Here is a 115343-nt window from a genome sequence, read left to right on the forward strand (position 1 = left end):
GCCAGCCTCCCGGAGCCCGCACCTCCCGCGCTCGCCGCCCCCTCCCCCCGCAACTACCGCGAAGACAGCCACCCCTGACGTACGTTCAAGCTCCCCGCAGTCCGAAGGAGACCGGCATGACCAGGACCGTGCACCACTGGATCGGTGGCAAGACCGTCGAGGGCACGTCGGGCATCTACGGCCCGGTCACCGACCCCGCGACCGGAGCCGTCACCACGCGCGTCGCCTTCGCCTCCGCCGAGGAGGTGGACGCGGCGGTCACCACCGCCCGCGACGCCTTCGCGACCTGGGGCATCTCCTCGCTCTCCAGCCGCACCGCGGTCCTCTTCCGCTACCGCGCGCTGCTCGACGGGCACCGCGACGAGATCGCCGCCCTCATCACCGCCGAGCACGGCAAGGTGCACTCCGACGCGCTGGGCGAGGTGGCCCGCGGGCTGGAGATCGTCGAGCTGGCGTGCGGCATCACCACCCAGCTCAGGGGCGAGCTCTCCACCCAGGTCTCCGGCGGGGTGGACGTCTCCTCGATCCGTCAGCCGGTGGGCGTGGTGGCCGGGATCACCCCGTTCAACTTCCCGGCGATGGTGCCGATGTGGATGTTCCCGCTCGCCATCGCCTGCGGCAACACCTTCGTCCTCAAGCCCAGCGAGAAGGACCCGTCCGCCGCGGTGCTGCTCGCCGAACTGGCCGCCGCGGCCGGGCTCCCGGACGGGGTGCTGAACGTCGTGCACGGTGACCGGATCGCGGTCGAGGCGCTGCTCACCCACCCGGACGTGGCCGCCGTGTCCTTCGTCGGTTCCACCCCGATCGCCCGACACATCCACGCCACCGCCTCCGCGCACGGCAAGCGCGTCCAGGCGCTCGGCGGCGCGAAGAACCACATGCTGGTACTGCCCGACGCGGACGTGGACGCCGCCGCCGACGCCGCGGTCTCGGCCGCGTACGGCTCCGCCGGCGAGCGGTGCATGGCGATCTCCGCGGTCGTCGCGGTCGGTGCGATCGGGGACGACCTCGTGGCCCGCATCAAGGACCGGGCCGAGAGGATCACCATCGGCCCCGGCACCGACCCGGCTTCCGAGATGGGCCCGCTGATCACCGCAGCCCACCGCGACAAGGTCGCCGCCTACGTCACCGGCGCCGCCGCGCAGGGGGCCGAGGTCGTACTCGACGGCACCGGCCTCACCGTGGAGGGTCACGAGGACGGCCACTGGATCGGCATCTCGCTGCTGGACCGGGTCGCGACCGACTCCGACGCGTACCGGGACGAGATCTTCGGCCCGGTCCTCTGCGTCCTGCGCGTCGACACGTACGAGGAGGGCGTCGCCCTGATGAACGCCTCCCCGTACGGCAACGGCACCGCGATCTTCACCCGCGACGGCGGTGCCGCCCGCCGCTTCCAGCTGGAGATCCAGGCCGGCATGGTCGGCGTCAACGTGCCGATCCCGGTCCCGGTCGGCTACCACTCGTTCGGTGGCTGGAAGGACTCCCTCTTCGGCGACCACCACATCTACGGCACCGACGGCGTGCGCTTCTACACGCGCGGCAAAGTGATCACCACCCGCTGGCCCGACCCGGCCGACGCCCCGTCCGGCGTCGACCTCGGCTTCCCGCGCAACCACTGACCCAGGTACGCGAGAAGCGGGCGGCGCCTCGCGGCTGGATTGCCGCGGGGCGCCGCCCGCTCGTGTTCCGCTCAGCCCCGCCCGGTCAGCGCGCGCCTGCCCGGGCTGTGCCGTACCACCTCGTCACCCGGTGGGGCCCGGCCCCTCCGGTGCCCTCAGCGGCGGTGGTCGCGGTCGTGCCCGCGGTTGTCGTCGTGGCCGTGCCCGCGGTTGTCGTCGTGGCCGCGGCCGTGGCCACGGTGGTCGTCACGGTCGTGCCCGCGGTGGTCGTCACGGCCACCGCGGTGGCCCCAGGCCTTCTGGTCGATCTTCCTGCCGCGGGCGTCGCGCAGCGTGGCGGTGTCGCTGTTGTCCCAGACGTAGTTCTCGCGGTCCTGGAAGACGTCCGTGCGGGAGTCGCGGCCCACACCGGTGTGGACCCGCACCGACGAACGGCCCGCGAGACGCAGGTCGAAGCGGTAGGTGCGGCGGCTCTCGTCGGTGAGCGTCCAGCCGCGCAGGTTCACGGCCTGACGGGAGGTGTTGGTGACGGTCACCCACTCGTCGTTCAGCGAACGGTTCGAGCGGTTGTCACGGCCCGGGCTGTCGTACTGGATCTGGCCCAGGACGATCGAGGAGCGCGGGGCGGGCTGGACGCGGTCGTGTCCGCGGCCGTGACCGTCCGCGGCGGCCGGCAGCGCGGCGGCCGCCAGCAGGGCGCCGGAGGCGAGGACAGTAGCGGTGATCCGTCGTGCGGTGCGGGACATGGAACCCCTCGGTACGGGCCCGGACGGCGAGGTCCGGGCGGTTCTCGGCCCCGGCGTTCGCTGCCGGGAGCACAGACTCTGTCCGGGTTCGCCGATGGCCGGAAGTCGCTCCAGAGCGCGGTTACAGAGCGCAGACATTTCCGTTATGAACGGATGTAGCAGGCACTTGCCGCATTCGTCGGGAGCCTGTCAAATGGTGCGCAATGCATCCACCCTTGTGCGGCAAGGGAGAGATCGACGCCGCGCGTCTCCCGCCACACTTTGCGCCACCTTGTGCGCTCGCTGTGAAGAAGATGGAGGAACGTAACGGCAATATCCGGTCAAATAGAATGAGCGTCTCCCTCCATCCGGCAAAGTCGCTGACTCGTTCGACGTGCTGGCCGGGGTGCTGGGCCCGAACATCGAAAACCTGCCGGTCGGGGCGCTTATGCTCGCGTTCATGGAGCAGAGGGAAGTCCTGAAGCGAGTGATCGGCATCCTCACCGAGGCCGGCGAGATCCAGCGACTCCTCGAAGAGGACGTGGAGCGCGACGACGTCGACATGGAGGGCAGCGTCGTGACCGCCCTGCTGAACGAGACGATGCCGCGCATCGCGATCCCCGGGGACGCCACCGTCGAGGAGATGGCCGCCCTGATCGGCCGTGAAGTGGGCGGCGCGGTCGAGCAGTTGGTCGGCGCCTTCACGCTCGCCTACACCATGCTGGCGCGGGTGCACGATTCCGGGCAGACCGACGTCTCCTCCACCGACGTGCTGCGTGACCTCGCCCTGCAGGCCGAGAGCGGCCCCTCGGACGACTCCGGGGACGACGCCACCGAGCTCTGAACGGCCGCCGCACCGGCCGAAAACCCGGTGCGGCAGCCCACCGCCGGCCCCACCCTGGTCCCCAAGACCGCACCGCAGTACGAGATCCGGGCCCGGCACACCGACACCACCGTCACCGTCTACCAGGCGTACGCGCCGCGCATCGGCCTGCCCGCCGCCCGCGACGGACGCTTCCCGCCCGCGTGGAAGCGCGACCGGATGACGTGGATCAAGCCCAGCTTCCTCTGGATGATGTACCGCTGCGGGTGGGCCGCCAAGGAGGGGCAGGAGACGGTCCTCGCCGTCGAGATCGTCCGCGAGGGCTTCGACTGGGCCCTGGAGCACGCGGAACTCTCCCACTACGTACGGGGCCTCCACCCGGACCGCGCCACCTGGCGCCGTTCCCTGCGCCGCGCCCCCGCCCGGGTCCAGTGGGACCCCGAACGCGACCTGCGGCTGAACCGGCTCCCGTACCGCTCCCTCCAACTCGGCCTGGCAGGCGAGGCGGCGGCGCGGTACGCGGACGAGTGGACCGTCTCCGTCACCGACGTCACCCCGCTCGCCCGGGAGATCCACCACCTGGTCCGCGCCGGAGACCTCGACGGGGCGAGCGCCCTGCTGCCGGTGGAGACGCCGTACGCCGGGGGAGCGGGGGCACGGGCGCCGCGCGATCTCAGCTCGCGGGGATTTCCGCTCCCTCGTCGGTCTCCGCCGCTTCCGGTGTCTCCGCCTCCTCCGGCGGCTCCGCCTCTCCCGGCAGGGTGAAGGTGAAGCGGGTGCCCGAGGCGACGGTGGTGTCCACGGCGATGGCCCCGCCGTGGTGCTCGACGATCTTCTTGCAGAGCGCCAGACCGATGCCGTTGCCCTCATAGCTCTCGCGGGTGTGCAGCCGCTGGAAGATGACGAAGACGCGCTCGGCGTACTCGGGCGCGATGCCGATGCCGTTGTCGGTCACCGAGATCTCCCAGAACGGGCGTTGCGCCTCCTCGCTCCCGCCGCGAGCCGGGTTCGGCACCCGGCGGGCGGCGACGTGGACGGCGGGCGCGATGCCGGGTGCGCGGAACTTGAGCGCGTTGGCGATGAGGTTCTGCAGGACCAGGCCGAGCTGGGTCGGCTGCCCGTGGACCGTGGGCAGGTCCTCGTAGGTGACGGTGGCACCGGTCTGCTGGACGGCGACGTCCAGGTCCCCGACCGTCCGCCGCACCAGGCTGCCCAGCTCCACGGGCTGGTCGTCGGTGTGGAGGCGGCCGACGCGGGAGAAGGTGAGCAGGTCGTTGATGAGGTGCTGCATGCGGTTGGCGCCGTCGACGGCGAAGGAGATGTACTGCTTCGCCCGGTCGTCGAGCTGCTCGGCGTACCGCCGCTCCAGCAGCTGGCAGAAGCTCGCCACCTTGCGCAGCGGCTCCTGGAGGTCGTGTGAGGCGACGTACGCGAACTGCTCCAGCTCCTCGTTGGACCGGCGCAGTTCCACGGTCTGGGCGTCCAGCACGGCCCGCGCCCGGTCCTTGAGGTCGAGGTCCTCCGCGAGGCGCCGCCGCATGGCGTCCACGTCGGAGGCGAGGACCTGGATGTCGGCGGGGCCGGTGGGGACCAGCATGTGGGTGTAGTCACCGGAGGCGACCTGGCGGACGTCGGCCCGCAGCCGGTCCAGCGGTCGCTGCACCCCGAGCCGGAGGCCGGCGAAGGCCAGAGCCATCAGGGCCAGTACGACAGCGGCGATGACCACGAAGACCGTGTTCCGCATCTCCCGTACGGACGCCAGATCCGTCCGGGCCCGGTCGCGCTCGGCGGAGATGTGGTCCTGCTGGACCCCGAGAGCGGCGCGCAGGGTGTCGAACTGGGCCCGGCCGTCCTCCGCCCGCTCCCTGGCCAGGGCGGTGGGGTCGGCGGCCGCGGCGATGGGCCGGGCGACGGAGGTGTGCCACTTGTCCGTGAGTTCGCTCACCCGGGCGAGATCGGCCGAGGCACGGGGGTCGGTCGCCGTGAGGCCGGCGAGCTGCTCCATCGCTTTCCCCTGCTGGGCCAGGCCGTCGCGGTAGGGCGTGAGGAACTGGGTGTCGCCCGCCAGGCCGTACCCGCGGATTCCGGTCTCCTGGTTGACCAGCGCGGCCTCCAGGCGCACCGAGGAGATGAGTGCGGGGGACCAGCGGTCGGCGAGCCGTTGGTTGACCGCCGTGGAGCGCATCAGAGCCCAGGTGCCGCAACTGCCGAGGACGAGCAGCACCACCAGGGCGACGGTGGTACCCGTGCCGAGCCAGCGGCTGGTGCTCCAGCCGGCCCGCTCCCGGGCCGGGGGGAGATCGGCCGGCCGGGAACCCTCTTCGGCGCTCTGCACGGTGGTTTGCCTCTCTCTGACGCGGGAAACGGTGGGTGGATCACGGACTCCGGTACCCACCGGAGCGCGGGTCACCCTACCCCGCCGACAACGCAGGTTGTCGTGGAGCTTCCTCTCCGACTACGGTGCGCCCATGACAGTGGAGACCTCGGCGCCTCCCGGGACCGACGCGCTCGCCGACCGCGCGCGCCGCGCGGTCGCGGACCTGGCACAGCGCCTGGCGCTGGAGCCCGGCGCGGTCCCGGCCGACGAGGGCCCGGGCGGCGGTGGAGCCCCGGCCGACGAGACGTGGACCGACCCCCTGGCCTCGCTGCGGGCGCTGGCCGTCCTCAGCCGCGCGGTGGACGAGTGCGCCGCGGCCGCGGCCAGGGCGGCCGCCGACGGGGGAGCCGGATACCCGCAGCTGGGCAGCGCCTGGGGCGTCAGCCGGCAGGGTGCCCGCAAACGCTGGCCCGGTCTGGTCTTCACCGCACGCCCCTCCTCCCGCCCCCTGCCCAACGATCTCCGGAGCCCCCACATGAACGGCCTTGCACCCCGGCGCAGCTACACCGTCCTGCTCGTGGAGGACGACGTGGCCGACGCCATGCTCATCGAGGAGGCCCTGATCGAGCGCGGGATGGCGCGGGAGATCAACCGGGTGGACGACGGGGTGTCCGCCCTGGAGTACCTCCGCGACCCCGCGAACGACCGTCCGGACCTGATCGTGCTCGACCTCAACATGCCCCGGATGAACGGCCGCGAGCTGCTCAGCGTGCTCAAGAACGACGAGCAGCTCTCCAGCATCCCGATCGTCGTCCTCACCACCTCGGCCGCCCCCGACGACGTCCAGGACGCCTACACCCAGCACGCCAACGCCTACGTCACCAAGCCGGTCAACCTCGACGACTTCGTGCGGACCGTCCAGAGCATCGACAGCTTCTTCCTGGAGACCGCGGTCACCCCGCAGCAGCCTCCCCACGGCAGCTGAGAACCGCCGGTCCCGGACGCGGACCGCGGTGGAGCGGTACCCGCCGGGTCCGCGTACCGCGTCCGCAGTACACGGCCCGGCGGCCGTACCTCTCAAGGAGGCCGGGGGGTTCCGCCCTCCGGCCCCGGGCGCGGCCGTCCGGTCCCCGTAGGGTCGTGCCATGGAGACCTCTACCGCACGACGGCTCCGGTGGCGCCCCCGCGGGCGCGGCCGGTGGGCGGCGGCCGTCGCGGCGCTCGTCGTGCTCGCCGGCGCGGGCACCTGGACCGCCGTGGCCGACGACACCGAGCCCGCCGTGCACCGCCAGGACCGGACGGTCCGTGACCGCGGAGTGTCCCTGGACACGTCGTACTTCACCGCCGACGGCGGTGGGAGGCGCCCCGCCGTCCTCCTCGGCCACGGATTCGGCGGCAGCAAGGACGACGTGCGCGGCGAGGCCGAGAAGCTCGCGGCGGACGGGTACGCGGTCCTCACCTGGTCCGCGCGCGGCTTCGGCAGGTCCAGCGGCGAGATCGGCCTCAACGACCCGGACGCCGAGGTCGCGGACGTCTCCCGCCTCATCGACTGGCTCGCCGCCCGGCCCGAGGTGATGCTCGACGGCGAGGGCGACCCCCGCGTCGGTGTCACCGGCGCCTCCTACGGCGGGGCGGTCGCCCTCCTCGCCGCCGGGTACGACGACCGGGTGGACGCCGTCGCACCCGTCATCACCTACTGGAACCTCGCCGACGCGCTCTTCCCCGACGGGGTGTTCAAGAAGCTCTGGGCCGGGATCTTCGTCAGCAGCGGCGGCGGCTGCGAGAAGTTCGAGAAGCGGCTCTGCGCGATGTACGAACGCGTCGCGGCGAGCGGCGCACCGGACGCCGAGGCACGCGCCCTGCTGACGGAACGTTCCCCCTCGGCCGTCGCCGACCACATCGACGTGCCCACCCTCATCGTGCAGGGCCAGACCGACTCCCTCTTCCCGCTCGGCCAGGCCGACGCCATGGCGAAGGCCGTCGCGGACAACGGCGCCCCGGTCTCCGTCGACTGGATCGCCGGCGGCCACGACGGCGGCGACACCGAGGAGACCCGGGTCCAGAACCGGATCGGCGCCTGGTTCGACCGCTACCTCAAGGACGACCGGGGCGCCGACACCGGCCCCGCCTTCCGCGTCACCCGCACCGGCGGCGTCGACTCCACCGACGGGGCCGCCCTCACCCGGGGCGCGAGCGCCGGCTCCTACCCCGGACTGCGCGGCGGCACCGAGGAGTTCGCCCTCCGCGGGGGCACCGCAACCGTCCGCAACCCGGCCGGAGGAAGCCCGCCCGCGATCTCCGCCGTCCCCGGCCTCGGCGCCGGACTCTCCCAGCTCTCCTCCCTCGGCGTCGGCCTCTCCCTCGACTTCCCCGGGCAGCACGCCACCTTCGACACCGCGCCGCTGAAGTCCTCGGTACGCGCCACCGGCACCCCCACCGTGCGGGTCACCGTCAAGGCCCGCAGCGGCGACGCCGTCCTCTTCGGCAAGGTCTACGACGTCTCCCCGGACGGCGGGCGCCAAGAGCTCCCCTCCCAGCTCGTCGCTCCCTTCCGCATCACCCCCGACCAGCAGGGCGAGCCCGTCGAGCTCACGCTGCCCGCCGTGGACCACGCCTTCGACGCCGGACACCGGATGCGCCTGGTGCTCTCCGCCACCGATCTCGGTTACGCGTCCCCGGCCGAACCGGACACGTACACCGTGACCGTCGACGGACCGCTCTCGGTACCCACCGACGCCGGGCTGACCGCCGCAGCCACCGGACTGCCCTGGTGGACCTGGGGACTGCCGGCCGCCGCCCTCGTGGTGGCCGCCCTACTCCTGCTCGGCGCGCGCCGCCGCACCGCGACGCCCGCACCGGACCCCGCGCTCGCGGGCGTACCGCTGCGGATCACCGGCCTCACGAAGAAGTACGCGGGCGCCTCGGACCGGTACGCCGTCCAGGACCTGGGCTTCCGCGTCGAACAGGGCCAGGTGCTCGGGCTCCTCGGTCCCAACGGCGCCGGGAAGACCACCACCCTGCGGATGCTGATGGGCCTCATCACCCCCGACGCCGGCGAGATCCGCGTCTTCGGGCAGGCCGTCCGCCCCGGTGCCCCGGTACTCTCCCGGGTCGGCGCGTTCGTCGAAGGGGCCGGCTTCCTGCCGCACCTGACCGGCCGCGCCAACCTGGAGCTGTACTGGCAGGCCACCGGCCGCCCGGCCGAGGACTCCCGCATGGACGAGGCGCTGGAGATCGCGGGCCTCGGCGACGCGCTGGCCCGCGCCGTCCGCACCTACTCCCAGGGCATGCGCCAGCGCCTCGCCATCGCCCAGGCGATGCTCGGCATGCCCGACCTCCTCATCCTCGACGAACCGACCAACGGCCTCGACCCGCCCCAGATCCGCGAGATGCGGGACGTGATGATCCGGTACGCGGCCGGCGGCCGGACCGTCATCGTCTCCAGCCACCTCCTCTCCGAGGTCGAGCAGTCCTGCACCCACCTCGTCGTCATGGACCGGGGACGGCTCGTGCAGGCGGGCCCGGTCGACGAGATCACCGGCTCCGGCGACATGCTGCTCGTCACCACCGCCGACGAGGTTCCCGAGCCGGTGCTCCACAAGATCGAGGCGCTCGCCGGCATCACCTCGGCCGTACGGACCGAGGACGGACGCGGGCTGCTGGTCCGGCTCGACGGCGCCACCACCTCCACGCTGATCACCGAACTCGTCCGGCTCGACGTGCCGCTCACCGGCGTCGGACCGCACCGCCGCCTGGAGGACGCCTTCCTCACCCTGATCTCCGGAGGCACCGCATGAGTGACGTCCTCACCGGTCCCGGCGGCCCGGCCTCCGGTTCCGCCCCCGCACCCGGCCCTCAGGCGCCCGGCTACCACCCCCGGCGCACCCTTCCGCTGCGCGTCGAGGCGATGCGCCAGCTCCGTCGCCGCCGCACCCTGCTGATGGGCGGGGTGCTCGCCGCCCTCCCCTTCGTCCTGATCATCGCCTTCGCGATCGGCGGCACCCCCGGCTCCCAGGGAGGATCCGCCGCCGACCGGATCAACCTGATGGACACCGCGACCGCATCGGCCGCCAACTTCGCCGCCGTCAACCTGTTCGTCTCGGCCGGCTTCCTGCTGGTGGTGCCGGTCGCGCTGTTCTGCGGCGACACCGTCGCCTCGGAGGCGAGCTGGTCCTCGCTGCGCTACCTCCTGGCCGCGCCGGTGCCCCGCATGCGGCTGCTCCGGAGCAAGCTGATCGTCGCCCTCGGCTTCAGCCTCGCCGCGATGGTGCTGCTCCCGCTGGTCGCCCTCGTGGCCGGGGGAGCCGCCTACGGCTGGGGACCACTCCAGCTCCCCACCGGCGGCCAACTCGCCCCGTCCGCCGCCCTGCCCCGCCTCGCGCTCGTCGTCGCCTTCGTCTTCGTCTCGCAACTCGTCACCGCAGCACTGGCGTTCTGGCTGTCGACGAGGACGGACGCCCCGCTCGGCGCGGTGGGCGGCGCGGTCGGCCTGACCATCGTCGGCAACGTCCTGGACGCGGTCACCGCGCTGGGCCACTGGCGGGACTTCCTGCCCGCGCACTGGCAGTTCGCGTGGGCGGACGCCCTCCAGCCCCAACTGGAGTGGAGCGGCATGGTCAAGGGCGCGGCCGTATCGGTGACCTATGCCCTGATCCTGTTCGCCCTGGCCTTCCGGGGGTTCAGTCGTAAGGACATCGTGTCCTGAACCTGATGTTCCGCCGTCCGGCCGACGGCCGGGCCCCCTCCGTCACCGCATCGAGACTCATCCGCAACCCGTTCGAGGGCTCCGGGCAGACCCCCCGCACGTCACATTCACAGATGTCGACGATGGGGGCAGAGATGAAGCACAGCACACCGACACGTCCGGCCGGCCGGGCACGGGCGGGCGCGGCGTTCGGCGCACTGCTGGCGGTGGGGGCGCTGCTGGCCGGCTGCTCGGGGACGGGCGGCGGGCACGCCTCCGACGCACGCGCCCCCGACGCGCGCGGCGGCTCAGCCGGCACGACCGCCCCCGTGCCCCCGGGGCAGCAGGAGAAGCGGGACCGGGCCGCCGCCCCCGACTACCTGTCCACCTTCGCGCTCGACGTGGACACCGCCAGCTACGGCTACGCCCGACGCGTCCTCGGCGACGGGCGGCTCCCCTCGCCCGAGACCGTGCGGCCCGAGGAGTTCGTCAACAGCTTCAAGCAGGGGTACGAGCGCCCCCGCGGCAACGGCTTCTCCGTCAGCGTCGACGGGGCACGGACCGGCGGCGGGGCGGACGACTGGTCCCTGCTGCGGGTCGGCCTGGCGACCAGGGCCGCCGACGACACCGCCGTGCGGCCGCCCGCCGCCCTCACCTTCGTCGTGGACATCTCCGGATCCATGGCCGAGACCGGCCGCCTCGACCTCGTGCGCACCTCGCTCGCCTATCTCACCGAGCAGCTGCGTGACGACGACTCCGTCGCCCTGGTCACCTTCAGCGACGAGGCGGAGACCGTGTTCCCGATGACCGCGCTGCGCGGCCACCGGACCGATATCCGCGAAGCCGTCGACTCGCTGCGCACCGCCAGCTCCACCAACGTCGCCGCCGGAGTCGAGCGCGGCTACGACGAGGCCGTCCAGGGCCGCCGCGAGGGCGCCACCAACCGGGTCGTGCTCCTCTCCGACGCACTCGCCAACACCGGGGAGACCGATGCGGACGCGATCCTGGAGCGGATCGACAGCTCACGGCGCGAGTACGGCATCACCCTCTTCGGGGTCGGCGTCGGGAGCGACTACGGCGACGCGCTGATGGAGCGGCTCGCCGACAAGGGCGACGGCAACACCACCTACGTCGCCGACGAGACCCAGGCCCGCAAGGTCTTCGTCGACCAGCTCCCCGCCCACGTCGACCTGCGCGCCCGCGACGCCAAGGCGCAGGTGGAGTTCGACCGGGAGACCGTCCAGCAGTTCAAGCTGATCGGGTACGAGAACCGGGCCGTCGCCGACGAGGACTTCCGCGACGACAGCGTGGACGGCGGCGAGGTCGGCCCCGGCCACACGGTGACCGCGCTCTACGCCGTACGCCTGCGCGAGGGGGCGAGCGGCCACGTCGCCACCGCCACCGTGCGCTGGCTCGACCCCGCGACCCGCGAGGCGCACGAGCGGACCGGCTCGGTGGAGACCGGGGCGATCGACGGGGCACTCTGGAACGGCTCCGACGAGCGCCTCCAGGTGGCCGCGGCGGCCGCCTACTTCGCGGACATCCTGCGCGGCGGCACCCTCCCCGGCACGCCGGGGCTGAGCGAACTCGCCTCCCGGACACGGAAACTGGCCGCGGAGACCGGGGACGGCTCGGTGAGCAAGCTGGCCGACGCCATCGACCAGGCCGCCGGACTCAAGGGCGCGGAGCCCGGTGCGCGGAGCGCCCCGGCCGAGGGGGAGATGGACTGACGGAGCCGGCGGGACGGTACCCGGCCGCCCGGGCCCGCCCCGCCGCCCTTCCTACACGTTCGGCACCTTGAGCTTCGCCCAGCTCGACGCTCCCGGGATGCCGTCGGCGGAACCGCCGCTGTACCCCAGCTTGCGCTGCCAGGCGGCGTACGAGGCCCGGTCGGCGGTCGACCAGGAGGGCCCGGGCCCGACCGCGTACCGCCCGCAGCCCTCCGCCACGAGCCGCCGGCCCATGGCCGTGATGATCGGACTCCTGCGCCCCGCCGTGAAGAACGCGGACCCCGGGAACGGCTCGTACGCCGGCGGCGGTGGCTTCTCCGGCGCCGCGCCGAGCCGGACGGCGATCCGGTCACGCATCGCGGACATCGGGAAGCCGCGCGGGTCCACCTTCCCCGGCTGCCACTCCAGATGTCCGATCACGGAGCGCTCGGACCACTTGTGCGTCCGGCAGATCGCCGCCGAGGCCCGCTCGATCGCCAGCAACTGCGCGGCCGGCCAGGGATCCTGGCCGTCACCGAGGTTGACGCACTCGAAGCCGTAGAAACGGGCGTTCCCGTCCGTGTTGGCCTCGTTGTCGGCGGGGAGCGCCGCCGCCTCGGCGATCACCGCGCGCAGCACGTCGTCGTCGCCGAGCCCGGCGTGGTTGGCACGGCCGTGGCCCACCATGTGGACCGTGCCCCCCTTGTCGATGACCCCGTGGCAGAGCGGCCCGGGGAGCTCCGAGTGGCCGGAGTAGCAGAGCTCCACCGAAGCCGCGGTGCCCGAGGTGACGGTGTGATGGATCATCACACCGTTGACCGGGCCCCAAGGCCCTTTGTGATCACGGTTGTTGGTGCGCCAGCTCTTGTACTCCACGACGTTCAGGCCTTCGTCGCGGAGAGCTTTGAGCAGGATGTCGGCGGTCAAGGGGGTTGCCATGGCGGTGCTCCCTCGGTGCGGCTTCGTCTGCGCGGTCGTACGGGAAATCATGCCCCTCCGTAACCGCGTCGGAACCCTCGGTCACGATCCCGTGGGGCGCGCAGCGTAGCGCGCGCCCCACGGGATCGTGGACCGAGGACCGGATCCACGCCCTACCGGGTGACCCGCACCCGCGCCCGCAGCGGCAGCTCCACCGAGGAGCGCCCCACCGCGAACGCGTACGACCCCGGCAGGACGGTCCAGCCGTCGTCCGCCGACCGCCAGACGGCCAGCGACGTGCGGGGGACGTCCAGCACGACGGTGGTGGAACGGCCCGGCTCCAGGCTCACCTTGGCGAACGCCTTCAGTTGCGCCGAGGGCTCGCCCGCGGCCGCCGGGAAGGTGACGTAGAGCTGTACGACCTCGCTGCCCGCCCGGGAGCCCGTGTTGCGCACCCGCACGGTCGCCCGGTGGCCGGAGGCACCACGCTCCACCCGCAGCCCGGACAGGGCGAACGAGGTGTACGACAGCCCGTGGCCGAACGGGAAGAGCGGCTGCTCGCCGGAGCTCTGGTACCAGCGGTACCCGACGGCCAGCCCTTCGTCGTAGTAGACCTGCTTGCCGTCGCCGGGGAACTCCACCTGCCGCTTGGCCGGCCCCTGCGTCTCCGTCGCCGGGAAGGTCTCCGGGAGCCGGCCGCCGGGCTCCGCGTCGCCGAAGAGCATCGCGGCGACCGCGTTGCCCTGCTCCTGGCCCCCGTACCAGTTGGCGATCACCGCCGGGACGGACGACAGCCACGGCATCAGTACGGCTCCCGAGGTGTTGAGCACCACGACGGTACGGGGATTGGCGGCCGCGACGGCGGCGATCAGCTCGTCCTGGTCGGCGGCGAGGGCGAGGGTCGAGCGGTCCATGCTCTCGGCGGTCACGTCCACCACGACGACCACCGCGACCTCGGCCGCCGCCGCCACGGCCGCCGCCTCGGCGATCAGCCGGTCCTGCCCCGGCTGGTGGCCCACCCGCAGGCTCGGCGTGCCGCCGGTGTGACGGTAGGTCACCTCAATGGAGTGCGGACCCTCCGTCAGCGTCACGAAGCCGTTCTGGACCACCTCGGCGCCGGTCGCGTACTCCGCCACCACCGCCCCGTCGATCGTCAGCACCACCGCGCCGCCGCCGCCCAGCGAGAACCGGTAACGCCCCGCGACGGACGCCGTGTACGTACCGCTGTACCGCGCCGACCAGGCGCCGGTCCGGCCGCTCACCGGCGCCGGCGCGCCCGTCCAGTCGAGCCGGTCGGTGGTCGTGGTGGCGAGGACCGTACCGGTGAGGTCCCCCGAGGCGTAGTAGACGGCCCGCAGACCCGCGCCGAGCGCCGCGGCCGGAACCACGGGCAACGCGCCGACCCCCAGGGTGCCGCGCGCGTAGGTCACCGGGACACTCCCCGCGCGGGCCGTGATCCCGGCGAGCGGGGTCACCACCCCGCCGTACGCGTTGACGCTGCCCGAACCACCGCCGTGCGACCGGTACCCGGCACCCGCCGCGTCCCCGATCACCGCCACGGACCCCGGCGCGGCGAACGGCAGCACCCCACCTGCGTTCTTCAGCAGCACACTCCCCTCCACCCCGATCCGACGGGCGAGCGTCCGGTTCTCCTCGGTCGAGACGACCGTGTCCAGCACCGTCAGGGGATCGGGGAGCGGATGGTCGAAGAGCCCGACCCGGTACATCGCCGTCAGCACCTGCACCGCCATGGTGTCGAGCGCCCGCTCCGTGACCGCGCCCCGCGCCACCGCCGAGGCGAGCGCCGCCCCGAAGTACGTCGATCCGGGCATCTCCGTGGTGGCGCCCGCCTCCGCGGTCCGTACCGTGCTGTGGGTACCTCCCCAGTCCGACATCACGATGCCGTCGAACCCCCAGCCGTCCCGCAGCACGTCCTGGACCAGCGTCCGGTTCTCGTGCGTCCAGACGCCGTTGACCTTGTTGTACGCGGTCATCACCGCGCCCACACCCCCCTCCTGGACGGCGGCGCGGAACGCCGGGAAGTAGATCTCGTGCAGGGCCCGCGAGGAGACCACCGCGTCGATGGAATGGCGCAGGGTCTCCTGGTTGTTGGCCGCGAAGTGCTTCACCGTCGCCATGACGTGGTGCGACTGGATGCCCCGGACGACCGGGCCGGCCAACGCCGCGTTGAGGTGCGGATCCTCGGTGAACGTCTCGAAGGACCGGCCCCACCGGGGAGTCCGCAGGATGTTGACGCACGGACCGAGCGCCACGTTGTGACCCTTGGCCGCCTGCTCGCCGCCGTACGCCCGCCCGTACGTCTCCGCCGCCGCCGGGTCCCAGGTCGCCGCCAGCGCCTTCGAACACGGCCACTGGGTCACCCCCGTCGAACCGTTGCCCACCCCGCTCGGCCCGTCCGCCAGGATGGTCGCGGGGATGCCGAGGCGCTCGTTGCCCACCACCTTGCCGACGTACCCGGGCCGGGCGACCTGCTCCTTGACGTTCACCCCGTGCAGCAGCGCGATCTTCTCGTCCGTCGTCATCCGGGCGACCAGATCCACGGCCTTCGCCCGCGCCGCAGCCGTTCCCGGCTGCGCCACGGGGCCGACCGTCACGGGCGCGCCCCCTTCCGGGACCGGACCGCCGGAACCCGCACTCCTGTGCGTGTGCGCGTGCGTGTTCCTCTCCGCGGCCCCGGCCCCGGCCCCGGATCCCACCGCGCCGAGACCGGCGGCTACCACGCCCGAACTCCCCAGTCTCAGCAGCGAACGACGACTGACCTGCATGGCCTCTCCCGGTGCTCGAATGCCAGGAACCTAACGGCCGGTGGCACGTACGCCCGGGAGACATCACGGTGACCGCCCTTCCGGTACACCGATGCAGCCATGGGGGTGACAAGTCACCCGGCACGCGGGGGTACTGCTGGACGACGGTGGCGGGCCGTCAGGGCGCCGCCCGAGCATCAGCAGCCCGAACCCGGCACCGATGGCCGGTCAATCACCTGAGTTGACGCCACACGCACGGATGACTTCTTCATCCGCCGCCCCGGGATTCCCGGGCAGACGTGTAGGACCACCCCGTGCGGTGACTACTTTTACGGGTGTTCGGGCTCGATAAGGAGTGCTTCCCGCAGCCCGTGCGGTAGGCAGGAAACGTGACACCGTGACCGACCACCGCTGCGCGCTCACCCCCCGTCCATTCCGAGGATCGCGAGGCATGATGACCACGTCCACCACCGAACCGCCGACTCTGGTGCCGGTCGAGAAAAGAACTCCGGGCAGTGTGGTGATCACCTGGCTCACCACGACCGACCACAAGAAGATCGGGCACCTCTATCTCGTCGCCGCATTCCTGTTCTTCGCGGTGGGCGGAGTGATGGCGCTCCTGCTGCGTGCGGAACTGGCGCGGCCCGGTCTGCAGATCCTGTCGTCCGAGCAGTACAATCAGACGTTCACCCTGCACGGCACGATCATGTTGCTGCTGTTCGCCACTCCGACCTTCGCCGGTTTCGCCAACGCGATCATGCCGCTCCAAATCGGTTCCCCCGACGTGGCGTTCCCCCGCCTGAACATGCTGTCGTTCTGGCTCTTCCTCTTCGGCGGTCTCATCGTCCTCGGAAGTCTGCTCACCACCCAGGGTGCGGCGGACTTCGGGTGGACGGCCTACACGCCCCTGAGCGGGGAAGAGCGTTCACCCTCCGTCGGCTCCGACCTGTGGATCATGGGGCTGGCCCTGTCGGGGTTCGGGACCATCCTGGGAGCCGTCAACTTCATCACCACGATCATCTGCATGCGCGCCCCGGGCATGACCATGTTCCGCATGCCGATCTTCACCTGGAACATCCTGTTCACGTCGGTGCTGGTGCTGCTCGCCTTCCCCGTACTCGCCGCGAGCCTCCTCGTCCTGGAGGCCGACCGGCGGTTCGGCGCGCAGGTGTTCAACCCGGGGAACGGGGGCGCCATCCTGTGGCAACACCTGTTCTGGTTCTTCGGCCACCCCGAGGTCTACATCATCGCGCTGCCCTTCTTCGGCATCGTGACGGAGATCATTCCGGCTTTCGCCCGCAAACCGATTTTCGGCTACGTGGGTCTGGTCGCGGCGACCATCGCCATCACGGGCCTCTCCGTGACGGTATGGGCCCACCACATGTTCGCCACCGGCGCGGTACTCCTGCCGTTCTTCTCGTTCATGACCTTCCTGATCGCCGTACCGACCGGGGTGAAGTTCTTCAACTGGATCGGCACGATGTGGAAGGGCTCGCTCTCCTTCGAGACGCCGATGCTGTGGTCCGTCGGCTTCCTGGTCACCTTCCTCTTCGGCGGACTGACCGGCATCATCCTGGCCTCACCGCCCCTCGACTTCCACGTGACCGACAGCTATTTCGTGGTGGCCCACTTCCACTACGTCGTCTTCGGGACGGTCGTCTTCGCCATGTTCGCCGGATTCCATTTCTGGTGGCCCAAGATGACCGGAACCATGCTCGACGAGCGCCTCGGGAAAATCCACTTCTGGACGCTCTTCGTCGGCTTCCACACCACTTTCCTCGTCCAGCACTGGCTGGGCGCCGAAGGAATGCCGCGACGCTACGCGGACTACCTCGCCGCCGACGGCTTCACCGCGCTCAACACCCTCTCCAGCATCGGCGCCTTCCTCCTGGGCGCCTCCACCCTGCCGTTCCTCTACAACGTGTGGAAGACGGCCAAGACCGGCGAACGCGTCACCGTCGACGACCCGTGGGGGTACGGCCGGTCCCTGGAATGGGCCACCTCCTGCCCGCCCCCGCGGCACAACTTCGTCACGATGCCCCGCATCCGGTCGGAGTCGCCCGCGTTCGACCTGCACCACCCCGGCGTCACCCGGCTGGACCACGCGCACACCGCGGGCCGGCGCGACGTCATCGAGCCCGGCGAGGGAGTCGCCTCGCCGATGGGTGACGAGGGGAAGAAGACCTGAGGGCCCTGAGCCCTGCCCTGAGCCTTGAGCCATGAGAGCCCTGAGAGCCCGCAGAGCCCTGTGTCCTGCGCTGCCGCCCCCGCACCCTGCGGGGACGGGGGCGGCAGCGGGGCGGAGACTCAGCGCGATGGTGTGGGTGTGGTCCGGTGCCCACGCGCGGTGTCTCCCGCACGCTCTTCCTTCCGCAACGCGGCTCCCAGCGTCAGGGACACCACCGCGAGCACGATGAGGACGGTCCCCGTGGCCACGTTGATGATCTGCTGCGCGTTGTCGAACGTCTCCGCCTTCTGCAGACCCAGGATCCAGGGCGAGGCCACGAGCCACCCCCCTGCCGCCAGCACGGTCCAGTCGCTCCAGGGGCCCGCGTGCCGGCTGAACCTGGCGAGGACGACCAGCAGCACGACGATGCCGACGGCCAGTTCGTTGCGGTGGGCGTCCTTCGCCGCGTCGGGGCCGTCGCCCCATATCCAGGGCGCGAAGCAGAGGACGATCGCGGTCACCATCATGAGCCAGGTCATGATCTGCTCGCGCCAACCGTGCAGCAGAGCCAACCGGTCATGGCGCGCTCTCTGTTCGTACGAGGAAAGTGTCGGTACCGACATGGCGCTCCTCCGTGTCGTGTCCCTGGTGCGTCCGGATCGCCGACGGTGAGGCAGCCCTCTCAGGGGACCCCCGACCCGGGCGATGCCGATGCCGCGGCGGCATGGACCCGCCGGCGCGGTGCGCCCGTGTCCCCGGCGCCGGTACGCCGTACTGCCGCCCGCCAGTGTCCGAGCACCGCCTGTGACCGCGTCCGTACCGGCCGTACGCCGCAGGCACTGCGTGCCCGTGAGGCCTCGCCCGCCGGCTGCCCGTCCGAGCCGCACCGTGCGTGCCGCTCCAGTATGGGACGGCGTTCCCGACTCCGCGCCCTCACGCCGGTGGGGCCCTGCGGGCACACCGGGGGCGCTCCACCCCCCCTGCGGCGAAACCGTCCTTGCCGGCCCGCCTACCGGCCGAGGAGAGCGGTGCGGGAAGCGAACCGGCCAGGCTCTTCCCTCACCCATCACGGCCGGCCCTGTAGTCCTGTCTCGTTTCGGGTGCCCATGCATCTCATGGACGCGCACGACGTGTGGCGGCTAAAGGCACGTGCTGGGGGTACCCGTCCGAACATGGTTGCTTTGGGTGCCTACCGCTCATACCACGGCGCAACGACGGTGTGGGCCTTCGTGGTTGCCGTTCTCATCGTGCTCGTGGCGGGTTGGTACATCCGACGTCGGAGGTAGGAACGACTCGTGCCGGCCTGCCTTCTCGGGGCTGTCAGGGCCCTCCTGCGACGGGTCGTTCGCGCCTTCGGCTGACCCACCGTGCGCCCGACGGTGTCGCAGATCGCCGCCGTCCGCCTCACCCCACGTCCGCCTGCTGCTCGTCCGGCCGAAAGCCCCACCTCGTATGGGACTCGGCCCCAGCGGTGAGGCCCCGCTGACAGCCGTACGACCCCCGACGTCTCTTCGACCGTCGGTGGAACGTCCGGAGGTCGGCACGCGCCCCTCGGAACCTGCCCTGACCAGCGAAAAGCCCTCCCGATGGGGAGGGCTCTCGACAGTGCCCCGGCAGGACTCGAACCTGCGGCCAAGCGCTTAGAAGGCGCCTGCTGCATTGCGGCCCGCACGCTGTCTGACCTGCTGCTCAGCGTGACTGTCTCGCCCTTGCGACGGGTCTTCGGCACACATTCGACTGGCGGCTCTGCCTCCTCCGGCGCTTCCGACTGGCCGGGGCCTACTACCGATTGATCGGGATCTCGTAGACGATCTCGCAGTGCGCGACCGGCACCACGATGTCGGCGGTCTCGACGGGCCGGCCCTGGTCGGAGTAGTACGTCCGGCGGATGTGCGTCACGTACGCGCCGTTCTGGATGCCGAGGAGTGACGCCTCCTCCGCGGTGGCCCCGCGCGGCTCCGGCTGTTCCACTGCGTGCCCGACGGTGATGCCGATGACGGCCATCCGGTTCACCACGCCGACCCCGGCGTGCGGGCCTCCCTCGGGGAGGACGACGAGTGTGCCGACCGTGAGTTCGTACGGCTCCCAACTCGTCGACAGCTGCACTGGCCGCCCGTTCGCCAGGAACTCGTACACCGTCCGGACGCACAGATCACCCTCGGCGATACCGAGACGCGCCGCGATGTCCGCCGGCGCCGGGACCTTCACGTCGGACCGGCTCTCCCAGTCGCTCTGCCTGCCCACGGCCTTCATGTCCGCCCGGAACGGTGAACCGTCCGGCTGCTCGCGCGCCGAAGAGCGGACCATCCGAACGCGCTCCCTGGGTTCGGCCACGTAGGTGCCCGACCCCGCGCGGCCCTCCAGCAGGCCATGGGAGATCAGTAGTTCCTGCGCCCGGCGCACCACGTTCTCGCCCACGCCGTACTCCTGGCCGATCTGGGCGCGCGACGGCAGGCGGTCTCCGGGTTCCCAGACGTGCTCTGCGATCCGCCGCCGCAGCTCGTCGGCGATGCGGAGATAAGGCGCTTGCTCAGGCATATGGAAAATCTAGTCCACTAGCCCTAATCTAGTTAACTAGCTTCACTCAAAGTGATCGCTGTTAACGGAGGCTGCCTGTGCCCAGCTCGGGAGTAAGTGCGGCGTCGATCGCTGCTCGGCTGTCCGCCCTCGGGCTGCGCCCACGCATCAAAGAGCACGCCCGGTACACGGCGGTCGAAGCGACGGTCCCGGAATCCCTGCCGGCCGAGTCCTGGGGCGCGGTCCTGGCGGCGGTGGGCGAGGCGGACCGATTCGGGCTCCTCGCCACCAGTTCTCACGTCCGCACCCTCTGGGCGGTCGTACGCAAAGCGGTCTCCACGACGGGCTATGTCGGGGGGCCGGGCTATCAGCGATAGGAGCCGAACAGCATGTTCAACCGTATCCGCCGTACCCTCTCGATCACTAAGGGCGGGCACGCATTCAAGGGTCGCCATCGTCGGCCGGAAGCCCTCACCCGGCTGGCGGGCGGAACCAGCGTTGCGGCACCCGCCCACGCGCCGAGGGCCAACCAGGACTCGGACGGCGACAGCGGGCGCCACCGGTACGCGCTCGCGGGAGAGGACTCCGCGCTCGTCCGCCCGTACGTTCTGGCGGCTTGGGAGAAGCACACGCAGCCTCGTTCGCTGTTCGTGGCTCCCCACCTGTCGGCCTCGGCCTGGTCGTCGCTCACGGGGGCATCCTGATGGCTCCTCCCTCTCTGAGGGGCGTTCGCGCGCCGATCGAGGCCCCTCCCTACCGATCGGCCACCTGCCGGATCGGGACCCACGACACCTTTACGGAGTCTCCGGCGTTGCTCGTACCCATTGCCCTCCCCTTGGTCTACGAGGTGTGCGCTTGCCCCTGCCGCGCGTCGTCCAACAGGCCGGCACAGACGGAGCCCCAACTGTGAGGGGGCACGGAACCGGGCGACTCCTGGCGTCGCACGTGGACATCACCTCGACCACCGTCTTGTGCGGAGACATCATCCAAGTCGGCGGCCGGGCCTGCCGAGTGACCAACCTCCTCCAACTGCCGCAAGGAGCCAAGCAACTTCTTCTCGACTCCGGTGAACTCCTGACGATGCACCCGCGGACCCACTTCGTCGCCGTGCGCATGATGAGAAGGCGGTGACCCGACGGTGCCCTTCCGCCATCGCGAAATCGCCGACGATCTGAGGCAGCAGATCACGACCGGCCGTATCGGCCCCGGCGAACGCCTCTCGTCCGAGCCTGCGTTGGCCGCGCACTACGCGGTGAGCACGGGAACTCTGCGACGTGCTCTCTCCGTACTCCAAGGGGAAGGACTCATTGACAAGTTCCACGGCCGAGGCAACTTTGTTCGCCGTCCTCTGCGCAGGTTCATGTACGTCGGAGGGTGGGGGACGTTCGCCCCGTGGACCACTGCGGACGCCTCGCTTCGAGTCACTGTTCGCACTGCGACGATTCCAGCACAAGGGCTTCTGGCCGGCTTGCTGGACGTGCCCACTGGCACCCCCCTGCGGAGATTGTCTGCGTCAGCCACGAGGGGGCATCACCCCTCGGCCTGGCGCGGATATACCTCTTGCACGACCTGGCCCCCGTCGGCTAGCTGGGCGAGGAGTCCTCGTACGAGCAGATGGCCAAGAGGTTCGCCGTCCTGAGTTCATCGCCGGACGAGGTCCGCGAGACGGTCTGCGCCCGCCCGCCGACCCCGGAGGAAGTCTCGGCCCTGCGGATCAGTCCCACCGCGGCAGTCCTCGCTATCACGCGCACTGCCACCGACTCCGCTGGACGCGTCGTGGAAGCCGCGCCTCTGGCCTTTCCCGGGGACCGTACCGACGCGGTCTTCACCGCCCACCACGCCGCCAGTGAGAGGCAGTCGCATCGATGACTGAACAGAACGAACTACGTCTTGTCCCGTGGTCAAGCCCGGAGGGGAAGCCTTGCTACCTCAGCACCGACGACAGCGACAGCCACATGTCCCGCTTGGCGGACGACGTGGAGGCCAACCAACTCGATTGGTCAGCAAGGCTGTTGAAGAGTGCATTCGACCCCGTTGTCGGCAACGGAAGCTTGGACGATCTGCGATTGCTGGTGAAGGAGCTGTCCGGAGCACTACGTGACGTACTTCGTGTGGCAGTCGGCCGCGGCCCTTCCGGCGGAGAGTGAGCCCCGTTCTGCCTGAACGGAGCACCCACGCTCACGAACGCAAAGGTCCCAAACCATGATCGTTGGAGGGTCTTCGTATTCGTGGGCGTGGATACGCGGCCGTGCGACACCAGCTACGCAAGTTCGATCAACCGGGCTCAATGGTCGGCCGCTGGGCCACGACCACTTCGTCCCGAAGCAACAGTAGTGGCCGCCCGACCTTGGAACGGTGCCGGTGCCACCTGCACTGATGGTCCGCGACCGTTCGCGCATGTGCTCGGCTGTTCGTGGGCGTTGTCACGCAGTTTAGACACTAATCTTGCGCCTCTGACTCGCCAAGTGCGCCCAATGTGAGGGGAGATCCGCAGCGTTCGCACGGGCGATACCACGCGCTCCGGGCGTCCCCCAGCAGCATCCAACTGGCTTCGTCTAGGTGTCGGGCGTCGCCGACCATGAGGCCGCAGTGCTCGTTCCCGTGGAAAACCTCGCGGCTCCCTGCAGCGCTGGAGCGCACCAACACCGCCGGTTCTCCGAAGCGATCGACACCTTCGTCTGCGTAGCAGGCCTGCATGTACTCCGTCGCGTCGCGTTGGTCAGATGCACTGGTATAGGGCAGCTCTCGTCCTCGCATACTGAACCTCCATCTAGGCCATAGCGTCATCACTTCGTACTACATGTCCATCGCAAGCGACATCTCAGATCACTCTTTGGACTTCAACTCTTCCTTAAACTCGACCTCTTGATCGATCATCCAAGAGAAAACGTTCAAGAAGTTCGGTTTTTTGAAATCACCCCCAGTATTCGAGGCTCGCGTCTGCAGGATGGCAGAAATAAAGCCGCGAATTTGGATAAGGAATCCCATTGGATGGTCATCCGAAACGCCAATCGGCATATCCATGACTAGCTTCTTGATCAGTCTATGCATCACCTCGTATCGAGTCAGGAAATCAGGGTGGGACTCTCCCCCGGAAAGCCAAGTGTCATTAGCGTGAGAAAGAGCTACCAAGCCAATCATGGATCCACCGACAGCGCGATAAATGCGACTGCGACTGACATTGTCAGACAGTACCCCGGACAAGAGAAGGAATGACCCGACGTCGGCCTCAAGTTCCTCCACCTGGTCCTCATTGAGTGCGGAAGTGAGATTACTCCACCCGATGCGATCCAACCAATCAGTCACAGCACCTCTCGCCGCTTGTGTGTGCCGAAAGGCAGAATCCGTGTGCCCAAGCATGTGATGGCAATACTCATGCCCAATTGCGAACTCCTCGATGGCCAATACCAAGTTATGGTGCTCACCTTGAGTCCTTTGTTTCGGCAGCTCAATTTGTAGGGGATGTGTAGCTACTACGTGACGGTTGGCGGCCCATGTCTGGACCTCTCGATCGGTAACTTCGATCGGCTCAAAAGCCGCACGTTCAAGTTCCTCAACGATCATTTCAGTCACGGCGGTATCGTCATAATTCCAGTCAACCTCCCTGCCTGCTGCCCTAATTGCGTCATAGAAATGACTGAAAAGTGTACTGTAAATCATGGCTGCGAGGGTAAATCCATAGTTCAGCTCAATAATCCCTGCCCCTCGAAAGGAGGAGGCCTCTGCGTTGACATCTCCTTTAAAGGAACGCGCAACGAAAATGTTGCGCATCGTGGCCATCCACTCTACCGGAGCGCTTTCAAGAAGGTTCTTGGCTGCGATGTCAAGCTCGGGACAGTTGGAGCGATCCGGCTTCCAAGCTAAAAACTCGGAATATTTGTCACCTTCGATAAGATTCTGGTGACCAGATTGCTCAAATAGGGTCTTCCAGAAATTCTCCTCAGGATTTCCGCAATCTACAAAGAACTGTTTACGGGATTTCTCAATTCTCCACATTTCCCCTCCAGTGTTTAATCTGAAATTAATCAGAACACGCCCGAAACCTAGCTCGCGATCTTCCAGCGTCCCGCGATTCAAGTTGTACCTTGCCGCTGCCGGGCCTGGGGGTGACTTCCAGAAAGTTCCTGCGCCTTGTACGAACGACCTTGACGCCCTGGGGCCGTGACCGCTCGGCTCTGCCTGCGTCGAAGATGGTCGGGATGGAGGCCCCACAACGCTCACCCCGCTCCGGCCGGCACTCGCGAACGGTGCGATACCGAGCAGCAGAAAGATGTGACCGACCGCATCGACGCTCACGTGTCCGCCGCACGACTTCGGGCACGGAACGGGCACGCGACACCTAGGCAGGTCCAGACAACAAACCAAGGCCCGGGGCGATGACTTGGGCCTTAACCGTGGAGCGGGTGACGAGAATCGAACTCGCACTCTGAGCCTGGGAATCACGGCCTTCCCAGGCCGGTCGTGCAGCTGACCGGCCCCGAGAGTTCCTCGCCGTTGCTGCGACGCCCGCTGTAGGGCACCGGTGTTGACCGTGGTTCACCTGGCTATCTGGCAGGAATCTGGCACGCCCCAAAACCGGCAGGATCCACTGGGCTGGCGGACGTGTCCCAAGCTGGGCGGGCGGCAGCCGCCCGCCCAGCGCGCCTACACGGTGCTTACATGGCGCCGTACCCCACGGCCTGCAGGCTGATGCCGCTTGTGCCCGCAGTTGACATACATACCGGTGCGCTGTGGGTTGGAGGTGCTATGGGCCTGGTACGGCGGCCGTCCAATTTTATCGCGGCGTAATATTGTAATGATTTGAATAGACTCGCAACTTTTTCATGATGTACGCCGCAATGGATGCGGCCTTGCAGTGGGCGTCACTGAGATGGTGGAATTCCATGTGCAACTCTCGGTCGCCGAAAGGGATTACGGCGTCCGCGTAGATGTCCTGTTCGCCTAGGTCTACTTCGAACCGGCCGGTGCTAGCCGAAAAAACGGGCACATTTTTTTCCGCGATAGCGCAAATTGCCTGGTTGATCACCTTGTGTCGACTCGCGGAGGAGCTTTGAATGAATGCAAATGAGTCAAGAACCGTGTCCGACGTCTTTCCTTTTGTGGTGGACGTCAGTTCGTTGACGCCGGATCCATTGATATACTTACTGAAATCCGTGCTCTTAAAGGTCGTGTCGGCATTTGCTGGGCTTTTTCCGATGCCCTTTTCCCTAAGGGTTGAGCGCATGTCTTGTGGCCCATACTCCGCTATTGCGTATACGACGGAACTAGGAGTCATGGTGACTAGTTTTGCGCGAAAGAGTGAGATTACATAAGCCAAGTGGTGTTGCGGAGAAGAATTCCTTGCCTGCCACCACTTCCCGGCCTCCGAACGTGGGGAGTACCCGACGAGTTCTTCGGCTTTGAGGACCATGGTTCCGGCCCGGCGCAGGCGGTTAGCCTCGCCGACTACAGCACTGGTGGAGGTTACTACGAATAGGATTTCGGGCAGGTCCTGGGAGATCTGGACCATATCTATTCGTTCGGCAATTTCGTCTCGAACTGCTCCGAGAAATTCTCCTACTGTGTCGCTTTTTGCGATCGATGTCTCTGTGTAATCCGAGCTCAATCCAAGGTCTTCCAGGCGTTGGTCAAGCTGAATGAATAGTCTCTCCAGAACGTCATTCCAAGATGACTTCGGTGGCCCGGAGATAGTGACGTCGGCGCTTCTTGGCGTTAGGGAATTTCCGCCCACCGTCCGCGCCATGGAAATGAGTTCTTGCTTCCATTCTTCGCTAGTGGTTGGCCAGACGACAATGACATCTTGACGCCCCCTCAAGAGCTGATTCAATGAGGCCATGAATTGCCGGAGGCCAACAGTGTCATCTGATGCCTCCCGTCCGTCGAGAAGAACCAGGAGTGACTTCTTAGTCGGGGCGGGAATTGCCCTCTAGCCAGGCGCTGATTTCCCGAAGTGGGACTGTGGCTGGAACGGGCAAGACGGATTCGAATCGATCTGCCATGTTGATCGAAGCCGACCACGCGGACGTCGTCTTTCCGCAGCCGCTGCTGCCGCTCAGGAATGCCAATATGCCCCCACCCTGAATTTCGGTGGTCCGCCGCAGAATCTCAAATTTTTTCATGTCCTGTGGCACGCGAACGATCAATGGCGTGGAGCTTAGGCGTTCGTCTACGAGAATGTGTTCGAACCTGGTGGGGATTTTCACAGACAATGAACTTCTCCCGGTCTGATCGAGCGCAGTGGCGGCGGGGCCAGCATACGCAGGACCACCAAGTCGGCGGAGCGGGTTTGGCCGGTGTCCTGCCCGGTTTGGGGTCGAGCGTGATCAGGGGGCCGTACGCTGGCCGGCAACTCGGGCAGGCTGTGATCCTGCCCGGAATTTGAACGAGTGGCCCCTGGTCTTGCTCGACGCGGGCCCCGAACCGGGGAGGTGGCTAAAGCCGTGGAGCCGACCGCCCCAGCCACAGCGGGTTAACCCCACCGCGGCGTTGCTCCATCGGCGCGACCGGCGTAGCCGTGGCCAGAGCGGGCCGAAGGCAGGAGCGCAGGCCCCGGCGGGGAGCCGGGGAGCGCGCGGCGAGCGGAGTGAGCCGCCTTGATGAAGTAGAGAAAGTCTTATCCCGCTGGGATGAGGTTCCTGCCGTCGTGGCTCCGGACGTGAGGCCCGTTCTCGTCCAGCGCGTCCAGGAGCCGGACCGCGTACGCCTCGCTCATGCGGTCGGTGACCTCGTCGGGGGTGAGCCAGGAGACGGCCGTGGTCTCGCTGGAGGCGCGTTCGGTCCCGCCCCACGGCTTGCAGCGGAAGACCATCGCGACGATGCCGCGGATCGTGTTCTTGTAGACCCCGGTGAGTTCGTCGATCTCGACGTGGATGCCGGTCTCCTCCAAAACCTCGCACCTCCAGCCCGGTGATCTCCTCTTCCAAGGTGAGGCGGGCGGCGTCCTCGCGGGCTCGGTGATCCGGCGGGCCTGGCGAAGTGCGCGCGAGGCGGTGTTGGCTCCGCACGTCCTCGAATCGCCCACCGGACGGCGGGTGTACGACAACCGGCACACGCGCCTGACGAAGTGGCTGAATGACGGCGTTCCGCCGGCCCAGGTCGCGGACTGGGCGGGCAACAGTGTTCCGGTTCTTCTGGCCACCTACGCGCGATGCGTGGAAGGGCAACTTCCCGATCTCAAGAGGCGGCTCGAAGCGGCGGGGGACCTCCCGGAGTCGCCCGACGCTGGTTGACCGTTCGCCGAAAACTTCGACTCGTATTCGACTCAGCCACCCGCAAAAACCCGGTGACAGCCGTACAGCCCCGGTGTCCGACCTTGATCGCAGAGGGGGATGCCGGGGCTTCGCCGTCCCCGCCGAAACCGCCCTGAACAGCGAAAAGCCCTCCCGATGGGGAGGGCTCTCGGCGGTGCCCCCGGCAGGACTCGAACCTGCGGCCAAGCGCTTAGAAGGCGCCTGCTCTATCCACTGAGCTACGGGGGCCGGGTGTGGGCCGTGGCCGACGGGGCCCTGTTGCGGGTGAGTCCTTGGCCGTGCCGGGACAAGGATAGGGCTCTTGCTGGTGTGTCCCGGTTGCTTCACCTGCGTGGCACCTTGTGGAGGTTCCGTGAAGCGAACCGATAATCGCAGCTGAGTCCGGATCGCGCACCGGTTTTCGGGCCGGATCGCGCGGGTGTTGTGCACTCGTTATGCCCACGCTGCGCGGGTTCCCCCTGCCCTCGGAGTGGAATTGCCGCGCAGGGGAGCCCATACGCTTCAAAAAGGCGCCAAAAGCGGGCATTCTTCGCACGTGGTGACCATGGATGTACGGCCTCAGCTCATCGACGCACTCTCCGCCCTGCGCGACCGGGTCGCCGCCGTGCGTCTCCCGCTGCCGCTCCCCGGAGCGGAACGGGCCCGCCAGACGAGGGCCGAACTGCTCGCCCAGCTCGACGACTACCTGCTGCCCCGGCTCAAGGCCCCGGAGGCGCCGCTGCTCGCGGTGATCGGCGGATCCACCGGTGCCGGGAAGTCGACGCTGGTCAACTCCCTCGTGGGGTGCCGGGTCAGTGAGGCCGGGGTGTTGCGGCCCACGACCCGGACGCCGGTGCTGGTCTGCCACCCGGACGACCACCACTGGTTCGCCGACGTCCGTGTGCTGCCGGAGCTGATCCGGGTCTGGCTGCCGCCCGGGCGCGGAGTCGGGGCGGACGGGATCGAGGAAGTGGGGGTCGGGCGGGCCCGCGGGGCCGCCCAGGAGCTGCGGATCGAGACGGCGATGAGCCTGCCGCGCGGACTCGCGCTGCTCGACGCCCCCGACATCGACTCGCTCGTCGAACGGAACCGGGTCCTCGCCGCCGAGCTCGTCTGCGCGGCCGACGTGTGGGTGATGGTGACCACGGCGTCCCGGTACGCCGACGCGGTGCCCTGGCACATGCTCCGTACGGCGAAGGAGTACGACGCCTCGCTGGTCAGCGTGCTCGACCGGGTACCTCACCAGGTGGTGGGGGAGGTCTCCCGCCAGTACGCCGCGTTGATGACCCGGGCGGGCCTCGGGGACGTACCGCGCTTCACCATCCCCGAGCTGCCCGAGTCGGCGGGCGGCGGCAGCGGTCTGCTGCCCACCTCCGCGGTCGCACCGTTGCGCGCCTGGCTCGCCCACCGGGCCCAGGACCCCGCGGCCCGCCAGCAGGCGGTGGGCCGCACGGCGGCCGGGGTCATGGACTCCCTGAACGTACGGATGCCCGCCCTCGCCGGGGCCGTCGCCCAGCAGTACGCGGCGGCCGTCCGGCTCACCGGTGCCGTCGAGGAGGCCTACGAGAAGGAGGCCGACCGCATCCGCCGGCGGCTCCGGAACGGCGCCGTGCTGGCCGGGGACGCCCGGACGCGCTGGCGCGGGTACCCGTTGGACAGCTCGGCCGGGGAGGTGCTGGAGGCACTGGTGGAGAGCCTGGTCGCGTTGATCCAGTGCGCCGTCGCCGCCGCCGACGAGAAGATCCGCACGGCCTGGCGGCAGGATCCGGCCGCAGCGGCCTTCCGCTTCGAGCGCGGGGGTGGGGAGGGCGGCCCGCGGGACGACGCCGGCCGGGAGAACGGTTCTCGGAACGGCAGCGGGCGGGGGAACGGCGGCTGGGGGCCGGCGGAGGACGCCGAGGGACGGATCGCCGTGGTCGTGCGCCGGTGGCGGCGGGTCGTCGAGGAGCTGGCCGAGGAGGAGGTGGGCCGGATCGACCGCAGCGTCGCGCCGGACCCCGAGACCGTCGCCGCGCTGCTCGCCGCCGCCCTGCTGGGCGGCCGCCGTGCCCGTAGCGCCGGGGAGCAGCTCGCCGAACGCATCGGCGCCCAGGGCGCGTTGCGGTTGCGGGACAAGGGCGGGGCCCTGTTGACCAGCTATCTGGACCAGGTGCTCCGGGTGGAACGGGAGCGGCGGCTCGCCCCGCTCGACGCGCTCGACATCGCGCCTGAACCACAAGCGGAGCTGATCGCCGCACTGTCCGTGTTGCAGAAGGAGAGGAGGCAGCGATGACTGCCGTCGTGGACCAGGGCTGGGGCAAGGGAGACCGGGGCCCGGAGAGGAAGGGCGCCGGCGGGGAGAGGCCCCGCGCGGGCGCGGAGGAGGCGACAGGGCCGGGAGCACCTGTCCGCGCGGCGTCGGACGTCGATCGTCCCGTTCCCGCAGCCGGGGATCCGGCGAGGGTTGACCCGACGAAGGTTCCCGGCCCCTCGGAGGCGGGTGGACGGGGACTGCCGGACCCGCCCGGAGCGGTCGGGGACTCCGACCCCCAGGGCACGGGGGTCGTCCCGGCGGGGGTGCCCTCGCACTGGGACGACGGGCTCATCGCCCGGCGGGCGGCGGCCGCGCGGCGCAAGCGTCCCGAGGGCAACGGGCTCGGGAGGAGCGAACCGGAGGACGAAGCGGGGCCCGAGGTGGAGGCGTACGTGTCGTCGGGCGGCACCCTCCGGCCGAGGCTCGACGCCCTGCGCGAGCTGGTCGGCCTCTCCCGCGCGCGGCTCGACCAGGAGACGCTCGCCGAGGCGGGGCGGGTGCTCGACGAAGCGGCCGCGCGGCAGCGGCTCTCCGCCCGGCACACCGTGGTCGCCCTCGCCGGGGCGACGGGCAGCGGGAAGTCCTCCCTCTTCAACGCCCTCGCCGGAGCGCAGATCTCCGACACCGGGGTACGCCGCCCGACCACCTCCTCCCCGATCGCGTGCAGTTGGACGGACGGGGCGGCCGGCCTGCTCGACCGGCTGGCGATCCCGGGCCGGCTCCGCCGCAGACCGCAGGCGGGCGCTGCCGCCGCCGACGCGGCGCTCCAGGGGCTCGTCCTGGTGGATCTCCCCGACCACGACTCGGCCGCCCCCGGCCATCGGGAACAGGTCGACCGGGTGCTCGCCCTCGTCGACGCCGTCGTCTGGGTCGTGGACCCGGAGAAGTACGGCGACGCGGCTCTGCACGAGCGCTACCTGCGCCCTCTCGCAGGCCACGCGGAGGTCAGCTTCGTCGTGCTCAACCAGATCGACCGGTTGCCCGGTGAGGCGGCCGACCTCGTCCTCGACGACCTGCGCCGGCTGCTCGACGAGGACGGCATGGCGGTGGGCGAGCACGGCGACCCCGGCGCCACCGTGCTGGCCCTGTCCGCCCTCACCGGCGAGGGGGTCGGCGAACTGCGCGAGCTGCTGGGCGCGTTCGTGCAGGAGCGGACCGCCGCCCAGCGCCGGCTCTCCGCCGATGTGGACGCCGCCGCCGCGCGGCTTCGGCCGGTGTACGTCGCGGAGGGGCGGTCCGGACTCGGAGAGCGGGCCCGGGAGGAATTCACCGACCGGCTCGCCGACGCGGTCGGTGCCTCGGCGGCCGGGCAGGCGGCCGAGCGGGAGTGGCGCCGGAACGCGGGCCGGGCGTGCGGCACCCCCTGGCTGCGGCTGTGGCGCTGGTACGAGTCGACGCGCAGGCTCGGCGGCCTGGAGCGGATGGGCCAGGTCCTGACGCCCCCGCGCGAGGAAGAGGAAGCGACCGCGCGGCAACGGGTCGAGCAGGCCGTACGCGTGGTGGCGGACGACGCCGCCGGAGGCCTCCCGGACCCATGGGCCCGGGCGGTGCGCGAGGCCGCTTACAACGGCGCCAAGGGCCTGTCCGAGGCGTTGGACGCCCTGGCGGAGCAGGCTGCCGCGACCACCTCCACCCGGGGCCGGGGGGCCGGCGGCGGCCCGGTGAAGGGCCGCGACGGCACGGGAAGGGGTACGGACGCCACGGGGACGCACGACGTGACCGGGACGCACGACGTGACCCGCACGTACGACGTGACCAGGACGCACGACGGCGTGGGCCCGGCGGACCCGGCGGGCCCGGCGGACGGGGTCACCGGGCGGGGCGGAGCGGCGCGGTGGCGCGGTGCCGCCGCGCAGGACGGGCCGGGCCGCGGGTCCGGTACGCGCGGCGCCGGCCGGTTCGGACGGAAGCGGTCCCGGAGCGCCGGCGCGGCGGCCGGAGTCGGGGGCGTCGGCGGCGCGCCGGTCCCCCTGAGCCGCCCCGCCCGGCCGCCGCGCCCCAAGTGGTGGCCGGCGGCGGTCCTGGTCCAGGCGTCCATGACCCTGCTGCAGATCTTCGGCGGGCTGTGGCTCGTCGGCCAGATCGCCGGAGTGCTGGAACCGGGGCTGATCGTCCCCGCCCTGGTGATGCTCGCCGGAGTCGTCGGCGGCCCGCTGGTGGAGTGGGCGTGCGCGGCGGCCGCGCGGGGCCCGGCACGGAGGTACGGGCAGGAGACCGAGCGACGGCTGCGGGACGCGGCGGCCGGATGCGGGCGCGCCAGGGTCCTCGATCCGGTGGCCGCCGAACTCGCCCGTTACCGCGAAGTGCGCGAGCGGTACGGGGCGGTGACGGAGTTGTCCACAACCGGCCGGTAATCCACAGGCCCCTGCACGATCGCCCCACCCCGTTCAGCATGGAGACCTCGCCACCGGCTCGTGAACGGCACCCGCCGGCCCGGACGGTGGCGGGGCGGTCGCACGGGGGAGTGAGAGCCTCGCGCGCCCACCGGTGCGCGGGGCTCTCTCGCGTAGCGGGCCGGGCCGCGAGGACCGCCGTGTGCGGCACGACGGGAAGAGGGGACCGGAGATGGGACAGGACAGAGGGGCCGGGACATGAACGAGACCTTGGTGACGCTGGTCGGCAACGCCGCGACGGCGGTGGACTTCCGGGAGACCACCTCCGGCGGGATGGCGCGGTTCCGCCTCGCCGTGACACCACGCCGCTGGGACCGGGAGAAACAGCTCTGGGCCGACGGGCACACGAGCTTCTACACGGTGTGGGCGTGGCGGGCCCTGGCGTCGAACCTGGCGGCCTCCGTCTCGGTGGGCGAACCCCTGCTGGTGCACGGCCGGCTGAAGGTACGGGAGGAGGAACGCGACGGCGCGCGGCGGACGTTCGTGGACGTCGAGGCGGTGGCGGTGGGCCACGATCTGAGCCGGGGATCCGCCGCGTTCCGGCGGGCGGTGCGACGCGAGCCGCCGCTCGGCGCCGGGACGGGAGCAGGGGACGCGGAGGGTCCGGTTTTCGCGAGCGAATCCGCTGCCGGCGGCCCCTCCTGGGAGGTCGATCCCGCAGCCGGGAGAGCGGGCCCCCCGGGAGCGACGGCGGATCCGGAGTCCGGCGAGGGCCCACGCCGCCGGACGGGGCGTCAGGAACGGCATGTGGGGCTCGTGTCGGCACCCTGAAGCCGCCGACACGCGCTCGGTGAGCGGTTGGTGACGGGGTGCTGTCCGATTCCACCGTGCGGCGTGGGACGGGAGTGACGGTGATAACGATTGCGATTCGGAATGGTTGTACGACAGTAAGACGGGAAGCGTATCTGGCCCCCGTCCATAGGATTCCCCCGTACTCATGGGCACTTGAGTCTGTCGGCGGGGCACTCCCCACACGCGCACCGAGCGCGAGGGCCCCGCCCGGAGGGGAATTCTGTGACTTCTGCGTTTTCTGAGATTTCAGCGCTTCAAGATTCCGACACAGCGACCGGCCCGGCCCTCCGCGCCGGATCGGGCGCGCGCCGACTGCGGGGACGGGGCACCGGGCTCGCCCGCCTGGCCTCCACCGCACTGGTCACCGGCCTCGTCGCGGCGGGCGCACTCGCCGGCACGGGCACGGCTGCGGCCGACGACGCGGCCCCTCAGCACCAGGGCGGCGCGACCGCTGTCCTGGACGGGCTGAAGACGTACGACTCCGCCGTGATCAAGACGGCCGGCGAAGAGCCGAAGAAGGTGTCCGCCGGCCTCTTCGAGATGACCGTCGACGGCGGCGGCAAGCTCAAGACGTACTGCATCGACATCCACAACCCGACCCAGGGTCAGGCGGCGTACAAGGAGACTCCCTGGGCGGAGTCCTCGCTCGGCAAGAACGAGAACGCCGGGCGCATCCGCTGGATCCTGGAGCACTCCTACCCGCAGGTCGACGACCTCGCCTCGCTCGCGGCGAAGGCCGGTACCGGCCCGCTCACCGAGGGCACTGCCGCGGCCGGCACCCAGGTCGCCATCTGGCGTTACTCGGACGGTGCCGACGTCACCGCCGTGAACAAGGACGCCGAGAAGCTCGCCGACTACCTGCAGGGCGCGGCCCAGAACAGCAGTGAGCCCCAGGCCTCGCTGACGCTGAGCCCGCCGGCGGTCTCCGGTCAGGCCGGCGGTCTGCTCGGCCCGGTCACCGTCCACACGGACGCTGCCGAGACCACGGTGGCCCCGCCGGCCGACGCCGTCGCCAGCGGCGTCAAGATCACCGACAAGGACGGCAACCCCGTCTCGAAGGCGACCGACGGCACCGAGCTCTACTTCGACGTGCCGAAGGACACGGCGGACGGTTCCGCCTCGCTCACCGTGCAGGCCACCACCTCCGTGCCGGTCGGCCGTGTCTTCACCGGTGTGACGACCACCAGCCAGACGCAGATCCTGGCCGGTTCCAGCGAGTCCGTCGTCTCCGCGCAGGCCACCGCCGACTGGGCCGCCAAGGGCCCGGTTCCCGCGGTGACCGCGCAGAAGAACTGTGTCGCGGGTGGCCTCGACGTCACCACGAGCAACAACGGTGACAAGCCGTTCACCTTCACGATCTCCGGCACCGAGTACACCGTCGAGGCCGGCGGCACGAAGACCGTGACGGTCCCCGTCGCCGAGGACGCGACGTACGACGTCACCGTCACCGGTGAGGGCGGCTTCGAGCAGAACTTCAAGGGCGTCCTCGACTGCGTCACGGTCTCGGACACCACCCCGGACGACGACAAGGGCACGGACACGCAGACCGGCGCCTCGCCCAGCCCTGCCACGACCCCCGTCGCGGCCGACACGACCGGCGGCGCCGAGGGTGACCTCGCCGCGACCGGTGGCTCCAGCGCGACCCCGATCATCGCGGGTGTCGCCGTGGCGCTCGTCGTCCTCGGTGGCGGAGCGGTCTTCTTCCTCCGCCGCAAGAAGTCGGCCGCCGGCGCCCAGTAGGGGCCGGGCGCACGCGATGACCGCGCGCGCCGCGCTCCGACCGGACGCAGGACCGCACGACTCGTAGGACCGTATGACCGCACGCCGCGCATGACCGTCTGACCGAAGGCCCCGTCCGTCCCGCATCTCCGGGGGCGGACGGGGCCTTCGCGTGCACGGGGCGGGCACGCCGAGCCCCACGGTCGCGGGGTCCACGGCCACGGGGCCTTCGCGTGTACGGGCCGGGCCGGGCCGTCTCCAAGCCGTCGACACCCGCCCGCCGCCGGACCGCGCCGCCGGACCGCGCCGCCGGACCGTGCCGCCGGACCCCGGGGGCGGCTTCGGGGGCCTCGTCCGGAGATGTCACCCCCGCCGCCCGCCGCACGGCCCCCGCCGCCCCGCAGGTCAGCGGCCCCGGGTGGGACGGGTTTCTCCCGTGGGCTTGTCGTCAGGCAAGATGGGTGTATCTGCCCACACCTCTATTGCTGCCGGACGGTTTCTCTTGGCTGAGTTCATCTACACCATGCGCAAGACGCGCAAGGCGCACGGCGACAAGGTGATTCTGGATGACGTCACCCTGAACTTCCTGCCCGGCGCGAAGATCGGCGTCGTCGGCCCCAACGGTGCCGGTAAGTCCACGGTGCTCAAGATCATGGCCGGCCTGGAGCAGCCGTCCAACGGTGAGGCGTACCTCTCGCCCGGCTTCAGCGTCGGCATCCTCATGCAGGAGCCGAAGCTCGACGAGGAGAAGACCGTCCTGCAGAACGTGCAGGACGGCGCCGCCGAGATCATGGGCAAGCTCACGCGCTTCAACGAGGTCGCCGAGCTCATGGCGACCGACTACTCCGACGCGCTGCTGGACGAGATGGGCAAGCTCCAGGAGGACCTGGACCACGCCAACGCGTGGGACCTGGACGCCCAGCTGGAGCAGGCCATGGACGCCCTGGGCTGCCCGCCCGGCGACTGGCCCGTCACCAACCTCTCCGGTGGCGAGAAGCGCCGCGTGGCGCTCTGCAAGCTCCTCATCGAGGCGCCCGACCTCCTCCTGCTCGACGAGCCCACCAACCACCTCGACGCCGAGTCGGTGAACTGGCTGGAGCAGCACCTCTCGAAGTACGCGGGTGCGGTCGTCGCCGTCACCCACGACCGGTACTTCCTCAACAACGTCGCCGAGTGGATCCTCGAACTGGACCGCGGCCGCGCGCTCCCGTACGAGGGCAACTACTCCACGTACCTCGAGAAGAAGGCCACCCGCCTCAAGGTCGAGGGCCGCAAGGACGAGAAGCGCCAGAAGCGGCTCAAGGAAGAGCTGGAGTGGGTCCGGTCCAACGCCAAGGGCCGCCAGACCAAGTCCAAGGCCCGCCTCGCCCGTTACGAGGAGATGGCTGCCGAGGCCGACAAGATGCGGAAGCTGGACTTCGAGGAGATCCAGATCCCGCCGGGCCCGCGCCTCGGTTCCATCGTCGTCGAGGTCGAGCACCTCTCGAAGGCCTTCGGCGACAAGGTCCTGATCGACGACCTGTCGTTCACGCTGCCGCGCAACGGCATCGTCGGCATCATCGGTCCGAACGGCGCGGGCAAGACCACGCTGTTCAAGATGATCCAGGGCCTGGAGACGCCGGACTCCGGTTCGGTCAAGGTCGGCGAGACGGTCAAGATCTCGTACGTCGACCAGTCCCGCGCCAACATCGACCCGAAGAAGACCCTCTGGGCCGTCGTCTCGGACGAGCTGGACTACATCAACGTCGGCCAGGTCGAGATGCCGTCGCGGGCGTACGTCTCCGCGTTCGGCTTCAAGGGCCCGGACCAGCAGAAGCCGGCCGGTGTCCTCTCCGGTGGTGAGCGCAACCGCCTGAACCTCGCGCTGACGCTCAAGGAGGGCGGCAACCTGCTGCTCCTCGACGAGCCCACCAACGACCTGGACGTCGAGACCCTCTCGTCGCTGGAGAACGCGCTGCTGGAGTTCCCCGGCGCCGCTGTGGTCATCTCCCACGACCGCTGGTTCCTGGACCGCGTCGCCACGCACATCCTGGCGTACGAGGGCGACTCCAAGTGGTACTGGTTCGAGGGCAACTTCGAGTCGTACGAGAAGAACAAGGTCGAGCGCCTCGGCGCGGACGCGGCCCGCCCGCACCGCGCCACGTACAAGAAGCTCACCCGGGGCTGATCACCGTGGCCCGTCACCTCTACCCCTGCCCGCTGCGCTGGTCGGACATGGACGCCTTCGGCCACGTCAACAACGTGGTCTTCCTCCGCTACCTGGAGGAGGCGCGCATCGACTTCATGTTCCGGCTGGCGCCGGGGGACGGCTCGCCGTCCTTCGCGGGCGGATCCGTCGTCGCCCGCCACGAGATCGACTACCTCCGGCCGCTGGTCCACCGCCACGCGCCGGTGACCGTCGAGTCCTGGGTCACGAAGATCGGCGCGGCGTCGCTGACGATCGCGTACGAGATCAAGGACGCGGACCTGGTGTATGTACGGGCTGCCACGGTCGTCGTGCCCTACAACCTGGTGGAAGGGCGGCCCCGGCGGATCTCCGCCGAGGAGAAGCTCTTCCTCCAGGAGTACATGGAGCAGGAGCCCGCCCCGGCATGACGATGCCCGTGCACCCGGTGCTCTTCGCCGACGCGAGGGAGGCGGCGGACCTCGCCGCCTTCCTCGGCCGGCTGCTCCACTACGACCGCGCCGCCGCCGTCCGCCTCCAGGCGGCCGGCGGCGCGCTGGCCGTGTTCGGCCGCCCGCCGTCGTTCGACGTACTGGCGATCCGTACGGCACGCCTCGCCGGAGCCGGAGCCGGCAGTGAAGCCGGAGCCGGTACTGAACCCGGAGCCGGTACCGGGACCGGTGCGGTTGCGGGCCCCGGGACCGGGAGCTTCGACGTCACGGTGTCGGCGGGGGAGTTCCTGGAGACGCTCGACCCCGCGGGGGGCACCGGCGGGACCGGCACCGTGCCCCGCCCCGTCACCGGGCCGCCCTGGGCGGGGATGCTGCCGCCACGCGGCCCCTGGCGCGAAGTTCCGGGACTGCCGGGACCGCAGGAGCTGCGTACCGCGCTGAGCACGGCGGTCGGCGAGTTCCGCAGCCGCGACGGAGCGCTGCCCGAGGAACGGCGCACCCGCACCGAACGCGACCTGATCGGCCGTGAGATCTGGTCCCGGCCGGTCGGCGGAACCCCGCTCCCGCTGCGGGCCGTGCACGCCGCCCACTCGCTCGGATTCCTGCGCCCCCAACCCGGCCTGCCGGTCCACCTGCTGTCGTCCGGATCCTGGCTGCGCCTGCGGACCCCGTACGGCTCCGTCGCCCTGCGGACCGCGGGCAGCGGCGGGCTCGGCGCGCTCCAGGTGTCGGTCGGCCGACGCTGACCGCCCCCCTGCCCCCGGGGCGTCTCACTCCGCCGAGTTGATCATCGAGGCGGCGGCGTAGGTCAGGTAGGACCACAGCTGCTCCTCGTGCTCGGGGGAGAGCCCCTGCTCGTCCAGGGCCACCCGCATGTGCGCGAGCCAGGCGTCGTGCGCCGCCCGGTCCACCCGGAAGGGCGCGTGCCGCATCCGCAGCCGGGGATGTCCCCGGTGGTCGCTGTAGGTCCGGGGACCGCCCCAGTACTGCATCAGGAAGAGCGTGAACCGCTCCTCGGCCGGACCCAGGTCCTCCTCCGGGTACATCGGCCGCAGCAGCGGGTCCTCGGCGACCCCCTCGTAGAAGCGGTGCACCAGGCGCCGGAAGGTCGCCTCGCCGCCGACCTGCTCGTAGAAGGTCTGCTCCTGCAGCGTGTCGCGCGGGTTCTCTGTCACCTGTCCATGGTCGCAGACGCACCGGCCGAGGTCGGGGGTCCTAGGACCCCGGCGGACCGCACCGGGGGCTGCCCCCGGGAAGGCGGACGGCGGGCGGCCGGAGCACGCGCTCGCCCGACGGGCGCCGCCGCAGGAGAGTGGAGGCATGGCTGCCCGAGAGCGCGGTGCGCGCGATCCGTTCGAGACCGAGGGGGCCGCGGCCCGCCGGGCCATGGTGCGGCTCATCGTCGCCGGTGGCGGGCTGACGGACCCCGCCTGGCGCGCGGCCTTCGAGGAGGTGCCCCGCCACCTCTTCGTGCCGTACTACTACGAGGGCGGGCTGCTCGGCCGCGTCCGGCTCTGGTGCGAGGACCCCGACCCCGAGCGCCGCGAGCAGTGGCTGCGCGGTGCGTACGCGGACGGGCCACTGGCGACCCGGATGAAGGACGGCGAACTCGTCTCCTCCAGCAGCCAGCCGTCCCTGATGGCGCTCATGCTCGAGGAGCTCGACGTGCGCGACGGCCGGCGGGTGCTGGAGATCGGCGCCGGTACCGGCTACAACGCGGCCCTGCTCGCCCACCGGCTCGGAGACGGGGCGGTCACCACCGTCGACCTCGACCCGGAGATCACCGAAGCCGCCCGCCGCCACCTCGCCGCCGCCGGCTACCGCCCCGCCGTCGTCACCGGCGACGGGGCGCGCGGCTGCGCCTCGCGGGGCCCGTACGACCGGATCATCGCGACCTGCACCCTGCCGCTGATCCCCGAGGCCTGGCTCGCGCAGTGCGCCCCGGACGCACGCGTCCTGGCCCCCTTCTCCACCGGACTGATCTCGCTCCGGGTGCGGGAGACCGCGGACGGGCGCCGCGCGGAAGGCCACTTCCTGCACACCCCGGCGTTCTTCGTACCGCTGCGCGGAACACCGCCCCGCCCCGGTGGTTCCGCACGGCGGACGACGGGGGACGACCTCTTCTCGTTCCTGCTCGCCCTGGCGGGAGGCTCGCTCGACGCGGAGGAGGCGATGAACCTCTGGGAGGGCGAGGGCCGCCCCGACCGGGAACGCTTCGGCCTCACCGTCGAACGGGGCCGCCAGTGGGCCTGGCTGGACGACCCGCAGGGCCCGTACACCTGGCCCCTCACCGGTCACGAGGAGCGGTGAGGGGCGAGCGTACGGGCCCTGCGGGTGCGCCGGGGCACGGAGTGCGGCGGATCAGCCGCGGCGGACCGTGATCGTCGTCCAGGCACCGACGTGCACCTGGTCGCCGTCCTGGAGAGGAACCGGCACGTACGGCTGGATCGGCTCCTCGGCACCGTTGAGCGTGGTGCCGTTGGTGGAGTTCTGGTCCACCACCGCCCAGCCCCCGTCCGGCTGCTGCACCAGAACCGCGTGCTGGTGCGAGACGCCCGGGTCCTCCGGAGGCACCGCGAGGTCGATGTCGGGCGACTCACCGGTGCTGTGCCGGCGGCGGCCGATGGTGACCTGGCCGCCCGTGAGCTGGAGGTGCTGCTCGGGCGAGTAGGCGGGCAGGTTGAGCCCACCGGCCTCCGGCCCGCTGCGCTGCATCATCGCCAGGAAGTAGTCCCGGTCGGGCGCGATCACCGCCGTCCAGGTGGCCGGCCGCGGCGGCTCCTGGCCGCCACCGGGACCACCCTGTGCCCCCGGACCCGCGTGCTGAGGGCCGGGGAAGCCGCCCTGGCCGGGGAACGGCGGCGGGAAGCCCTCCTGCGGGTTCTGGAAGTTCTGCGGCACCGCGGAGTGCTGCTGATTCGGCGGGCTCTGCTGCTGGAAGGCGTGCGGCTGCGACTGCACGGGGGCCTGCGGTGCCTGGGGCCGGCCCTGGGCCTGCGAGGGAGGCGGCAGCATCCAGTCGTCCGCGTCCGGCGGCGATGACGGACCGGGTCCCGGCACGGGCGGCGCGCTCTGCTGGAACGCCGGCGGCGGACCCTGCGGATACGCGGGCGGCGCGGCCTGCCGGCCACCCTGCGGCGGACCCGGCTGTCCGGGCCCGCCCTGCCCGCCCTGCGGGAACGACGGCTCTCCGGGGTGCCCGGGGAACTGCGGCCGGCCGCCCTGCGTGAACTGCGGGGGCTGCTGGCCACCCTGCTGGCCTTGCTGTGGTCCCTGCTGGCCTTGCTGTCCCTGGGGTCCGGGCGGCGGTCCCTGCTGGAAGGCGCTGGGCGGTGCCTGCCGTCCCTCGCGGTCCGGTACGAGCGGCTCCGCCGGGCGGTTCAGCTGCGAGGGACGCGAGCTCTGGTACTCGAAGGGATCGCGCTGCTGCGGAGGCTGCCCCTGCTGCCCCTGCTGCGGCTGCTGGCTCTGCGGGGGCTGCTGGGCGGCCGGCGGCCGGTGCGGTCCGGGCTGCGCCTGGAAACCGGGCGGCAGATGGAGACCGGGCACCGGAGCTCCACCGGCGCCGGGCTGCGGAGCCAGCGGCGTGTACGAGGTCGCCGTGTTGGTGAGGAAGTTCCACCGGCACTCCTCGCAGAACGGCCCCCCGGGCTCACGCGGGGTGCGGCACTGCGGGCAGAGCTCGACGGCCGCGGTCGGCTGACCGCCGGGGCCGGGGCCCTGGGGATAGCCGTACCCGGGCGCGGGCGGCGCCGGCGGCGGGGGGACGGCACCGGGCGCACCCGCCCCGGTCATGCGGTGTCCGCAGACCTCGCACCAGTCCTCGGAACCCGACTGGTGTCCGTTCGGGCAGGTCGACATGGGGCTCTTCCCCCTCTCCTCGTCCGGCCGGTAGGCCGTCGTGCCGGTCGGTCGCCGTACGCCCGGCGGGGCGGACCACCGCCACCGCCATCCGGACGACCCTCCCGACCAGCTCCGTCTCTGTCGTTTCTGTCGTTTCTGGGGCTACTTCTTGACGCGAACGGTCTTGGTGGAGCGCGTTTCGAGAGTCATCTCGTCCGCTTCCGCGACCTTCGCTTTCAGTCGCACAGTACCCGTCGCGGCGTCGACGACGTCGACCACCTTCGAAAGCAACTTCGCGGTGTCCTCGTTGCCGGAAGCCGACGCGAGCTGCACCGCGCGCCCCAGTTTCGCGGTCGCCCCGTCCAGGTCGCCGGCCTTGCGCGCGTCGAGCCCCTGCTGGATCACCCGCGCCAGTTCCGCCTGGCCCGTATAGTGCGCGACCTGCGGATTCATCGCCGTGGACGCCACCATGTCATCGGTCCACACCGCCCGCACGAGCCCTTGCGCGAGGGTCTGCGCAGCGCCCTCCCCGGAGGGGGCGGGGAGGACCAGGGAGACCCGCGCCGCCAGCATCTCCTGGCCGATCCGGGCCTGCGGAACCCTGACACAGACGTGATAATCGCGGGATTCGTCACCCCAGGACCCGGTCGGATAGTCCCCGGCGCGGGGACCCGCCTCCGTGCGGCGGCCGCTCAGGTCGGCGACCGCCGGAGCGACCTGCTTCACGAAGAGGATCTCGGTGTCCACCGGGGTCCAGAGCCGCAGCGCCACGTCCGCGACCTCCTTGCCCATGGCGTTCTCCATCATCCGCGTGAAATCGGCCGCCAGACCGGCCGGGTCGGCGACGATGTCGGCGGTGCCCAGCAGGGCGGAGGCCACGGCGGTGACCTCCTTCACCTCCCAGTCGGTGCCGACTCCGCGGGCGTCACAGGTGAAGCGGCCCGCGCAGGCGTCCAGGGCGGCCCGCAGGTCCTCCGGTGCCTCGTGCTCGTTGCGCCCGTCGGTCAGCAGGATGCCGTGCCGCAGACCGGCGCCGGCGGTGTCGAAGAGCCGGTCCGCGAGGCGCAGCCAGGTGCCGATGGCCGTGCCGCCGCCCGCGCCGAGACCGCGCAGCGCCTTCTTGGCCTGTGCCTTCGTCAGATGATCGGCCGTGGCGAGGCGGCCGTTGCCCGGGTAGACGTCCTTCGCCACGTGCGTACCGGCCACCACCGCGAACAGGGTGCCGTCGCGCAGGGTGTCGATGGCCGCCGCCGTGGCGTCCCGGGCGTTGCGCATCTTGGTGGGCGGGTACTCCATCGAGCCGGAGCAGTCGACCATGAGCACCACGGCGCCCCCCGACGCAGGCGCGGGTGCGGCGGACGCGTCGGCGGACCGGGCGAGCGGCACGCCGCCGGTCGTACCGCCGCCGATGGCGGTGACGGTGACGATCGCGTTGACCTCACGCCCGCCCTCGGGCAGATAAGCGTTCTGGTACACGTCGACGGAGAACTGCGGCTGCTGCGACTTGGAGAAGTTGGCCATGGAGCTGCTCCTCGATGCCCCACCGAGGGGACGGATACGGGTGTGCGGGCGACGGACCGGGACCGGGACAAGCAACTCCGGACGCGGGCGTACGAGCGGGCGGACGGCGGCTGACGAGCGGGCGTGGAGCGTGCGGTCGAACACGCTGACGAGCGGGCGTGGAACGGCCGGGCAGCCGGGGAGCGGTCGGTGGACGGACCGGGAGCGTCAGCCGGAGTGTGCCCCGGCGGGTGGTACGGCGAACGGCAGCAGGGCCACTGTTACGTTGTCGTGGCCCCCGCCGTCGAGCGCGTGACCGACCAGCACCTGGGCACCGTGCAACGGGCGTTCGTGGGCGTCCCGGGGCAGGGCGGCGGCCATCTCCTCGGCGGACTCGGCGTAGTTCCAGAGCCCGTCGGTGCAGACCACCACGGTGCCGGGCCGATCTGGCTTGAACGAGGCGGTGTGCGCGTCGAGTTCGTAGGCGTCGGCGCCGAGCCAGCCCGTGATCGCGTGGGCGCGCTCGTCCGCGTACGCCTGCTCCTCGCTCATCAGACCCGCCGCCACCATCTGCGCGGCCCAGGAGTCGTCCTCCGTGAGCCGGGCGGGCTGCTGAGCACGGTCGGAAGGCACCCAGTAGACGCGGCTGTCACCGACCCAGCCGATGACCAGAAGGCCACCGGCGACCACCGCGCCCACCAGGGTGCAGGCCGGAGCGTTCTGGTGACGGTGCTGACCGGGCTCCGCCGCGCCCTCCGGCTCCTCGGCCAGGGCGTTGACCGCCCGGGAGGCCGCGACGATCGCGTCGTGCATCGCCTGCTGCGGGTGGGTGCCGCGCGGCAGGGACTCCAGGAGCCACTCGTCGGCGGCGCGCGCGGCGGCGGCCGACGCCTCGTCCGGGCGGTGCGCCGAGGACACGCCGTCGCAGACGATCGCGACGACGGCCGGCGAACCGTCCGGCAGCGCCGTCGCGGAGACGGCGAAGGAGTCCTCGTTGCGGTGGTGGCGCAGACCGCGGTCGCTGACCGCCGCCACCGCGCCGAGCTCCCGCTCCATGTGGTCGCGTTCGCGCGGCTGTGCGTGGCCGCAGGTCTCGCAGTACCCGTCGCTGTCGACCCGGCCGGACCGGCAGGCGACACAGAGACGGGCGCCCGCTGCGGCGGCCGGCCGGGCGGAGGCGACGGGGGCGGGGCCGGGGGCAGCGCCGGTGGTGGGGCCGGTGGGGGCGCCGGCCGTGGCGCCCGCGGCCTCTCGCGGGTCGGAGACGGGCGCACCCGACGGGGCACCCGGCGACGGGGCACTCCCCGACGGCGCGCCCGGCGCCGCGAGTGCGAAGTCCTCGGAGCCGGAGCCGGAGCCGGAGCCGGAGCCGACGCCGGAGTAGGAGCCGAGGCCGGAGCCCGAGCCGGAGCGCGGCCGTCCCGGCATCGCCCGGTCGTCGTGCCGCACGGCGGCCTGGGCGGCCACCGGTGCCGGCGGTGCCACCGGTGCCGGCGGTGCCACCGGTGCCGGCGGTGCGACGGAGGGTGCCGCCGCGGGGGCTTGGGCGGCACCGGAGAGCGGGCGGCCCGCGGAGTCCGTGCCCGGGAGGTCGGCCGGACGGTGGGCGGGGGCGGGCCGGCCCGCGGTGTCGGTCTCGGACGCCGGCGGCCACGGGACGGCAGCCGGCATCGCGGCCCCGGGCGCCGGAGCGGGTACGGCCGGAGGCAGCGGGGCAGCCGGAGACCCGGGCGGGGCGGGCGGAACCGGCGGATCGACCAGCGGGGGCGGGGCGGTGATCGCGATCGTCGGCCGGTCGCCCGGCTGTCGGGGCACGGCCGACAGGGAGTGGCCGCAGGCGCCGCAGAACAGGTCGCCCGGCTCCAGCGGTTCCGTACAGCTGGGGCACGTCGGCAGGGAGCCCTGCTGGTGGATCTGTGACATCTTCACACCCACGTCCGGGGGCGGAAGCGGTTGGCCCGCTCCACCAGTTCGATCCTCTCGTCGCCCTGCTGGGCGAGTCGGGCGAGCATCCGGTACGAGCCTTCCAGGCCGAGCCGGAGCCCCCGCTCGTCCAGCTCGCTGCCGAGCAGCTTCCGTGTGCCCCCCGGCCCGGAGGCCGCCGGGCCCGCGGACGCGCCGGCGGGTCCCGTGGAGAGTACCCAGTCCAGCGCGGTCCCCAGCACCTCGGTCGAAAGCCGCTCGCGCCTCACCGCGTCGAGCCCCAGCCCCGCCAGCGCCGTGATCTGGTCCGACGCGGCGGCCAGGTCAGCGGCGAGCGGCTCTCCCGGGTCGCGCCCGCGCAACCGCGCGCGGACCGAGGCGACCCGGGCGGCCGTGAAGTGGATCGACGCGGCGGGCACCGACTCCAGCGTCAGTACGGCGCCCGTCCGGTCCCCGGCGGCGAAGCGCACCCGGGCGAGCCCGAACGCGGCGCTGACGAAACTCGGATCGGTGATCCAGACGAGGTGGTAGTAGTCGGCGGCATTGTCCAGTTGCCCCAGGACCTCGGCGCAGATCCCGAGGGCCAGCTTGGGTGCGGTCTCGCCCGGGAACGCGTCGTAGACGGCGTCGAAGGAGAGCGCCGCCCGCTCGCGGTCGCCGGTCACCAGGGAGACGACTCCCCGGTACCAGACGACCCGCCAGTCGTCCGGGTACCGGGACTCCAGCTCACCCAGCACGTGCGAGGCCGCGAGGTACTCCTCCAGCTCCAGCAGGGCGCGCAGTTCGCGCAGCCTGGTCTCCGGCGAAGGGGCCGGGACGGTACGCAGCGCACCGATCAGCTCCTGGGGGGCGGCCGCCATCAGCCCGGCGAGGAACCCGGCGTTGGGGTCGCTCGCGTCGACACGGGGCACCGGCAGCGCGAGCGCGGTGGCACCGGGGTCGAGGCCGTCGAGGTACCGGCCGGGGCCGGCCGTCGGCGCACCCGCTCCGGACGGCGGGACCGCGACGCCGGCCGCCGGGCGCGGAGCCGGGACGGGGGCCACCGGCTGCGGCGGCCCGTACGGAAGGACCCCGCCGGCCGCCGGGGTGCCGCCGGCCGGGGTCGCGCCGACCGGGCCGCCGGTGGGACCGCCGGCCCACGTGCGGCCCGCCGCAGGGCTCGCGTGGGTGGGCGGAGCCGCCAACGCGGCCTCCGAGGGCGGGTATCCCCCCGGCGGGTGACCGGCCGCCGGGTGACCGCCGGGCTGGTATCCGCCGGCCGGCTGGAGGGCGGGCGGCTGACCAGCGTGCGGCTGGGCACCGGCCTGCTGACCGGCCGCCTGCTGACCGGCGGCCTGCTGACCGGCGGCCTGCTGGACGGCCGGAGCGTATCCGGTGGCCTGGGGTGCGGGAGGCACGTACCCGGCGGGCGGCGGCCCCACCGCTCCGGTCCGCGCCGGGGGGACGCTGCCGTACGGGCCGGAGCCCACCGGCAGCGCCGCCGCCACCGACGGGGCCGCCGCGCCCGGCGCCACGGACCCCGCGGCGGCCTTACGGCGCCGCTTCGGGCGACGCGGCACCGGGGCGGACCGGCCGCCCAGGAGTGACACGTCCCCGGTCAGCTCGGCGAACAACTCCGTTTCCGTCACGCGCAGTTCCGGTCCGAAGAGGGTGGAGAGCGCGGGACGCGGGCGCCCCGACTGGAGTGAGACGACCTCCCGCAGCACCCCCGTCAGCTGCTCGGCCATCTCCTGGGCCGACGCGAAGCGACGCGACGGATCGGGGTCGGTGGCGCGGACCAGCAGCCGGTAGAAGGACTCGTAGGTCCGGAACACCTCGATGTTCTCGGGATCCGGCAGCGAGTCGACGAAGACGTTGGTGTACCCCTGGAAATCGAAGGTGAGGACCGCGAGGGTCCGCGCCACCGTGTACAGGTCGGAGGCGACGGACGGGCCGACCTCCCCGACCTCGGGGGCCTGGTACCCCACGGTGCCGTAGATCGCCGACTCCTCGTCGTCCATCCGGCGCACCGCGCCCATGTCGATCAGCTTGAGTTCGTTCTCCGTCTGGATGGCGTTGTCGACCTTGAAGTCGCAGTAGAGGAGATGGCGGCTGTGCAGGTGGCCGAGGGCCTCCAGCGCCTCGATCCCGTAGGCGCACGCCTGCTCGACCGGGAGCGGATCGCGCCTCCCGGACGGGGTGCGGCGGTCGTTGGCGATCTCCTTGAGCGACTTGCCGCCGACGTACTCCATCACGATGTAGCCGTCCAGCGAGCCCGTCCGCGGGTCGAGGTGCTCGACGAAGTTGTAGATGCGGACGATGTTGGAGTGCTCGATCTCCGCGAGGAAGCGACGCTCCGAGATGGCCGCCTCCATGGCGTCCTGGTCGCCGGTGTCGAGCAGCCCCTTGAGGACCACCCAGCGGTCCGCGACGGCCCGGTCCACCGCGAGGTAGACCCAGCCGAGCCCGCCGTGCGCCAGACAGCCCGTCACTTCGTACTGCCCGTGCACCACGTCACCGCCGCGCAGCTTCGGTACGAAGGAGTACGGATGGCCGCACTTGGTGCAGAACCCCTCGGTGCGGCCGGGCCGTTCGCCGCGTGCCCGGCCCACCGGCGCGCCGCAGTCGGAACGGGAGCAGAACCGCTTGCGCTCGGGGACCTCGGGGTTCGCCATCACGGCCGTACGCGGATCGGGGCGCGCCACCTCCGGGACCTGCACCAGGCCCGCGCCCAGCCGCCCCCGGGCGGAGGCGCCCGTCGACGCGCCCGAGGCCCGCACCGACACGGACGGCACGGAACCGGCCCCGCCCGAGAGCGCGCGCGAGAGGCGGCCCGAGACGGACCGCCGCGAGGTCGACGAACGCGAGGACACGCGCGCGGAGGCCCGGGAGCCGCCGCTCGCCGGAGCGGAACCGGTGCCGCGCACCGCACCCGCGATCCCGGTGGGCGGCGAGGCGACCATGCCGGTGGGGGAGACGACGGGGGCCAGACCGCAGGTGTCGCAGTACAGCTCGCCGTCGCCCATGTCCTCGTACGCGCCCGTGCACGTGGGGCGCTGGCACCCGGTACTCATCGTGTCCCCCCTTGGTCCTGCCGCCGGTCCTCGGGTGAGGACGGCCCGTTCGGCGCCATCATCTCGGCAGCCGTGTGCTGGTAGCGCAGCACCGCCTGGCCGGCGACCCGCAGGTCGCAGGGGGCGCTCCACAGCATCCGGCGGGCCGCGTCGTACCGCTCGATCAGCAGCGGGTCCTCCGCCAGCCCGTGCCGCGCCACCTTCGCGCGGTAGGCGTCGAGCCGCCCCCGCAGCTCCGCCCGCACGGCGAGCGGCGCGGTGACCGAGGTCAGCGACTCGCGGGCGCGCAGCAACTCCTCCCCGGCCTCCCGCTCCAACTGCTCCAACAGCGGCGGGAGCCGGTGCCAGCGGCCGTGCCTGCGGTGCTCGGACGCGGCGGCCAGCCGCTCCTGGAGCGCGGTCGGCGGCCCGCTGACGGCGGGCACCTCCGAGGCGGCGATCTTCGCCAGCACCTCGCCCCGGGCGGCCCGCGCCTCGGTCAGGGTGCGGTCCGCCCGGGACAGCACGTCCCGCAGCCGCGCGAGCCGCTGTTCGGCGTCCTGCCGGACGGCGAGGACCGCCTCGATCTCCCGCCGCACCTCCTCCAACGCGCGGGCGGCGCGGTCGTACCGCGCGGTGTCCGCGCGCCCGCCGCCCGGCGCGGCACTTCCGGACCCCGGCAGCCAGAACGCCAGCGGGTCGGCGATCACCTGGGCCCGCAGCCCGGCGAGTTCGCGGGTGATCGACTCCAGGTCGTCACCGGACGGGTGCTCGCCCGGCCGGACCCCGACGGAGTGCGCCAGCGAGCGGGTGCGGTGGAGTTCCGCGGCGAGCAGGTCGATCCGGGCGGGAAGCGCCGACCAGACCGAGTCCGAGGCCACCACCATGTCCAGCGCACGCGCGTACAGCGTGTTCATCCGGCCGACCAGCTCCTCCAGCGAGAAGCACTCGGCGAGCCGGGCCGGGCCGGCGACCGAGGGGTCGGGGGGCACGGCGCCGTTGGCCACGGTGACCTCCCGGCCGCGGAGCAGTCCGGTGAGAGCCCTCAGGTCGTCCCGATCGGGGTGACGCCGGCGCGCCCGTACCGCGCGCGCCTTCGCGAGCGCGTCGGCGTACGCGTCGAAGTACCCCCAGAGCAGGGTGATCGACCGCTCGGTGGTGGCCCAGCGCTCCTTGGTCACCCCGGACAGGTCGGCGCCCTCCAGGAGGCGTCGCCCCGCGTGGTCCTGCAGGGCGAGGAGCGAGGTCTCGATCGCCTCGTGCTCCGCACCGAGCCGGGCCAGCGCGTGGTCCACCTCGTCCCGGTCCATGACCGGTCCCGGGGGCCTCCCCGCGTAGCTGGGGAAGGGTCCCGCGACGCCCATCGCTCACCTCTCCGCTCTCCCCGCCGGCCCGGTGGCCGGGCGGGATCAGTTGCTCCGGTACGCCGGCACCGGGGGCGCCGTGATGCCGGGCAGCCCGGCCTCCAGCCAGGTCCGGTACGACCGCATCCACGGGCTCTCCGCGCCGCCCGCGCGGTAGTCCGCCAGCACCTGGTTGACCCGGGCCACCAGGTCGTCGGAGCCGAGCTTGGCGGCGACGCCGTAGTACTCCGTCGTGAACGGGCCTCCCTTGAGCTCCACCGTCGGGTCCTGGGCCACCTGGCCCGCCGCCAGCGCGTTGTCCGTCACCACGGCGTCCACCTCACCGAGCTGGAGCCGCACCAGGCAGTCGAGCTGGCTGGGGACGGTCAGCTGGTCCTCGTCCCCGGCGGTGCCGTCGTGCGGGTCCTCGAAGACCGCGCCGAAGGACTGCTTCCTCAGCGCTTCGTACGCCGTGGAGCCCTCGGCGGTGCAGACGCGCTTCCCGCGCAGCGAGGCGTTGTACCCGGATATGTCCGAGGCCACCGGGGCGAGCACCTGCTGGCCCGCCTGGAAGTACGCGGTGGAGAAGTCCACCTGCTCCAGCCGCGCGCAGTTGATCGTCATCGTCCGCACCACGACGTCGACCCGGCCGCTCTCCAGCGCGGAGATCCGCTGGCTGGTCGGAATGGCGCGGAAGACCACCTGGGAGGAGTCGCCGAGGATGTCCTTCGCGAGGGCCCGGACCAGGTCGATGTCGAACCCCTCCAGCTGCCCGGTCGCCGGATTGCGGTAGCCCCAGCGGTAGCTGTTCTGGTCGACGCCGGCGATGAGCTTGCCGCGCTCCTTGATCCGCTCGACCCCCGGCCCGTCCGCCCGCGAGGGGCGCAGGCTCGCCTCCGGCCGGGTGCAGGTGTCGGCGCGCACCTGGGTCGCCGCGGCCGTACCCGGTCCGGAACCGCCGGCGAGGGCGCCGGGGGTTCGGTGTGTCAGCGGCAGCAGGGCGAACAGGGCCGTGAGCGCGCAGGCGACGGCCATGGCCGCCACCCCGCCCCAGCCGCGCAGCCTGCCCCCGGCGGTCCGTGCCCGTGCCATCGCTCCCCCTTCCACCGCTCCCGACTCCCTCACCGGCTCTCCCTCGCTCACCGGTACTCCCCGAGTCTCCGGCCGATCCCCAGGATCGCGGCGACCGATCCGAGCAGTGCCAGGACCCCCGCCCCGACCGGCAGCCCGTCCAGCGCGCCGCGGCCCTTTCCGGCCGCCGCGTCGAACTCCTCCTGCTCGTGGGCGAGGGCCGTCTCCAGCGCCGCGTCCACCTTCGAGAAGCACTCGCCCGTGGAACCCTTCTCGCCGATGACCAGGCCGAGGGCGCCCTCGTAGTCACCGCTGTCGTCGGTCTTCCTGGCCTCGGTGTGACGCTTCTGCCACTCCGTCGCGCTCTTGACGGCCGTCTCCACCGGGGCACTCCCGAGGTCGTCGTCCGCCAGCCGCCCCGCCTCGGCCAGCCCCTTGTCGAGCACGGCCATGTCCGCCGTGTAGTCGCTCTGGTACTGGTCGGCGGAGCCGTCCTCGGTGAGCACCGCACCCCGGGCGACCAGGGTGAGGTTCTCGTTGGCGCGCGCCTTGAGGGAGGCGATCCGCGCGTCGTTCAGCACGTCGAGGGAGGCCTGGCCGTTCTCCATGGCGCTGCGCAGCTCGGTCCTGGCCAGGGTCTGGCCGACGGCGAGCCACACCAGCACGGCCGCGGTCGCGGCGGTCGCGGCGAGCATCCCGCGGTTGAACACCCGGTGGGTGCGGCGGTAGTCGCGCCGCTGGGCCCAGGCGAGCACGGCCAGGGCCACGATCCCGGCGGCGAGGGCGACCAGCGGCCACTGCCGGGCGTCGTGCTGGTCGGCGTCGAGCCGGCCGGTCTCCGCCGTGTACAACCGCTCCGCGGCGGGGAGGAGTTCGCCGCTCATCTTCTGGTTGGCGTACCGGAGGTAGGCGCCGCCCAGCGGGAGCCCGAGGCGGTTGTTGGCGCGGGCCCGCTCGACCAGACCGGTGTACACCGGAAGGAGTTCGTTCATCGTGCGGATCTCGCGGCCCGAGGAGGTGGTGGCCTCGGTGTTCGCCGCCGCCCGCACGAGGAGCCGGGAGGCGTTCTCGATGTCCTTCTCGTACTGGGTGAGGACGCTCGCGGGCTCCTGCGTGCCCGCGAGGAAGCCGCTCGCCGCCATCGTGTCCGCGTCGGCGAGCGAGCGGTAGATGGCCGCCGCGTCCGCGCTCAGCGGCTGACTGCGGCTCACCACGTCGTCGGCGGCCGCCGCCCGCCCGGCGACCTCCAGGGCGGTCGCCGCCCCGAACACCGCGACGAGCAGGGCGAGTACGGCTCCGACGAGCCGCAGCCTCCCCGGCTCGGTCGTCGCGGTGTCGCGCAGCCGCCCCGCCAGCGCGGACGCCGTCCGCCGCCGCTGGGCGGGCACGCCGGGCACCGGCGCCGCTGTGCGCCGCTGCGGCGAACCCCCGATCGGCGGGTGTGTCACGACTTCCCCCTCGGTCACTGACGGCGTCCCCCGACCGATCGGAGGGCGGACGCCCGGCCTGAAGTATGGCCGCAGCGACCGGCAACCACCAGGAATACCCGGTTGTCGCACGGCGCTCGCGGCACATACGGGAAGCTTCGCCCTTCGGGAGGGGCTCCGGGGTGGGTGGCACCGGTGCCCCGGCCCCCGCCCCCCGCAGCCACCCCGTACCGGATCCGCTCCCCGCTGAGAACACGTACGGGACATCTGATCGGTTCCCGTACGCAAGGGGTGTTCCGTGCCGTCGGAGTACGGGAGTTGACAGGTTGACGGCCGGGGGCGGCCCCGTCGGGTCCCGGGCGCGGACCGGGCGGCCCTCAGCAGTACCGCGCGCGCAGTCTGACGTGCGCCCCGGGAGCCGCCCCGACATGGTCCAGGCCCAGCAACGCCGCCCCCAGGACAGGAGGTTGGGACACCACCCGGATCTGCGCCCGGGGCGCCCGGGCCGCGAGCAGCCGCGCGATCCGGCTGTCCAGATCCGGGTGGCGCGCCGCCAGGACGCTCCCTCCGAGAATCACCGGAACGTGCGCGTCCAGAAGCCCGAGCCGGCCCAGTGCCACCGAGGCCATCGCGACGACCTCCTCGGCGAGCCGGTCCACCAGCGCCCGCGCCACCGGGTCACCGGCCGCGCCCGTCGAGAAGAGCACCGGGGTCAGCTCGTGCCGGCGCGCGTACGGGATGTGCTCCCGGTGCAGCGCCTCGATCAGCTCGTACATCGAACCGAGCCCGAAATGCGCCGGCAGCGCCCGGGCCAGCGCGGTCGGCTCGCCCCGGCCGTCCTCGGCGCGGGCGGCGAACCACAGCGCCTCCTCGGCGAGCCCCGAACCGCCGCCCCAGTCCCCGGACATCCGGCCGATCGCCGGAAAGCGGGCGGTGCGGCCGTCCGGGAGCATGCCGACGCAGTTGATCCCGGCGCCGCAGACCACGGCGACGCCCCGGGGCTCGTCCACCCCCGCGCGCAGGACGGCGAAGGTGTCGTTGCGCACCTCGACCGTGTGCCCCCAGCCGCGTGTGAGCAGCGCGGCCGTCAACTCCTCCTCCTCGACGGGAAGATCGGCGTTGGCGAGACAGGCCGAGACGTGCGCGACCGGCGCGACCGGCTCCCCGGCCGAGGCGAACGCCCCCTCCACGGCGGCGGCGAGCACGTCCAGAGCGGCCGGGATCCCGACCACCGGCGGCTGGAAGCCACCGCCCCGGCCGGTCCCGAGCACGGTGCCGTCCGCGCCGATCAGCGCCACGTCGGTCTTGCTGTTGCCCGCGTCGACGGCGAGGATCCGGCCCGGCCCGGCGGCGGCTCTCCCGCCCGCTCCGACGCCGGGGAGCAGGTCCGTGCCGGCCGTGGGGACCGAAGCGTTCACGCCCACGCGAGGTGCTCCCGGTTGTGCGCGATCAGCCGGTCCGTGAGGCCCTCGGCGTACTCGTACTGGCCGATCAGCGGGTGGGCGAGCAGGGCCTTGAAGACCCGGTCCCGGCCGCCGTGCAGCGCCGCCCGCAGCGCCAGGTCCTCGTACGCGGTCACCTGCGCGATCAGCCCGGCGTACAGGGGGTCCAGTGCCGGTACGGCGAGCGGCACGGCGCCCGAGCCGTCGACCCGGGCCTGGGTCTCGATGACCGCGTCGTCGGGGAGGAACGGCAGGGTGCCGTTGTTGTGGGTGTTGACCACCTGCACGGTGGAGCCGCCCCCGCCGAGCAGCGAGGACGCGAGGTCCACCGCCGCCTCGGAGTAGAAGGCGCCGCCGCGCTTGGCGAGCAGTGCGGGCTTCTCGTCGAGGGCCGGGTCGCCGTACATGGCGAGCAGTTCCTTCTCCATCGCGGCGACCTCCGCGGCCCGGGACGGCTTGGTGCCGAGCTCCCGGACGACCTCGTCGTGCGCGTAGAAGTACCGCAGGTAGTAGGAGGGGACCACGCCCAGCCGGTCCACGATCTCGCGCGGCAGGTGCAGGTCGGCGGCGATCGACGCGCCGTGTTCCGCCAGCAGCCGCGGCAGGACGTCCTCGCCCCGCGGGCCCCCGAGACGGACGCCCAGCTCCCAGGAGAGGTGGTTCAGGCCGACGTGGTCGAGGTGCACCTCGGTGGGGGACACCCCCAGCAGGGCCGCGAACTTGCGCTGGAAGCCGATGGCCACGTTGCAGAGGCCGACCGCCTTGTGCCCGGCCTGGAGCAGCGCCCGGGTGACGATGCCCACCGGGTTGGTGAAGTCGATGATCCAGGCGTCCGGGTTGGTGCGGCGGACCCGCTCGGCGATGTCCAGCACCACCGGTACGGTGCGCAGCGCCTTGGCGAGGCCGCCGGCGCCGGTGGTCTCCTGGCCGACGCAGCCGCACTCCAGTGGCCAGGTCTCGTCCTGGTTGCGGGCGGCCTGTCCGCCGACGCGCAGCTGGAGCAGGACCGCGTCGGCGCCGTCCACCCCGGCGTCCAGGTCACCGGTGGTGGTGATGGTCCCGGGGTGGCCCTGCTTGGCGAAGATCCGCCGGGCGAGTCCGCCCACGAGGTCGAGGCGGTCGGCCGCCGGGTCGACGAGGACGAGCTCCTCGATCGGCAGGGTGCTGTGCAGACGGGCGAACCCGTCGATCAGTTCGGGGGTGTAGGTGGACCCGCCACCCACTACAGCGAGCTTCATGTCAGCCCTTCACTCCGGTCAGTGTGACGCCTTCGACGAATGCCTTCTGCGCGAAGAAGAAGACGGCGATCACGGGGGCCATGACCAGAACGGTCGCGGCCATGGTCAGGTTCCAGTCGGTGTGGTGGGCGCCCTTGAACGACTCGAGTCCGTAACTCAGTGTCCAGGCGCCCGGGTTCTCGGAAGCGTAGATCTGTGGCCCGAAGTAGTCGTTCCACGCGGCGAAGAACTGGAACAGCGCTATGGCGGCGATGCCCGGCTTCGCCATCGGCAGCACCACCCGCAGCAGGGTGCGGAGTTCGCCGCACCCGTCGATCCGTGCGGCGTCCAGGTACTCGTCCGGGATGGTCAGCAGGAACTGGCGCAGCAGGAAGATCGAGAAGGCGTCGCCGAAGGCCATCGGGATGATCAGCGGCCAGAGCGTTCCGGAGAGGTCCATCTGCTTGGCCCAGAAGAGGTACATCGGGATGATCACGACCTGTGGCGGAAGCATCATCATCGAGATGACCAGCATCAGCGAGAGCTTGCGGCCTTTGAAGCGGAACTTCGCCAGCGCGTAGGCGACGGGCACCGAGGAGACGACGGTCAGCACGGTGCCGGCCCCGGCGTACAGCAGGGTGTTGCGCCACCAGGTCAGGAAGCCGGGGGTGTCGAAGACCCGCCGGTAGTTCTCCCACTCCCAGGTGTCGGGGGTGAGGTCGCGGGTGAGCGCCTGCTGGTCGCTCATGAGCGAGGTGAGCACCACGAAGACGATCGGGAGGACGAAGAAGAGCGCGGCGGCGACTCCGAGCGCGTGCACCGCGATCCAGTGCAGCAGCGCCTTGCGGCGGGCGGTGCGTTCGGCGGCGGTCCACCCGGCGGGGGTGGCCCCGGCGGGGGTGGCCCCGGCGGGAGTGCCGGGGACGACGGAGAGTCGGGTCATGGTTCAGTCACCGGCCTGGACGAGGTTGTTGCGGCCCCGCATCAGCAGCGCGGTGAAGGCCATGGCCAGGGCGAACAGGACCAGGGCGACGACGCAGGCGGAGCCGTAGTCGAAGCGCTGGAAGCCCAGGTTGTAGACGAGCTGGGGGAGCGTCAGGGTCGACTTGTCGGGATAGCCGGGCTCGAAGGACTGCCCGGAGCCGCCGATCACGCCGGAGGCCACCTTCCCCGCCACCAAGGGCTGCGTGTAGTACTGCATCGCCTGGATCACCCCGGTGACCACGGCGAACATCACGATGGGCGAGATGTTCGGCAGGGTCACGAAGCGGAATCGCTGCCACGCCGAGGCGCCGTCCAGCTCGGACGCCTCGTACTGCTCGGTGGGGACGTCCAGCAGGGCGGCCATGAAGATCACCATCAGGTCGCCGATGCCCCAGACCGCCAGCATCGTCAGCGCCGGCTTGGACCAGCTTGCGTCGTTGAACCAGCCGGGGGTGGGCAGTCCGAGACCGCCGAGGATCGAGTCGACCGGCCCGGTCCCGGGGTTGAGGAGGAAGACGAACGCGAGGGTGGCGGCCACCGGCGGCGCCAGGTAAGGCAGGTAGAAGAGGGTGCGGAAGAGCCCGGTGGCGGTCTTGATCCGAGTGATCAGCATCCCGACGCCGAGGCCGAACACGACCCGGCAGGTGACCATGACGAGTACCAGCCAGAGGGTGTTCCGCAGCGACGGCCAGAACATGGGGTAGTCGGTGAAGACGTAGGTCCAGTTCGTCAGCCCGTTGAAGACCGGCGCCCCGAACCCGTCGTACGCGGTGAAGGAGAAGTAGACGGTCGAGACCATCGGGTAGACGAAGAAGAAGCAGAACCCGATCAGCCACGGCGACAGGAAGGCGAGCGTGCGCAGCGCCGACCTGCGGCGCTTGGCGCGGAGCGTGTACGTGGTCATCGCGGGCTACTTGGCCTTGGCGATGTCGGTGTCGATCTGCGCGGCGGTCTTCTCCAGACCGGCGCGGAGGTCCTTCACCGAGCCCTTCTCGTACTGGTAGCCGAAGTCCTGGAGGGTCTGCTGGTAGGTGGAGCCGTTGACCGCGCCGTCCGGGGTGTTGGAGTGCGGGTTCTGCGCGATGTCCAGGAAGGTCTTGAAACGCGGGTCGAACGTCAGGTCGGGCGACTTCAGCGCCTCGAAGGTGGAGGGCACGTTCTTGATGCCGTTGGCGAAGTCGACGACGGCCCGGGTGTCGCTGGTCATGAACTTCACCAGCTCCCACGCCGCGTTCTGCTTCTTGCTGGCGGGCGCGATGCCCATGATCGTGCCGGAGAGGAAGCCCTTGCCGTAGGTGTCGGCCTCGTCGTCGGCGACGGGCATCGGCGCGACCCCGATCTCGAAGTCGGTCCCCGCCTCCTCCGCCATCCCGAGCCGCCACTCACCGTCCAGCTGCATCGCGACCTGGCCGGTGTGGAACGGGTGCTTCGCGCCCCACTCGTCGCCGAAGGAACCGCGGTACTTCTCCAGCCTGGCGTAACCGCCGAGATCCTCGACCAGCTTCTTCTGGTAGGTGAACATGGCGGCGAAGGCCGGGTCCTTGGCGATGTTCGACTTGCCGTTCTCGTCGAAGTACGCGTGGTCCCAGGAGCCCAGGTAGTGGTCGGCGACCGATTCGTACCCGTGGAAGGTCGGCATGAAGCCGAGCTGCTGGTAGCCGTCGCCCCGGGTGACGGTGAGCTTCTCGGCGTCGGCGGCGAACTCGGAGAGGGTCTTCGGCGGCGCGGTGATGCCGGCCTTCTCGAAGGCGTCCTTGTTGTAGTAGAGGCCGTAGGCGTCGGCCAGCAGCGGCAGCGAGCAGCGCTTGCCCTCGAACTGGGTGTAGTCCAGCAGGACCTTCGGGAAGGTCTTCTCCAGGTCGAGCCCCGACTTCTCGATGAACGGCGTCAGGTCCGCGAAGGCACCGGAGGAGCAGAACTTGCCGACGTTGGAGGTGGTGAACGACGACACGACGTCCGGCCCGTTCGAACCCCCGGCGCGCAGCGCCTGGTTGAGTTTGTCGTCGTTGATGTTGCCGACGACCTTCACCTTGATGTTCGGGTGGGCCTTCTCGAAGCGGTCGACGTTGTCCTGGACCGCCTCGACCTCCGACGGCGCGCTCCAGCCGTGCCAGAAGTTGATGGTGGTCGCGGCGTCGGGGTCGTCCTCGGCCCCGCTCGCGGCCTGGCCGGTGCAGGCGGTGGCGAGGACGGATATCGCGGCGATGGCGACGGCGGCCGCGGTGAGGCTGTTTCTGCGCATGGCGAAGCTCCTTGGAGGCGGTGAAGGAGGGGGAACAGCGGTGCTGCTGGGTGCGGGGTTCAGGGACGGGAGGTGTCGAACACCTCGTCGCGGGTGTCCGCGAGGGCCCGTTCGAGGGCACCGCGCAGGACCGGCAGCCGGACGGTCTCGGCGAGGACGAGACGGGGCCTGGAGGCGGCCAGTTCGGCGAGTTCGGACTGGATCAGCGCGCGCAGCCGCTCGCCGCCGGCCGAGATCAGCCCGCCGGCCAGCACGATCAGTCCGGGGTCGAGCACGGCGGTGAGCGAGGCGAGCCCGGTGGCGAGCCGCTGCGCGTACTGCCGCAGCAGCTCGGTCAGCTTCTCGTCGTCGCCGTACGCGGCGGCCGCCCGGGTCAGCAGGGCCGCGGCGACCTCCGGGTAGGGCTGCTGCGGGGTGTCGATGCCGAGCGACAGGGCGAGCCGGGGCACCGCCTGGGCGCCCGCCAGCTCCTGGAAGCCACCGCTGTTGGCCTTGACCACCTGGCGTACGAGCGGGGTGCCCGGCACCGGCAGGAAGCCGACCTCGCCGGCGCCGCCGGTGAAGCCGCGGTGGAGCCGGCCGTTGATGACCAGCGCACCGCCGAGCCCTTCCTCGTTCCAGAGCAGGACGAAGTCGTCGTGGCCCCGCGCGGCCCCGCGCCGCTGCTCGGCCACCGCGACCAGGTTCACGTCGTTCTCGTACTCCACGGGCATCGGCAGCGCCGCCGCCAGGTCGTCGAGGAGGGCGGGGGAGTGCCACCCCGGCAGGTGCGAGGCGTAGCGCAGCCGGCCGGTGCCCGGGTCGAAGGCGCCCGGGGTGCCGATCACGACCCGGTGGATCGCGGACCGGGTCAGCCCGGCGTCCTCGATCGCGCCGTCCAGCGCCTCGCCGACCTGGTGGACCGCGTCGACCGAGCCCCGGCCCGGGGTTCGGAGTTCGAACTCCCCCACCGTCGCGCCGGAGACGTCCGCGACCGCGGCCACGATGCGCCGGGCGTTCACGTCGAGCCCGGCGACGTGCGCGGCCTCCGCGTGGACGGCGTAGAGCTGGGCGTTGGGCCCCGGGCGCCCTTCGGTGGTGCCGGTGACCCGCACCAGCCCCGCCGCTTCGAGCCGGGCCAGCAACTGCGAGGCGGTCGGCTTGGAGAGGCCGGTGAGCTTCCCGATCCGGGTCCGGGAGAGGGGGCCGTGCTCCAGCAGCAGGTCGAGGGCGGCGCGGTCGTTCATGGCGCGCAGCAGGCGGGGGGTGCCGGGGATGCCGGCGCCCGGAGTGGTTCCTGCCATGGTTGTTCCGCCCGCCCTCTGTTAGGAAAGTTTCCTATCGGTGAGAGGAAGGTAGGCGCCCGCACCCGGGGCGTCAATGGCGAGGCGTCCGGGCGACAGAAGCGTGACCCGGCGTGGGCAGGGGAAAGTGACCCGGAAACGCCCGGAAACGCCCGGAAGGGCCCCCGCGTCGTGCGCGCGGAGGCCCTCCCGGTACGGCTGCCGGGCGTTGCCGGCCGGGGTCGTTACTTGGCGACGCTCGGCGGCGCGAGCGGTGTCGCGGCGAGCGACTGCGGCGAGGTCGTCGAGGCGTACGCGGACGGGGCGGCCATCGCCGCCGTCGGGTCGGCCTGCGACGCGCCCTCCGTCGGCGCCTGCACCGCGCCGATCATGCGGATGCCCGCCTCGTCCAGGGAACGCTTGATGCGCCAGCGCAGCTCCCGCTCCACGGTCAGCGCCTTGCCCGGCATGGTCTTCGCGGTGACCCGTACGGTCATCGAGTCCAGCAGCACCGCGTCGAGACCGAGGACCTCCACCGGCCCCCAGAGCCGCTCGCTCCACGGCTCCTCCTTCGCCATGACCTCGGCGGCGGAGGTGATGGCCGCGCGGACCCGGTCCAGGTCCTCGGTGGGCCGGACGGTCACGTCGACGCCGGCCGTGGACCACCCCTGGCTGAGGTTGCCGATCCGCTTCACCTCGCCGTTGCGGACGTACCAGATCTCGCCGTTGTCGCCGCGCAGCTTGGTGACCCGCAGCCCCACCTCGATGACCTCGCCGGAGGCGACCCCGGCGTCCACCGTGTCCCCGACGCCGTACTGGTCCTCCAGGATCATGAAGACCCCGGAGAGGAAGTCGGTGACGAGGTTGCGCGCACCGAAACCGAGCGCGACTCCGGCGACCCCCGCGGAGGCCAGCAGCGGTGCCAGGTTGATCTCGAAGGCGCCGAGGACCATCAGCGCGGCGGTGCCCAGGATGAGGAACGAGGTCACCGAGCGGAGCACGGAACCTATCGCCTCCGAGCGCTGGCGGCGCCGCTCGGCGTTGACCAGCAGTCCGCCGAGGGCGGTGCCCGCCACCGCCTGGGCGCTTCGGTTCATCCGCTCGATCAGATTGGTGAGGGCACGGCGCACCAGGTAGCGCAGCACGATCGCCACCGCGACGATCAGGATGATGCGCAGTCCGGTGCTCAGCCAGGTGGACCAGTTCTGTTCGACCCAGCCCGCCGCGTCGCCGGCCTGCCGGGCGGCCTCGTCGAACGAGCCCTCCGACCCGGTCGGCGGAGTGGTGGCCAACAGAACGGACGGCGACACGGGGGAACCTCCAGGACGGGCGACAGCGGATCAACCAGGTTAACGACGCGCGCCGCCCGGATGATGTCCGCCGACCGGGAGAGACGTATCTCATCCCGTGATCCCGGGGGCGCGTCCGTCGGCGCGTGGGCGCGCGTCCCCAGGCGTACGGAGGGCCTGCCGCCGTCCGGGCCACATCCGTACGACCCATTACCCGCACGTGGTGGCGCCCGGACCTGCCATGAGGAGAGACTGAGAACGGATCGTCCCGGCGCGAGCCACGCGCCGCCGGCGTACAAGGAGGCATCCACCGTGCCGCACGTCCTGGTTCTCAACGCGTCGTACGAGCCGCTCGGCGTCGTACCGCTGCACCGCGCGCTCGTCCTCGTCCTCGAAAACAAGGCCGTCTGCCTCGAAGAGTCCGGCGCCCTCCTGCACAGTCCCACCACCGTCGTGCCGGCGCCCAGTGTGGTCCGCCTCAAGCGCTTCGTGCGGGTCCCCTACCGGGGGCCCGTCCCGCTCACCCGCCGGGCGCTCTTCGCCCGGGACGGCGGCCGCTGCGCCTACTGCGGCGCCGCCGCCACCAGCGTCGACCACGTCGTCCCGCGCAGCCGGGGCGGGCGGCACGCCTGGGACAACGTGGTGGCCGCCTGCCGTCGCTGCAACCACGTCAAGGCCGACCGTCACCTCCCCGAGCTCGGCTGGCGCCTGCGCCACCAGCCCGCGCCCCCCACCGGCCTGGCGTGGCGGATCATCGGCACCGGTCACCGCGACCCGCGCTGGCTGCCCTACCTCCAGCCGTTCGGCGCGGACGACGCGATGGACCGGATCGACGGCGTCTCCGCCTGAGATCCGGCGACGGACGTGACCGGATCGACGGCGTTTCCGCCTGGATCCGGCGCCGAACGTGTCATCGCACCTCGGACCGGTGCACGGTTCCGGTCCGGAGACGCAGTGGCGGAAAAGGCTCATATCTGCCGTCCGGGGGAACGGAATGTGACCCACGGCACGTTGAGGACATGGATATCCGACCTATGTCACGCTCACGTCTGCGCACCCGAGGGCTGGGTAGGTCTCCCTTCCGTTCCGCTCCCACGGCCAGGAGGTCACCTTGCCCGCAGCCGCGCGACATCCGCTCCCCGCCCTCTCCCCACAGGTCCCCGGTCCGGCCGGCCGGCCCGCGCCGCTGACCAGTGAACAGCCCCTCGCGCCCGCCGCCGTGCCCCTCCAGGGCGGTGGACCCTCGTCCTCCCGCGTCACGCCCCCTCTCGACGCTCCCCTCGCCGCCGACGCCGTACCCCTCACCAGCGAGCCGCCGCTCGCCGACGCCACCCCCCTGACGAGCGAGCCGCCGCTCGCCGTCGTCGCTCCGCTCACCAGCGAACCGACCGCCCCCGGTGTCGCGGGGGCCATGGAGTCTCCAGGAGTCTGAATGGGCCTGTCCCGGCTCGCCGCCCTGCACGGCGTCGCCACTTCCCACTCCCCGTCCCCGGGCGTCACGGTCCCCGTCCCCGACGACACGGTCACCGCCGTGCTCGCCGCGCTGGGCGTGGCCGCCACCACCCCGGCGGACGTACGGAAGTCGCTCGCCGCCGCCGAATCGAGGGCCGGTTCCCGCCTGCTCCCGCAGACCGTCGTGGTCTGGGAGGGCGATCCGCTGCCGGCCGCCCTGGCCACGCTGCCGATCGGCACGACCCTCGACGTCGCCCCGGAGGCCGAACCGGGCGCCCCCCGGCCCGAACCGCTCCGGCTCCGCGTCACCGGCGCGCAGGCGGACGTCCCGGACACCCCGCCCCCGTCCGGCGTCCCCCTCTGGTGGACGGCCCCGCCGCTCGGCGTGCACCGGGTGACCGCGCGCACCAACGACCACCGGCAGGCCACCGCCACCCTCGTCGTCGCACCCGCCCGCGCCCCGCAGCCCCCCGCCCGCGCCCAGGGCTTCCTCGTCCAGCTCTACTCCCTGCTCTCCGGACGCTCCTGGGGCATGGGCGACCTCGGCGACCTGGCCGACCTCGCCTCCTGGGCCGGACGGACCCTCGGCGCCGGGTTCGTCCAGATCAACCCGCTGCACGCCGCCGTCCCGGGGCGCCCCGGCAGCCCCACCGACCCGTCCCCCTACCGCCCCTCCTCACGGCGCTTCCCCGACCCGGTGCACCTGCACGTCGAGTCGATCCCCGAGTACGGCCAGGTCCGGGCGCGCGCGGTCCTCGACGACCTGCGCCAGGACGCCGCGGCGCTCTGCGAGGCGGTGCTCAACAAGGGCGCGCTGATCGACCGGGACGCCGTGTGGGAGCTCAAGCGGCAGGCCCTGGAACTCGTCCACCGGGTGCCGCTCACCCCCGGCCGCCGGGCCGCGTACTGCGATTTCCTCTCCGCCCGGGGCCAGGCCCTGGAGGACCACGCGCTCTGGTGCGCGCTCGCCGAGGTGCACGGCCCCGACTGGCACACCTGGCCCGAGCCGCTGCGCGACCCCCGCTCCCCGCAGACCGCCCGCGCCCGCACCGGACTCCTCGACCGGGTGGACTTCCACAGCCGCCTCGCCTGGCTGACCGACACCCAGCTCGCCGAGGCCCGACGGGCCGCCGAGGACGCCGGGATGGAGATCGGCGTCATCCACGACCTCGCCGTCGGGGTGCACCCGGCCGGCGCGGACACCTGGTCCGGGCAGGACGACTTCGCCCGCCGCATGTCCGTCGGCGCGCCGCCGGACGCCTTCAACGCGCGCGGTCAGGACTGGGGCCTGCCGCCCTGGCGCCCCGACGCCCTCGCCGCTTCCGGCTACGCCCCCTTCCGCGGCCTGCTGCGCGGCCTCCTCGCGCACGCCGGCGGGCTCCGCGTCGACCACGTCATGGGCCTCTTCCGGCTCTGGTGGGTCCCCGAGGGGAAACCGCCCACCGAGGGCACCTACGTCAGCCACGACGGCGAGGCGATGCTCGCCGTCCTCGTCCTGGAGGCCCACCGGGCCGGGGCCGTCGTGCTCGGCGAGGACCTCGGCACGGTCGAGCCGGGCGTCCGCGAGGCGCTCGCCCGGCGCGGGGTCCTCGGTACCTCCGTCCTCTGGTTCGAACGCGACTGGGAGGGCACCGGACGTCCGCTCGCCCCGGAGAAGTGGCGCCCCGACTGCCTGGCCACCGTCACCACCCACGACCTGCCGTCCACCGCGGCCCGCCTCTCCGGCGACCACGTGCGGCTGCGCCACGAACTCGGCCTGCTCACCCGCACCCTGGAGGAGGAGCTCGCCGAGGACGCCGCCGACACCGCCGAGTGGCTCCGCTGCCTGGCCCGCCTGCGGCTGCTGCCCGAGGGCGAGGGCGACGAGGAGGCCGCCGTCCGCGCCGTGCACCGCTTCCTGCTGCGCACCCCGGCCCGGCTGACCGGCATCTGGCTCCCCGACACCGTGGGCGACCGGCGTCCGCAGAACCTCCCCGGCACCTGGGACCAGTACCCCAACTGGCGCCTGCCGATCGCCGACGGTCAGGGCCGCCCCCTGACGCTGGAACAGATCACCGGCTCGCCCCGGCTGCACCGCCTGATGGACGGACTGGCCCCGCGGAACCCTCGTACGGCACCCCCGGGCGCGCGGCGTCCGTAGGCGTTCGCTACGTTTGCACCGTGGACAAGAAGAACGCTATGCGCGCCGGCGCCGTTGCGGCCGGTACGACGCTGATGATGCTGCTCATGTCGTCCCCCGCACTCGCGCTCTCGCGCGACGACGGCGACGACCCGGGTTCAGGCCTGTCGGTCATCGAGACCATCAGCCTGTACGTCCTCGCGCCGCTCGCGCTGTTCGTGGTGATCGCGGGCCTGGTCGTGGTGCTCGACAAGTCCAAGAAGAAGGCGTAACCGCCTCACACGCTCCGCCGTGTGCGCCGCCGGTATTGGTTACCGCGCGGCGCACACGCATGTCCGGGCGCGCCTGTGGGGCAGGGGAGCGACGGGCCGCGTCGCCCTCCCTCGCCGGTCCGGTCCCTGGGCGGACCGGTCCCGGGGCGGACCGGTCCCGGGGCGCCGGGGAACGTACGAGGGCGCCCTCCCCGCCGCGTACGGTCCGGAGAGGGCGCCCTCGCGCGGTGCGCCGCCGCGCCGTTACGCGGACGCGGCCGCCGCGTCCGCGGCCCGGGCGCGCAGCGCGCGCTCGACACCCGCGCGCGACTCCGACACCAGCCGGCGCAGCGCCGCGTTCGGCTCCGCCGAGGCGAGCCAGGCGTCCGTGGCGTCCAGGGTCTCCTGGGAGACCTGGATCGCCGGGTAGAGGCCGATCGCGACCTGCTGGGCCATCTCGTGGCTGCGGGTCTCCCACACGTCCTTGAGCGCCGTGAAGTACTTCTCCGCGTACGGCGCCAGCAGCTCGCGCTGCTCGGTCTGGACGAAGCCGCCGATGACGGCCTCCTGGACGGCGTTCGGCAGCTTGTCGGACTCGACGACCAGCGCCCAGGCCTCCGCCTTGGCCTCCTCGGAGGGACGGGCGGCGCGTGCCTCGGCCGCGTGCCGCTCGCCCGCCGCGGTGCGGTCGCGCTCGTACTCGGCGGCGATCTCCTCCTCGTCCAGCAGACCGGTCGCCGACAGGCGCTGCACGAACGCCCACCGCAGCTCGGTGTCGACGGCCAGGCCCTCGACCGCCTTGCTGCCGTCCAGCAGCCCCTGGAGCAGGTCCAGCTGCTGCGGGGTACGGGCCGTCGCCGCGAACGCGCGGGCCCAGGCCAGCTGGTGGTCGCTGCCGGGCGCGGCGGCGTTCAGGTGCGCCAGGGTGGCGTCCGTCCACCGGGTCAGCAGCGTCTCCCGGGCTTCGGGGGCCGCGTACTGGTCGAGCGCCAGCTTCAGCTGACGGTGCAGCGACTGCACCACGCCGATGTCCGACTCCTTGCCGATGCCGGAGAGCACCAGCGCGAGGTAGTCGCGGGTCGCCAGTTCGCCGTCGCGGGTCATGTCCCAGGCCGAGGCCCAGCACAGCGCGCGCGGCAGCGACTCGGCGAAGTCGCCCAGGTGCTCGGTGACGAACCGCAGCGACTCCTCGTCGAGCCGGACCTTCGCGTACGACAGGTCGTCGTCGTTGAGCAGGATCACGTCCGGGCGCTTCGTGCCCTCGGGCAGCGCCACCTCGGTGCGGGCGCCGTCCACGTCCCGCTCGATGCGCTCGGTGCGGACCAGCTTGCCGTCGGCGCCGAGGTCGTAGAAGCCGATCGCGACCCGGTGCGGGCGCAGCGTCGGCTCGCCCTTGGCGCCGGCGGGGAGTGCCGGGGCCTCCTGGAGGACCGCGAAGGAGGTGATCCTGCCCTCGGCGTCCGTCTCGACGGCGGGGCGCAGGACGTTGATGCCGGCCGTTTCCAGCCACGCCTTCGACCAGGTCTTCAGGTCGCGGCCGGAGGTCTCCTCCAGCGCGCCCAGCAGGTCCGTGAGGCGGGTGTTGCCGAAGGCGTGCGCCTTGAAGTACGCCTGCACGCCCGCGAAGAACTCGTCCTGGCCGACGTAGGCGACGAGCTGCTTGAGGACCGAGGCGCCCTTCGCGTACGTGATCCCGTCGAAGTTGACGAGGACGTCGTCGAGGTCGTTGATCTCCGCCATGATCGGGTGCGTGGAGGGCAGCTGGTCCTGCCGGTACGCCCAGGTCTTCATGGAGTTCGCGAAGGTGGTCCACGACTGCGGCCAGCGGGAGCCCTCGGCGTCCGCCAGGCAGGCGATCGAGGTGTAGGTGGCGAACGACTCGTTCAGCCAGAGGTCGTTCCACCACTCCATGGTGACCAGGTCGCCGAACCACATGTGGGCCAGCTCGTGGAGGATGGTCTCCGCCCGGCCCTCGTACGCGGCGTCGGTGACCTTGGAGCGGAAGACGTACTGGTCGCGGATGGTGACCGCGCCCGCGTTCTCCATCGCACCGGCGTTGAACTCCGGCACGAAGAGCTGGTCGTACTTGGCGAACGGGTACGCGTAGTCGAACTTCTCCTGGAACCAGTCGAAGCCCAGCCGGGTGAGCTCGAAGATGTCGTCCGCGTCGAGGTACTCGGCGAGCGAGGGGCGGCAGTAGATGCCGAGCGGCACCGTCCGGCCGTCGCGCTCGTAGCTGCTGTGCACCGAGTGGTACGGGCCCGCGATCAGTGCGGTGATGTACGTCGAGATGCGCGGCGTCGGCTCGAACGTCCAGACGTCGCCCACCGGCTCCGGCGTCGGCGAGTTCGAGATCACGGTCCAGCCGGCGGGGGCCGTCACGGTGAAGGCGAACGTGGCCTTCAGGTCGGGCTGCTCGAAGCTGGCGAACACCCGCCGCGCGTCCGGCACCTCGAACTGGGTGTACAGGTACGCCTGCTCGTCGACCGGGTCGACGAAGCGGTGCAGGCCCTCACCGGTGTTGGTGTATGCGCAGTCGGCGACGACCCTCAGCTCGTTCGCGCCCTCGCGCAGGTGCGGCAGCGCGATCCGGGCGTCGCGGAAGACGGCGGCGACGTCCAGCGAGGTGCCGTTGAGGACGACGTCGTGGACCGCGGGGGCGACGAGGTCGATGAAGGTCTCCGCACCGGCCTCCGCGGAGTCGAAGCGCACCGTGGTGACGGACCGGAAGGACCCGCCCTCCTGCGCTCCGGAGAGGTCGAGCTCGACCTCGTACGCGTCCACGGTCAGCAGGCGCGCCCGCTCCTGTGCCTCTTCGCGGGTCAGATTCGTGCCGGGCACCCGGTCATCTCCTTCGATGGTGACGTTTCGGGTCATCCTTCCACGCCGGAAGCCGGTGTCGCCCGGCAGCCGGTCCGGACACAGCACGAGGGGGAGGCCACCGGCGACCGGTGATCTCCCCCTCGGACGTGCGACCGGGTCAGCCGTTCAGCTCGGCCGCCACCAGCTCCGCGATCTGCACCGCGTTCAGGGCCGCGCCCTTGCGGAGGTTGTCGTTGGAGACGAAGAGGGCGAGACCGTGCTCGACCGTCTCGTCGACCCGGATGCGGCCGACGTACGAGGGGTCCTTGCCGGCCGCCTGGAGCGGGGTCGGGATGTCGGAGAGTTCGACGCCCTCGGCGTCCCTCAGCAGGTCGTGGGCGCGCTCGACGCTGATCGGGCGGGCGAAGCGGGCGTTGATCTGGAGCGAGTGGCCGGAGAAGACCGGCACGCGCACGCAGGTGCCGGAGACCTTCAGCCCCGGGATGCCGAGGATCTTGCGGGACTCGTTGCGGAGCTTCTGCTCCTCGTCCGTCTCGTACGAACCGTCGTCGACGATCGAACCGGCGAGCGGCACCACGTTGAAGGCGATCGGACGCTTGTAGACGCCGGGCTCCGGGAAGTCCACGGCACCGCCGTCGTGGGTCAGCCTGTCCGCGTCGGCGACGACCTTCGACGCCTGGCCGTGCAGCTCGGCGACACCGGCCACACCGGAGCCGGAGACCGCCTGGTAGGTGGCGACGGTGAGGGCCTCCAGGCCCGCTTCGTCGTGCAGGGGGCGCAGCACGGGCATGGCGGCCATCGTGGTGCAGTTCGGGTTGGCGATGATGCCCTTGGGGCGGTTGAGCGCGGCCTCCGGGTTGACCTCGGAGACGACCAGCGGGACCTCGGGGTCCATGCGCCAGGCGGAGGAGTTGTCGATCACGACGGCACCCTGGGAGGCGACCTTCCCGGCGAGCGCCCGGGAGGTCGCGCCGCCGGCGGAGAAGATGACGATCTGCAGGCCCGTGTAGTCGGCGGTGGTGGCGTCCTCGACCGTGACCGAGGTGCCCCGGAAGTCGATGGTGGAGCCCGCCGAGCGTGCGGAGGCGAAGAGCCGCAGCTCCGTGACCGGGAACTCCCGCTCGGCCAGGATCTTGCGCAGGACTGTGCCGACCTGACCGGTGGCACCGACGATTCCGACCTTCACGGGGAGACTCCTCTGTACGTGTGTGCGGCCCTGGTGGCTGTCCCGTCGTCCCTGGTGGGAGACGTGCGGGGCGGCCCTTCGCGGCTCCATGATGCGTTTGTCCCCGCCCACCTTGTCCAATCCATTGTCCGGCCTGCGGACGCCTGCCGCTCCCGCCGCAGGTTCTGCCGTCGGGCGGCCCCGGGGAGCCAACATCTTCGGCGGGGTCCGGAGGGGCGGCGCCGGGAGCGTGCGGACGTACGGCGGGGCGGGAGCCCGTGAGAGCGCCCGCCCCGCCTGCCCGCCGGCCGGTCCGCGGACCGGCCGGCCGGAGTGCTACTCCGTGACCTTGGCGATCACGACACTGCCCTTGCCCGCGGCGGTGCCGTGGGAGTTCACCAGCTGGACCTCGCCGAAGAACTGCCGTCCCTCGGGAGCCGCGCCGGCGACGACCACCTCGGCCCCGACGTGGGCGGACGCCCCGGCGGCGAGGTTGACCGGCGTCGACTCGTCGACCTCGATGGTGCCGAGCGACGCGGTGTAGTACACGTCGCGGTAGTCGTACGCGGTGGTGCCGGCGGGAACGTCGTACCCGTCCACCAGGATCGTGTAGGTACCGGCAGCCGGCGAGACGAGGCTCACCGACTCCTCGGACCCGGCGGTGGTCGACGCACCGACCTCCTCGTCGCCGAGGTAGACGTACAGGTCGATGTCGGCGTTGGCGTCCGAAGTGCCGCCGACGGCGACGTCGAGCTTCTCGACGCCCTCACCGATGGTCACCGTGGAGATCTGCGCGTCGCCCGTCGAGATCGACGGGCGGCCGACCGCCGCCGAACCGAGCGAACCGCCCTTGAGGTGACCGGTCAGGGCCGCCGCCTCGTTGGTGACGGTCCACCCGACCGCCGTCGGGGTGCCGATCTTCGCCTCGGCGATGGTCTGCACCGCCGGGTCGAAGGTGGCACCGAGCAGCGAGACGTCGAGCGTGTAGGGGTTGTCCAGGAGCGGCGACGTACGACGGGCCTCGACCTCGATCTCCCAGACACCCGGCTGCGGGTCCTGGTAGGCGCGGGCGTCGGGACGGCACTTGTTCGTCGGGCTCTCGTAGTTCGGGTAGCAGTAGATCGTGGAGCTGTCCTCGACCGCGACCCCGTACGGGTGGATCGAGATGAACCGCGTCTGGCTGCCCGAGCGCAGGGCGCCGAGCGCGACCTCCAGGGTCTTGGCGCCCTCGGGCACGTTCAGGAAGTACGACGTGGTGCCGTTGCGCTGCACCGAACCGGAAGCGCGGAACGCGTTGGAAGGCGCCTTGATGTCGGTGGCGACGACCACGGTGGTCAGGATCTGGTGGTCCACGCCCACCGTCTTGGCGTCGTCCACCTCCAGGATGGCGCTGTGCACGCCGACCGAGCGGGGCTGCGCCTGGACCTTCACGGTCACCGGCGTGCCGAGCGGCAGTCGGACGGTGCTCGGACCGACCAGCTTGAAGGTGCCGTCGCCGTTCTTCCACGACAGCTTGTGCGCGACGTCGCGGTCGGCGCCGGTCGTACGGGTGATGACCACGTCGTACGTCTTCTTCTGACCGGTCTTCAGGCCGCCCTCACGGTCGTAGAGGCCGGTGCCGAAGCCCGGGTCCTTGAGCGCGAAGTCGATCGCCGTGTCGACGGGGGCCTTGACCGCGTACTCGTTGGCCGCGGCGCCCTTCTTGATGAGCTTCCACGCGGCCACGATGTTGATGAGGCCGGCACCCTGGGCGTGCGCGGGCACGTCCTTGATCTGGGTGGCGGAGCTGGTCAGGGCGGTGCGCAGATCGGCCGGCGGCAGGTCGATGTGCTTCTGCTTCGCGGCGGAGAGCAGCAGCGCGGTGGCGCCGGCGACCTGCGGCGAGGACATCGAAGTGCCCTGCAGCATGGAGTAACCGGCGGGCAGGGTGTAGCCCGCCTCCTTCACCGGCCCGCCGGGCAGCCAGGTCTGCGTGGTGTTGATGGACGCGCCCGGAGCGGTGATGATCGGCGCGAAACCGCCGTCCTCACGCGGACCGCGCGAGGAGAAGGGCAGCATGTCGTACTTCTTGGTGACGAGGGAGCCGTAGTTGGCCGCCCAGGTCTCCCTGGAGATCGCCGCGCCCACCGAGATGACGTGGTCGGCGAGGCCGGGGTCACCGATGGTGTTGACGCCCGGGCCGTCGTTGCCGGCCGAGATGACCAGCTGGACGCCGTAGTTGTCGATGAGCCGCTTGTACAGCTCGGCGCGGGCGTTGTTGCCGTCGTTGAGCGGCGGCAGGCCGCCGATCGACATGTTGACGACGTCGACCCCGCGGTTCACGACGAGGTCGATCATGCCCTCGGTGAGAGCGATGTTGGTGCAGCCGCCGGTCCAGGTGCAGGCGCGCGAGGAGACGATCTTCGCGCCGGGGGCCGCACCGTTCATCTTGCCGCCGAACAGGCCGTTCGCCGCGGTGATGCCCGCGACGTGCGTACCGTGCTCGCTCTCGATGACGCCGATGCTGACGTAGTCGGAGGTGGCGCCCGCCGCGTTGTAGACGACGTTCTTGCGCGTCTCCACCACGAACGGGACGCGCTCGGCGACGTCGGTGCGCGGGTCGTCGGTGCCGAAGTACGCGACCTGGTTCTTCTCCTTGTACGGCTTGAGGGCCGTGTCGTCGGAGAAGTCCGCGTCGCTGTTCAGGTCCACCCGGGTCACGCCGGTCACCGGGTCGTAGAGCACGCCCCAGCTGTCGGTGGTGTCGCCGTCGCGGTTGAGGTCGCCCGCCATGTCGCCGCCGTTGGTGGCCGACTCGCGGAAGAGGCTGAACCTGTACGAACCGGTGGGCGCCGCGTACGTGACGCCGCCGGCGGTGAACGACGGGCCGGAGACCGCCTGCGTCATCCGCAGCCAGGTGCCGTCGCCGTCGCTGACCGGGTCGGTCGCGGTCACCCAGTCGACGATCTTGCGCTCGCCGGTGGTGGTCTTCTGGAGCGCCGGGTGACCGAGGTCCACACCGGAGTCCAGGATGCCGATGGTGATGCCCCGGCCGTCCGCCTTCGGGTTCTGCTGCACGAAGTCGACCGCACCCGTCTCGAAGGACGGGTTGTACGGGTTCTTCGCGGGCGTCTTCTTCGACGGCGCCGCGTACGTGCTGGAGGTCGTGGCCTTCTTCGCGCCGGCGGCACGGTCGGCCGCGGGCGTCGGGTCGTCCAGCTCGATCTCCTGCTGGAGGTCGATGCCGAGGACGGACGACAGCTTCGAGGCCGACGCGATGGTGGCCTTCGCGGTCTTCGTGGGCACCGTCGCCCGGACGTAACCGAGCGCGTCGTACGTACGGCCGAGCAGCGAGCCGCTGACGGCGTCGAGCTGGTCGGCGACCTGCTCGGTCGCGCCGGGCTTCGTCGCGACCATCATCGTGACGGTCTTCTCGCCGGTGGCCTCGGCCTTCGCCAGGAGATCGGCGTCCGCCTCGCCGAGCTTGTCGCCCGACGGACTCGTCGCGGTGGGCTTGAGGGTGTTCACGGCGGGGTCGTCTGCGGCGAACACCGGGGTGGTGGCGGTGGCGGCGAGCGCGGCCACCAGGCCCGCCGCGGCGGCCACCCGGGCCACTCGTCTCGCCGCGGGTATGGAGCCGGGAGAATCCTTGGTCATCAGCATCCCTGCGATCGGAAAGGAAGAGTCCGGAAATCGGTACCGGATGACCGCTCACCCTTTCGTACCCGACAGGGTTTGTGGAGAGTTGACCGAGGCGCTTAGACGACATGGCGTAGATCCGCCACCGGTGCCTCTGCGTCACCGGGGAGAAAAGGTGTCGGACACGGACCTAAGGGTCCCCTCCCCCCCCGGCTGGTCCCCCGCTCAGCGGGGCAACGCCACCACGTACGCGGCGGGTTCCCGGTCGCGCGCGGCGCGCAGCGCCGTCCGCACCACGCCCGCCTGCTGCCCCATCGCCTCGTGCGGCTTCCCCGCCGAGAGCCGCACCACCGTGACGCCGAGGCGCTCCAACTGCTCCCGCCGCACGGCGTGCGCCACCGGGTCCGCGTCCTGCTCCGCCCCGCGGTGCGGCCCCCGGGGAGCGGGCCACGACGTGGACCGCGGGGGCCGCCGGTGGGACGTCCGCGCGGTGTCCAGCTCCACCGCCACCGCTTCCTCGGGCCAGTAGGCGTCCACGCTGCCCAGGTGGGGGCCGCCGGGCAGCCGCAGATCCACGTTCCACACCGGCTCGGGCAACCGGTGCGCCCGCACCATCGTGTAGAGCCGTTCCTCGGCGAGGCTCCGGCCCTCCGCGAGCAGCAGCTCGACCGCCCGGGTCACGGCCGGCCGCCCCAGGAGCTTCGCGGCGCCCAACCCGGCGACCAGCGCCGAAGGTTCGCAGTGGCCGTCGCGGACCGCCTCGGCCAGCAGCAGCCGTACCGCGACCGGGTCGTCGAGCCCGGCCACCACGTCGGTGACGGCCCGCTCCGCGGTCACCACCGGAAACCCGTGGATCACCACCGGGTCGCGCGGGAGGGTGGCGCGCACCACCCGGACGAACTCCGCCGGCCGCAGCCGCCGGGTGCGGGGCACCAGCACGTCGACGGTGGTGAGCGCGAGCACCGGCGGCGCGGCGGCGAAACCGTGCAGCGCCAGCGCCGCCACTCCGGTGACGACCGCCCCCTCTGGCCCGTCCGCGGCGGCGTCGCCGTCCGTGCCGCGGCGCCCGCCGGCGGGTCGCCCCCCGTACAGCAGCGCGGCGCGCAGCCGGTCCGCTCCGTCCGCCGGGCCCGTGTGCAGCAGGTAGACGCCCGGCAGCAGCCGCTGCCAGGGACCCCGGGGAGAACAGCGTCCGGAGACCTGGGCGGTGGTCAGGCCGCACTGCCGCAACTGCGCGCCGGTGACGACCCGCAGGCCCGCCCCGGGTGTGCCCGAGCGGCCGCCGGGGGAGGAGAGGGACGGGTCGTCGTTGGTGCACGAGGGGTTCATGCCCAGGGGTTTTCCGCCGGCGGACCGGCGGCTAACCCCTGTTACAGGCCCGTCGACATACCCGGACAGCCCGGGCCCGCTGCGTGCGGACCGGTGATCGAAATGGCCCGCCGTGCGCTCGGTCCCCGGCGCCCGTCGGCCGGCGTCCCGGTGCGGTCGGCCACCGGCGCACAGCGGTGCGGGCCGCCCCCGGTGAAGGGGACGGCCCGCACGGGAAGGGCCCCGGGGTCAGGCAGCGGCGGCGTCGCACTCCTGGCCGCGCAACGCGCGCGCCAGGTCGTCGCGGGCCTCCAGCACCAGACGGCGCAGCGCGGGAGCGGCGTCCTCGTGCTCCTTCAGCCAGGTGTCGGTGGCCTCCAGGGTCGCCGGATCGTCCTGGAGCCCCGGGAAGAGGCCGGAGACGACGTCCATCCCGATCTGGATGGAGCGCTCCTTCCACACCCGCTCGATCGCCGCGAAGTACTTCTCCGTGTACGGCGCGAGCAGGGCGCGCTGCGAGGGCCGCGTGAAACCGGCGATGGTCGCCTCGACGAGCGCGTTGGAGAGCCGGTCCGACTCCACGACCGCCGCCCACGCCTGGTCCTTGACCGCCGCCGAGGGGCGCGCGGCCAGGCAGCGCACCTGGTGGCGCTTGCCCGACGCCGTGTCGTCGCGGGCGAGTTCGGCGGCGATCGCCGCCTCGTCGGCCACCCCGTGGGCGGCCAGCGGGAAGAGGAACGCCCAGCGCAGCTCCTGGTCGACGTCGAGTCCCTCGATCACGGCCGAGCCGTCGAGCAACTCGCCCAGCAGCCGGAAGTCCTGGTCCGAGGCGGCCGACGAGGCGAAGAACCTGGCCCAGGTCAGCTGGTCCTGGCCGCCCGGCGCGGCGCGCCTCAGCTCGCGCAGCGCACCTTCGGCGAGGAGCCGTCCGCCCTCCTCGCGCCAGTCGGGGGCGGTGTAGTGGACGAGCGCGGAATGCGCCCAGTTGTGCAGCATCTGGAGGACGCCGATGTCCGACTCACGGCCGGCGAAGGTGAGGACCAGGGAGATGAAGTCGCGGGCCGGCAGGAGCCCGTCACGGGTCATGTTCCACAGCGCCGACCAGCAGAGCGCGCGGGCCAGCGGGTCCTCCAGGGCACCGAGGTGGGTGCGCAGGGTGGCGAGGGACGCCGCGTCGAAGCGGACCTTGCAGTACGTCAGGTCGTCGTCGTTGACGAGGACCAGCTCGGGCTTCTCGGCCCCGGCCAGCCCGGTGACGGCCGTGCGCTCCCCGAAGACGTCGGTCTCCGCGCGGGCGTACCGCGTCAGCGCGCCGTTCCCGTCCCGCCGGTAGAGGCCCACCGCGACGCGGTGCGGGCGGAGCTCCGGGTGGGACGCGGCGGCTTCCTGGACCACCGTGAGTTCGGCGACCCGTCCCTCGGCGTCGTAGGTGAGGACGGGGGTGAGGCTGTTGACCCCCGCCGTCTGGAGCCAGGCGCGGGACCAGGCGGTCATGTCGCGGCCGGAGGTCTCGGCGAGCACCGAGAGCAGGTCGCCGAGGCGGGTGTTGCCGTAGGCGTGCTGCTTGAAGTAGCGCCGGGCGCCCTCGAGGAACGCGTCCCGCCCGACGTACGCGACCAGCTGCTTCAGGACGGAGGCGCCCTTGGCGTACGTGATGCCGTCGAAGTTCAGCTTGGCGTCCTCCAGGTCACGGATGTCGGCCGTGACCGGGTGGGTGGAGGGCAGCTGGTCGGCCCGGTAGGCCCACGCCTTGCGGTTGTTGGCGAAGGTGATCCAGCCGTTGGTGAAGCGGGTCGCCTCCACCATCGAGAAGGACCCCATGAAGTCCGCGAAGGACTCCTTCAGCCACAGGTCGTCCCACCAGCTCATGGTGACGAGGTCGCCGAACCACATGTGCGCCATCTCGTGCAGGATGACGTTGGCCCGGCGCTCGTACGACGCCGAGGTGACCTTGCCGCGGTAGATGTACTCCTCGCGGAAGGTGACCAGGCCCGGGTTCTCCATCGCACCGAGGTTGTACTCGGGCACGAAAGCCTGGTCGTACTTCCCGAACGGGTACGGGTAGTCGAAGTGGTCGTGGAAGAAGTCCAGGCCCTGCTTGGTGATGAGGAAGACGTCGTCCGCGTCGAAGTGGCGGGCGAGCCCCTTGCGGCACATCGCGCCGAGCGGGATCTCCAGCGTGGTGCCGTCGGCGAAGGTGCGGGAGTAGTGGTCGCTCACGTAGTGGTACGGACCCGCGACCACGGCGGTGATGTACGTCGAGATCGGCTCGGTCTCGGCGAAGCGCCACACCCCGCCCTCGTGGGACTCCTCGGCGCCGTTGCTCCACACCCGCCAGCCCTCGGGGGCCGTCACCTCGAAGCGGTACGGGGCCTTGAGGTCGGGCTGCTCGAAGTTGGCGAAGACGCGGCGGGCGTCGGCCGGTTCGTACTGCGTGTAGAGGTAGACCTCGCCGTCCTCCGGGTCCACGAACCGGTGCATCCCCTCGCCGGTCCGGCTGTACGCGCACCGGGCGTCGACCACCAGGACGTTCTCGCCGTCGGCCAGGGAGTCCAGCGCCACCCGGGTCCCGTCGAAGACCGCCGCCGGGTCGAGCGCGGTGCCGTTCAGGGTCACCGCGTCGACGCCCGGGGCGATCAGGTCGGCGAAGGTGGAGGCGCCGGCGCGCGCCGAGCGGAAGCGGATGGTGGTCACGGACCGGAAGGTGCGCCCGGCGCCCTCCCCGTCGGCTCCGCCGACGGCGGACCGCAGGTCGAGCGCGATCTCGTATCCCTGGACGGTCAGTAGCTCCGCCCGCTCGCGGGCCTCTTCGCGGGACAGGTTCTCACCGGGCACCGGCACTCCTTCGTGACTCGATTTCGAATGTTTTGATCCTCGCACGCGTCCGGCGGGGAATGTCCCGGTGGTCCCGGACGTTCCCCGCGCGGAGACCGACGCTGCCAAGGAGAGACATGTCCGACACCGCTACCGCGCCCGGCAAGACCCCCGCGGACTTCTGGTTCGACCCGCTCTGCCCGTGGGCCTGGATGACCTCCCGCTGGATGCTGGAGGTCGAGAAGGTCCGCGACGTCGAGGTCCGCTGGCACGTGATGAGCCTGGCCGTCCTCAACGAGCCCAAGCTCGACGAGCTGCCCGAGGAGTACCGCGAGTTGCTGGAGAAGAAGGCGTGGGGCCCGGTCCGGGTCGTCGTCGCCGCGCAGCAGCTGCACGGTGACGAGGTCACCGGCCCCCTCTACACCGCGCTCGGCACCCGCTTCCACAACAACGGCGAGGGCCCGACCCGGGAAGCGGTCCTGGGCGCCCTCGCCGACGTGGACCTGCCGGCCTCGCTCGCCGACTTCATGGACGACGACACCTACGACGCCGAGCTGCGCGCCTCCCACAAGGAAGGCATCGACAAGGTCGGCCAGGAGGTCGGCACCCCGGTCATCGCGGTGCCCGGCGCCGACGGCGAGCAGATCGCGTTCTTCGGCCCGGTCGTGACCCCCGCCCCCAAGGGCGAGGACGCGGCCAAGCTGTGGGACGGCACGCTCCTGGTGGCCTCGATCCCCGGCTTCTACGAGATCAAGCGGACCCGCACCCAGGGCCCGATCTTCGACTGATCCCCCCGCGCGGTGCGGGCCCGGCGGCCGTCGGGACCCGCACCGTCACGCCGAACGGCGGGGGGAGTCCGTCCGCGTGCGGCGCGAGTTTCACGCGCACGTCACACCGGACCCTTGCCGAGGGCTCGGACTCTCGTGTCTGATCTGCGTCATGTCAGCCGACCTCCTCCCGGCCCCCGGACCGCTCCCGCCGCTGCCGCGCCGCGTCCGGATCGGCTACGGGCTCGGCTCGCTGGGCACCGGCGCGTTCTCCACCGTGCCCGGGCTGATCCTCCTGTACTACCTCACCAACGTGCTGGACGTGCCCGCCGCCGTCGCGGGCGGCGCGGTCTTCCTCCCCAAGGCGTGGGACGTCCTGATCAACCCGCTGGTCGGCGCGGTCTCCGACCGCAGCCGGCTGCGCGGCGGCCCGCGCCGCCCGTTCCTGCTGATCGGCGCCTGCACCCTGCCGCCGCTCTTCGCGCTGATCTTCGCCGCCCCCGCCCTGCGCGGGGCGGCCGCCGCCGGGTACGTCGCCGTGCTGTTCCTGCTCGCCGCGACCGCGTACGCCGTCTTCCAGGTGCCGTACGTGACGATGCCCGCCGAGATGACCGAGGACCCGGCCGAGCGGAGCCGGGTACTGGCCTGGCGGGTGGCGTTCCTCGGCGTCGCCATCCTGCTCTCCGGCGCCGTGGCCCCCGCGATCGCGCACGCGGACGGCGACACCCCCGCGAGCTACCGGCTGATGGGCGCGGTCGTCGCCGTGCTCCTCGCGGCCGGCATGTTCGGCGCCTGGTTCACCACCCGGTGGGCCCCCGCCGTCGCGCGGAGCGAGGCCGAACCCTCGCTCCGCGCCCAGCTCGCCGCCGCCCGCACCAACCGGGCCTTCCTCCACCTCGCCGGCATGTGGACGCTCCAGGCGCTGGCGATCGGCGTGATGCTCGCGGGCGTCCAGTACTTCGCGACGTACACCTTCGGCTCCGCGTCGGCGGTGACCCCGCTCTTCGCCTGCATGATCGGCCCGCTGGTGCTCTTCATGCCGCTCTGGACCCGGCTCGCCCGCGCCAGGGGGACGAGGTACGCCCAGTGGTGCGCCTCGCTCCTCTACGTCGCCGGGGCGCTCGCCCTCGCCTTCACCGGGGTGGCCGGGCCGGCCCTCGGATACCTCGCGGTGGCGGTGGTGGGCATCGCGTACGCCGGCCTCCAACTGCTGCCGCTGACCCTGCTGGCCGACACCCTGGCCGCCGACGCGGTCCGTACCGGCAAGCGCAGGACCGCCACCTTCACCGGGCTGTGGACGGCCGCCGAGACCCTCGCCTTCGCCCTGGGCGCCGGGCTGTTCGCGCTGGTCCTCGCGGTGACCGGGTTCCGCTCCTCGGACGCCGACCACGAGGTGGCCCAGCCCGGCGCCGCCCTCACCGGCATCACCGTCGGCATGAGCCTGCTGCCCGCCGTCCTCGCCGCCGCGAGCCTGTGGCTGCTGCACCGCTACGGCGAGGAGACGACGCGCCCGTCCGGGGATCCGGCGGAGCGCCCACCCGCCCCCTCCGACGCCCCTTCCGGGGCCCTTTCCGCACCGAACAAGGATCTGACCGTTGCCGACTGACGCCGTACCCGCCCCCGGAACCGGCCGGCCCGCCGCCGAGGTGCTGGCCGAACTGCGCGCCCTGCGCGGCGCCGACGCCCCCACCCGGGGCGGGCGCACCTTCGCCTACGTCTACGACGCCGGGCTGGAGGGACTCGACGAGCTGACCGCCGGGGCGTACACCGCCTTCGCCACCGTCAACGGCCTCGACCCCACCGTCTTCCCCAGCGTCGCCCGGCTGGAGAACGACCTCGTCCGCGCCGCCGTCGACCTCCTCGGCGTCCCCGGCGCCCAGGGCACCTTCACCAGCGGCGGCACGGAGAGCATCCTGCTCGCCGTCAAGACCGCCCGCGACCACGCCCGCGCCGTACGCGGGGTGACCGACCCCCAGCTGGTGCTGGCGTCCACCGCCCACGCCGCCTTCCACAAGGCCGCCCACTACCTGGGCGTGGAACCGGTCGTCGTCCCCGTCGACCCGGTCACCTTCCGGGCCGACGCCGGGGCGATGGCGGCGGCCCTCACCGACCGCACCGTCCTGGTGGTCGCCTCCACCCCCTCGTACGCCCACGGGGTGATCGACCCGGTCGCCGGGATCGCCGCCGCCGCCTCCGCGCGCGGGGTGCTCTGCCACGTCGACGCCTGCATCGGCGGCTGGCTGCTGCCCCATCTGCGGCGGGCCGGGCGTGACATCCCGCCGTTCGACCTGTCGGTGCCCGGCGTGACCTCGCTCTCCGTCGACCTCCACAAGTACGGGTACGCCGACAAGGGCGCGTCCGTGGTGCTCTACCGGGACGCGGAACTCCGCCGGTACCAGTACTTCGCGCACGCCGGCTGGCCCGGCTACCCGGTCGTGAACCCCACCGTGCAGGGCACCAAGTCCGGCGGACTGCTCGCCCAGGCGTGGGCCGCGCTCCAGCACGTCGGCGAGGACGGGTACACCGCGCTCGCCGCCCGGGTGGCCGACGCGTCCGACCGGCTGCTGGCCGGCCTGCGCGCCCTCTCCGGCGTCCGGATCCTCGGCGAGCCCGCCGCCGGACTCGTGGCGTTCACCGTGCTCGGCGGCGGCGGGACCGGCGGTGTCGCGGGTGCCGGTCCCGGTGGCGGGGCGCCGGGGGACGAGGACCGGCCCGACCTCAGCCTGCTGCTCCACCTCGCCGACGAGATGCGGGAACTCGGCTGGTACCTCCAGCCCCAGCTCTCCTTCGACGGCCTGCCGCCCAACCTGCACCTGACGCTGACCCCGGCCACGGTCGGCCGGGTCGACGGCCTCCTCGCCGACCTGGCGAAGTCCCTCGTCGCCGCCCGCGCGCGGGAACCCGTCGTGGTCGACCCGGCCCTCGCCGCCCTGGCCGCGACTCTCGACCCCCAGTCGCTCGGGCCCGAGGAGGTGGCCGGGGTACTGGCCTTCGCGGGGCTCGACGGGGACGCCGGTCTGCCCGGCCGGATGGCGCCGGTCCTGGTGCTGCTGGACGCCCTGCCGGGTCCGCTGAAGGAGCGGCTGCTCGCGGAGTTCATCGGCGCGGTGTTCCGCGTCTGACGGTCCTCCGTACCGCCCGGCACGGGGAAGAGCCCCCGCGAGTCATGTCCTCGCGGGGGCTCTTCTTCCATCCGCCTGCCGGGTGAAGGGTGAGAAGACGATCACGAGGCAGGACGACCAGGGTTGCGGCAGGTCAGACGCCGCCCAGCAGGAGTACGTTGTCGCGCGCCTTCGCGGCGGCGTACCGCTGCGCCACGTCCTGCCAGTTGACGACCCGCCACATCGCCTCGATGAAGTCGACCTTCTGGTTCTTGTACTGGAGGTAGAAGGCGTGCTCCCAGGCGTCGAAGACCAGGATCGGTACGGAGCCCTGGCCGACGTTGCCCTGGTGGTCGTAGACCTGCTCGACGATCAGCCGGCCGCTCAGCGGTTCGTACGCGAGGACGCCCCACCCCGAACCCTGCGTGGTGGCGGCCGCCTTCGTCAGCTGCGACCGGAAACCGGCGAAGGAGCCGAAGGAGGCGGCGATGGCGTCCGCGAGGTCGCCGACACCGTCCGCGGCGAGCGGTTCGCCGCCGCCGTCGCCGCTCATGTTGTGCCAGTAGATCGAGTGCAGGATGTGCCCCGAGAGGTGGAACGCGAGGCTCTTCTCGAGTCCGTTGACCGCGCCCCAGGCGTTCTTGTCGCGGGCCTCTTCCAGCTGCTCCAGCGTGTCGTTCGCGCCCTTCACGTACGCCGCGTGGTGCTTGTCGTGGTGGAGCTCGACGATCTGCGGGTCGATGACCGGTTCCAGCGCCGCGTAGTCGTACGGGAGTTCCGGGAGTGTGTACGTGGCCATGGTCCGAACCCTTCAGATGCTCAGCTGTTGTTATTGCAACCGATGTGCAAGTGCAGGCTAGCAGGAAGAAGATCGCCGGAGGGAGGGGGCGCCCGGCCGTGCCGCGTCGTCGCGTCAGCGAGGGCGCTCGCCGCCGCTCCCCGGGTTTAGTGGGGAACCTACAGCGACGCGTCGGGCGAGGCCGCGCTGGGAAGAGCGTCTGCGCTGCATGAGGGGGAGTGATGAGGCTCACGCCGAGATGTGGTTGTCCGCGCCTCTTTGTGCGAACCCCACCAACTCCCGGCCCGGCCCTTTGTCGGCCGCACACGGTGATCAGCGGGCGGCCCGTCGGCTAACGTCAGCCGCAGGCCTGCCTTTCCGACCGTTCCCGCCCCACCCTCACCCGCGGAGTCCCGATGAGCACTGCTGCCGCCCCCGTCCGTTCCGGAACGGTCCTCGCCGACCTGCTGCCCGCGGCCCGGCACCGCGTGGCCGTCGACACGGCCCTGGTCCTGGGCGGTGCGGCCCTCACCGGTCTCGCCGCGCAGATAGCGGTCCCGATCCCCGGATCACCGGTCCCCGTCACCGGCCAGACCTTCGCCGCGCTCCTCATCGGCTCCGCGCTGGGCGCGCGCCGCGGCTTCCTCTCGCTGGCGCTCTACGCCGTCGTCGGCATGGCCGGCATGCCGTGGTTCTCCGGCGGCACCTCCGGCGCCGGCGGCGCCACCTTCGGCTACGTGCTCGGCATGCTGCTCGCCGCCACCGTCGTCGGAGCTCTCGCCCGCCGGGGCGGCGACCGCTCCGTGCTGCGTACCGCGGGCACCATGGCCGTCGGCTCCGCCCTCACCTACGCGGTCGGCGTCCCCTACCTCGCCCTCTCCACCGGCATGTCGGCGAGCGCGGCGATCGCCGCCGGCCTGACACCGTTCCTCATCGGCGACGCGGTGAAGGCGCTGCTCGCGATGGGCGCGCTGCCCGCCTCCTGGAAGCTCCTCGGCCACCGCGGCTGAATCGCCCTCCCGCTCCGCGCCGAAAGGCCCACCGGACAGGCTCCGGTGGGCCTTTCGGCGTCTTCGTACGCGCGCCGCGAACCCGCCCGTATCCCTGCGGGGACGCACCCCCGCAGGTCCGAGGCGGTGCGCCCGCGACCCCGCTGACGGCCCCGACCCCGCTGACGGCCTCCTCGCCGCGCCCGTGCCACACTTTCCGGCATGCGCGTGTACCTCGGATCGGACCATGCCGGCTACGAACTCAAGAACCACCTCGTCGAGTGGCTGACGGCCCACGGCCACGAGGCCGTGGACTGTGGACCCCACATCTATGACGCCCAGGACGACTACCCGCCGTTCTGCCTCCGTGCCGCCGAGAAGACGGCCGCGGACCCGGAGAGCCTCGGTGTCGTGATCGGCGGCTCGGGCAACGGCGAGCAGATCGCCGCCAACAAGGTCAAGGGCGTCCGTGCGGCGCTGGCCTGGAGCGAGCAGACCGCCGCCCTCGGCCGCGAGCACAACGACGCCAACGTCGTGGCCATCGGCGGCCGGATGCACTCCGAGGAGGAGTCCACCAAGTTCGTCGAGATCTTCCTCAACACCCCGTACTCCGGCGAGGAGCGCCACACCCGGCGCATCGAGATGCTCTCGGCGTACGAGGAGACCGGCGAGCTCCCCCCGGTCCCCGCCCACCATCCGCAGCAGGGCTGACCGCGACCGCCCCGCATCCGCCGACCACCTCACCGTGCCGCCAGGGCCGTCGCCCGGCGGCACGGCCGTTTTGCCCGTCAGGAGAGCCCGCGTGCCCGAGGGACACACCATCCACCGCCTCGCGGCCGACCATCGTGAGCGATTCGCCGGACGGCCGGTGCGCGTCAGCAGCCCGCAGGGAAAGTTCGCCGAGGGCGCGGCACTCCTCGACGGCCGGGTCCTCGACGATGCCGACGCCCACGGAAAGCACCTTTTCCTCGGCTTCGGCGCCGGCGGATGGGTCCACATCCACCTCGGCCTCTTCGGCAAGCTCCGCTTCGGTACGGCCCCCGCTCCGCCGCCCACCGACACGGTCCGCCTCCGGCTGGCCGGCGCCGGCCACTGGGCCGACCTGCGCGGCCCCACCACCTGCGCCCTCATCACCGAGCCCGAGAAGAACGCGATACACGCACGCCTCGGCCCGGACCCCCTGCGCGGCGACGAGGACGGAGAGCGCGCCTGGCGCCGGATCTCCCGCAGCCGGGTCACCGTCGCGGCGCTGCTGATGGACCAGAAGGTCGTCTCCGGCGTCGGCAACGTCTACCGCGCCGAGGTCCTCTTCCGCCACGGCATCGACCCGTACCGCCCCGGCAAGGACCTCACCCGCGCCGAGTGGGACGCGATTTGGGCCGACCTCGTCCTGCTGATGCGCGAGGGAGTGCGGAACAACCGGATCGACACCGTCCGGCCCGAGCACACGCCCGAAGCGATGGGCCGCCCGCCCCGCGTCGACGACCACGGCGGCGAGGTCTACGTCTACCGGCGCGACCGCCGCCCGTGCCACCTGTGCGGCACCGACGTCCGCACCGCCGAACTGGCCGCCCGCAACCTGTTCTGGTGCCCCGGCTGCCAGCGTCGCTGACCGCCCCGCGGCGGACCGGGTGCCCCGCACCCGGCCGTACCGGTTCCAGCTGCTCCCGGCCCCGGCGTGCGCGTACGGGTGCCCCGACGGCGACTCCGTCCACGCCGATTGACCCCACCGAACGCACGTTCCCCCAATCCGTCCCGGGCGGTGGGCCCGACCCGCTCCCCCCGGCCGGTCCGGCGTCGTACGCCACGCCCGCCGTAGCCTCCACCGGCGGCGCGACGCCCTTTCGTACCGCCCCGAGCCGGGGTCCCCCTGCGCGGCGACCCGTTCGGTCGATAGGGTCCCGACAATGGCCTCTCGCGACGGAGTGAACGCGCACATGGCCCGGTGGCGACGGACGGCCCACCGGGTCCGCATCGCGCTGCGCCGGTCGGGGGTCGACTACTTCCGCGGTGACGGGGCCGACTGGATAGCCTTCGTCGGGCTGCTGCTGATGATCCCGGCCCTCACGCTGGCGACGATCTGGAACCCGGAGTGGTTCTCGCCCACCGCCCTCGTCCTGCCGATCGTCGCGGGCGGACTGCTGCTCCGCCCCTCCAGCCTGCTCACCCTGTACGCCGTCGCCGCGGGCGCGCTGATCGTCGAGTCCTTCACCCTCGGCCCGTCCCCGGCGGACGTCACCGTCACCCCCGGCAACGTGCTCGTCGTCGGGGCCTGCGGCTTCTTCGGCCTGGTCCTCGCCCAGTTCCGGGCCCGCGTCGGGGTGCCCTGGCGGCGCGGCGGCACCATGCTCTTCGACCTCCGCGAACGCATCCGGGTCCAGAGCGCGCTGCCCCGCCTGCCGAAGGGCTGGCACTGCGAGATGTCGCTGCGCCCCGCAGGGGGCCAGTCCTTCTCGGGTGACTTCGTCGTCGCGGCCCGCACCCACGGCGGCCGCACGCTGGAGGTCGTCCTCACCGACGTCTCCGGCAAGGGCATGGACGCCGGTTCCCGCGCCCTGCTCCTCTCCGGCGCGTTCGGCGGCCTCCTCGGCTCGCTCCCGCCGCACGGATTCCTGCCCGCCGCCAACGGCTACCTGCTCCGCCAGGACTGGGACGAGGGGTTCGCCACCTCGATCCACCTGGTGCTGGACCTGGAGACCGGCGACTACGAGATCCTCTCCGCCGGCCACCCGCCGGCCCTCCAGCTGAACGCCGCGACCGGCCAGTGGGAGGAGAAGGCCGCGGAGGGCCCGCTGCTCGGCGTCTACGACGGTGCGGAGTTCGACGCGGTCAAGGGCTCGCTCGCCTCGGGCGACGTGCTGATGCTCTTCACCGACGGCCTGGTGGAGGCGTCGGACCGGGACATCGCCGACGGCATCGACCGGCTGACCGGCGAGGCAGACCGGTACGTCACCACCGGGTTCGAAGGCGCCGCCTGGCACCTGATCGAGGCGTGCGCGAAGGACGTCAACGACGACCGCGCCCTGCTCCTCCTCTCCCGCCGCAGCTGAACGGGCGAGGAGAGCGGCGGCGGGAGAGGCGTTTCCCACGGCCACGGGGGTGCCCGTACGTCGGACGGGCCCGGCCCTCCAGCCCATCGACACGTCGGACGGGCCCGGCCCTCCAGCCCATCGACGGGCCCCATCGACACGTCGAGGACCAGGGCAAAGAGAAGGTCAAGAAATCCTCCGTCCGGGGACGGGCCGACACCGCGAGACGGATCAGGACGCCCGTCGCCGAAGCCTGTCCCCGGGGGATGCCCGGCCGTAGGGTCGCCCCATGACGGAGCCCTTCTGGAACCTGGCCGAGGTGGAGGCGCTCGCCCGCGCGGCGCACGCCGAGCAGACCGACAAGGCCGGCCGGCCGTACGCCGAGCACCTGGCGGCCGTGGCCGCAGGGGTGCGGGACCGGGGCGGCAGCGCGGAACAGATCGCCGCCGCCTGGCTGCACGACTCCGTCGAGGACGGGGTGCTCGGCCGGGAGTGGCTGGCCGACGCGGCACTGGATCCCCGCGTGAAGGAGATGGTGCTCGCTCTCACCCGGCGGGAGGACGAGGAGTTGTCCGCGTACGCCGGCAGGATTCTGGCCACGCCGGGCGCGCTGCTGATCAAGGAGGCGGACGTCGCCCACAACGCGGACCCGGAGCGCCTGGCCGTCCTGGATCCGGCCGTGGCTACCCGGCTGACGGAGAAATATGCGCAGGTACGACGGCTGCTCGGTCTCCATGTCGATGAATCGCCCCCGACCGAATGAATTCGGCCAACCCGCGCCCGTAGGGAATCCGTGTCCGCCGAGAGGGCCGACGGGGACGGCGGTGACGTGGAGACCGGCGGGGCGGACGGGCCCGGAGGGCGGGGACGGGGCGGCGCGCCGCGTCAGCGGCCGGCGGGGCTCCTGCGGAAGGCCCACGCCATGTCCGGCTCGGTGGCGAACCGCATCACCCGGCGGACCGGCGGCGTGCAGAGCAGCGTCACCGCCACGGCCGCCATGACCGCGACGAGGGCCAGCCCTGCCGGGCCGGAGAGCCACGCGTTCCCGTCGATGAGTCCGGCGTACTCGGCGCCCCGGATGAGGAAGCCGTGCAGCAGATAGCCGCAGATGGTGCCGGCGCCCAGTTTCGTGAACCAGGTCGTCCTGGCCGGCACCCAGGAGAGGAACCCCGCGGTGAGCAGCAGGGCGCAGCCGAACATCAGCAGCGTCATCGTCACCCCGGACCACCAGGGCGCACCCAGCTCCTGGGCGCTGTCGCTGCGGTAGAACCAGCCGAGCTGCAGGTGCGGGGCGACCGCGTAGGCGAACGCCAGGGCGGCCGCGAAGAGAGGCAGGGCGAGGAGCCGTACCTCGCGTCGGCGGACCCGGACGAAGTGCTCCGGCCGCGCCAGTACGCCCAGGACGAAGAAGGGCAGGAACTGCAGGACTCGTTGGAGATCCAGGTCGTTCCCGATGCCGGGGGAGACCGAGGCGAGCGCGGCCACGGCGAGAGCGACGGGGAGCGGGTGGCGCAGCGTCCGCCAGAGGGGGGTGGTCAGCCGCCAGATGAGCAGGGCGGCCAGGAACCAGGTCAGGAAGAGCGGGTCGAGCAGGGTGATCGGCGCGTCGGGTTCTCCGCCCGCGTACCGCCTGAACAGCGAGTACGCCGTCTCGAACACCACGTAGGGGACGGCGACGCCGGTGACGAGCCGCTTCATCCTGCCCGGACTCGCGTCGAAGGATCGGGAGAAGTGGCCGGAGACGAGGATGAACGCGGGCATGTGGAACGTGTAGATGATCATGTAGACCGCACGGGCCGCCCGGCTGTCGCCCATCACCGGTTCCCAGGAGTGCGCCACGGCGACGAGCACGATGGCCAGATACTTCACGTTGTCGAAGTAGGGATCGCGCGGCTTGGCCACCGGAGCGGACGCCCGTGGCGCCGACGCGGGCGCCGGGGGAGCCCCCGTCGCGATCGCTGCGGATCCTGGTCCGGGCTCCGGGTCCAGGGTCTCCGGCGGAAGCGCGGTCCTCTGTGCACGACTCGGAGCGGGAAGCATTCGAAAAACCTAAACCTGTCGTTCGCTTTTCGTAAAACGCGTCGGAAAATATCCGCTTGCCCTTCAATTCGGCCTCGAAACAGCAGAGTTCTGTACCTTATGAGGGATTGATACCTACTCAAGTCGGGCAAATGACCTCCCCACGGGCGTGGGCGAAAGAGGACACACGCCCCCACTTCCGATTTCTGTGCGGGACTCGTGAGAAAGGGGCGTCCTCGTGTGGGGAGATCGCCGCCCATGCGCTGCGGCTCGCTCGATCGCCGCGGGGCAGGGCCGGGGCGCTGGGCCCTCGTCCGTCCGGTCGCTCCGGGCTCGCAGAGGCCCTCCCCGTCCGGGCGACTGCGGCGCCGGGGTGCGCGGACGGTGTGAAGATGGCGAAAACCAGCCAGGTCACCCCGTCACCCGGCCACCCTCTCGCGGGAGTTGATGGCACGATGGAGTGAACGGAGGGCGCGCGACGGAGCACGCCCCCGGGCCGGCAAGGCGGACCGACCTAGGGTGTGAGCAGTCGTGGCCATTTCACTGTCTGTGGTGCTGATGTTGGCGATCATCCTGGTGGTGCTGATCCGAGGTGGATCCATCAAGGCCGGGCCGGCGATCGTCGCGATCCTCTTCGGCTTCTTCCTGGCGTCGACGGGCATGGCGCCGTCGATCAACAGGTTCATGAACTCCATAGCCGAGACGATCAACCAGATCAGCTTCTGAACCGCCCTCCGGCCCGGCCGCGGTGCACCCGTGTCCCGCGTACGGAGACCGTGCCCGGCCGCCGCGCCCCGGGCCGCGTACGGAGACCTCCGTCGCCCGGCCGACCGCCGTCCCCACGGCCGGCCGGGCGACGGCCCGTCGCACGCGCGAACGACGAAGGCCCGGTGCCGCGCCCGTGGGATCACGGGACGCGGCACCGGGCCTTCGTCATGGAGCGGGCGACGGGAATCGAACCCGCGTAGCTAGTTTGGAAGACTAGGGCTCTACCATTGAGCTACGCCCGCAAGGTCGCACCACGGGCCGCGAACGGCCCCGGGTACGAAGAGCATCGTAGCGGGTCGCGGCGGTCGACCGCACATCCCTGCCCCGGAGGCGCACCGGGAGGTCCGGGGAACGCGTGCGGCGCGCCCCGCCTCCTGCCGTAGGCGTGACGGGGCATCTGTCGCGGGCCCGCCGGAAAGCGGCGGAGAGACACCCTTTCTGCATGTACCCTCTGTGTCGCACCGACGGGGTGTGGCGCAGCTTGGTAGCGCGTCCGCTTTGGGAGCGGAAGGTCGTCGGTTCGAATCCGGCCACCCCGACCACCAGGAAGATCGCATTGGGGGAGACATCCCCCTTGCCGTTACTATGCAAATTGCGTGCCCGTGTGTCTGATGAGCCGGGCCGATCCGCGAAGCCGCCGAGAGGCGGCGGGCGGGACCCCCCGAAGTCAGCCACATAGGAGACCGAACCGTGAAGAGCGCCGTGGAGACCCTGAACCCGACCCGGGTTCGGCTCAGCATCGAGGTGCCCTTCGAGGAGCTCAAGGACAGCCTCGACGCGGCGTACAAGAAGATCAACCAGCAGGTCACGGTGAAGGGCTTCCGCAAGGGCAAGATCCCGGCCCGGGTCATCGACCAGCGGTTCGGCCGCGGTGCGGTTCTGGAGGAGGCCGTCAACGACGCCCTCCCGAAGTTCTACACCGAGGCGGTCAACGAGGGTGAGCTGAATGTCCTCGGCCAGCCCGACGTCGACATCACCGAGCTGAAGGACGGCGAGCTGCTCTCCTTCACCGCCGAGGTGGACGTGCGCCCCGAGATCGAGATCCCGGACTACTCCGGCATCGAGGTCACCGTGGACGCCCTCGAGGTCACCGACGAGGACATCGAGAAGGCCGTGGAGCAGCTCCGCGAGCGCTTCGCCTCCACCAACCCGGTCGAGCGCGCCGCCGCCGAGGGCGACGTCGTGACGATCGACCTCGAAGCCAAGGTCGACGGCGAGGTCCTGGAGGACGGCGTGGCCGACGGTGTCTCGTACACCATCGGTTCCGGTGAGCTCCTCGACGGCATCGACGAGGCCCTCACGGGTCTGGAGGCCGGTGGCGAGGCCACCTTCACCTCCGAGCTGAAGGGCGGCTCCGCCGAGGGCAAGGAGGCGGAGGTCACCGTCAAGGTCACCGCCGTCGCCGCCCGCGAACTGCCTGAGCTGGACGACGAGTTCGCCCAGATGGCGAGCGAGTTCGACACGCTGGAGGAGCTGCGCGCCGACAGCCGCAAGCGCCTCGAGAACACCAAGCAGTACGACCAGGCCACCCAGGCCCAGGAACGCGTCCTCGAGGAGCTGCTGAAGCTCGCCGAGGTCCCGATCCCGGAGAAGCTGCTCGCGGACGAGATCAACACCCGCAAGCACAACCTGGAGCACCACCAGCTCGGCCAGATGGGCCTCGACCTGGAGAAGTTCCTGGAGATCCAGGGCAAGTCCGCCGAGGAGTTCGAGGCCGAGACCTCGGAGCAGGCCGTCAAGGGCATCAAGACGCAGTTCCTGCTGGACGAGATCGTCAACAAGGAGAAGCTCAACGTCAACCAGGAGGAGCTCACCGAGCACCTCATGCGGCGTGCGGCTTCCTCCGGCATGAGCCCGGACCAGTTCGCCCAGGCCGTCGTCGAGGGTGGCCAGGTGCCGATGCTCGTCGGCGAGGTCGCCCGCGGCAAGGCGCTCGCGCTGGTCGTCGAGGCCGCCAAGGTCACCGACACCAACGGTGAGATCGTCGACCTGGAGGACGACGAGGAGGAGGAGACGGCCGAGGCCGCCGCCACCGACTCCGACTCCGACTCCGACGAGGCTGCCGCCGAGGAGAAGAAGGAGGCCTGAGCCTCCCGCTGATCCGCACGACGGGCCCCGGACGCATCGCGCCGTCCGGGGCCCGTCGTCGTAGGCCCCGAACGGCGGCACACTGCCGCCCCCGGCTTCGGCGGCCCGCCCCCGCAGGCGCCGGCCGGCCTTTGCGGCACGCCTGCGACGAACCCTCAGAACCCTTGTGCGCACTGCGTACCTTGCGCTCCCAGCGAACAGTTGGGGAAGCGGGATGGTCTTGTTCCACCTGCGCGTTAGGGTCCATGAAGAGGAAGGGTCGGGGAGTCCCGGCCCACCCGGTACGAAGACGCTGAGACGGCCGGAGCCGTCAGAGACGAGCAGGTGGATACGTGACGAATCTGATGCCCTACGCCGCCGGAGAGCCGTCCCTCGGTGGTGGCCTCGGCGACCAGGTCTACAGCCGACTGCTCGGCGAGCGCATCATCTTCCTCGGTCAGCAGGTCGACGATGACATCGCCAACAAGATCACCGCACAGCTGCTGCTCCTTGCCGCCGACCCCGACAAGGACATCTACCTCTACATCAACAGCCCCGGCGGCTCGGTGACGGCCGGCATGGCGGTCTACGACACCATGCAGTACATCCCGAACGACGTCGTCACCATCGGCATGGGCATGGCGGCCTCGATGGGCCAGTTCCTGCTCACCGGCGGTGCCGCGGGCAAGCGCTTCGCGCTCCCCAACACCGACATCCTCATGCACCAGGGCTCGGCCGGCATCGGCGGTACGGCCTCGGACATCAAGATCCAGGCGCAGTACCTGCTCCGCACCAAGACGCGGATGGCGGAGATCACCGCCCGCCACTCCGGCCAGACCGTGGAGACGATCATCCGCGACGGTGACCGCGACCGCTGGTACACCGCCGAGGAGGCCAAGGAGTACGGCCTCATCGACGAGATCATCACGGCCGCGTCGGGCATCCCGGGCGGTGGCGGCACCGGCGCCTGATCCGGCTCGCCCCGGACGGCCCCGCTCCCGCACACCCCTCGTACGCCAAGAACGTGCGCCGAGAAACCAGCCCACAGAACGCCACCAGGATGGTGAACACCCACATGAACAACTTCCCCGGCGCCTCCGCGAGCGGCCTCTACACCGGCCCGCAGGTGGACAACCGCTACATCGTGCCGCGCTTCGTGGAGCGCACCTCGCAGGGCGTGCGCGAGTACGACCCGTACGCGAAGCTCTTCGAGGAGCGCATCATCTTCCTCGGCGTGCAGATCGACGACGCCTCGGCCAACGACGTGATGGCGCAGCTGATGTGCCTGGAGTCGATGGACCCGGACCGCGACATCTCGATCTACATCAACAGCCCCGGCGGCTCGTTCACCGCGCTCACCGCGATCTACGACACGATGCAGTTCGTGAAGCCGGACATCCAGACGGTCTGCATGGGCCAGGCGGCCTCCGCCGCCGCCGTCCTGCTGGCCGCCGGCACCCCGGGCAAGCGCATGGCGCTCCCGCACGCCCGCGTCCTGATCCACCAGCCGTCCTCGCAGACCGGCCGTGAGCAGCTCTCCGACCTGGAGATCGCGGCCAACGAGATCCTGCGCATGCGGACCCAGCTGGAGCAGATGCTGGCCAAGCACTCGACCACCCCGCTGGAGAAGATCAGCGAGGACATCGAGCGTGACAAGATCCTGACCGCCGAGGAAGCCCTGGCGTACGGTCTGGTGGACCAGATCGTCTCCACCCGTAAGACCTCGGCCGGATCCGCGGTCTGACGTCGGTCTTTTCCCCTTGGCACGCACATCCGGCCGGTCTTCGGCCGTGGGAACCGTGCCAAGGGGGGCCCGAACGGGGGGCCAGGCAAGGTACCGTCGAATAGAGGCACCAGGAGTCGCTGAACCAGGCGTCTCCCAGGCGAAGGGGAAGCACCTCGTGGCACGCATCGGTGATGGCGGCGACTTGCTCAAGTGCTCGTTCTGCGGAAAGAGCCAGAAGCAGGTGAAGAAGCTCATCGCGGGACCCGGTGTGTACATCTGCGACGAGTGCATCGATCTCTGCAACGAGATCATCGAGGAGGAACTCGCCGAGACCTCGGAAGTGCGCTGGGAAGAACTTCCCAAGCCGCGCGAGATCTACGAGTTCCTCGAGGGGTACGTCGTCGGGCAGGAGCCCGCGAAGAAGGCCCTCTCGGTCGCGGTGTACAACCACTACAAGCGGGTCCAGGCCGGGGAGAACGGCGGAGGTTCGAGTCGGGACGACGCGATCGAGCTCGCCAAGTCGAACATCCTCCTGCTGGGCCCGACGGGTTCCGGCAAGACGCTGCTGGCGCAGACGCTGGCCCGCATGCTCAACGTCCCGTTCGCCATCGCCGACGCGACGGCGCTGACGGAGGCCGGATACGTCGGCGAGGACGTCGAGAACATCCTGCTGAAGCTGATCCAGGCGGCCGACTACGACGTCAAGAAGGCCGAGACCGGGATCATCTACATCGACGAGATCGACAAGGTCGCCCGCAAGAGCGAGAACCCGTCGATCACCCGCGACGTCTCGGGCGAGGGCGTCCAGCAGGCGCTGCTGAAGATCCTGGAGGGCACCACCGCCTCCGTGCCGCCGCAGGGCGGCCGGAAGCACCCGCACCAGGAGTTCATCCAGATCGACACGACGAACGTGCTGTTCATCGTGGGGGGCGCCTTCTCCGGTCTGGAGAAGATCATCGAGGCCCGGTCCGGTGCCAAGGGCATCGGGTTCGGCGCGACGATCCGTTCCAAGCGGGAGATCCAGGCGAGCGACCAGTTCCAGGAGGTCATGCCGGAGGACCTGGTCAAGTTCGGCATGATCCCCGAGTTCATCGGCCGGCTCCCCGTCCTCACCTCGGTCCACAACCTGGACCGCGAGGCGCTGCTCCAGATCCTCATCGAGCCGCGCAACGCCCTGGTGAAGCAGTACCAGCGGCTCTTCGAACTCGACGGAGTGGAGCTGGACTTCGAGCGCGAGGCGCTGGAGGCCATCGCCGACCAGGCGATCCTGCGGCAGACCGGCGCCCGCGGCCTGCGCGCCATCATGGAGGAAGTCCTCCAGTCCGTGATGTACGAGGTCCCGTCCCGCAAGGACGTCGCCCGTGTGGTCATCACCCCGGACGTGGTCCGCAACAACGTCAACCCGACGCTGGTGCCGCGCGAGCCGCGCACGATCGGCAAGAACGACGGCGGCCGGCACGAGAAGTCCGCGTAGCTCCCGTCCGCAGCAACGCCCGAGGGGCCCGTCCGCACACACCGTGCGAGCGGGCCCCTCGGGCGTGGAAGCGGATCAGACCTTGGTGCGCGAGGTGTTGTAGAGCTTGGTGGCGAGCGAGGCCGCCTCGTCCTGGCTCATCGGCTTGTTGGTCATGGCGCCGCCGATGTCGAAACCGATCACGATGCCCACGGTGCTGTAGTCGGCCCAGATGCAGACCGGCATGGTCATCTCCTTGGGGCCGTTCTCCACGGAGCCGTCGCCCTCCGGGTTCTTCATCGTGAAGTCCTGGCACTTCATCAGGGCGCCCTCGAAACCGGCGGGCTCGACCTGCTGGGGGCTGCCGACCAGCTTCCCGGTCCCCTCCTCGTCCAGGGCGGCTTCCGTCGCGGCGCTCTTGAACGATCCGTCGATGGCCTTCTCGGGGTCCTCGACCTCGCCCCAGGCACCCTCCAGGAGGACCATCTTGGTGGTGAGCGGGTTTTTCTCCATGTCACCGCTCACGTACTGGGCGCCGACCTTGCTCGGGTTCTTTATCCCTATGGCCTCGGCGTCCTTCTTGTCCTTCCCGGTCATGGCCGCGCCCGGCTCCGCCTCCGTGGTGTCCTGCTTGTAGTCGCCCACCGAGGCGGGCGGCGTGATCTTGTACCCCTTGGTGGAGTCCGCCACGTCGCCGTTGCTCCCGCCCGAGTTCAGCAGGTACGCCCCGCCGGCGATGACCGCCAGCGCCACGACGGCCGCCGCCACGATCAGGCCGGTCCGCTTCTTCCTGGGCTGGTCGAACGGCGGCTGTCCCGGCTGGCCGGGGTAGGCCTGCTGGCCGCCGTACGGGGGAGTGGGCGGCTGCTGCCCGTAGGGCCCCGGCTGCTGACCCTGCTGCGGGTAGCCGTAACCCGGCTGTCCGCCCTGCGGCGGCGGGGGCTGCTGCGGCGGGACGCCCTGAGGGGCCTGCTGCGGGTAACCGTAGCCGGGCTGTCCGCCCTGCGGCGGCTGCTGGCCGTACGGTCCCGGCTGCTGCCCGTAGGGTCCGGGCTGCTGGCCGTAGGGTCCGGGCCGGCCCTGCGGTTGCTGGCCGCCGTACGGTCCCGGCTGGTCGTTGCTCATGACGCTGTCCCCTCCGAATGCTTATGCGTTCCGGTCATCCTGACGGAAGCGACCCCCACGTGGGACATCCGCAAGCACACCGTTACTGAACAAACCCGTTTCGGGGCACGGCTGTGACGGCCCTAAACTGTCACCCGTGACCGAGAACTCATCGCAGCCATCAGCCGGCAACCCCGAACTGCCGACCCAGTACGCGCCGGCCGAGGTAGAGGGGAAGCTGTACGAGCGCTGGGTGGAGCGCGGTTACTTCGAGGCGGACGCCACGAGCGACAAGCCCCCGTACACCATCGTCATCCCGCCGCCGAACGTCACCGGCTCGCTCCACCTCGGCCACGCCTTCCAGCACACGCTGATGGACGCCCTCACCCGCCGCAAGCGGATGCAGGGGTTCGAGGCGCTGTGGCTGCCCGGCATGGACCACGCCGGCATCGCGACCCAGAACAAGGTCGAGCAGCAGCTCGGTGAAGAGGGAAAGTCCCGCCACGACCTCGGGCGCGAGGAGTTCGTCGAGCGCGTCTGGCAGTGGAAGGAAGAGTACGGCGGCAAGATCCTCGGCCAGATGCGCCGCCTCGGCGACGGCGTCGACTGGTCCCGCGAGCGCTTCACCATGGACGAGGGCCTCTCCGCGGCCGTCCAGACCGTCTTCAAGAAGATGTACGACGACGAGCTGATCTACCGCGCCGAGCGCATCATCAACTGGTGTCCGCGCTGTCTGACGGCCATCTCCGACATCGAGGTCGACTACCAGGACGACGACGGCGAGCTGGTCTCCATCCGCTACGGCGAGGGGGACGAGACGCTGGTCGTCGCCACGACCCGCGCCGAGACGATGCTCGGTGACACCGCGGTCGCCGTCCACCCCGACGACGAGCGTTACGCCCACCTCGTCGGCAAGCGGATCAAGCTGCCGCTCACCGACCGCACCATCCCGGTCGTCGCCGACGCCCACGTCGACCCGGAGTTCGGCACCGGCGCGGTCAAGGTGACCCCCGCCCACGACCCCAACGACTTCGCCATCGGCCAGCGCCACGGCCTGGAGTCGCTGACGGTCATGGACGAGCGCGGTGTCATCACCGTCCCCGGCCCGTTCGAGGGCCTGGACCGCTTCGAGGCCCGCTCCGCCCTCGTCGGCGCACTGCGCGAGCAGGGCCGGATCGTCGCCGAGAAGCGCCCCTACGTCCACTCCGTCGGCCACTGCTCCCGCTGCCGCACGACGGTCGAGCCCCGGCTCTCCCTGCAGTGGTGGGTCAAGGTCGAGACCCTCGCGAAGGCCGCCGGTGACGCGGTCCGCGACGGCCGGGTCGCGATCCACCCCAAGGACATGGAGAAGCGGTACTTCGACTGGGTCGACAACCTCCGCGACTGGTGCATCTCGCGCCAGCTCTGGTGGGGCCACCGCATCCCCGTCTGGTACGGCCCCGAGGGTCAGGTCGTCTGCGTCGGTCCGGACGAGCAGCCGCCCGCGGGCGAGGGCTGGACGCAGGACACCGACGTCCTGGACACCTGGTTCTCCTCCGGCCTGTGGCCGTTCTCCACGCTCGGCTGGCCCGAACAAACCCCGGACCTCAAGAAGTTCTATCCGACCGACGTCCTCGTCACCGGCCACGACATCATCTTCTTCTGGGTCGCCCGGATGATGATGTTCGGTCTGTACGTCATGGACGGGGAGGTCCCGTTCAAGACGATCGCCCTCACCGGCCTCGTCCGCGACGAGCGCGGCAAGAAGATGTCGAAGTCCTTCGGCAACGTCGTCGACCCGCTCGACTGGATGGACACCTACGGCTCGGACGCCGTCCGCTTCACGCTCGCGCGGGGCGCCAACCCCGGTACGGACGTCCCGATCGGCGAGGACTGGGTCCAGGCGTCCCGCAACTTCGCCAACAAGATCTGGAACGCCACCCGTTTCGCGATGATGAACGGCGCGACGGTGGAGGGCGACCTCCCGCCGGCCGACCGCCTCTCCGCCACCGACCGCTGGATCCTCTCGCGGCTGAACAAGACGGTCGCCGCCGCCGACGCCTTCTACGACGACTTCCAGTTCGCCAAGCTCTCCGACGCCCTCTACCACTTCGCGTGGGACGAGGTCTTCGACTGGTACGTCGAGCTGTCGAAGACGACCTTCTTCGCCGGCGGCGAGCAGGCCAAGGTCTCCGGCCGGGTCCTCGGCGAGGTCCTGGACGTGACGCTGCGGCTGCTCCACCCGATCGTGCCGTTCGTCACCGAGACGCTCTGGACCACCCTCACCGGTGGTGAGTCGGTCGTCGTCGCCGACTGGCCGAAGGACTCCGGCTTCCGCGACGATGCGGCCGAGGCCGAGATCGAGCTGGTCCAGCAGGTCGTCACCGAGGTCCGCCGCTTCAAGGGCGACCAGGGCCTCAAGCCCGGCCAGAAGGTCCCGGCCGAGCTGACCCTCACCGGCACCGCGCTCGCCCCGCACGAGGCGGCCATCCGCCAGCTGCTGCGCCTGCAGGCGGCGGAGGAGGGCTTCCACGCCACCGCGACCCTGCCGGTGGCCGGCGCGAAGGTCGCCCTCGACCTGTCCGGGACCATCGACGTGGAGGCCGAGCGCAAGCGCCTCACGAAGGACCTGGGCGCCGCCGAGAAGGAGAAGGCGCAGGCCAACGCGAAGCTCGGCAACGAGGCCTTCCTCGCCAAGGCCCCGGACGCCGTCGTCGGCAAGATCCACGCCCGGCTCGCCAAGGCGGACGCCGACATTGAGCGGATCACCGCCCAGCTGGCGAACCTGCCGCAGGGCTGACCCGTCCCGCACGGCCCCCGCGCACCCGGACCACCGGGAGCGCGGGGGCTTCGCCGTGCCCGGGGCTCCGGCCCGGCGCGGGCGCTGCGCACGATGTCCGCGGCCATCCGTAGACTGGCCCCGTGAGTGAGCCCCGCCCTTCAGACCGGCACGACGCGTCAGAGTCCGACGACACCTTCTCGGAGATCGTGGACGAAGCAACCCAGCGCGACCCCGACCTGGCGGTGATCGAGGCCGGGAGCCGCACCCTGCGCACCCAGTCCGGGCCGCCGGTGTCCGACGCGCCCCCCGCCACGCCCGAGGACCCCGAGACCGCCAGGGCGCTGCGCGCCGTGGAACAGGAGCTGGCCGGGCGGTGGGGGGAGACCAAGCTCGAACCCTCCGTCACCCGGATCGCCGCCCTGATGGACGTGCTCGGCGAGCCCCAGCGGGCCTACCCGTCCATCCACATCACCGGGACCAACGGCAAGACCAGCACCGCCCGCATGATCGAGGCGCTGTTCAACGCCTTCGACCTGCGCACCGGCCGCTACACCTCGCCGCACGTCCAGTCGATCACCGAGCGCATCAGCCTGGACGGCTCCCCGATCACGCCCGAGCGGTTCGTCGAGACGTACCAGGACATCAAGCCGTACGTCGAGATGGTCGACGCCCAGCAGCCGTACCGCCTCTCCTTCTTCGAGGTGCTCACGGGCATGGCGTACGCGGCCTTCGCCGACGCGCCGGTCGACGTCGCCGTGGTCGAGGTCGGCATGGGCGGTACCTGGGACGCCACCAACGTGATCGACGCGGGTGTCGCCGTCGTCACCCCGATCTCGCTCGACCACACCGACCGGCTCGGCAGCACGCCCGCCGAGATCGCCGGCGAGAAGTCCGGGATCATCAAGCGGGGCGCGACCGTCGTCCTGGCCCAGCAGCCGGTGGACGCCGCCCAGGTCATGCTCAAGAAGGCCGTCGAGCTGGACGCGACGGTGGCCCGCGAGGGCATGGAGTTCGGCGTCGTCTCCCGCGAGATCGCCGTCGGCGGCCAGTTGCTCACGCTCCGCGGCCTCGGCGGCCCGACCTCCGAGTACACCGACGTCTTCCTCCCGCTCTACGGCGCCCACCAGGCGCACAACGCGGCCGTGGCGCTCGCCGCGGTGGAGGCGTTCTTCGGCATCGGCGGCGAGCAGACCCGCTCGCTCGACATCGACGCGGTCCGCACGGCCTTCGCCTCGGTCCGCTCACCGGGCCGTCTGGAGGTCGTCCGCTCCAGCCCGACCGTCGTCCTCGACGCCGCCCACAACCCGGCCGGCGCCGCTGCCTGTGCCGCGGGAATCACCGAGGCCTTCAGCTTCTCCCGGCTCATCGGCGTCGTCGGCGCGAGCGACGACAAGGACGTGCGAGGGCTCCTCGAAGCCTTCGAGCCGATCTTCGCCGAGGTCGTCATCACCCAGAACTCCAGCGCGCGGGCGATGGACGCCGACACGCTGGCCGCCGTCGCCGTGGAGGTCTTCGGCGACGAGCGCGTCCAGGTGGAGCCCCGGCTCGACGACGCGCTGGAGGCGGCGATCACCCTCGCCGAGGAAGAGGACGAATACGCGGGCGCCGGCGTGCTGGTGACCGGTTCCGTGATCACGGTCGGCGAGGCCCGGCTGCTTCTGGGAAGGGGCTGACCCTGTGCGTACCCTCTGCGCGTCGACGCTGATCGGCGAGTTCTTCGTGATCGGCTTCGCCGGGCTCGTCGCGATGAAGTCCGACGACCTGACGACGGCGACCGTCTGGACCGTATGCGGCATCGGCATGCTGTTCTCCGTCCTGCTCTGCGGGGTGCTCACCCGCCCCGGCGGTGTGGCCCTGGGCTGGGCGCTCCAGATCCTCCTGGTGGTGAGCGGTGTCTTCGTACCGGTGATGTACGTTCTCGGGATCGCCTTCGCCGCCCTGTGGTGGGCGTCGGTGCACTACGGCCGGAAGATCGACGAGGCGAAGGCGCGCTGGGCTGCCCTGGCGGCCGAGGCGGAGACCGCTCCCGCCGCCGGCTGACGCCCTGGGGTTGACGCTGCGTAACCCCGCCCGTCGGGGCCGCGCCCGGCCCCTGTAATCTCGCTCTCCCGCACCCTCCGCTCGCAAGGAGCCGCACGACATGACCCAGCGCACCCTCGTTCTCCTCAAGCCGGACGCGGTCCGGCGTGGGCTGATCGGTGAGATCGTCGGCCGCATCGAGCGCAAGGCCGGCTGGCGGATCGTCGCGCTGGAGATGCGTACGCTCGACGGGGACACGCTGGAAGCGCACTACGGCGAGCACAAGGGCCGCCCGTTCTACGAGCCGCTCATCGAGTTCATGGCCTCCGGTCCCGTCGTCGCCCTCGTCGCCGAGGGCGAGCGGGTCATCGAGGGCGTCCGAGCCCTGGCCGGCCCCACCGACCCGATCGCCGCGGCGCCCGGATCCGTCCGCGGCGACTTCGGGACGATCGTCCGGGAGAACCTCATCCACGCCTCGGACTCCGAGGAGTCCGCCGGGCGGGAGCTGAAGCTCTTCTTCCCGGGCCTGTCCTGACGGCCGATCGGCCAAACAGCGCTGGCGACCGCGGGCGACCGAAGTAATTCGGTCGCCCTTCGGTATACGGACACCGTTCGCGGGAACGCATCCCACCGACGTAACGTCACCATGGGTGGAACGCCTACGCGTTCCACTCGGTAAGGCGAATGCCCCTCGCGCTGTGTCCGGGCGCCCGGCACTACGATGGAAGCTTCCACACCCGCAGCGCGCCGGATTCGCCGAGCAGAACCAGCCATCATGCTTTCTCGGGAAGGCACCGCCGCATCCTCATGGGGAACAAGGGGAACTCAATGTCGTTCATCGGTCGTGACATGGCTATCGACCTCGGGACTGCCAACACGCTGGTGTACGTCAGGGGGCGCGGCATCGTCCTGAACGAGCCGTCCGTCGTGGCCATCAACACCAACACCGGCGGAATCCTGGCGGTCGGCTCCGAGGCCAAGAAGATGATCGGCCGTACACCGGGCAACATCGTTGCCGTACGGCCACTGAAGGACGGCGTCATCGCCGACTTCGAGATCACCGAGCGGATGCTCCGCTACTTCATTCTCAAGATCCACAAGCGCCGCTACCTGGCCCGCCCGCGCGTCGTCGTCTGCGTGCCCTCCGGCATCACGGGAGTCGAGCGCCGCGCCGTCATCGAGGCGTCGACCCAGGCCGGCGCCCGTCAGGTGCACATCATCGAGGAGCCCATGGCGGCGGCCATCGGCTCCGGCCTCCCGGTCCACGAGGCCACCGGCAACATGGTCGTCGACATCGGTGGCGGCACCACCGAGGTCGCCGTCATCTCGCTCGGCGGAATCGTCACTGCCCAGTCGATCCGGGTCGCCGGCGACGAACTGGACAACGCGATCATCCAGCACATCAAGAAGGAGTACTCCCTCCTCCTCGGTGAGCGGAGCGCCGAGCAGATCAAGATCACGATCGGCTCCGCGTACGACATGGACAAGGACGAGCACACCGAGATCCGCGGCCGTGACCTCGTCTCCGGGCTGCCCAAGACGGTCGTCATCTCCGCCGCCGAGGTCCGCAAGGCCATCGAGGAACCGGTCAACGCGATCGTCGACGCCGTGAAGACGACGCTCGACAAGTGCCCGCCCGAGCTCTCCGGCGACGTGATGGACCGCGGCATCGTCCTCACCGGCGGCGGCGCGCTGCTGCGCGGTCTCGACGAACGGCTGCGCCGCGAGACGGGCATGCCGATCCACATCGCCGAGAACCCGCTGGACTCGGTCGCGCTCGGCTCCGGCAAGTGCGTCGAGGAGTTCGAGGCGCTCCAGCAGGTCCTGGACGCCCAGCCCCGGCGGTAGATCCCCGCCCAAGGGCGAGTGACACCCTCGGTCTGCCGTACGGGCGCTGCCGCCCCGTACGGCAGATCGTTGATATACAGGCACGAACATTCCTACGAGGAAGGCACGGCCGCCGCACGTGAGGGACACACGAGAGAGCCGGCTGCTCCTGGTGCTGCTGATCGTCATCGCGCTCGCACTGATCACGGTGGACATCCGCGGCGGCGAGGACTCGCCGGTGGACGGCGCCCGGCAGGCCGCCGCGACGGTCTTCGGACCGGTCGAGAACGGCGTGGCGGCGGCGGTGGATCCCGTGGGCAACGCCATCGGCGCCGTCCGGGACTCCGGCGACCGGCACGACCGGATCGCCGCCCTGGAGAAGGAGAACGCCGGGCTCAAGACAGCGCTCGGCAGCGACGCCCGCACCAACAGCCGGGTCCGCCAGCTCGACGCGATCCTCAAGAACGCCGACGCCGGTCAGTACGGCATCAAGGGCGCCCAGGTCATCGCCATAGGAGCGGCCCAGGGATTCTCCTGGACCATCACCATCGACGCGGGCTCGGAGGACGGCATCGCCCGCGACATGACCGTCCTCAACGGCGAGGGACTCGTCGGCCGGGTCACCACCGTCGGCCCGCGCACGGCGACCGTACTCCTCGCCAACGACCCGGACTTCACCGTCGGCACCCGCATGGAGAAGACGGACGAGCTCGGCTTCGCCACCGGCCAGGGCAACAGCCCGCTCTCGGTCCAGTTCCTCAACGGCAAGGCCAAGGTGGCCAAGGGCGACCGGCTCGTCACCTTCGGCTCCAGCAAGGGCAAGCCGTTCGTGCCCGGCGTCCCGGTCGGCGAGGTCGTCCGCGTCGACCCGTCCGGCGGCGACCTGACCCGCACCGTCTACGTCAAGCCGTACGTCGGCTTCACCAAGCTCGACATCGTCGGCATCGTCGTGCTGGCCCCGCGCACCGACCCGCGCGACGCCGTCCTGCCGAAGAAGCCCGCCACCTCGGCCAAGCCGAAGCCCACCCCGACCGTCACCGTGACCGTCCAGCCCAACGGCGACCTCGTCGACGGCGACGGCAAGGTCGTCGGCAACATCCACCGGACGGCCGGCGCCGCGGCGTCGGACGGCACGGCGGACGCGAACGCCACCAACGCCAGCACCGACGCCGCCGACACGGACGACGACGGCCAGGCAAACGACCAGGAGTAGGGCTGATCCCATGCGCTTGAACCGGACGCTCCTCTCCGTCGCCCTCGTCGTGGTCGCCCTCGTGGTCCAGGTGTCCGTCCTCGCCCGGCTCCAACTCCCCGGCGCGGTACCCGATCTGCTGCTGCTCACCGTCCTCGGACTCGCCTTCGTCTACGGGCACGTCAGCGGCGCGCTGATCGGCTTCGCGGCCGGACTCCTCGCGGACCTGGCCCCGCCCGCCGACCACGCCGTCGGGCGCTACGCCCTGGTGCTCTGCGTGATCGGCTACCTCGCGGGGCTGGTCCGGCCGGAGAACGGACAGCTCAAGTCGGCCTTCGGCCCCATGGCGTTCGTCGTCGCCGCGGCCGTCGGCACCACCCTGCTCTACGCGCTCGTGGGCGCCCTCGTCGGCGACACCGCCGCCCGGCACGTCGGACTCACCAACCTGGTGTTCACGGCCGCCGTGTACGACCTCCTGCTCGCGCCGTTCGTCGTACCGCTGATCATGGGGATCGCCCGGCGCACCGAGAACGACCCGGTCTCCGAGTCGGCCGGCGGCGACGTCTCCGCCGGCTGGCTCTCCTCGGGCACCGGCCTGACGATCGGCGGCCAGCGCGGCGGACTCCGCGTCAGGGCCGCCCGCAATCGCGCCGCGCGCGCGGGAAGGATCAAGGGGGTCAAGCGACTGTGAGGCCGGACCAGCACCCGAGCACCGACGGGGGCGCACCGTGAGCAACATCCCCGAGACCGGCCGGACCCAGCGCGTCCAGATCCGCCTCGTCGTCATCCAGATCCTCGTCTTCTCCCTCCTCCTCACGCTCGGCGGCCGGCTCTGGTACCTCCAGATCCGCAACGGCCAGGAGTACACCGACGAGGCCAAGAACAACCACGTCCAGCAGGTCGTCCAGCCCGCGGTCCGGGGCTCGATCCTCGACGCGCGCGGCGTACCGCTCGCCGACAACGAGACCCGCCTCGTCGTCTCGGCCAGCCGCACCGAGCTGCTGAAGATGCGGGACGACGGCGACGCGGTCCTCACCCGCCTCGCCGAAGTCCTCGGCATGAAGGCGAAGGACGTCAAGGACAAGGTCCGGCTCTGCGACGCGAAGACCCCCCAGCCCTGCTGGAACGGCTCGCCCTACCAGCCGATCCCGGTCACCGACGAGGCCACCACCCAGCAGGCCCTCCAGATCCGCGAGCGCGCCGAGGACTTCCCCGGCATCACCGCCGAGCCCACCGCGGTACGCCGTTACGCGGCCCCCGGCGGGGCCAACACCGCCCAGGTGCTCGGCTACCTCTCCCCGGTCACCGACGAGGAGATCACCAAGGCCCAGGACAGCGACTCGCCCTACCTGCGCTCCGACCAGGTCGGCCGCTCCGGCCTGGAGCGCACGTACGACAAGGAGCTGCGCGGCAAGGCCGGGGTCACCCGCTACGAGGTCGACAACCTCGGCCGGGTCATCGGACAGGCCGAGAACGACCAGGCCGAGCCGGGCGCCAGCGTCGTCACCTCGATCGACGCCCGGGTGCAGTCCGTCGCCGAGTACGAGCTCGACAAGGCGATGAAGACGGCCCGCAAGGAGTTCGACAAGAACACCAGCCAGAACTACAAGGCCGACTCCGGCGCCGTCGTGGTGATGGAGGCCAAGACCGGCCGGGTCGTCGCGATGGCCTCGCTGCCGGACTACGACCCCAACTCCTGGGTCGGCGGCATCTCCGCCAAGGACTACACGAAGCTCACCACCAAGAAGTCCAACTTCCCGCTGCTGAACCGGGCGATCCAGGGCCAGGCGGCCCCCGGCTCCATCTTCAAGGTCATCTCCTCCACGGCGGCGGTCAACGCCGGGTACCCGTTCGACGGCAACTACCCGTGCCCCAGCTCGTACTCCATCGGCGGCCAGACCTTCAAGAACTTCGAGTCCCAGGGCTATGGCTCCATCACCATCGGCCGCGCCCTCGAGGTCTCCTGCGACACCGTCTACTACGGCATCGCGCACAAGGAGTGGCTGAAGGACGGCGGCACCTCGCCGAAGAAGAACCGCGGCGACTGGTTCTACAAGACCGCGCACCAGTTCGGCCTCGGCAAGGAGACCGGCATCGACCTTCCCAACGAGGTCAGCGGCCGCGTCCCCGACCGCCAGTGGAAGGAGGACTTCTTCAAGGCCAACAAGGCCGCCTGGTGCAAGCAGGGCAAGAAGGACGGCACCTACGTCGAGAAGATCGCCTACGAGAACTGCCTCGAAGGCGACAAGATGCGTGCCGGTGACTCCGTCAACTACTCGATCGGCCAGGGCGACACCCTCGTCACCCCGATCCAGATGGCCACCATCTACGCCGCGATCTCCAACGGCGGCACCCTCTACGACCCGACCGTCGGCAAGGCCGTCGTCAGTGGCGACGGCAAGACGGTCCAGGCGATCCAGCCCACCTCGCACGGCAAGCTGCCCTTCACCGGAGACACCCGCGACGAGATAGACGAAGCCCTCGCGGGTGTCGCGACCCGGGGCAGCGCCGCCTGGCGGTTCGGCGGCTGGCCCCAGGACAAGATCCCGATGCACGCCAAGACGGGTACCGCCGAGGTCTACGGCAAGCAGACGACCTCGTGGTTCGCCACGTACACCAAGGACTACTCGATCGTCATGACGATCTCCCAGGGTGGTACCGGCTCCGGTGCCTCCGGCCCCGCGGTGCGCAACATCTACAACGCGCTCTACGGCCTGGACGCGACCGGCAAGCAGGACCTCGGGAAGGCGCTGCTGCCCACGCCGCAGAAGTCGCTCCCGAAGATCCAGTCCGACGGTTCGATCAACGCCCCGAAGGTCGAGCCGTACGACCCCGATGCCGGCAAGCCCCTCGAAGAGGGACAGCAGGCGCTCGCCGCGACCGTGGGGAGGCGGGACTGATGGCCGCCGGCTTCTCCGTCTCCCGCTACACCCCCGAGCGCTCCTCGTGGGCCCGGCTCACCGCGCGCGACTCCGTCGTGCGGCGGCTCGACTGGCCGCTGCTCGGCTCGGCGCTGGCACTCTCGTTCATCGGGTCGATGCTCGTCTACTCGGCGACCCGGGGGCGCGACAGCCTCACCCACGGCGACCCGTACTACTTCCTCTTCCGCCACGCCCTCAACACCGGCATCGGCTTCGGCCTGATGATCGGCACGATCTGGCTCGGCCACCGCACCCTGCGCGGAGCCGTACCGATCCTCTACGGACTCTCCGTCCTCCTGGTGCTGACCGTCCTCAGCCCGCTCGGCGCCACGGTCAACGGCGCGCACGCCTGGATCATCATCGGCGGCGGCTTCTCGCTCCAGCCCTCCGAGTTCACCAAGATCACCATCATTCTCGGGATGGCGATGCTGCTCGCCGCCCGGGTCGACGCCGGCGACCAGCTCCACCCCGACCACCGCACGGTCGCGAAGGCGCTCGGGGTGGCGGCGATCCCGATGGGCATCGTCATGCTCATGCCTGACCTGGGCTCGGTCATGGTGATGGTCTTCATCGTCCTCGGCGTCCTGCTCGCCTCCGGCGCCTCCAACCGCTGGGTCTTCGGCCTCCTCGGGGCGGGCGCGCTCGGCGCCGTCTCCATCTGGCAGCTCGGGCTGCTGGACGACTACCAGATCGCCCGCTTCGCCGCGTTCGCCAACCCCGCCCTCGACCCGGCCGGCGTCGGCTACAACACCAACCAGGCCCGCATCGCGATCGGCTCCGGCGGCCTCACCGGCACCGGACTCTTCCACGGCACCCAGACCACCGGCCAGTTCGTCCCCGAACAGCAGACCGACTTCGTCTTCACCGTCGCCGGCGAGGAACTCGGCTTCGTCGGCGCCGGGCTGATCATCGTCCTCCTCGGCGTCGTCCTCTGGCGCGCCTGCCGCATCGCCCGCGAGACCACCGAGCTGTACGGCACCGTCGTCGCCGCCGGAATCATCGCCTGGTTCGCCTTCCAGGCGTTCGAGAACATCGGGATGACGCTCGGCATCATGCCGGTCGCCGGTCTGCCGCTGCCCTTCGTCTCGTACGGCGGGTCGTCGATGTTCGCCGTCTGGGTCGCGATCGGGCTCCTCCAGTCGATCCGGGTGCAACGGCCGATGTCGGCCTGAGCGCCGCACGACGCGTCCCCCCTCCGCCCGGTGGCAGCAGCCACCGGGCCGAGGGCCTTCCCGCCGGTGTGTCCGGAGCGCGGTCGTACGGGGCGGTGTCCGGCCGTTCCCGCCGACTCGACGCGAAGGGGCGGAGTCGGACTAGATTCGGAACATGGCCGACGTGAAGCGCGAGATCGAGCGGAAGTACGAAACGGCTGCGGGCACCCCACTGCCGGACCTGACCGGCGTGGCCGGCACCGCCGCGGCCGTGCCACGCGGGGTCACCGAACTCGACGCCGTCTACTACGACACCCACGACCTCCGGCTCGCCGCCGGCGCCGTCACCCTGCGCCGCAGGACGGGCGGCGCCGACGCCGGCTGGCACGTGAAGTTCCCCGTCTCACCCGGCGTACGGGACGAGATCGGCGCCCCCCTCTCCGAGACACTCCCCGACCCGCTGGCCGGTCTGATCCGCTCCCGGGTCCGCGACCGGCCCGTCGTCCCCGTGGTCCGGCTGCTCTCCTCGCGCGACGTCCACCACCTGAACGACGACCGCGGCCGGCTGCTCGCGGAGCTGAGCGTCGACACGGTCCTCGCCGAGCGCCTCACCGGGGACGGCCGGGGCGCCACCGCCACGTGGACCGAGATCGAGGTCGAACTCGCCGACGGCGGCGACCCCGCCTTCCTCGACGCGGTGGACGAACGGCTCGCCGCGGCGGGCGTGCACCCCTCGTCCTCCGCGTCCAAACTGGCCCGCGCGCTGGCGGCGACGGCGCCGGGGCAACCCCCGGCGGAGAATGCCGCGCAGGGCGCACCGGCCACGGAGGCCAGGGAGGAGGGGGCCGGTGACACGGCGGGCGCGCAGGTCCTCGCCTACGTGCGGCAGCAGATCGAGACGATCATCACCCTCGACCCGGCGGTCCGCCGGGAGCTGCCCGGCGCCGTGCACCGGATGCGGGTCGCCACCCGCCGGCTGCGCAGCGCCTTCACGACCTACCGGAAGGTGCTCGACCGGACCGTCACCGATCCGGTCCGCGCCGAACTGAAGTGGCTCGCCGCCGAACTGGGCACCGGCCGGGACCACGAAGTGCTGGAGGCACGGCTGTTCCACCACGTCGACGGGGTGGAACCCACCCTGCTGCTGGGACCCGTACGCGGCCGGCTGGAGCGGTGGGGGGCGGCGGAACGGGCTGCCTCCCACGAGCGGATCCTCGCCGCGCTCGACGGCGAGCGCCATCTCGCGCTGCTCGGCGCCCTGGACGCGCTGCTCGCCGACCCGCCGCTGCTGCCCGCGGCCGGCCGGGACGCCGCCGGGCCGCTCACGAGCGCGGTGCTGAAGGACCACCACCGGCTCGCCGTGAGGATCCGCCACGCGCTGGACCTGCCGCCCGGCCACGACCGCGACCTGGCGATGCACGAGGCCCGCAAGGCGGCCAAGCGCGCCCGGTACGCCGCCGAGGCCGCACGCCCGGCCCTCGGCAAACCCGCGAAGCGGCTCGCCCGGCGCGTCAAGGCCGTCCAGAGTCTGCTCGGCGACCACCAGGACGGCGTGGTCGCCCGCGACGCCCTGCGCGCCCTGGCCGTGCACGCCCACGGCGCCGGCGAGTCCGCCTTCACCTGGGGACTCCTCTACGGCCGCGAGGAAGCGGAGGCGGCCCTGCTGGAGGCCCGGCTGCCCCGGGTGTGGGGGCGGGCGTCCCGGGCCCGGCTGCGGTCGGCGCACGGGAGCTGAGCGGAGGGGTACGCTGGATGGTCACCCCTGTCAGCTCACGAAGGTTCGCGAGATGTCTGCCGAGTCGGTCTTCCCACAGCTCGAAGCTCTGCTCCCGCATGTGCAGAAGCCCATCCAGTACGTCGGCGGTGAGCTGAACTCCACCGTCAAGCAGTGGGACGAATGCGACGTCCGCTGGGCGCTCATGTACCCCGACGCCTACGAGGTCGGCCTGCCCAACCAGGGCGTCATGATCCTCTACGAGGTGCTCAACGAGCGCGAAGGGGTCCTCGCCGAGCGCACGTACAGCGTCTGGCCGGACCTCGAGGAGCTGATGCGCGCGCACGAGGTGCCGCAGTTCACGGTGGACAGCCACCGGCCCGTCGGCGCGTTCGACGTCTTCGGGCTGAGCTTCTCCACCGAGCTCGGGTACACCAACATGCTCACCGCCCTTGACCTGGCGGGCATCCCGCTGGAGTCCAAGGACCGCACGGTGGACCACCCGATCGTGCTCGCGGGCGGCCACGCCGCGTTCAACCCCGAGCCCGTCGCGGACTTCATCGACTGCGCGGTCGTCGGCGACGGCGAGCAGGCGGTCCTGGAGATCACCGAGATCGTCCGCGCCTGGAAGGCCGAGGGCCGGCCCGGCGGCCGGGACGAGGTGCTCTTCCGCCTCGCCCGCACCGGCGGTGTCTACGTCCCGCGCTTCTACGACGTCGAGTACCTCCCGGACGGCCGGATCGCCCGTGTGGTGCCGAACCGGTCCGGCGTGCCGTGGCGGGTCTCCAAGCACACCGTCATGGACCTCGACGAGTGGCCCTACCCGAAGCAGCCGCTGGTCCCGCTCGCCGAGACCGTCCACGAGCGGATGTCCGTCGAGATCTTCCGCGGCTGCACCCGCGGCTGCCGCTTCTGCCAGGCCGGCATGATCACGCGCCCCGTGCGGGAGCGAAGCATCACCGGCATCGGCGAGATGGTCGAGCGCGGGCTCAAGGCCACCGGCTTCGAGGAGGTCGGCCTGCTGTCGCTCTCCTCCGCCGACCACACCGAGATCGGCGAGATCGCCAAGGGCCTCGCGGACCGGTACACCGAGGACAAGATCGGCCTCTCGCTGCCGTCCACCCGCGTCGACGCGTTCAACGTGGACCTGGCCAACGAGCTGACCCGCAACGGCCGCCGCTCCGGCCTCACCTTCGCCCCCGAGGGCGGCTCCGAGCGCATGCGCAAGGTCATCAACAAGATGGTCTCGGAGGAAGATCTCATCCGTACGGTCTCCACCGCGTACGGCAACGGCTGGCGCCAGGTGAAGCTGTACTTCATGTGCGGCCTGCCCACCGAGACCGACGAGGACGTCCTGCAGATCGGCGACATGGCGGTCAAGGTGATCGCCAAGGGCCGCGAGGTGTCCGGCCAGAACGACATCCGCTGCACCGTCTCCATCGGCGGATTCGTCCCCAAGCCGCACACCCCGTTCCAGTGGGCGCCGCAGCTGAGCGCCGAGGAGACCGACGCGCGCCTCGCCAAGCTCCGCGACAAGATCCGGGGCGACAAGAAGTACGGCCGCTCCATCGGCTTCCGCTACCACGACGGCAAGCCCGGCATCGTCGAGGGCCTGCTCTCGCGCGGCGACCGCCGCGTCGGCTCGGTCATCCGCGCGGTGTACGAGGACGGCGGCCGGTTCGACGGCTGGCGCGAGCACTTCAGCTACGACCGCTGGATGGCCTGCGCCGAGAAGACGCTCCCCGCCTTCGGCCTCGACGTCGACTGGTACACCACCCGCGAGCGGACCTACGAGGAGGTCCTGCCCTGGGACCACCTCGACTCCGGCCTGGACAAGGAGTGGCTCTGGGAGGACTGGCAGGACTCGCTCGACGAGACCGAGGTCGAGGACTGCCGCTGGACCCCCTGCTTCGACTGCGGCGTCTGCCCGCAGCTCGACCTGGACATCCAGATCGGCCCCACCGGCAAGAAGCTGCTGCCGCTCACCGTGGTGAAGTGACGGGCGCGCCCACCGGCGCACCCGCTGCTCGGGCCCGCTCCGGGGATCGTCCCGGAGCGGGCCTTCCGCACGTCCGGGCGGGGCGGGCCGGCCCGACGGTGGTCGTGGAGCCGTGACCGTACCGGCTCGGGCCCGGACCCCGGCGCGCACCCGTCGTACCGGGGAACCCGGAGGTCGGCGTACCCGGGAGGGTTACTGCGCGTACTCTGGGTGAGGAGCACCACGTGACACGTGCACGGCGTGGCGCCCGCACCCGAGATCTCCCCGCCCGGCGGCACCACAGGCCGGAGGGGGTGAGCCGGAGCGGGCCCGCCGTGACGACCTGTACTTCGTGGGCGGCGCGCCACCGCGCCCGCCCCGCACCGAGGAGAAGAACCACTGGGCAAGCGACAGCCCGAAGGCCCGCCGCCCGCACCGGCGGTGCAGCGCATCCGACTGCGCTACACCAAGCGCGGCCGCCTCCGGTTCACCAGCCACCGAGACTTCCAGCGTGCCTTCGAGCGAGCCCTGCGCCGCTCCGAGGTACCCATGGCCTACTCGGCGGGCTTCACCCCGCACCCCAAGGTGTCGTACGCCAACGCGGCTCCGACCGGAACCGGCAGTGAGGCCGAGTTCCTGGAGATCGCCCTCACCGAGCAGCGTGACCCGCAGGTCCTGCGCGACCTCCTCAACGAGTCCCTGCCCGACGGCCTCGACATCACCGACGCCGTGGAGGCCCGGACCTCCGGGCTCGCCGACCGGCTGACCGCCTCCGTCTGGGAGATGCGCCTGGACGGCGTCGCCGTCGAGGACGCCGAACGAGCCGTTGCCGCCTTCCTCGCCGCCGAAACCGTCGAGGTCCAGCGCCGGGCGAAGAACGGTATGCGTACCTTCGACGCCCGGGAGGCCGTGGTCGATCTGCGGGCCCTCGATCCCCGGCCCGATGGGTCCGCGGACACCGCTTGTGCGATACTGCGCCTGGTAGTGCGGCACATGACACCCGCCGTACGACCCGACGACGTCCTGTCCGGTCTCCGAGCCGTGGCCGACCTGGCGCCGCCGGTCCCCGTAGCGGTGACCAGGCTGGCGCAGGGGCTCTTCGACGAGGAGTCCGGCACGGTGACCGACCCGCTCGCGCCCGACCGCGACGCACCCCCGGCCGTCCCAGCGGCGGCCCCCGGGAGCGTCGCGACGGCGCCCGAAGGTCCGGATTCCGCGTAAGGCGGTCGTTGTAGCGCGGTCCCACCGCCCGGAGAACCACCGGGGTCGGGACGCGCACTGACCAGAAGACTTTCGCCAGGCCGTACGTACCACGCGTAGGGAACCGGCGAGCCAGACATCAGCTCCCGTGTGGCGCCCGCGCCCCGGACAGCGGGATCGCGCACCGCGCGACCAACCCGCCGGACCGGATCAGGCGCGGCGCCCGGGAGCACGACGGGAGAACCGCCCGCATGCTTGAGTCGACCGAACCCGGCACGACCGGGAACAACGAAGAGAACGCCCCCGGGGACAAGCTGCCGCCGCGCCGTCGGCGCCGCGCCGCTTCCCGCCCCGCGGGCCCGCCGTCCGGCGGAGCCGCACCGACGCGCGACGAGACCCCGGACGTGGCGGAGACCGCCGTGACCGAGGCGGCCGCCGAAACCGCCGACCCGGCGGCTCCCGCCCGCCCGCGTCGTCGTGCCGTCCGCAAGGCGACGTCGTCGGCGGGTGCGCCGCAGGCCGCCGCCGAGGAAGCTCCGGTGGTGGCCGAAGCCGTCGCGGCTCGGGCCGCGGAACCCGTGGCCGAGGAGGCCGTCGGGGCTCCGGCTCCGCGGGCCCGTCGTCGTGCGGTCCGCAAGGCGACTGCCCCGGCGGGTGCGCCGCAGGCCGAGGCCCCCGAGGAGATCGTCGCCGAGACCGCCGCGCCGGCCGAGGAGATCGTGGCCGAGCCCGTCGTGGAGCAGGCCGAGCCCGTCGCCGAAGCCCCGCGCGGCCGTCGTCGCGCCGTCCGCAAGGCGACGTCGTCGGCGGGTGCGCCGCAGGGCGCCGCCGAGGAAGCTCCGGTGGTGGCAGAAGCCGTCGCGGCTCCCGCCGAAGAGCCCGTAGCCGAGGAAGCCGCCGAGGCCGTCGGGGCTCCGGCTCCGCGGGCCCGTCGTCGTGCGGTCCGCAAGGCGACCGCCCCGGCGGGTGCGCCGCAGGCCGAGGCCCCCGAGGAGATCGTCGTCGAGACCGTCGCGCCGGCCGAGGAGATCGTGGCCGAGCCCGTCGTGGAGCAGACCGAGCCCGTCGCCGAGGCACCGCGGGCCCGTCGTCGCGCGTCCCGCAAGGCGACCTCGCCCGCCGGTGCGCCGCAGGCCGCCGAGCAGACGGAGCCGGTGGGCGAGGCCCTGCCCGAGGCCGTCGCCGAGGAGCTCGCGTCCGAGCCCGAGGAGGTCGCCGAGACCGCGCCGCGCGGCCGTCAGCGCCGCCGCGCGACCTCCCCCGCCGGCCGGCCGCCGGCCCCCGACACCCAGGCGGACGCTCCTTCCGCCCGCCCGGACGCTCCCGCATCCCACGAGGCAGCCCCCTCCACCCGCGCGGCAGCTCCCTCCACCCGCGCGGTACCCCCCTCCACCCGCCCTGAGTTCACCGCCACCGAGGAGCCCGTCCGTCGCGGTCGCCGCGCCGCGCGCCCGGCCGTGGCCGTCTTCCAGGCGCCGGTCTTCTCCGAGCCCATGTTCCAGACCCCGGAGACCGCCGCCGCCGCGGCCGCCGCCGCTCCCCCCTACGCGGAGCCGGCGGACGAGGACGAGGACGTCGAGGACGTCCAGCAGCAGGCCGTCGAGGCGCCCGCACCCGTCGAACCGGCCGGCCAGACCCCGCGCCGCCGTCGCCGCCGCCGCGGTGAGGCCGCCGAGGCCGAGCAGACCGTCGCGCCGGCCGAGCCGGAGGCGGAGCCCGAGGCCGAGCCCGAGCCCGAGGACATGCCGGAGACCGAGCCCGACGAGGAGCCCGAGTCGGCCGACGACAACGAGTACGGCGACCGCCCGTCGCGCCGTCGCCGCCGCGGTGGCCGGCGCCGCCGCCGCGGTGACGCGGGCGACGGTGACGAGGGGTACGAGAGCGAGCGCTCCGCCCCGTCCGACGCGCCCGCCGCCGAGCAGCGCCGGCTCGACACCCAGGACGAGCCTGACACCGGGCACGAGCACGACACCGACCACGACGAGGACCACCACGACTCGGCGGCCGGCGGCTCCAGCAGCAGCAGCCGTCGCCGCCGCCGTCGCCGTCGCCGCAGCGGTGACGCCGTCGACGGCGTCACCGACAACGGGGCCCAGGGCTCGGGCGGTGCCGACGACCCGGAGCGTACGGTCGTCAAGGTCCGCGAGCCGCGTGAGCGCCGCAGCAGGGAGACGGCCGAGCGTGAGCCCGGCACCGGCTTCGACGAGGTCCAGTCCATCAAGGGCTCGACCCGTATGGAGGCGAAGAAGCAGCGCCGCCGCGAAGGCCGTGAGCAGGGCCGCCGACGCGTCCCGATCATCACCGAGGCCGAGTTCCTGGCACGCCGCGAGGCCGTCGAGCGGGTGATGGTCGTCCGCCAGAGCGGCGAGCGCACCCAGATCGGTGTCCTCGAGGACGACGTGCTCGTGGAGCACTACGTCAACAAGGAGCAGGCCACCAGCTACGTCGGCAACGTCTACCTGGGCAAGGTGCAGAACGTCCTGCCGTCGATGGAGGCCGCTTTCGTCGACATCGGCAAGGGCCGCAACGCCGTGCTCTACGCCGGTGAGGTCAACTTCGAGGCGCTCGGCATGGCCCACGGGCCGCGCCGCATCGAGACGGCCCTCAAGTCCGGCCAGTCGGTGCTCGTCCAGGTGACGAAGGACCCGATCGGTCACAAGGGCGCCCGTCTGACCAGCCAGGTCTCCCTGCCCGGCCGCTACCTCGTCTACGTGCCCGAGGGCTCGATGACCGGTATCAGCCGCAAGCTCCCGGACACCGAGCGCGCCCGGCTGAAGAGCATCCTCAAGAAGATCGTCCCCGAGGACGCGGGCGTCATCGTGCGCACCGCCGCCGAGGGCGCGAGCGAGGACGAGCTCCGCCGTGACGTCGAGCGCCTCCAGGGTCAGTGGGAGGAGATCCAGCAGAAGTCGCGTGCCACCGGCAGCTCCAACGCACCGACGCTGCTCTACGGCGAGCCGGACATGACCGTCCGGGTCGTGCGCGACATCTTCAACGAGGACTTCTCCAAGGTCATCGTCAGCGGTGACGACGCCTGGCAGACGATCCACGGATACGTCTCGCAGGTCGCCCCCGACCTGACGGACCGCCTGTCGCGCTGGACCTCCGAGGTCGACATCTTCGCGACGTACCGGATCGACGAGCAGCTGATGAAGGCGCTGGACCGCAAGGTCTACCTGCCGAGCGGCGGTTCGCTGGTGATCGACAAGACCGAGGCGATGGTCGTCGTCGACGTCAACACCGGCAAGTTCACCGGTCAGGGCGGCAACCTCGAAGAGACCGTCACCAAGAACAACCTGGAGGCGGCCGAGGAGATCGTGCGGCAGCTGCGGCTGCGCGACCTCGGCGGCATCGTCGTCGTGGACTTCATCGACATGGTGCTGGAGTCCAACCGCGACCTGGTGCTCCGGCGTCTGCTGGAGTGCCTGGGACGCGACCGTACGAAGCACCAGGTCGCCGAGGTGACCTCGCTGGGGCTCGTCCAGATGACCCGCAAGCGGGTCGGGCAGGGTCTGCTGGAGTCGTTCTCCGAGACCTGCGTCCACTGCAACGGACGCGGCGTGATCGTGCACATGGAGCAGCCGACGACCTCCGGTGGCGGCGGTGGCGGCAAGCGCTCCAAGAAGCGCGGCCGCGGCGGCGTGGACCAGGGCCACGAGCACGGTCACGAGCAGGACCACCAGCACGACGACGAGGCCCACGAGGACGAGCACGAGTCCGAGGCCGAGATCGCGGCCGAGGTGGCCGCGCCGGTGGCGCTGCCCGAGCCGGAGTTCGTCCCGGACGAGGAGTTGTACAGCAGCCCCGCCGAGGCGGAGGCGGCGGCCACCCGTGGCCGCGGACGCCGTCGGGCGACCCGCAAGGTGTCGGCCCCGGCGGGTGCCCCCCGGAGTGCCGCTCAGGCACCGGCCGCCGCTCAGGCACCGGCCGCCGAGGAGCGGGCTGCCGAGGTCGTGGAGCAGGTGGCGGAGCCGGTCGCTCCGCCGGTGGAGGAGGTTCCGGCCGCCCCCGAGCCCGAGGCCGCGCCCCAGGGCCGTACGCGCCGCAGGGCGACCCGTAAGGCGACCTCACCGGCGGGTGCCCCGCCGTCGGCCGCCCCTGAGGAGCCGGTGACCCCGGCGGAGCCCACCGCCGAACCGGTCGCCGTGGAGGACCCGGTCGTCGAGGCGTCCGCGCCTCTCGTCGAGGGACCGGCCGAGCCGGAGACCGTCGAGGCAGCGGCCCCGGCCGCGCCGCGGGCGCGTCGCCGGGCGACCCGTAAGGCGACCGCTCCGGCGGGCTCGCCGTCCGGTGCCGAGCAGGCCGAGATCGTCGTCGTGACGGGTACGCCCGCCGCGCAGGACGAGATCGCCGAGGCACCCGCCGCCGAAACCGGTGACACGGCCGAGGAGGCGGCGCCCGCCAAGAAGACGGCGGCGCGCAAGACCGCCAAGAAGGCGCCCGCGAAGAAGGCGGCGCCGGCCAAGAAGGCGGCTCCCGTGAAGAAGGCGGCCCCGGCCAAGAAGGCGGCGACCGCGAAGAAGACGACGACGGCCAAGAAGGCGCCGGCGAAGCGGGCGACGAAGAAGGCCGTCGCAGCCGAGCAGGCGTCGGCCGGTTCGTCCGAGGAGTGACCGCGGGCTGACCCGCACCACCACCGGTGGGCCGTTTCCCCGACGCGGGGGAGCGGCCCACCGGTACGTGGAGGCCTGCATGCCGGGCCCCCGGGGCGGCACGGCTGTCCCCTGGGGGGACTGCTCACGCGTGGGGGCGAGGGACCTGCCGGAGGCCGGTGTCGGGGGCCGGTCCGGAGCCGGCCGCGGTCGAGCCGCCTGCGACCGGCCAGCGCCGGAAGCCACCGCGGTGCGCTGCGGAGACTCCCCCGGGGCGCGCACGGGCCGCCCGTACGGAGGTGCGCCGCGGCGGTCCGCCGCCGACTGCCGGGACGGCGCCGAGGCGGTGCGTGGCCGTGCCCGGTCGCGCCCGGCCGCGCGTGCCGGGCGGTGGGTGCCCGGCACGGTCCGGGCGCCCGCGCCGGGGGCGGTTTGACCGGCCGGGCGCCGGACCCGTAGCCTTGCCGCTCGGCGTGTTTTTCTGTGCGCCTACCCCTGAGCACATCCCTCCCGGTGCGGTTCCGCGCCAGGAGAGGCCGCTCATCCTTCCGGATCGTCCCGGGCTCCGGCCCGTGCGGGCGGCTGGCATCAGGGGATCCGTTCCGAGTGAGAGAGAGATCCGCGTGTACGCCATCGTGCGCAGCGGTGGCCGCCAGCACAAGGTTGCTGTCGGTGACATCGTTGAGGTTGACAAGATTTCCACTGCCAAGGTTGGCGACACGGTCGAGCTCTCGACCCTGCTCGTTGTCGACGGAGACGCCGTGACCAGCGACCCG

At 71.6% G+C, this 115343-nt stretch carries 82 protein-coding genes, 4 tRNA genes and 2 pseudogenes (1 of these 88 only partly in view); 53 read left to right on the forward strand and 35 right to left on the reverse strand.

Annotated elements, in window-relative coordinates:
* Positions 1-116: 116 nt before the first annotated feature.
* Complete coding sequence (locus PZB77_RS20905) at positions 117-1619, forward strand: CoA-acylating methylmalonate-semialdehyde dehydrogenase (RefSeq protein ID WP_275494144.1); 1503 nt, start codon at positions 117-119, stop codon at positions 1617-1619.
* A gap of 155 nt (positions 1620-1774) precedes the next feature.
* Here the strand turns inward: PZB77_RS20905 and PZB77_RS20910 are convergent, their stop codons facing one another.
* Positions 1775-2365 (reverse strand): lamin tail domain-containing protein, encoded by a 591-nt coding sequence (locus PZB77_RS20910; protein ID WP_275494145.1) that lies wholly within the window; start codon positions 2363-2365, stop codon positions 1775-1777.
* A gap of 427 nt (positions 2366-2792) precedes the next feature.
* On the opposite strand from PZB77_RS20910, the gene PZB77_RS20915 reads away from it, so the two are divergent.
* Positions 2793-3188: a hypothetical protein gene (locus PZB77_RS20915; RefSeq protein ID WP_275494146.1), complete on the forward strand. Its 396-nt coding sequence runs from the start codon at positions 2793-2795 to the stop codon at positions 3186-3188.
* 27 nt (positions 3189-3215) lie between these two features.
* Positions 3216-3932 (forward strand): DUF4291 domain-containing protein, encoded by a 717-nt coding sequence (locus PZB77_RS20920; RefSeq protein ID WP_275494147.1) that lies wholly within the window; start codon positions 3216-3218, stop codon positions 3930-3932.
* Here PZB77_RS20920 and PZB77_RS20925 read toward each other — a convergent pair.
* The gene (locus PZB77_RS20925; protein ID WP_275494148.1) at positions 3841-5502 is read right to left on the reverse strand and encodes an ATP-binding protein; all 1662 of its coding nucleotides are present in this window, start codon (positions 5500-5502) and stop codon (positions 3841-3843) included. The genes PZB77_RS20920 and PZB77_RS20925 overlap by 92 nt on opposite strands.
* Before the next feature lie 133 nt (positions 5503-5635).
* Here PZB77_RS20925 and PZB77_RS20930 point away from each other — a divergent pair, with 133 nt between their 5' ends.
* The 4 genes from PZB77_RS20930 to PZB77_RS20945 all read left to right on the forward strand — a co-directional run bounded on the left by PZB77_RS20930 (position 5636) and on the right by PZB77_RS20945 (position 11898).
* A complete protein-coding gene (locus PZB77_RS20930) occupies positions 5636-6469 on the forward strand; it encodes a response regulator (protein ID WP_275494149.1) in 834 nt (277 codons plus the stop codon).
* Between the two features lie 160 nt (positions 6470-6629).
* Positions 6630-9281 (forward strand): alpha/beta fold hydrolase, encoded by a 2652-nt coding sequence (locus tag PZB77_RS20935; RefSeq protein WP_275494150.1) that lies wholly within the window; start codon positions 6630-6632, stop codon positions 9279-9281.
* Entirely contained in the window at positions 9278-10189 is a 912-nt protein-coding gene (locus PZB77_RS20940; protein ID WP_275494151.1) for an ABC transporter permease, read from the forward strand. Before PZB77_RS20935 ends, PZB77_RS20940 begins: the two co-directional genes overlap by 4 nt.
* A 134-nt stretch (positions 10190-10323) precedes the next feature.
* Positions 10324-11898: a von Willebrand factor type A domain-containing protein gene (locus PZB77_RS20945; RefSeq protein ID WP_275494152.1), complete on the forward strand. Its 1575-nt coding sequence runs from the start codon at positions 10324-10326 to the stop codon at positions 11896-11898.
* A gap of 51 nt (positions 11899-11949) precedes the next feature.
* Here the strand turns inward: PZB77_RS20945 and PZB77_RS20950 are convergent, their stop codons facing one another.
* Both PZB77_RS20950 and PZB77_RS20955 read right to left on the reverse strand, forming a co-directional pair.
* Complete coding sequence (locus tag PZB77_RS20950) at positions 11950-12816, reverse strand: peptidoglycan-binding protein (RefSeq protein ID WP_275494153.1); 867 nt, start codon at positions 12814-12816, stop codon at positions 11950-11952.
* Positions 12817-12968: 152 nt separating this feature from the next.
* Entirely contained in the window at positions 12969-15410 is a 2442-nt protein-coding gene (locus PZB77_RS20955) for a glycoside hydrolase family 3 C-terminal domain-containing protein (protein ID WP_275494154.1), read from the reverse strand.
* Between the two features lie 604 nt (positions 15411-16014).
* Here PZB77_RS20955 and ctaD point away from each other — a divergent pair.
* Positions 16015-17748 (forward strand): cytochrome c oxidase subunit I, encoded by a 1734-nt coding sequence (gene ctaD, locus PZB77_RS20960; protein ID WP_275496149.1) that lies wholly within the window; start codon positions 16015-16017, stop codon positions 17746-17748.
* Between the two features lie 119 nt (positions 17749-17867).
* Here the strand turns inward: ctaD and PZB77_RS20965 are convergent, their stop codons facing one another.
* From PZB77_RS20965 to PZB77_RS20975, 3 genes are all read right to left on the reverse strand, one after another.
* Complete coding sequence (locus tag PZB77_RS20965) at positions 17868-18350, reverse strand: SPW repeat protein (RefSeq protein ID WP_275494155.1); 483 nt, start codon at positions 18348-18350, stop codon at positions 17868-17870.
* A 982-nt stretch (positions 18351-19332) separates the two neighbouring features.
* Positions 19333-19422: transfer RNA gene (locus PZB77_RS20970), tRNA-Arg, on the reverse strand.
* Between the two features lie 87 nt (positions 19423-19509).
* Positions 19510-20265: a GntR family transcriptional regulator gene (locus PZB77_RS20975; RefSeq protein WP_275494156.1), complete on the reverse strand. Its 756-nt coding sequence runs from the start codon at positions 20263-20265 to the stop codon at positions 19510-19512.
* Between the two features lie 77 nt (positions 20266-20342).
* Between PZB77_RS20975 and PZB77_RS20980 the strand changes: the two genes are divergently transcribed.
* The 4 genes and pseudogenes from PZB77_RS20980 to PZB77_RS20995 all read left to right on the forward strand — a co-directional run bounded on the left by PZB77_RS20980 (position 20343) and on the right by PZB77_RS20995 (position 22113).
* A complete protein-coding gene (locus PZB77_RS20980; protein ID WP_275494157.1) occupies positions 20343-20621 on the forward strand; it encodes a hypothetical protein in 279 nt (92 codons plus the stop codon).
* A 12-nt stretch (positions 20622-20633) separates the two neighbouring features.
* A complete protein-coding gene (locus PZB77_RS20985; RefSeq protein WP_275494158.1) occupies positions 20634-20948 on the forward strand; it encodes a hypothetical protein in 315 nt (104 codons plus the stop codon).
* Between the two features lie 229 nt (positions 20949-21177).
* A complete protein-coding gene (locus PZB77_RS20990) occupies positions 21178-21375 on the forward strand; it encodes a hypothetical protein (RefSeq protein ID WP_275496150.1) in 198 nt (65 codons plus the stop codon).
* 7 nt (positions 21376-21382) lie between these two features.
* Positions 21383-22113: pseudogene (locus PZB77_RS20995) on the forward strand (GntR family transcriptional regulator).
* A gap of 957 nt (positions 22114-23070) precedes the next feature.
* Here the strand turns inward: PZB77_RS20995 and PZB77_RS21005 are convergent.
* From PZB77_RS21005 to PZB77_RS21015, 3 genes and pseudogenes are all read right to left on the reverse strand, one after another.
* Positions 23071-24321, reverse strand: coding sequence for a hypothetical protein (locus tag PZB77_RS21005; RefSeq protein WP_275494160.1), 1251 nt, complete (start codon positions 24319-24321; stop codon positions 23071-23073).
* A 697-nt stretch (positions 24322-25018) separates the two neighbouring features.
* Positions 25019-25987, reverse strand: a complete 969-nt coding sequence (locus PZB77_RS21010) for a hypothetical protein (protein ID WP_275494161.1) — start codon at positions 25985-25987, stop codon at positions 25019-25021.
* Positions 25988-26857: 870 nt separating this feature from the next.
* Positions 26858-27136: pseudogene (locus PZB77_RS21015) on the reverse strand (NUDIX hydrolase); the annotation flags it as partial.
* Here PZB77_RS21015 and PZB77_RS21020 point away from each other — a divergent pair.
* Positions 27114-27473 carry a hypothetical protein gene (locus tag PZB77_RS21020; RefSeq protein WP_275496296.1) on the forward strand — a complete coding sequence of 120 codons (360 nt, stop codon included), beginning with the start codon at positions 27114-27116 and terminating at the stop codon, positions 27471-27473. The pseudogene PZB77_RS21015 and the gene PZB77_RS21020 sit on opposite strands and share 23 nt — an antisense overlap.
* Before the next feature lie 176 nt (positions 27474-27649).
* Here PZB77_RS21020 and PZB77_RS21025 read toward each other — a convergent pair.
* Positions 27650-27722, reverse strand: a tRNA-Arg gene (locus PZB77_RS21025).
* A gap of 316 nt (positions 27723-28038) precedes the next feature.
* Between PZB77_RS21025 and PZB77_RS21030 the strand changes: the two genes are divergently transcribed.
* The 7 genes from PZB77_RS21030 (at position 28039) to PZB77_RS21060 (ending at position 38032) form a co-directional block, all read left to right on the forward strand.
* Positions 28039-29745: an ATP-binding protein gene (locus PZB77_RS21030; RefSeq protein ID WP_275496151.1), complete on the forward strand. Its 1707-nt coding sequence runs from the start codon at positions 28039-28041 to the stop codon at positions 29743-29745.
* Entirely contained in the window at positions 29742-32120 is a 2379-nt protein-coding gene (locus tag PZB77_RS21035; RefSeq protein WP_275494162.1) for a GTPase, read from the forward strand. The genes PZB77_RS21030 and PZB77_RS21035 overlap by 4 nt, the downstream gene beginning before the upstream one ends.
* Positions 32121-32357: 237 nt before the next feature.
* A complete protein-coding gene (locus PZB77_RS21040; protein ID WP_275494163.1) occupies positions 32358-32930 on the forward strand; it encodes a single-stranded DNA-binding protein in 573 nt (190 codons plus the stop codon).
* 333 nt (positions 32931-33263) lie between these two features.
* The gene (locus PZB77_RS21045; protein ID WP_275496152.1) at positions 33264-34691 is read left to right on the forward strand and encodes a Cys-Gln thioester bond-forming surface protein; all 1428 of its coding nucleotides are present in this window, start codon (positions 33264-33266) and stop codon (positions 34689-34691) included.
* A 481-nt stretch (positions 34692-35172) separates the two neighbouring features.
* Positions 35173-36837, forward strand: coding sequence for an energy-dependent translational throttle protein EttA (gene ettA, locus PZB77_RS21050; RefSeq protein WP_275494164.1), 1665 nt, complete (start codon positions 35173-35175; stop codon positions 36835-36837).
* Between the two features lie 5 nt (positions 36838-36842).
* Positions 36843-37265 carry a thioesterase family protein gene (locus tag PZB77_RS21055; protein WP_275494165.1) on the forward strand — a complete coding sequence of 141 codons (423 nt, stop codon included), beginning with the start codon at positions 36843-36845 and terminating at the stop codon, positions 37263-37265.
* Entirely contained in the window at positions 37262-38032 is a 771-nt protein-coding gene (locus PZB77_RS21060; protein ID WP_275494166.1) for a hypothetical protein, read from the forward strand. The genes PZB77_RS21055 and PZB77_RS21060 overlap by 4 nt, the downstream gene beginning before the upstream one ends.
* A 24-nt stretch (positions 38033-38056) precedes the next feature.
* On the opposite strand, the gene PZB77_RS21065 is transcribed toward PZB77_RS21060, so the two are convergent.
* Positions 38057-38461: a globin gene (locus tag PZB77_RS21065; RefSeq protein WP_275494167.1), complete on the reverse strand. Its 405-nt coding sequence runs from the start codon at positions 38459-38461 to the stop codon at positions 38057-38059.
* 145 nt (positions 38462-38606) lie between these two features.
* On the opposite strand from PZB77_RS21065, the gene PZB77_RS21070 reads away from it, so the two are divergent.
* Positions 38607-39596, forward strand: coding sequence for a methyltransferase domain-containing protein (locus PZB77_RS21070; protein WP_275494168.1), 990 nt, complete (start codon positions 38607-38609; stop codon positions 39594-39596).
* A 51-nt stretch (positions 39597-39647) separates the two neighbouring features.
* Here PZB77_RS21070 and PZB77_RS21075 read toward each other — a convergent pair whose 3' ends face one another.
* The 14 genes from PZB77_RS21075 to PZB77_RS21140 form a co-directional block, all read right to left on the reverse strand.
* On the reverse strand, positions 39648-41147 hold the full coding sequence (locus PZB77_RS21075; protein ID WP_275494169.1) for an FHA domain-containing protein: 1500 nt from the start codon (positions 41145-41147) through the stop codon (positions 39648-39650).
* Between the two features lie 144 nt (positions 41148-41291).
* A complete protein-coding gene (locus PZB77_RS21080; RefSeq protein WP_275494170.1) occupies positions 41292-42650 on the reverse strand; it encodes a VWA domain-containing protein in 1359 nt (452 codons plus the stop codon).
* Between the two features lie 207 nt (positions 42651-42857).
* Positions 42858-44552 (reverse strand): PP2C family serine/threonine-protein phosphatase, encoded by a 1695-nt coding sequence (locus PZB77_RS21085; protein WP_275494171.1) that lies wholly within the window; start codon positions 44550-44552, stop codon positions 42858-42860.
* A gap of 2 nt (positions 44553-44554) precedes the next feature.
* Positions 44555-47605, reverse strand: a complete 3051-nt coding sequence (locus PZB77_RS21090; protein ID WP_275494172.1) for a tetratricopeptide repeat protein — start codon at positions 47603-47605, stop codon at positions 44555-44557.
* Complete coding sequence (locus PZB77_RS21095) at positions 47602-48948, reverse strand: hypothetical protein (protein ID WP_275494173.1); 1347 nt, start codon at positions 48946-48948, stop codon at positions 47602-47604. Before PZB77_RS21095 ends, PZB77_RS21090 begins: the two co-directional genes overlap by 4 nt.
* A gap of 45 nt (positions 48949-48993) precedes the next feature.
* Positions 48994-50019: a glutamate ABC transporter substrate-binding protein gene (locus PZB77_RS21100; RefSeq protein ID WP_275494174.1), complete on the reverse strand. Its 1026-nt coding sequence runs from the start codon at positions 50017-50019 to the stop codon at positions 48994-48996.
* 47 nt (positions 50020-50066) lie between these two features.
* Complete coding sequence (locus tag PZB77_RS21105) at positions 50067-51446, reverse strand: hypothetical protein (RefSeq protein ID WP_275494175.1); 1380 nt, start codon at positions 51444-51446, stop codon at positions 50067-50069.
* A 356-nt stretch (positions 51447-51802) separates the two neighbouring features.
* Positions 51803-52759 (reverse strand): BadF/BadG/BcrA/BcrD ATPase family protein, encoded by a 957-nt coding sequence (locus PZB77_RS21110; RefSeq protein WP_275496153.1) that lies wholly within the window; start codon positions 52757-52759, stop codon positions 51803-51805.
* An 80-nt stretch (positions 52760-52839) separates the two neighbouring features.
* On the reverse strand, positions 52840-54105 hold the full coding sequence (locus tag PZB77_RS21115) for a 6-phospho-beta-glucosidase (RefSeq protein ID WP_275494176.1): 1266 nt from the start codon (positions 54103-54105) through the stop codon (positions 52840-52842).
* Position 54106: 1 nt separating this feature from the next.
* Positions 54107-55027, reverse strand: a complete 921-nt coding sequence (locus tag PZB77_RS21120) for a carbohydrate ABC transporter permease (protein WP_275494177.1) — start codon at positions 55025-55027, stop codon at positions 54107-54109.
* A 3-nt stretch (positions 55028-55030) separates the two neighbouring features.
* Entirely contained in the window at positions 55031-55972 is a 942-nt protein-coding gene (locus PZB77_RS21125) for a sugar ABC transporter permease (RefSeq protein ID WP_275494178.1), read from the reverse strand.
* A gap of 6 nt (positions 55973-55978) precedes the next feature.
* Positions 55979-57310 (reverse strand): ABC transporter substrate-binding protein, encoded by a 1332-nt coding sequence (locus tag PZB77_RS21130; RefSeq protein ID WP_275494179.1) that lies wholly within the window; start codon positions 57308-57310, stop codon positions 55979-55981.
* A gap of 59 nt (positions 57311-57369) precedes the next feature.
* A complete protein-coding gene (locus tag PZB77_RS21135) occupies positions 57370-58593 on the reverse strand; it encodes an ROK family transcriptional regulator (protein ID WP_275494180.1) in 1224 nt (407 codons plus the stop codon).
* A 224-nt stretch (positions 58594-58817) separates the two neighbouring features.
* Positions 58818-59882 (reverse strand): mechanosensitive ion channel family protein, encoded by a 1065-nt coding sequence (locus PZB77_RS21140; RefSeq protein ID WP_275494181.1) that lies wholly within the window; start codon positions 59880-59882, stop codon positions 58818-58820.
* Between the two features lie 291 nt (positions 59883-60173).
* Between PZB77_RS21140 and PZB77_RS21145 the strand changes: the two genes are divergently transcribed.
* The 4 genes from PZB77_RS21145 (at position 60174) to PZB77_RS21160 (ending at position 63704) form a co-directional block, all read left to right on the forward strand.
* The gene (locus tag PZB77_RS21145) at positions 60174-60710 is read left to right on the forward strand and encodes an HNH endonuclease (protein ID WP_275494182.1); all 537 of its coding nucleotides are present in this window, start codon (positions 60174-60176) and stop codon (positions 60708-60710) included.
* A 262-nt stretch (positions 60711-60972) separates the two neighbouring features.
* Positions 60973-61293 (forward strand): hypothetical protein, encoded by a 321-nt coding sequence (locus PZB77_RS21150; RefSeq protein ID WP_275494183.1) that lies wholly within the window; start codon positions 60973-60975, stop codon positions 61291-61293.
* A complete protein-coding gene (gene malQ / locus PZB77_RS21155; protein WP_275494184.1) occupies positions 61294-63453 on the forward strand; it encodes a 4-alpha-glucanotransferase in 2160 nt (719 codons plus the stop codon).
* Positions 63454-63473: 20 nt separating this feature from the next.
* Entirely contained in the window at positions 63474-63704 is a 231-nt protein-coding gene (locus PZB77_RS21160; RefSeq protein ID WP_275494185.1) for a hypothetical protein, read from the forward strand.
* Between the two features lie 243 nt (positions 63705-63947).
* Here the strand turns inward: PZB77_RS21160 and pepN (PZB77_RS21165) are convergent, their stop codons facing one another.
* From pepN (PZB77_RS21165) to pepN (PZB77_RS21185), 5 genes are all read right to left on the reverse strand, one after another.
* Positions 63948-66524 (reverse strand): aminopeptidase N, encoded by a 2577-nt coding sequence (gene pepN / locus PZB77_RS21165; protein WP_275494186.1) that lies wholly within the window; start codon positions 66522-66524, stop codon positions 63948-63950.
* Positions 66525-66663: 139 nt separating this feature from the next.
* Positions 66664-67692, reverse strand: a complete 1029-nt coding sequence (locus PZB77_RS21170) for an aspartate-semialdehyde dehydrogenase (protein ID WP_275494187.1) — start codon at positions 67690-67692, stop codon at positions 66664-66666.
* 315 nt (positions 67693-68007) lie between these two features.
* Positions 68008-71313 (reverse strand): S8 family serine peptidase, encoded by a 3306-nt coding sequence (locus PZB77_RS21175; protein ID WP_275494188.1) that lies wholly within the window; start codon positions 71311-71313, stop codon positions 68008-68010.
* A 201-nt stretch (positions 71314-71514) separates the two neighbouring features.
* Positions 71515-72618: a hypothetical protein gene (locus PZB77_RS21180; RefSeq protein WP_275494189.1), complete on the reverse strand. Its 1104-nt coding sequence runs from the start codon at positions 72616-72618 to the stop codon at positions 71515-71517.
* A 228-nt stretch (positions 72619-72846) separates the two neighbouring features.
* Positions 72847-75432, reverse strand: a complete 2586-nt coding sequence (gene pepN / locus PZB77_RS21185) for an aminopeptidase N (protein ID WP_275494190.1) — start codon at positions 75430-75432, stop codon at positions 72847-72849.
* A gap of 116 nt (positions 75433-75548) precedes the next feature.
* Here pepN (PZB77_RS21185) and PZB77_RS21190 point away from each other — a divergent pair, with 116 nt between their 5' ends.
* From PZB77_RS21190 to PZB77_RS21200, 3 genes are all read left to right on the forward strand, one after another.
* A complete protein-coding gene (locus tag PZB77_RS21190; protein ID WP_275494191.1) occupies positions 75549-76199 on the forward strand; it encodes a DsbA family protein in 651 nt (216 codons plus the stop codon).
* Positions 76200-76350: 151 nt separating this feature from the next.
* Positions 76351-77784, forward strand: a complete 1434-nt coding sequence (locus PZB77_RS21195) for an MFS transporter (RefSeq protein WP_275494192.1) — start codon at positions 76351-76353, stop codon at positions 77782-77784.
* Positions 77774-79300, forward strand: a complete 1527-nt coding sequence (locus tag PZB77_RS21200; protein WP_275494193.1) for an aminotransferase class V-fold PLP-dependent enzyme — start codon at positions 77774-77776, stop codon at positions 79298-79300. The genes PZB77_RS21195 and PZB77_RS21200 overlap by 11 nt, the downstream gene beginning before the upstream one ends.
* A gap of 133 nt (positions 79301-79433) precedes the next feature.
* Here the strand turns inward: PZB77_RS21200 and PZB77_RS21205 are convergent, their stop codons facing one another.
* Positions 79434-80078: a superoxide dismutase gene (locus PZB77_RS21205; protein ID WP_275494194.1), complete on the reverse strand. Its 645-nt coding sequence runs from the start codon at positions 80076-80078 to the stop codon at positions 79434-79436.
* Between the two features lie 395 nt (positions 80079-80473).
* Here PZB77_RS21205 and PZB77_RS21210 point away from each other — a divergent pair, with 395 nt between their 5' ends.
* The 5 genes from PZB77_RS21210 (at position 80474) to PZB77_RS21230 (ending at position 84838) form a co-directional block, all read left to right on the forward strand.
* Positions 80474-81067, forward strand: coding sequence for a biotin transporter BioY (locus PZB77_RS21210; RefSeq protein ID WP_275494195.1), 594 nt, complete (start codon positions 80474-80476; stop codon positions 81065-81067).
* Positions 81068-81268: 201 nt separating this feature from the next.
* Entirely contained in the window at positions 81269-81757 is a 489-nt protein-coding gene (locus PZB77_RS21215; RefSeq protein WP_275494196.1) for a ribose-5-phosphate isomerase, read from the forward strand.
* Between the two features lie 91 nt (positions 81758-81848).
* Positions 81849-82658 carry a DNA-formamidopyrimidine glycosylase family protein gene (locus PZB77_RS21220; protein ID WP_275494197.1) on the forward strand — a complete coding sequence of 270 codons (810 nt, stop codon included), beginning with the start codon at positions 81849-81851 and terminating at the stop codon, positions 82656-82658.
* 295 nt (positions 82659-82953) lie between these two features.
* Positions 82954-84096, forward strand: a complete 1143-nt coding sequence (locus tag PZB77_RS21225) for a PP2C family protein-serine/threonine phosphatase (protein ID WP_275494198.1) — start codon at positions 82954-82956, stop codon at positions 84094-84096.
* Between the two features lie 268 nt (positions 84097-84364).
* Positions 84365-84838, forward strand: a complete 474-nt coding sequence (locus tag PZB77_RS21230; RefSeq protein WP_275494199.1) for an HD domain-containing protein — start codon at positions 84365-84367, stop codon at positions 84836-84838.
* A 122-nt stretch (positions 84839-84960) separates the two neighbouring features.
* Here the strand turns inward: PZB77_RS21230 and PZB77_RS21235 are convergent, their stop codons facing one another.
* Entirely contained in the window at positions 84961-86115 is a 1155-nt protein-coding gene (locus PZB77_RS21235) for an acyltransferase family protein (protein WP_275494200.1), read from the reverse strand.
* A gap of 510 nt (positions 86116-86625) precedes the next feature.
* Between PZB77_RS21235 and PZB77_RS21240 the strand changes: the two genes are divergently transcribed.
* Positions 86626-86820: a hypothetical protein gene (locus tag PZB77_RS21240; RefSeq protein ID WP_266704317.1), complete on the forward strand. Its 195-nt coding sequence runs from the start codon at positions 86626-86628 to the stop codon at positions 86818-86820.
* Between the two features lie 210 nt (positions 86821-87030).
* Here PZB77_RS21240 and PZB77_RS21245 read toward each other — a convergent pair.
* A tRNA-Gly gene (locus PZB77_RS21245) sits at positions 87031-87104 on the reverse strand.
* A gap of 223 nt (positions 87105-87327) precedes the next feature.
* On the opposite strand from PZB77_RS21245, the gene PZB77_RS21250 reads away from it, so the two are divergent.
* The 5 genes from PZB77_RS21250 to clpX all read left to right on the forward strand — a co-directional run bounded on the left by PZB77_RS21250 (position 87328) and on the right by clpX (position 92129).
* A tRNA-Pro gene (locus PZB77_RS21250) sits at positions 87328-87404 on the forward strand.
* A 148-nt stretch (positions 87405-87552) separates the two neighbouring features.
* Positions 87553-88950, forward strand: coding sequence for a trigger factor (gene tig / locus PZB77_RS21255; RefSeq protein ID WP_275494201.1), 1398 nt, complete (start codon positions 87553-87555; stop codon positions 88948-88950).
* A 344-nt stretch (positions 88951-89294) separates the two neighbouring features.
* Positions 89295-89900, forward strand: a complete 606-nt coding sequence (locus PZB77_RS21260; RefSeq protein WP_275496154.1) for an ATP-dependent Clp protease proteolytic subunit — start codon at positions 89295-89297, stop codon at positions 89898-89900.
* An 89-nt stretch (positions 89901-89989) separates the two neighbouring features.
* A complete protein-coding gene (locus PZB77_RS21265; protein ID WP_275494202.1) occupies positions 89990-90673 on the forward strand; it encodes an ATP-dependent Clp protease proteolytic subunit in 684 nt (227 codons plus the stop codon).
* Between the two features lie 157 nt (positions 90674-90830).
* On the forward strand, positions 90831-92129 hold the full coding sequence (gene clpX / locus PZB77_RS21270) for an ATP-dependent Clp protease ATP-binding subunit ClpX (RefSeq protein WP_275494203.1): 1299 nt from the start codon (positions 90831-90833) through the stop codon (positions 92127-92129).
* A 75-nt stretch (positions 92130-92204) separates the two neighbouring features.
* Here clpX and PZB77_RS21275 read toward each other — a convergent pair whose 3' ends face one another.
* Entirely contained in the window at positions 92205-93233 is a 1029-nt protein-coding gene (locus PZB77_RS21275; RefSeq protein WP_275494204.1) for a hypothetical protein, read from the reverse strand.
* 136 nt (positions 93234-93369) lie between these two features.
* Between PZB77_RS21275 and PZB77_RS21280 the strand changes: the two genes are divergently transcribed.
* The 14 genes from PZB77_RS21280 to rplU form a co-directional block, all read left to right on the forward strand.
* Positions 93370-95991, forward strand: a complete 2622-nt coding sequence (locus PZB77_RS21280; RefSeq protein WP_275494205.1) for a valine--tRNA ligase — start codon at positions 93370-93372, stop codon at positions 95989-95991.
* Between the two features lie 122 nt (positions 95992-96113).
* Positions 96114-97646, forward strand: coding sequence for a folylpolyglutamate synthase/dihydrofolate synthase family protein (locus tag PZB77_RS21285; RefSeq protein ID WP_275494206.1), 1533 nt, complete (start codon positions 96114-96116; stop codon positions 97644-97646).
* A 4-nt stretch (positions 97647-97650) separates the two neighbouring features.
* Positions 97651-98013, forward strand: coding sequence for a DUF4233 domain-containing protein (locus tag PZB77_RS21290; RefSeq protein ID WP_275494207.1), 363 nt, complete (start codon positions 97651-97653; stop codon positions 98011-98013).
* Positions 98014-98113: 100 nt separating this feature from the next.
* Positions 98114-98527 (forward strand): nucleoside-diphosphate kinase, encoded by a 414-nt coding sequence (gene ndk, locus PZB77_RS21295; RefSeq protein WP_275494208.1) that lies wholly within the window; start codon positions 98114-98116, stop codon positions 98525-98527.
* A gap of 293 nt (positions 98528-98820) precedes the next feature.
* Positions 98821-99840 carry a rod shape-determining protein gene (locus PZB77_RS21300; protein WP_275494209.1) on the forward strand — a complete coding sequence of 340 codons (1020 nt, stop codon included), beginning with the start codon at positions 98821-98823 and terminating at the stop codon, positions 99838-99840.
* 118 nt (positions 99841-99958) lie between these two features.
* On the forward strand, positions 99959-101032 hold the full coding sequence (gene mreC, locus PZB77_RS21305; protein ID WP_275494210.1) for a rod shape-determining protein MreC: 1074 nt from the start codon (positions 99959-99961) through the stop codon (positions 101030-101032).
* 10 nt (positions 101033-101042) lie between these two features.
* On the forward strand, positions 101043-101702 hold the full coding sequence (mreD, locus tag PZB77_RS21310) for a rod shape-determining protein MreD (RefSeq protein ID WP_275494211.1): 660 nt from the start codon (positions 101043-101045) through the stop codon (positions 101700-101702).
* Positions 101703-101739: 37 nt separating this feature from the next.
* Positions 101740-103911, forward strand: a complete 2172-nt coding sequence (gene mrdA / locus PZB77_RS21315; protein ID WP_275494212.1) for a penicillin-binding protein 2 — start codon at positions 101740-101742, stop codon at positions 103909-103911.
* A complete protein-coding gene (gene rodA / locus PZB77_RS21320) occupies positions 103911-105104 on the forward strand; it encodes a rod shape-determining protein RodA (RefSeq protein WP_275494213.1) in 1194 nt (397 codons plus the stop codon). Before mrdA ends, rodA begins: the two co-directional genes overlap by 1 nt.
* Before the next feature lie 154 nt (positions 105105-105258).
* The gene (locus PZB77_RS21325; RefSeq protein WP_275494214.1) at positions 105259-106818 is read left to right on the forward strand and encodes a CYTH and CHAD domain-containing protein; all 1560 of its coding nucleotides are present in this window, start codon (positions 105259-105261) and stop codon (positions 106816-106818) included.
* 52 nt (positions 106819-106870) lie between these two features.
* Positions 106871-108796 carry a TIGR03960 family B12-binding radical SAM protein gene (locus tag PZB77_RS21330; RefSeq protein WP_275494215.1) on the forward strand — a complete coding sequence of 642 codons (1926 nt, stop codon included), beginning with the start codon at positions 106871-106873 and terminating at the stop codon, positions 108794-108796.
* Between the two features lie 420 nt (positions 108797-109216).
* Positions 109217-109996: a TIGR03936 family radical SAM-associated protein gene (locus tag PZB77_RS21335; protein ID WP_275494216.1), complete on the forward strand. Its 780-nt coding sequence runs from the start codon at positions 109217-109219 to the stop codon at positions 109994-109996.
* Between the two features lie 230 nt (positions 109997-110226).
* Complete coding sequence (locus tag PZB77_RS21340; protein WP_275494217.1) at positions 110227-114588, forward strand: ribonuclease E/G; 4362 nt, start codon at positions 110227-110229, stop codon at positions 114586-114588.
* Between the two features lie 602 nt (positions 114589-115190).
* Positions 115191-115343 carry the beginning of a 50S ribosomal protein L21 gene (gene rplU / locus PZB77_RS21345; RefSeq protein ID WP_015577124.1) on the forward strand. It continues 168 nt past the right edge of the window, so only the first 153 of its 321 coding nucleotides appear in the window; its start codon is at positions 115191-115193; the stop codon falls past the right edge of the window.

The sequence above is a fragment of the Streptomyces sp. AM 2-1-1 genome (genome assembly GCF_029167645.1).
Classification (GTDB): domain Bacteria; phylum Actinomycetota; class Actinomycetes; order Streptomycetales; family Streptomycetaceae; genus Streptomyces.

Bases quoted from the DNA above. Each gene is read 5' to 3' on its own strand.
- PZB77_RS20905 (WP_275494144.1), top strand. From the start codon at position 117: ATGACCAGGACCGTGCACCACTGGATCGGTGGCAAGACCGTCGAGGGC.
- PZB77_RS20910 (WP_275494145.1), bottom strand. From the start codon at position 2,365: ATGTCCCGCACCGCACGACGGATCACCGCTACTGTCCTCGCCTCCGGC.
- PZB77_RS20915 (WP_275494146.1), top strand. From the start codon at position 2,793: ATGCTCGCGTTCATGGAGCAGAGGGAAGTCCTGAAGCGAGTGATCGGC.
- PZB77_RS20930 (WP_275494149.1), top strand. From the start codon at position 5,636: ATGACAGTGGAGACCTCGGCGCCTCCCGGGACCGACGCGCTCGCCGAC.
- PZB77_RS20935 (WP_275494150.1), top strand. From the start codon at position 6,630: ATGGAGACCTCTACCGCACGACGGCTCCGGTGGCGCCCCCGCGGGCGC.
- PZB77_RS20940 (WP_275494151.1), top strand. From the start codon at position 9,278: ATGAGTGACGTCCTCACCGGTCCCGGCGGCCCGGCCTCCGGTTCCGCC.
- PZB77_RS20945 (WP_275494152.1), top strand. From the start codon at position 10,324: ATGAAGCACAGCACACCGACACGTCCGGCCGGCCGGGCACGGGCGGGC.
- PZB77_RS20950 (WP_275494153.1), bottom strand. From the start codon at position 12,816: ATGGCAACCCCCTTGACCGCCGACATCCTGCTCAAAGCTCTCCGCGAC.
- ctaD (WP_275496149.1), top strand. From the start codon at position 16,015: ATGACCACGTCCACCACCGAACCGCCGACTCTGGTGCCGGTCGAGAAA.
- PZB77_RS20965 (WP_275494155.1), bottom strand. From the start codon at position 18,350: ATGTCGGTACCGACACTTTCCTCGTACGAACAGAGAGCGCGCCATGAC.
- PZB77_RS20975 (WP_275494156.1), bottom strand. From the start codon at position 20,265: ATGCCTGAGCAAGCGCCTTATCTCCGCATCGCCGACGAGCTGCGGCGG.
- PZB77_RS20985 (WP_275494158.1), top strand. From the start codon at position 20,634: ATGTTCAACCGTATCCGCCGTACCCTCTCGATCACTAAGGGCGGGCAC.
- PZB77_RS21010 (WP_275494161.1), bottom strand. From the start codon at position 25,987: ATGGCGCGGACGGTGGGCGGAAATTCCCTAACGCCAAGAAGCGCCGAC.
- PZB77_RS21020 (WP_275496296.1), top strand. From the start codon at position 27,114: ATGCCGGTCTCCTCCAAAACCTCGCACCTCCAGCCCGGTGATCTCCTC.
- PZB77_RS21030 (WP_275496151.1), top strand. From the start codon at position 28,039: ATGGATGTACGGCCTCAGCTCATCGACGCACTCTCCGCCCTGCGCGAC.
- PZB77_RS21035 (WP_275494162.1), top strand. From the start codon at position 29,742: ATGACTGCCGTCGTGGACCAGGGCTGGGGCAAGGGAGACCGGGGCCCG.
- PZB77_RS21040 (WP_275494163.1), top strand. From the start codon at position 32,358: ATGAACGAGACCTTGGTGACGCTGGTCGGCAACGCCGCGACGGCGGTG.
- PZB77_RS21060 (WP_275494166.1), top strand. From the start codon at position 37,262: ATGACGATGCCCGTGCACCCGGTGCTCTTCGCCGACGCGAGGGAGGCG.
- PZB77_RS21070 (WP_275494168.1), top strand. From the start codon at position 38,607: ATGGCTGCCCGAGAGCGCGGTGCGCGCGATCCGTTCGAGACCGAGGGG.
- PZB77_RS21075 (WP_275494169.1), bottom strand. From the start codon at position 41,147: ATGTCGACCTGCCCGAACGGACACCAGTCGGGTTCCGAGGACTGGTGC.
- PZB77_RS21080 (WP_275494170.1), bottom strand. From the start codon at position 42,650: ATGGCCAACTTCTCCAAGTCGCAGCAGCCGCAGTTCTCCGTCGACGTG.
- PZB77_RS21085 (WP_275494171.1), bottom strand. From the start codon at position 44,552: ATGTCACAGATCCACCAGCAGGGCTCCCTGCCGACGTGCCCCAGCTGT.
- PZB77_RS21090 (WP_275494172.1), bottom strand. From the start codon at position 47,605: ATGAGTACCGGGTGCCAGCGCCCCACGTGCACGGGCGCGTACGAGGAC.
- PZB77_RS21095 (WP_275494173.1), bottom strand. From the start codon at position 48,948: ATGGGCGTCGCGGGACCCTTCCCCAGCTACGCGGGGAGGCCCCCGGGA.
- PZB77_RS21100 (WP_275494174.1), bottom strand. From the start codon at position 50,019: ATGGCACGGGCACGGACCGCCGGGGGCAGGCTGCGCGGCTGGGGCGGG.
- PZB77_RS21115 (WP_275494176.1), bottom strand. From the start codon at position 54,105: ATGAAGCTCGCTGTAGTGGGTGGCGGGTCCACCTACACCCCCGAACTG.
- PZB77_RS21120 (WP_275494177.1), bottom strand. From the start codon at position 55,027: ATGACCCGACTCTCCGTCGTCCCCGGCACTCCCGCCGGGGCCACCCCC.
- PZB77_RS21125 (WP_275494178.1), bottom strand. From the start codon at position 55,972: ATGACCACGTACACGCTCCGCGCCAAGCGCCGCAGGTCGGCGCTGCGC.
- PZB77_RS21130 (WP_275494179.1), bottom strand. From the start codon at position 57,310: ATGCGCAGAAACAGCCTCACCGCGGCCGCCGTCGCCATCGCCGCGATA.
- PZB77_RS21135 (WP_275494180.1), bottom strand. From the start codon at position 58,593: ATGGCAGGAACCACTCCGGGCGCCGGCATCCCCGGCACCCCCCGCCTG.
- malQ (WP_275494184.1), top strand. From the start codon at position 61,294: ATGGGCCTGTCCCGGCTCGCCGCCCTGCACGGCGTCGCCACTTCCCAC.
- PZB77_RS21175 (WP_275494188.1), bottom strand. From the start codon at position 71,313: ATGCTGATGACCAAGGATTCTCCCGGCTCCATACCCGCGGCGAGACGA.
- PZB77_RS21180 (WP_275494189.1), bottom strand. From the start codon at position 72,618: ATGAACCCCTCGTGCACCAACGACGACCCGTCCCTCTCCTCCCCCGGC.
- PZB77_RS21190 (WP_275494191.1), top strand. From the start codon at position 75,549: ATGTCCGACACCGCTACCGCGCCCGGCAAGACCCCCGCGGACTTCTGG.
- PZB77_RS21195 (WP_275494192.1), top strand. From the start codon at position 76,351: ATGTCAGCCGACCTCCTCCCGGCCCCCGGACCGCTCCCGCCGCTGCCG.
- PZB77_RS21205 (WP_275494194.1), bottom strand. From the start codon at position 80,078: ATGGCCACGTACACACTCCCGGAACTCCCGTACGACTACGCGGCGCTG.
- PZB77_RS21210 (WP_275494195.1), top strand. From the start codon at position 80,474: ATGAGCACTGCTGCCGCCCCCGTCCGTTCCGGAACGGTCCTCGCCGAC.
- PZB77_RS21215 (WP_275494196.1), top strand. From the start codon at position 81,269: ATGCGCGTGTACCTCGGATCGGACCATGCCGGCTACGAACTCAAGAAC.
- PZB77_RS21225 (WP_275494198.1), top strand. From the start codon at position 82,954: ATGGCCTCTCGCGACGGAGTGAACGCGCACATGGCCCGGTGGCGACGG.
- PZB77_RS21230 (WP_275494199.1), top strand. From the start codon at position 84,365: ATGACGGAGCCCTTCTGGAACCTGGCCGAGGTGGAGGCGCTCGCCCGC.
- PZB77_RS21235 (WP_275494200.1), bottom strand. From the start codon at position 86,115: ATGCTTCCCGCTCCGAGTCGTGCACAGAGGACCGCGCTTCCGCCGGAG.
- PZB77_RS21260 (WP_275496154.1), top strand. From the start codon at position 89,295: ATGCCCTACGCCGCCGGAGAGCCGTCCCTCGGTGGTGGCCTCGGCGAC.
- PZB77_RS21265 (WP_275494202.1), top strand. From the start codon at position 89,990: ATGGTGAACACCCACATGAACAACTTCCCCGGCGCCTCCGCGAGCGGC.
- PZB77_RS21275 (WP_275494204.1), bottom strand. From the start codon at position 93,233: ATGAGCAACGACCAGCCGGGACCGTACGGCGGCCAGCAACCGCAGGGC.
- ndk (WP_275494208.1), top strand. From the start codon at position 98,114: ATGACCCAGCGCACCCTCGTTCTCCTCAAGCCGGACGCGGTCCGGCGT.
- PZB77_RS21300 (WP_275494209.1), top strand. From the start codon at position 98,821: ATGTCGTTCATCGGTCGTGACATGGCTATCGACCTCGGGACTGCCAAC.
- mreD (WP_275494211.1), top strand. From the start codon at position 101,043: ATGCGCTTGAACCGGACGCTCCTCTCCGTCGCCCTCGTCGTGGTCGCC.
- rodA (WP_275494213.1), top strand. From the start codon at position 103,911: ATGGCCGCCGGCTTCTCCGTCTCCCGCTACACCCCCGAGCGCTCCTCG.
- PZB77_RS21325 (WP_275494214.1), top strand. From the start codon at position 105,259: ATGGCCGACGTGAAGCGCGAGATCGAGCGGAAGTACGAAACGGCTGCG.
- PZB77_RS21330 (WP_275494215.1), top strand. From the start codon at position 106,871: ATGTCTGCCGAGTCGGTCTTCCCACAGCTCGAAGCTCTGCTCCCGCAT.
- PZB77_RS21340 (WP_275494217.1), top strand. From the start codon at position 110,227: ATGCTTGAGTCGACCGAACCCGGCACGACCGGGAACAACGAAGAGAAC.